Genomic DNA, 94,247 nt, shown 5'->3' on the forward strand with positions numbered 1-94,247 from the left:
TATGCGGCCCGACATTGAAGTTGAAGTTGTTCTGGAAGGGCAGGCTGATCATGTCGGCAACGGGGTTCTGCGCCGCCTTGGCCAGATCGGCCGTGCTTTTCCCAGGTTCCTCCTGCGCGACCGCGAAAGAGCTCGCCAAGCCGATTGAGATGGCGAGCGCGAACCTCAGTGCCAATCGCCCGCAGCCATCGCGCCGTGCAGACATGAGATGCTCCGTCTGAAGTCCAGACCGCCTGCAGCCAGTGGAACAGAGTTCAGTCCGGGACGCTAGACCACGCGACACCTGGCAAACGTAAAGTTGAGCCTCCGTTGTTTGCGGGACACATCTGCGCGAAGATTGTGCCGCATCTCCAATCGCCGCAACATAAGCGATTGCCCTCCAGGAACCTCTGCCAAGACCGGGGCAGCCCCCCTCCCTTCGGTTCAGGGCTCAGTCCCGATCACCTTCAGCCGGCTGGGTACGCTCCCTGCTCAGGTCGCCACGGGCGCCAGGTGCTCCTCGTCTATCGAGCGGGTATCGCCTGTCTCGACCAGCGTTCGCGTTGCGTCGATCGAGGCATAGATCCAGAGGATCTTCATACCCTCGGTCGCCGAGACGTTGCGAAACCGATGCGGCAGATCGGCGGGGATGAAGGTGATGTCGCCTGCCGTGATCGGGTACTCGACACCGTCGATTTCGGCGATGGCCTCGCCTTCCAGCAGCATGACGCTCTCTTCGCAATTGTGGCTGTGCAGCGGGATCGCAGCCCCCGGCTCGAAGATGGTGATGCCATTGATGAAGCTGGTCGAGCCCGTGCGACGCGTGACGAGCGGGATCGTTTTGGCCCCACCCCCGCGCTGGCGCGCCGGGATCTCGGACGGACGAAGAACGGCGGGCCTGGCGCGAGCCGTATCCGGATTAGTCGACATGCGATCTCACCTGATGAATTGGGTTCAGGATCGGACGGGCCCGATCCAAGCGGCGTTCGGCTTCAGGCCGCGACACGTCCCGAAAGTTGCCGGCGCAATTCCGCGGTCACAGCCTCCGCGAAGGCATCCGTGCCCAATGTGCCGCCGATATCGCGGGTGCGCGTCGCTGGATCGTCGAGGACGATATCGACGGCGCGTTCGATCGCGCCCGCGGCCGCGATCAGCCTGGCATTGGCGTCGCGCCGGCCTCGCCAGTCCAGCAGCATCGCAGCCGAGAGAATGAGAGAGGTCGGGTTCGCCAGGTTCTGCCCTGCGATATCGGGCCCGGATCCGTGCTGGGCCTGCGCGACGCAGATGTCATGGCCGGTATTGATCGAGCCGCCGAGACCGAGGCTGCCGGACAGCTCGGACGCCTCGTCGGAGAGGATGTCTCCGAACATGTTGGTCGTCACGATCACGTCGAAGCGATCCGGCGAGCGGATGAGGAGCGCTGCCGTCGCGTCGACGATCAGTTCCTCCAGCTCCACATCTGGAAAATCCTCAGCGACCTTGCGGACCTCGCGCAGGAACAGGCCATCCGACAGCTTGACGACATTGGCCTTGTGGACGGCGGTGACCTTGCGGCGGCGGCCACGCGCCAGCTCGAAGGCGGCGCGCGCGATGCGGGCCGAGGATCTCGCCGTGATCTTGCGGATCGACAACGCCATGTGGGGATCGGGCATGAACTCGCCGCCGCCGGCGAACATGTTGCGGTCCGAGTAGAATCCCTCGGTGTTCTCGCGCACGATGACCAGGTCCATCGGCTTGCGCAGGATACTCAGGCCCGCGCGCGACCGGCAGGGGCGCAGATTGGCGAAGAGCTCGAAGACGACGCGCAGCTCGGCAGAGGGATTGATGCCGCCCTTGTCGCGGGCCGGATATTCGTAATGCGAAACCGGGCCGAGGATGACACCGTCGACCTCGGGAATCCGGGTCATGACGTCCTGCGGCAAGGTCGTGCCCTGCGCCCTCAGGCTGGCGAGGCCGATCTCGCGGGTCTCGATATCGAGCCCGAGCGCCAGCGCCGCATCGGCAACGTCGAGTACCGCAAGGGTGGCGGTGGTGATCTCGGGTCCGATGCCGTCACCGGGAAGAACGAGGATTTTCATCGTGAACCTGTGGGGGTGTGTTCATCGCCGCGCGATCCGCCCCCGGGTGGTGCCCCCGGGGGCTCGTCTCAGGCTGCTGCCCGCGACAGCGCACCGTTCAACGTCGGGTGCTTCGTCAGGCCGGCATTGACGTTGACGCTGCGGTCGAGCTCGACCGTGTCGCCCTCGATGCGGAGGATGACGGTGTCGCAGAACACGGTCTCGACATAGCGCCACGTCATGACGAAGGTCGCCTCGTCGCGCCAGACGCCGCTTGCGATCACCCGCATGAGGTCCGGCTGGTAGGCGTGATGCAGGTCCTGCCCGCTCATCGTCGTCTGGCCTTCGATGCCATGCCCGAGGCCGAGCGTGATCTTGTGCGTGCCGCGGTGGTCGACGAGACGGAATTCGCAGTGCCCTGCCGCGAAGCTCAGCGACGCTTCCGATACGTGGTTGGCATTCGGCGCGAAGCGAATGGTGCGGCCGCTGATCTCGGACGCGCGAGGGCTCTGCAGCGCTCCCGCCTCGACCGGCATCGCCAGCGTCGCCAGGCGTGACGAAAGGGCCGCGTCGGCTGCCGCGGAGCCCGGCTGCGTCAGGGCCGGGAACAGCTCCGCCCAGACCGTGCTCAGAAGCCGCTTCTCGCTCAGCGGAAGGGCCGCGGTGATCGTGATCGCGGCGCGTTGCTCGGGCAACAGGATGTAATATTGCCCGAAGACGCCGGCGGCGCGGGTGCCGCCATGGGGCGTCATCCACCACTGGTAGCCATAGCCCGGGCGGATATCGGGCACGCCAGCGGGATCGGCCGGGCGATAGCGCTTGCCGTCGAACGACATCATCTCGAATTCGCCGACATGATTGTGCCGTGTCGCCCGGACCCAATCGGCCGGGATCACCTGCTGGCCGTTCCACATGCCGTCCTGGAGATGCAGGACGGAGAACTTCATCATGTCCTCAGCGGAGCAGCTCAGCCCGTTCCCGCCGGTGCCGATGCCTTCCGGCGAGACATCCCAGCTGATCTCCCCCATGCCGAGCGGGCGGAACAGGCGCGGTTCCAGATAGTCGCTGACGGTCTGCCCGGTCAGCTTCGTGACGATGGCCGACAGCATGTAGCTGGAGCCGCTGCTGTAGACGAAGCGCGTGCCGGGGCGTTCGACGACCGGCTCGTTCAGAAACGCCTCGATCCAGCTTCCGGTGAGGTAGCGCCATTCGCCGCCGGAGAGGCCGGTGCGGTGGCCCGTGCGCATGGTCAGCAGGTCCTTGACCGTCATCGCTGCGAGGTTCGGGCTGATTTCGGCCGGCAGATGCTCGGGGAAGAAATCGACGACCTTGTCGTCGAGGTCGAGCAGCCCATCGGCATGGACGAAGCCGACCGCGACGGCCGTCCAGCTCTTCGTGGCGGAATGCTGCATATGCGGGCGGTCGGGACCGAACGGCTTCCAGAAAGCCTCGGCAACGACGGCATCGTCCTTGAAGACCATGAAGCTGTGCAGTTCGAGGCCGGCGAGCTGCACAGCGTCGAGAAAGCGCGTGATCCCGGCAGCGTCGACATCGCGCGATGAAGGCGTCGCCCGCGGCAGTCGTGTCAAAGTCATGGTCCAATCCTGTTCAGCGGAAAGAGCGTCAGGGGCGGTGCGCCCGGCATCCGCGCCTGACGAGAGAGTTTGGGGATGAGCTTCGGCACCGGCGCCGGCCTGTCGGCCATCATGGCGGTGCCCGGCATGGGCTACCTGGCGATGGAGACACCCCAGGCTCGCGGTTGCCCCATGGCCCAGCTCCTGTACCCGGAGACATAGGAGCGGGCAGCGCTGGTCCGGACCTCCGAGTAGAGCACGATCATCGGAACATCCTCGCGAAACATCACCTCGAGCCTGTCGATGATCGCCTGACGCTGCGCCGGGTCGGCGACCTCCATGCTTTGAGCAAGGAGCTTTTGCGCCTCGGGGTTGTCCCAGGCCTTGCGGGGCTGCTCCGCCTTGGAACCGGTGAACATCTCGAAGGACAGCGACGGGTCGAGCCGCGCGGAAAAGCCGTGCGACATCAATTGATAGGACCCCGCGAGATAGCGGTCCTGCTGCGCGCCCCATTCCAGCACGTCGAGATCGATCGTGATTCCGGCCTCCCTGGCCATGGCCTGCGCGATCACCGCCTGGTCGAACATGCTCTGGTAGCGCTTGTTGGTGATCATCCTGATCGGCTGCCCCTTGTAGCCCGCCTCCGCCAGAAGTTTCCTGGCGGTGGCGAGATCGCGCGCGATCGGCTGCGCTTGGAGCTTCCGGTGATAGGCGCTCGCCGGCGGGATCGGTGAGTTGTTGGGCTTGGCCGTTCCCTCGCTGACCTGGTCGACCAGGACGGGCAGGTCGAGGGCGAGCTGCAAGGCGCGTCGGATGCGGACATCGGACAGCAGCGGATCCTTGGTCTGGATCAGGATGTCGTTGACATTCATCACCGATGCCGAGTCCAGGGCGACGTCCTTATTGGCCTTGTACTCGGCCAGATCGGCGTTCTGGACATCGAAATTGACGTCGATATTGCCCGCCAGCAGGGCTGCCTTCGCCGTCGACTCATCCGGGATGATGGCGAAGCGCAGCTTTTGGAGCGTGGTGGACTTGTTGCCGGTGAGGCCGTCCCGCGCCCCCGGCAAGGCGGAATATCTGTCGTTGCGGACCAGATCGATGAACTGGCCGCGCCGCCATTCGCCGAGCTTGAAGGGTGCCGTCGTGACAGGCGCAAGCCATTTGCCATCGGGGCCGAGCGAGCTCCTGTGGTAGATGCCGGTGCCGCCGCAATCGGGACGGGCCAGGGTCCCGAGGAAGAGCGCGGAGGGTTTTGCAAGCGTGAATGTGACGGTTCTGGCGTCCTTGGCGACGACATCCGTCACCTTCACGGCGCCGCGCCCATCGACCTCGGAGAGGCAGCGCCAGCCGGTGGCGGGATCGGTGTAGCGCTTCCAGGCGAACAGCACGTCGTCGCTGCCGACCAGCTCGCCATTGCTGAAGTGGAGATCGTCCCGCAGCACGAAGGTATAGGTCCTGCCGTCCTCGGAGACGCTGATCGATTTCGCCAGGAGCGGACCGACGCTCGCATCCTCCCTGAAGGCGACCAGCCCTTCGAAGAGATGGTTCTGGACCGCGTCGGTATTGGCATCGCGATTGACGCCCGGATCGAGCGAACGGATATCGGCGTTGAGGCGAAGGCGGAGCGGCTGCGCCTCCTGGGCATTCGCGATGCCGGCCAGGAGGCCGGAGGACAGTACCAGCAGCGTGGGCAGTCTCATCTTGATCCCCTCGTTTCTTGAGTTGGCTTCAGCTCCACGGGGCCATCGCTCCGCGGCCCATGGGCATGATCGATTCAAGGCCGCCGATCGTGCCGTCTCACTCGGGACGCCGACGGTTGCGCGCGGCACTTCCATCCTCGTTTCCGGCGAACAGACCGCGATGCGCGGCCTGGCCGGAATGCTCGGCGCGCGGATCAGGCGCCCTGCGACGCCAATGGCTGGCATCCGGATCGCCGGGTGGCCGGCGCCCTGCCCGCTGCGATCCGGCGTGCCCCCGCCGTATGGGCGGCCGCGCTGCCGCGACGGGCTGGCGATTTCATGGGGCGAGCAGTGCGAGGAAAACGGCATTGTTGCTAAGCTCTCCCCTTCAAGGGCTGCCCGGGCCCGCCGCAGCCTTGACGAGACGTATCAGAATGTTTTTTGTGATACAATGACCATTATGGACAATGAAACCAGCCGCCAGCCCACGCGCCTCCAGGAAGAGCTCGCCGGGCGCATCATGGATCTCGCCCGCGCCGACGGCGTCGCTCCGGGCGACCGCCTGAACGAGAAGACCCTGGCCGAGCGCCTGAACGTCTCCCGCTCGCCGGTGCGCGCCGCGCTTGATCTGCTGGCCACGCGCGGGCTCGTCATCCGGCGGCCGCAGCGCGGCGTCGAGCTGCTTGCCGCCCTGCCGGCGGAAGCGACCGCACCCGGCGAACGCTCCGGCGATGACGACCTGCTGGTGCGCATCGCCACCGACCGGGACAATGGCAGGCTTGGTGACGACATCTCGGAAACGGAGCTGATGCAGCGCTACGATGCCGTGCGCCCCACGGTCCGCAGGGCGCTCGACCTGCTTGCCGATCTGAAGATGGTGGAGCGCAAACCGGGCTATGGCTGGCGGTTCCTGACGCGCTGGAGCGCAGAACTACGCCGGGAGAGCTACCGGTTCAGGCTGATCATCGAGCCGGCCGCGCTTCTCGAGCCTGGATTTGCGCTCCTGCCCGGCTTTGCCGAAGAGATGCGGCGCCAGCACGATGAAAGCCTGTCCCTGCCCTGGAGCGAATCCTCCAGCGTCGCCTTCTTCGAGATGAACGCGGCATTTCACGAGGGCCTGGCCGAGGCCTCCGGCAACCGCTTCTTCCTCGAGGCCATGCGACGCCAGAACCGGCTGCGGCGTTTCTCGATCTATAACTGGAAGCACGGCTTTGATCGCGTGCGGGCCAACCACAGCGAGCACATGGAGATCCTGACGCGGCTGGAGGCAGGAGATGCGGAACTGGCCGCCGTACTGATGAGGCGCCATCTGGAGATCACCGGGAGTATGATCCTGCCCGCCCCGCAGTAAGTGTTTTTTGTCCGGAAGAAGTTAGGAGACCCCAGGAAGTCAGGCCTGCAGCCTGTTCGGCCAGCTCCTGGGAATGAGGCGCGGCCGTCAGTGCGGCACGAGAACCATTTCGTCAGAGGGCGGCATGGCGCGGTCAACCGATGCCGGATGCGAGCCTAAAGAGCCGCCCCGAGGACCGGGTCGCGGCTTCCGGGAAAGCCGCGGCACCCACGGAGGGTCAGATCATCGCAACGACGACCGGCACAAGCGCCTGGCCGATATTGCGGGTGTTCTCTGCGTCCAGGTGCACGCCGTCGATGACCGAAGCCTTGGCAACCGAGGCGGCGTCGAAGAAGCTGCAGCCGCGGCGTCGGGCAACGGCGTCATATTCCGGTGCCAGGCGCCGGGATTCCGCGATATCGCGCCCGCCGACGGGCAACCCGTCCGGTGCGCGCGAGGCAGCGAAGATCGGCGGCGACACCACCAGGATCTTGGGCGCTGCGGCGCCCCAGCCATAGGGAAAGTTCTGTGCGATCTCGATGAGCCGGTCGATTCCCGCGGCAGCCCCCGCGGCCCGCCCGCAGATATGCGGCTTGAGATCATTGGCGCCCAGCATGATGATGAGCAGATCGAGCGGATAATGGCTGCCGAGCAGCGTCGGCAGGATCCGCGCGCCATTTCGGTCAGACGGCGACATGTGATCGTCGAAACAGCTGGTTCGTCCGCCCAGCCCCTCAGTCACGACGGTTGCCGCGGACCCTAGCCCGGCCGCGAGCACATTCGGCCATCGGTCCTCGAACGCATGGCGGCCGCCGTGCAGGTGGTCCGAGCCCCAGGTGAGGCTGTCGCCGAAAGCCAGGATCGTGAAGCTCATCATTCATTCCACAGCGAAGTGCGGGGCCGCGCTGCCGCGGAGGGCTCGACTGCCCTTCCCGACCGGACGCGTTGCCGTATCCGCCGGGACGGACGCGATCAAGCCCGTCGACGATCCTTGGGCGACCGACGCAGGCAACGCCTTCCCGGAGCCTCTGGACCTGCCGAGGGCAGAGCAAGGTCGTGCTGCCCCGTGGACTCATGAAAGACGGCGTGAAACGCTGCGTCAGGCTGTGGGGAGATTGCCGTGAAGATGACTATCGTCGTGAGCAGCGTGCTCTTGGGCATGCTGGGGTTGGCCTCGACTGCGTCGGCGCAGTCAGGCGGGACGAGGCCGGAATGCAGGGGCATGAAGAATATGCGCGCCTGCAACTGTGCTCTCAACAATGGTGGCTCGATAACTGCCGATCCGCATCGCCCGGGCAAGATCAAATGGAACGCAGCGCCCCGGCGCACGCCCGCGCATATGGCCTTCATGAACTGCACGAATCGATCGGGGACATAATCGCCGGGACTTGAGGGCGCGTGACCTTCAAGAGCGTTCTTGGGTCCCTGCTGCTCTACGCACTGTTATTCTGCGCAAGCTTCAGCGCCAGCTTTGCCGGCCTCATCTGGCTCACGGGCGCGCCATGGGCCTCGCCGCTCGCCGAAGGGCACCGGATGCTGGCGGTCCTGTCGTTCATGATGGCCGGCGTTGCCACGGACCGGTTCTGGCGTGTGCTTCTGCTCGGTGCACAGGTCTGCGACCGGCGGCGGCAGTCGGGGGCCCTTCGGTTGTGCCCGGAATGGTTGAGAGCAGACATCTTCAACGGAAGGAACCCGGAGCTTCCGCCTGGCAGGTATTGACAGGATACGGGGACCGGGCGGCTGCTCAGTCGCTTTTCCGGTCGACTAGATGCTCAACCAACTTCATCATGCCCTGACTCGGCTACAAGCGGGGCGTGCATATGGGGCGATGGCTTCGAGCGACCGGAGCAAGGCGACATTCCGCTCACGGCCCTGTTTCCGCCCTTGCTTCCGGTCTCATCGGGTTCTTCGCGTCCCTGCCCGCGCAGGCACAGTGCGTACCCGATCCGCCCGGAGCCGGGGCGATCGTGACCTGCTCGGGTACGGACGCCGATGGTTTTGCGGCGCCGGCCAACACGCCCGTCACCATCACGGTCGCGCCGGGCGCAACCGTCCAGCAGGCACCAGCGACCGGTCAGGCTGTCACCTTCGGGCTGAACACGGCCGGGAACCTGCTCAACAATAACGGCTCGATCATCGCATCCGGAAGCGCTGCCACCCCCCTCACCGGCGTGGCCTTCTCGTCCGGGACCGGGGCCGGGACGAGCGTTCTCACCAATCTCGGCATCATCTCCGCGACGAATGCCGGAGCCGGCAATGCGCTCGGCATGTCCTTCTTGCAAGGCAACGCGGGCTCGACCATCCAGATCGCCAATGCCGCTGGTGCGACGATTGCCGGGACTGCGACGGGAGGCGGCGCAGGCATCGGCGTGAACCAGAGTTTTGCCGCCGGCGCGTCGGCGCGCGCGCTGGTGTTTGACAATAGCGGCATCGTTCGCGGATCGACCAACGGGATCGCGGCCGGCACCGGCGCCTCCAGCGCGGCTCAGACCATCACCATCAATAATGGCGTCGGCGGCGCGGCCGCGCAGATCCATGGCGGAACCGGCCCCGCAATCACCTTTGCCGGCAACGGGCTCAATACCGTCAACAACCTCGCCACGGGCACGATCAACGGCGATATCGTCAGCACGGGGAACGCGCCGCTCATCATCGACAATTCCGGCACCATCAATGGCAATGTCAGCCAGGGCAACGGAGCCGATACCTTCATCATGCGCGGCGGCCTGGTGAACGGCACCGTCGACCAGGGCAGCGGCCTCGGCGATGGCGTCGACCGCTTCGTGATGGCCGGCGGCACGATCAACAGCAACGTCAACCAGGGCGGCGAACTCGATTTCGCGACGGTGTCCGGCGGCGTCATCACCGGTGGGCTGAACGAAGGCGACTTCGTCACGGTCACCGGCGGCCAGATCGGCTCGATCGACATGACGCTCGCCAACAATGTGCTGACCATGTCTGGCGGGTTGATCGTCACCAACGTTCTGGCGGCCCAGAACAACGACACGCTCAACCTGTCCGGCGGGCGCATCGGCGGCTTCGTCAATTTCGGCAATGGCGACAACGTCTTCACCATCTCCGGGGGCAGCGTCGGCGGTTTCCTGCTCAGCGGCACCGGAGCCGACACGGTGAACTGGACCGGCGGCGGCGTGCTCGAAACCGGCTTCCGGCTCGGCGCGGGCAACGACGTGGCCGTCTTCACCGGCCTGACGGCTGCGAATATCGTCCCGACGGCCATCATCGATGGCGGCCCCGGCATCGATCGGCTGACCTGGAACAATACGAGCGCCACCGGCGTCGCGCGTTTGATCAACTGGGAGCTGTTCGAGCTCACCAACAACTCGCAGCTGACTTTTGCCAGCACACTGACGCTCGGCGACGCCGGAACCGGGACGGGCACGCTGTCGATCGATGCGACCAGCACTGTCTTCGCCGGGAATGGAGTGCATGCGATCGCGCCCTTCACGCCGGGCCAGCTGGTGACGGTCACCAATGCCGGCACGATCGATCTGACCAACGGCCCGGCCGCCGCAAGCGACAGCCTCACGATCATCGGGAATTATGCCGGCCAGAATGCGCGGATGCGGTTGCAGACGGTGCTGGGAGACAGCGCCTCGCCATCGGACCAGTTGATCATCTCCGGCGGCTCGGCGAGCGGGCAGACCCGAATCACGATCCTCAACCTCGGCGGAACCGGCGCTCCGACATTCGGCAGCGGCATCAAGGTGGTCGACACCCTGAACGGCGGCACGACTGCAGCTGGAGCCTTCAGCCAGGCCGGGCCGATCGCGGCCGGCGCCTTCGAATACGCGCTCTATCGCGGCGGCATCGCGGCCGGCACCGAGCAGAACTGGTATCTCCGCTCCACCCTGCCCCCACCGACAACCGTGGTGCCGCAGCCACAACTGGCTGCAGGCGCCGAGAATGCCATCCTGGCGCCGTCGCCGGGCGCGCCGACGATTGCAAGCCCGGACGGGCCGGTGGTTGCGCTCTATCGTCCGGAAGTCGCGACCAACGCGATCACGCCCGCGACCGCGCGCATGCTGGCGCTCGGTACGCTCGGCACCTTCCACGAGCGCCAGGGCGACCAGGACCTGCTGCGGGGAACCGGCATCGCCTCTGCCGGCTGGGGACGCGTCTTCGGCCAGCATCGCGAGCAGCGCTTCTCGGGCGATGTCAGTCCGGAGTTCAAGGGCAGCATCATCGGCCTGCAGACCGGCCTCGATCATTACGGCGTCGACTGGCAAAGCGGCCATCGCGACCGTTTCGGCGCCTTCTTCGGCTATGGACGGGCCGAGGGCGATGTCCGCGGCTTCGCCCTTGGGCAGCTGCGCGCCTCCACCGGCAAGCTAATCTCTGGCGCAGCTTCGGCGGCAACGACAAGACGCTGTTCGACACCAACCTCGTCACGACACAACGCGGCGCGACCGCATTCGAAATCGGCGGCGGCGTCACCGCGCAGGTCACGCAAGCCATCAGCCTCTACGCCGAGGCGAGCTATCTGACGAATGCCGATTCGAACCACAGCCGGGGCTTCGGCGGCAATGTCGGGCTGCGCGTGACATGGTAGCGGCGATCGGGCCTGACATCCGCCGCAGCCCGTGCGCCCGGCCCGGGCTTGGAGATCACTCGCACGGCGTCAGTGAAGCCGGGTTCGCCCAATGACCGTCGAAAAGCCCCGCCTGGCGAGGCGGGGCTTCCATACGTGGCGCAAAGCCCGAGTTGGTGGCCGCTACATCTTGTAGATGTCGCGATCCTTGGTCTCCGGCAGGAAGATCAGGCCGATGATGAAGGTCATCATCGCGATGATGATCGGATACCAGAGGCCCGAGAAGATGTTGCCGGTGGCCACCACGATGGCGAAGGCGGTGGGGGGCAGGAAGCCGCCGAACCAGCCATTGCCGATGTGGTAGGGCAGCGACATGCCCGTATACCGAATGCGTGTCGGGAAGAGCTCGACGAGCAGCGCGGCGATTGGCCCGTAGACCATCGTCACGAAGATAACGAGGAGGAACAGCAGGCCGACAAGAGTCAGTGCCCGGCTATCCGCGAACAGGGCTCCCAGCGACTGAACCTTCAGGATCGATGCATCGCCGGCCTTGGGGTATCCGGCGGCGTAAGCCGCATCGACGACCGCGGCGCCTGCCTTCTCGCCGGGATTGGCGACATCGGTCCCATTCACCTTGACGGCGACCGGTGCGCCGGCCGCGCCGGGCTTCAGATCATAGTGCATCGAGGTCGACGCGAGCGTGCGCCGGACGAGGTCGCAGGGCGCAGTGAAGACGCGCACGCCGACCGGGTCGAACAGCGAGCCGCAGGTTGCGGGATCGGCGGTGATGTCGATCTTCACACTCTCCGTCGCGGTCACCAGCTTCGGATTGGCGACGGTAGCGATCTTGGTGAAGAGCGGGAAATAGCTCAGCGCCGCGACCAGCAATCCAGCCAGCAGGACCGGCTTGCGGCCGATCTTGTCCGATAGGCTGCCGAAGAAGACGAAGAAGGGTGTGCCGAGCAAAAGCGCCAAGGCCAGGATCAGGTAGGTCGTGGTCGCGTCGACCTTCAGCGTCTGCGTCAGGAAGATGAGCGCATAAAATTGCCCAGCATACCAGACGACGGCCTGGCCCGCCGTACCGCCGAGGAGCGCGATGATCGCGATCCTGGCGTTGGACCAGGTGCCGAACGCCTCGGTGAGCGGGGCCTTTGACTGGCTGCCTTCTTCCTTCATGCGTTGGAAAGCCGGCGATTCAGCGAGCTGCAACCGGATCCAGATGGAGAAGCCGAGCAGGATGATCGAAAGCAGGAACGGCACACGCCATCCCCAAGCGTTGAAAGATTCGGTCGACATGCTGAAGCGCAGCCCCAGGATGACCGCCAGCGCCAGGAAGAGGCCGAAGGTTGCGGTGATCTGAATCCAGCTCGTGTAAAAACCGCGACGGCCCTGCGGGGCGTGTTCGGCGACATAGGTCGCGGCGCCGCCATACTCGCCGCCGAGCGCCAGGCCCTGTAGCAGGCGACAGATGATAAAGGCGATCGGGGCCGCGATGCCGATCGTGGCATAGCCAGGCAGGACGCCGACGAGGAAGGTCGCGAGGCCCATGATCGTCATGGTGACGAGGAAGGTGTATTTGCGGCCGATCAAATCGCCGACTCGGCCGAACACGAGCGCGCCGAACGGCCGCACGGCGAAACCGGCTGCAAAACTGAAGAGCACGAAGATGAATTTCGCCGTATCGTTGTCGCCGGGCACGAAACTGGCGGCGATGTTCGCGGCGAGCGGGATGGTGAGGTAGAAATCGTACCACTCGAAGACCGTGCCGGCCGACGAGGCGATGATGACCTTGCGTTCTTCTCTGGACATCGGTCGGGGCGCGTCAGCCGCCCCCGGTGCTTGCGCAGCCACGTTCATAACGCGATCTCCCTGCTCAATCCCCCCGCAGCCTGGTCATTCGGGCCGGATCAAACGATTGCCCGAGATCGGCACTTGCGCAATCCGGCACTTAGTCTTGCATCGTTTGTCGTACGACTAGACTCAGAATTCGTTGATTGGAGCCAGACGATGACGGTTGCGGCGAGATAGATGGCCGAGAAGAAAATGGGGGCGTATCAGTCGTAATCTATGGCGATGCGTCGCCAGTCTTTAAGCTTGGCGAAGAGGTTCGCGACCTTGTGGCGCTGGCGATAGACCCCTTGTCGTAGGAACACGGGATTTTTCGGCTTCTGCTCGATGGAATGCAGGGTTCGATGTCTCTGGCACCCGGCGCCTGGCTGGTCGGTGGGTTGAGACGGACCTCTTGGAGACGCCCTGGTGCCGATCACTTGCCACCTTCTTGCCGGGCACCTTACGGCCTAAGCTGTGGCATCGGAGGAGAGTGAACGATGGCTACCCTGGAACGAGCGATCGGTATTGCGGCAGAGGCTCACGCCGGCCAGCTCGACAAGACCGGCGCACCCTATATCGCCCATCCGATGCGGCTGATGGCGCGCTTCCTGGCAGGCGGCAACGAGGAATCGGCGATTATCGCGGCGCTGCACGATGTCGTGCAGGATTCGAAATGGACCCTCCACGACCTTCACCGCGAGGGCTTCTCCCAGGAGATCCTGTCTGCGCTCGAAGCCCTGACCCGTCGCGACGGCGAGGAATACGTGGACTATATCCGGCGCGCCGCAGCCCATCCGCTGGCGCGCTTCGTCAAGGAGGCGGATATCCGCGACAACCTGGCGGAAGAACGGATGAACAAGGTCTATGACCGCGAGAGGCTTTTCAACAAATATTCCGCGGGGTTGCGTGTGATCGCTGAGACGCCGCTCAAGCGCTAGGGCGCAGCCCGTAGAACAGCAGCCGTCACCAAGGGCGACGGCTGCCATGGCTGTCTTTGGATCGGCCCGAAAACCGCGATCCACATTTCGGGCCGATTCTTTCGTGTTGGCATCGGCTGTCCCGAAAACCGCAATCCACTTTTCGGGCCGATGCTAGGAGCCCTCAGCCAGCGCTGGCGAAGCGCGTGCTGCGCGGATCGCCCTCCGGCAAGACCTCGGGCTGCTTCCAGACCACGCCGTTCGGCGTCGGGATCGGCGTCATCGTCAGCTGGTATTGCGGCTGGCCGCGAAAATTCGGATCGCCCGGCTGCTCGCTCTGGATCTGGTAGCGCAGCAGCATCGCGAAATCCTCATGCGCCGTGTTGTGGCAGTGGCTGACATAGGCGCCACCGAACTCGCCGAAGCGCACCTGGAACTTGACCCGGCCGGAGGGCCGCAGCCGCCAGACATCCTTGCGCGCCAGCCGCTCCGTCGCCGGGATCGGCGCACCGCCGCGATCGATGGTGACGCCCTCCTCGAAATGCAGGTGGATGGGATGATCCCAGCCGCCACCGCCATTGATCAGCGTCCAATGCTCGACCTCGCCCGGCTTCGGGATCAGCATCGAAATCCGGTTGGCATTGAGCGAATGCGCGTTCTCGCCATTGATCTTGATCGTCCAGGGGAAGCTCGCGATGTCGCCGCATTCAGGGATGCACTGGCCGTCGGCGCCCCGTGAATCGCCGGTGCCGGATCGTCCGAACTCGATCACCCGCTCACGGACCGGTGCCACGATCGGGATCTGGGTCGTCAGCGTCTTCGTGCCCGTGCGCCAATCGGGATCGGCGAAATTGGCGCTGCGGTCGACATCGAGCGGGCTGCTGGCATTGTAGAGCTTGCCGGGGTTGTCGACGCTCTGAAGCTGGTTCACCACCCGGAACTCGAGGAAGGGACCAACGCACGGATCGTCGTCATCGCCCTTGAAGGCCGAGGCCATCGAGACCGGCCCCTTGGGGAGACGCCCGTCGGTCTGCTTCAGCAGGTTGACCAGATAGACGCTGTCGCCGGGCTCGAAGGCGGCGAAGTCGACGACGATGTCGAAGCGCTCCGCCACGCCCATCTCGTCGGTCTCGGTCAGGGCGATCGGGTTGACCAGCAGGTTGCCGTCATTGGCGATGAAGTAGAACGGTACATTGGTCATGCGCGCAAAGCGCCGGCCCTTGTTGACCGCCAGCGCCAGCTTCATGAACCGCGCCATCGCCGCATTCAGGATGCGGAAGCGGTAGCGCCGCGGCAGCACCTCGAAATAGGGGTAATAGGTGCCGTTGACGCAGAGCATATCGCCGAGGAAACCGTCAGTGTCGAAGATGTCGAAGCGGGCCTGGCCATTGGCGTCGAAGGCGGGGTTCGAGACCGCCAGATTCACGTCGAAATCGAGATTGCCCCATTTCAGCTGCGAGCCGCTGGGCAGCCGCAGGTTGATGCCGTCATTGAGGTCCTCGCGGCCGCGATCGGGGCCGCTATAGATATTGCACAGCCCGAAAATGCCCTTGTGCACGTTCTCGGCGGTGAAGAAGAAGCGATGGTCGTGGAACCAGAGGCTGCTCTGGATCTCGCGGAAATCGCCGGGGACCTGGACCAGGCCCTCGCGGTCATCGGGCCCCGAGCATTTGCGGGCATAGTCGCGGTCGCCGGTCGGCCAGACATTGGGCATGTCGCGCCGGGCCATCGCCATGCCCCAGTGGTAATCGTAGAAGGTGCCGGGGAAGTGATAGGCGTTGCAGGCGCCGTCACTTTCGGCGCCGTTATGGGCGTTATGGAGATGGATCGAGATCTCGTTGCGCCCAAAGCCGCCATTCTTCCTCCGGTCGACCGGCAGATCGTTATAGATCCGGGTCAGGATCGGCTCGCCATAGCGCGCCTTGATCAGGGTCGGCTGGCCGATCCCGGTGCGCAAGCCGGCGGTCCGCCCTTCCCGGCCAGGTGCGCGCGGCCCGAAGGTCCACATCGAGGTCGCCGCCTGTTCCGGCATGCCGTCGCAGAAATAGCAGCCGGCCTTGACCTGTCCGAGCGAGAGCAGATAGCCCTTCTTGGGATAGAGTTCCTCCCAGCGCTGATGCGCGAAGAACTCACCGGGCGGGCGGCCCTCGAACGGCCCCGCATTGGTGACCGGGTTGCGGTAGAGCCCACCGCCTGAACTGGTGAAATCGGTGTGGTAGGAGAAATTCTTCGCCGGCAGCTCCTGGGCGCCCGAGGCTCCGCCCCAGGCGGCATCGCCATTCGCCATGCGCGTCAGCGGCACGGGTTTCAGCACCTCCGGGCGCGGCATCAGGTCATGGAACTTGTCGACACCGAAGGTCGGGCTTCGCGGCGCGCCTGTCGGCACCTGGGCGTAGGCGCTCCTGGCGAAGGGGCTCAACCCATTCTTCGCGATCAGCAGGCCACCCGCCGTGAAATAGCCCCAGCGCAGCAAATCGCGTTTGGTGATCTCGCCGACCGACAGCGCCTTGACGATCTCGAGCCGGTTTTCGAGAGCACGCTGCGCCTCCCGCAGCCGCAAACCCTTGGTCAGACGCGGTAGATACATGCCGACCTCCCCCGATGCCGCAATTGCGGCAGAAATACCGTGCCGGTGATAGCTGGAGGGCGCCGCGAATTGTAGAGATGATGGTCGCTCAATCCGTGCGGCGAAGGTCAGACCACGAATCTATACTTACGATGGGGCCGCGACAGCGCTCTGCGCAGTCCGGCGCCATTCGGGGCGCGATGCCCGGATTCAGGGCAGGAATCCGCCTTCGATCGCGCGCGCTCGCACCATGGAGCCCGTTTCCGCCCCATGAGGCCGGCAAAGCAGCGGGCTCCCGATCATGCGGCCGTCAGAGCCTGTCGGCGGCGATCACCGCCTGGGCGAAGGGCTGCGGCGCCTCCTGTGGCGGATTATGGCCGATGCCGCCGGTGAAGAGCCGGTGCTCGTATTTGCCGGTGAACCGCTTCGCATAGACGGCAGGCTCCGGATGCGGCGCGCCATTGGCATCCCCCTCGATGGTGATCGTCGGCACGCCGATCGTCGGAAAGGCAGCGAGCTTCTTTTCCAGCTCGTCATATTGCGGCTCGCCCGCGGCCAGGCCGAGGCGCCAGCGATAATTATGGATCGAAATCGCGACATGGTCGGGGTTGTCGAGGGCGGTGGCCGAGCGCGCAAAGGTTGCGTCGTCAAAGGCCCATTTCGGCGAGGCCAGCTCCCAGATCAGGCGCGCGAAGTCATGCGTGTATTTCGCGTACCCCGCCTGCCCGCGCTCGGTGGCGAAATAATACTGGTACCACCATTGCAGTTCGGCCTTCGGCGGCAGCGGTACCTTGTTCAGTTCCTGGCTGCCGATGAGATAGCCGCTCACCGAGACCATCGCCTTGCAGCGCTCCGGCCAGAGCGCGGCGACGATATTGGCGGTCCGGGCGCCCCAGTCATAGCCGGCGAGGACCGCCTTCTCGATCTTCAGGGCGTCCATCAAGGCGACGAGGTCACGGCCCAGGGCCGCCTGCTGGCCGTTGCGCGGCGTGCCGTCGCTGAGGAAGCGCGTCGTTCCATATCCGCGCAGATAGGGCACGATCACGCGGTAGCCGGCCCCGGCGAGAAGAGGAGCAACCTCGACATAGCTGTGGATGTCATAGGGCCAGCCATGCAGCAGCAGCGCCGGCGGACCATCCGCCGGGCCGGCCTCGGCATAGCTGACCTCGAGAACGCCCGCCACGATCCGCTTCAGCGGAGCAAACGAGGCCTGCACGCCCTGCCCCGCGCTGCCCGCAGGTGTGACGGAGGGTGGACTGGTCTGGGCGCGGGCACCGCCGATCGCAGTGAACGGGGCAAGTGCGGCTCCGAGCGCCAGGGCGCCGAGGACATTCCTGCGCGGGTGATCGATCTGCTCGGGCATGGCTCTTCTCCCGATGGCTTGAATGGTAGGGGAAGGACGCGGAGCCATTGTATCCCGGCTGCGTCGCGGCGCAGCCGAAATCGAAATCGCGCGTCGGATCAGGCGGTCGCGATTCCGGGGGACAATCGGCTCGCCGCCGTTGCGCAGCCAGCCCGGACGTCGGGGGCCGGCGTGACAGCGGTCATTCCGCCCACGGCGATGCTCGCACGCGACCCCTTGAGCTCGCATTCGCCTCCGGAAGCCAGGCAGCCGCAGGCGGACCCCTATTTATGCTCGGGCGGCTCGACTTCCGTCGCTCGCAGCGCCTCGACAGTGACAGCCGCAATAAGTCCGGTCATCACGATGCCGGCGAAACCGATCACGACGGCAAGCATGCGCGAGCTGAAATGCGTCGGCGTGAAATCCCCATAGCCGATCGTGAAGCCGGTCACGAAGGTGAAATAGAGGGAGTCGCCGAAACCCCAGTCCTCGATGCGCCCGATCAGAAACCCCGGCACGAGCATGGTCGCGAGCACACCGGAGAGAACCGGCCACATCACGCGGAAACTCCCGATCAGCGCGAAGAAGAAAGCGTGCCGCTTCTGCCTGGCATCCATGGATTTGAGAACCGCGTAAGATTTCGTAAGCCGAGGATAGCCTCGCCCAGCAGTAATTGCCAGTTGCGGAGGAGCTACGCGTGGCCCGCGCCGGACGTGTCCGTGACGCGTTTCGCTGGCTTGGCCAATCATTGCCCTGGTGCACGCGCAACCTGACAGGTCGCGTCAGGTAAATGTCAGGTTCACCGGTGTAGGGTTCGCAGGCCCCAGAAGCCCTTCACGCATCTGCGAAGAAGACCGCGAACACGACGTCATCCAATGCGTATTAGGCTGGGTCTCCCGGCCGAGCGATACTGCTGGAATACGCATCCGCTCCAAATCGGGACTGCCAATCATAAAACCCAGGGAGGCTACTCATGGTCATGCGACGTATTTGCCATTTTCGCACTACGCCCTGCGCGCGGACAGCGGGTGAGAACGGTCGCGCGAGCGGTCATCTGGGGACCGCCGCGCTGGTCGCGCTGCCGCTGCTCCTCGCAGCAGGCGCAGCCCAGGCCGCGTCATCGGAAGGGTGCGAGGGCGGCGGCTTTACCGTGCTGGGACGCACTCAGAATGCCACCCTCCCCGCCAGCGCTCTTGGGACGAGTTTTCGGGTGCAGGGCAAATATGCCCAATTCGATGTCGACTCGGCGACCCTCGGCATCCGCAACTTCACGCTAACCGGTGCGCCAAATCCCCTCGACATCACGGGAGGAGTGCCGACCCCGGTCTTCGCCAGCAAGCTCCCCGACCATCGCGGGTTGTCGCTGACCAGTTCACTCACCGTCGAGATCAAGGAGACCGAGATCGAGATCGGGAGAACGGGCCAAAACCTCAGCATGAAGATCCAGGCAAAGGACTGCGCGACTGGCGGCATATTCCAGATGGAGGTGGAACGCGAAGATGGAACGCCGACCCTCTTCACCCATATCCTGGCGGAAGGCGCCAACCCTCAGCTGAAGGCGTTCTATTTCGACAATCGCAACTTCCGGAACCGGGAAGGCGACGAGGTTCCCTACAAGGACATCACGGTCACCGTCCCGGCCCGCGTCAATTTCGGCAATAACTTCTCCCGCAAGTTCGTCGGCAGGGACAGCCCTCAGGTTGCCACGCGCAGGTCGGAACCGGATTGCGTGAACCTGATCGCCACCCGCGTCCCCACCAGCCCCGCGACCGTGCGTCATTGCGGCGGCGTATCCCGCTGGGACGTGGCGAGTGGCGGTCGCATGGGCCAGGTGATGGGCGAGGATGCGGTCGAGGTCGCTCCGCCAGCCACGGAATGCGTCAAGAAATGCCAGGCGCAGAACCGGGTTCGCGGCCGGTCAACGGTCCTTGGCTTCCCCTTCCCGGTCAATCCGGAAGACCAGCTCCAGCCTCGCTTCCCGCGGCAACAGCAGGCGGGCGCAACGCAGTCGGTTGCGACGAACCCGCAATAGGCGGGCACGTCCGGACAGCCCGTGCCCTATGGCGAGCGCGCCACCCGCGCTCGCCGGCATTCATTTTTGAAAGCGGTATGAGGTCCTGTTCGTCGGCGATCTGGTCGGCCGCCTCGGTTCGAAACGCCGGGCGGCTCTGAAGGCATCCCCACCCGGCAGGACCGATGGGCTGGCGAAACCCGCCATGCGATAGCGGGATGGAGCGGCCGATGGCCAAACCAGTGCCCGCCGTTCCGGCAGAAGCGGCGGGGCTCAGGCCGTGATGACGCCGGAAGGGGATTGCGGCGCCGGGACGCCCCACAAACACATGACGGCGCCTCCGGCTCCATGCCTGCCCGGACATTCGCCCCGGCTCGAAGATTTCGCCAGTTTCGATGAGACGCCGCGTGCAGTTGGCCCGCCCGCAGACGATGATGACGCGTTAGGCGTGGGCCCTGAACTTTTGCAGCGCACGCCTTGCCAGGTCCTCATCATCAATGGCGATCATCACCAGGTTCGCCACGATATAGGCCAATCGCTCTCGTTCGAGCTGTAGGTCGTGGCCCTCATCAAGGGCTGGCCTGATGGCCTCCCAGGCCGCATCCAAGGCCGCCTGGGCGCGCGCAATGTCCACCGGATCCGTGAGCGATGAGAATGGCATGGTCGCTCCCCCAACACCAAACTACATCGAAAATCTGGCCATCGCGCTCAAAAATGCAAGCTCTTCGGTCGCCGACAAAAAGCCCGCCCCCCTTTCGGAGCGGCGGGCAGTGCCTTGGAACTCAGAGATCTTGGGGTCCCTGGGAGATGCCGGGATAACCCGCAGCGTCAGCAGTTGTTCCCGCCATGTCTCCTGCGGGCGCGCCAGAGCCCCAGCATCGCTGAACCGGCCGGGAACGCAGACGCGGCCCGGCAGTTGATCTCGGTCCGACCTTTCAAAGGAGGCGCAATCATGCCGGCGAAATCCAAAGCCCAGCAGAAGGCCGCGGGAGCGGCGCTCGCCGCCAAGCGCGGCGAGATCAAAACCAGCGAGCTGAAGGGCGCGTCGAAGTCGATGGCGAAGTCGATGACCGAAGAGGAGCTGCACGACATGGCTTCGACCAAGCGCAAGGGCAAACCCGAGCACGTGTCCAAGGCGCACTGAACCTCGCCCTGGCGCCCGGCTGATCGCATGCCGATGGCCGCCTGGCGTGAATGCGGGGGATGGTCGAGCGAGCACTGCCGCCCGCGGTCAGCGGCTGTCAACCGGGGGCGTTGTGCTTCGTGGGAGCCTTGGCGCGTTCGCCGCGGTGGCGTCGAATTGCTGAACGGCCCGCTCCGCGAGCTGGCCGGCTCCGCCGGCATCCCAGAGCCCGACCACGATATAGCCGAGGCGTTCCCGTTGGATGGACGTTCTCTGTCGATCGATCTCGCCGCGTGCGTCGATCTGGCCCCACGCGGTCTCGAACGCCGCTACGATGACGGCGACCTCTTCTGGCGTGGCGACAATCGAGCGGAACGGCATCGACCTTCCCCTCGACGAGAAGTGAGCGCTTCGCCCCCTCAAATGCAAGTGCAAAAACTGACGCGGGCTCCGCCTCCTTGAATGGCGGGGCGCCGGCGGCCTCAGCGGGACCGCGCGGGTGCCCGCTTGGCGCTCCGTCCGCGCCGGTCCATGGCGAGCTTGGCCAGCACGCAGCCGAACACCGCGATCATCAGGGGCGGTGTCCGCAATCGTGCGATCAGGAACCCGAGCGGAACGGCAAACTGCCTGGGGTACTTTCCTTCTGCAATGTCGCGAGCCAGCCATAACCCGACGAGATGAACGAGGGCGCGCATGCGTCTTCCCTTCTGCAAACCATGAGGCGACCGCACCAGGACAGTCTCGCCCTGTGCGTTGAACGGCGTTACTGCCGCCGCTGACGGGGCGCACCCGGCTTCGCCGGGCTCTGGACGGCAATCGGATCGCTCGTCGGAAATGTCTCCTTCAGCGCCTTGTCGAGTTGCTGATCTGCCGTGACTTCGCGCCCGGCCTTGCGTTGCGCGTGTTGCTCCTTACGGAGGCTTTCAATCGCCGGGTTCGTGTCTGGGCGCATCGCTCGTCTCCATTTCCGTGTCATCACCGACAGGCGTCCAGGGGTAACGTCGCGCGGTTTGATCCGTTCCACCGCGATCTCAGTCGAGGACGCTGCCCGGGGCCGTCGCGAACCAAGCCATCGCGAACAAAGTGACGGGGTTTGACGTTCACCCCATGATGCGGGCGGGCAGTGCTTCCCGCAGCCAGGGAGGAGAACCGCATATGGCGATCAAGCGCCCCGTCATGCTCATCGCCAGCGTCGCGGCCTCGGCGCTCGTGCTCGCCGCTTGCGACAGTCGCTCCACCCTGCCCGAGGAGGCCGGCTACGGCCCCAACCCGACTTTGCCCGAGCCCAGGACGACATGGTTTCCGACCGTGAAGATCGCCGATGCGATCGGTTGGAAGCTGGGGGAGAAGCCGACCACGCCCAGCGGCGGCCAGGTGAGCACATTCGCCAGCGGGTTGCAGCATCCGCGCTGGCTCTACGAACTCCCTAATGGCGATGTGCTCGTGGCCGAAAGCGACGCGCCACCGAAGCCGGCGGAGAAGAGCGGCGGCATCCGCGGCTGGGTGCAGGGCGTCTTCATGAAGAAGGCCGGATCGCAGACGCTCAGCGCGAACCGGATCATGCTGCTGCGGGACAGTGACGGCGACGGCGTCGCCGAGACGAAGAGCGTCTTCCTGGAGAACCTCAACTCGCCATTCGGCATGGCCCTGATCGGCGACCAGCTCTACATCGCCAATGCCGATGCGCTTGTCCGCGTCCCCTACCGGCAAGGCGAAACCAGAAGCGCGGGCGCAGCCGTGAAGGTCGCAGACCTGCCTGCCGGCCGGAACCACCATTGGACGAAGAGCCTGACCGCCAGCGCGGACGGCTCGAAGCTCTATGTCGGCGTCGGCTCGAACTCCAATGTCGCCGAGAACGGCATGGCCGAGGAGGAGCGGCGCGCGGCCGTGCTCGAGATCGACCCGGCGACGGGAGCGACGCAGCTCTTTGCGACGGGGTTGCGCAACCCTGTCGGGATCGACTGGAACCCCGTGACCCGGGAACTCTGGGTGGCGGTCAACGAGCGCGACGAGATCGGCGACGATCTGGTGCCGGACTACATGACCTCGGTGAAGCGCGGCGGCTTCTATGGCTGGCCCTACAGCTATTATGGCCAGCATCTCGACAGGCGCGTCGAGCCCCAGAAGCCGGAACTGGTCGCCAAGGCGATCAAGCCAGATTACGCGCTGGGTTCACATACCGCCTCCCTCGGGCTGGGCTTCGTGCCGCCGGGCCGCCTCGGGCCGCGCTATCAGGGCGGCGCCTTCATCGGCCAGCACGGTTCATGGAACCGCTCGCGCCCGGTCGGCTACCGCGTGATCTTCGTCCCCTTCAGTGAGGGCAAGCCAGCCGGGATGCCGCAGGAGATCCTCACCGGGTTCCTGAACGAGAAGGGCGAGGCACGGGGACGTCCCGTCGGCGTGCTGGTCGACCGGCGGGGCGGCCTGCTGGTCGCCGACGATGTCGGCAATACGGTCTGGCGGGTTGCCCTGCCGGGAGGTTGATTGCGACAGGGACGAGGGCCGCCTGCCCAGGTCGAGCTTCAGTCACAAGGAAAGGCCCGCCATCGATGGCGGGCCTTTCCCGTCTATCTGCCGATCATTCGATGATCTGTACGATCCTGCGGGTCTTCGGCTCGACCAGCACCGTCTGATCGTTCACGACGGTGTAGCGATACTGGGTCTTGCCGAAACGCTCCGGGACCTCTCGATAGTTGACGGTTTGGGGAAGCGTCGCTCCGACGACGACCTTCTCGCGATAGGCCACCGACGGCACCTTCTGCTCCGTCACATAAGTGCGGAACTCGGAGCGCCGGTCGGCCGCGATGCCGCCGACGATCGCCCCCGCCGCAGCGCCACCGACAGCCCCGACGGCCGCTCCGGCCGGCCCGCCGACAATGGCTCCACCAACGGCTCCGGTTCCCGCGCCGGCAGCGGCGCCACCGGCCGCACCAGCATTGGGTTGCTGCGCCGACACGGCCATAGGCAAGGCAACCAGCGCAGCCACAAGGACAATCTTCCTGATCATAGTCGATCTCCTGTTAGCCCCCGGCCGATGAAGGGAACAATCTGTTAAGCCATTGGTTCCATGAACAATTATTCAGGAACGGGGTTTTCGACCGGGGAATCTCGGGCGGTCTTGCGGCGGGGTAGCGGCAGGGTTGGCGCTGCTTTCCTGCGGTGGCGGGCCACAAAGGTCGTCCTGCCTTAAGGTTACGATCATGCCGTGATTGAGTATCGGCCAGCAGGCGCATTACGTTGAGGCTGGCTATCGTGAAACGAGCGCCCGGGAACGACAATGATCTCGCTGACACTGTCTGACGGATCTCAGGTTCAGGTGCTGGCGCGCCGGGTCGCCCGGATCAGGCGGGCTGTTCCCGGTGATGGCGACCCGTTGGCCAAGACCCGCATCGACTGCGTCGATGTGCTGCTGGTGATCGAGCTGCCGGACTATGTCGCCGCTGTGGTCGGTGAGAAGCTGCCGACACTCGCCGAGCTTGCGCTGCCGGACGGATCGCCGGTCTGGTTCGACGCCGAGAAAGCATCGGGCCCGCTTCCACTCGATTCCAGACACCAGGGGGATGGAATCCTGTCCTCGCTTCACATCAGCGGCAAGCGGCAGTTCGTCGGCAATTCCCATGAAGACGTCGCCGAGGTGATCTCCTGCGCCGGCGGCGCCGCGCTCCCGATCCCGAGGGCGCGCCTGTTCGGCAAGGCGATCGATCTCGTTCACTCCTTGCGCGACATCCGATCCCAGGAGAGAGAATGGGACTAGGCGCAAGGGGACCTGAACCGCGAGCGACCGCGGATCCCAGCATGATGCGGCAGGCGATCCGACCGATCCGCCTTCGACGACCAGATCAGATCACGCAGGACGGCGCTTCCGCGGCGCTGCCGGATCAGCCGACCGCCGCCAGCGCACGCCGCTTCATAGGCCCTGCGCCTTGTTCGTCGGGACGGAGCGTCAGAACCGAGACGCCGGACGCCGTCACGGCAACGGTGTGCTCGAACTGAGCCGACAGCGAGCCGTCTCTCGTCACGACAGTCCAGCCGTCAGCCTCTGTCTTCACGCTCCCCCGGCCGCGGTTGAGCATCGGCTCGATCGTGAAAACCATGCCCTCGCGGAGGGCGAGGCCGGTTCCTGGCTTTCCGAAATGCAAGACCTGCGGCTCCTCGTGCATCTCCCGGCCGATGCCGTGACCGCAATACTCGCGCACCACCGAATAACCGCTCCGCTTGGCATGTCGCTCGATCGCCCAGCCGATATCTCCGAGCCGCGCACCCGGCCGAACCGCCTTGATGCCCATCCACATCGCTTCGTAGGTGGTCTGGACCAGCCTCCTGGCGGCTGGTTTCACCTCGCCGACGAGATAGGTTTTGCTGGAATCCGCGATATAGCCGTTCTTCTCGAGCGTGATGTCGAAATTGACGATGTCCCCGTCCCGAAGCACGGTCGATTGCGATGGAACACCGTGGCAAACGACATCGTTCACCGAAGCATTCAACACAAAATCATAGCCATACTGGCCCTTGCTCGCAGGTCGGGCCTGGAGATCGTGGACGATGAAGTGCTCGACCAGTTCATTGACCTGAAGTGTCGACAGGCCGGCGAGCGCGGTTCGATCCAGCATCCCGAACACGGAGGCCAGTAACCTCCCGGATTCGGCCAGCAATGCCAGCTCGCGAGGCTGCTTTGTCATGCGTCAGTCTCGGCGAGCGGCTGAGCCCTGACGCCTGCGGCATTCAGCTCGCGCTCGATGATCTCAGTGAAGCTGAGCCCCGGATTGGTCTCGCAGAGCATGCCGAGCTTGATCCAGTAGGCAGCCTGCGCATTGATCGACCGAAACGATACCTTGCTCGCCCGGCGCAGCTGATCGTGCAGGTCGTCATCGATGTTCACGATGCCCATCGGAGTCTCCATATACGTTTCATATATGGATCGTATATATGTCGAGGATATGAAAGCCAAGGGGCGGCATCGCAAGCGCCCGGTGCGAGCCGCCTGACACTGGTCCCGAGAATGCATGGCCTATCGTACAGCGTGGCATGACCGCCGCCAGGCAGGCCGTCTGGAAGGTCCCGCGCCCAAATATCAGGATCGACTTTGGTCGGATGACGCATCCGACGAGTTGTGAGACCCTCAGCGTCACCGATGGCCTCAGTATGGATTCATAATTCTCCTTCAGCCGAACGGGGCGGGACAAGAGGTGACGATCAATCCTTGGCTCATGGCGGAACAGTTCGAGTCCGTGAACTGCACGGTTGCTGTCTGGACGGGTGAGAGTCCCACGGCAACCTTCACCGGCATACGCGCGGCTGCGCGCTATGCAAACGCAGCCTTTCTGGGTGGCGCAATCGTGGAGATCATCATCGATCACACCAATGGTTGCGCCATCATCATCCGGGATGACGACCTGATCGCGCTGCTCGAATACGCTGCCTTCAACTAGGGCAGCCGCGGCGGATACGGGAGAGTTGTCGCCAGGGTATCTCGCTCTGGATCGGCCCTCACTTCTGCGCGCTCCAGCGACCAACGCTTGAGGCAGCCGTCGCTCGCGTCTTTGCGCAAAGCACATCATTCAGAAAAAAATGCCGGCCAGCGCAGCGGCCAAGGCCGCGCCGACCGGCTTGCCCGCGATGGGAGGGGAAAGCGAGCAATGCGAGATTAGCGCGCTTCATGACCAAGAGAACAGCAACAAATGCAATATCGCCATGCGTTCATTATTTCAAAATTAGAAGCAATTCTGAGATTGCCGCTACGACACCGAGATGTAATCGACCGCCTGTCTACTTGGAAAACCGCCTCCCGCGGCGCCCCTCCCCCAACCGTTCTTGACCATCAGGCCGCCCCTTCCATTGCGGCGGTCCGATTGACCGTCATGCTGCGGGGAATGCGCCATGGGCACTCCGGAGAGCCAGCCCGGACCGGCCTCAGGACCCCGACAGAAGCGAGGCGCCGACATTGATGCCGAAGGCCAGGATAGTGGTGTTGAAGAAGAACGAGAGGATGGAATGGGCGAGCACGATCGTCCTGACCTCGCGTGTGGTGACGCCGACATCCGATGTCTGCGACGTGCAACCGATCGTGTAGGAGAAATAAAGGAAATCGACATAGTCGGGCTCGCCCTTGCCCGGAAAATCCAGGCCGCCCTCGGCACCGTCATCGCTGTAGAAATCATGGGCGTAGTGCAGCGAGAAGAAGGCATGCACCAGCGCCCATGAGCTGAGGATGGTCACGGCGCCCAGTGCCAGGTGCAGTGTCTTTTCGTCGGGCGGCACGGTCTTCAGGCCGGCGAGCTGAATGCCGATGGCCGCGACGCTCGCGGCGGCCGCCAGGCAGGCGATGATCAGGATGGCGAGCGCGCCTTCATCCTGCTCGGCGGCACGCGCCCTGATCTGCTCGACGGTCTCGCCGAAGATCATCGTCGTCAGCAGGCCGAGATAGAGGATTGCGCCCGCGTCCCACGCCACCAGAAGCCGCGTCACCCAGCCCCAGTCGCGCGGCAGCACGATCGTCAGCAACATCACCGCCACCAGCGCAATCAGAAGGCGGGGCCGAATGAGCAGGGATTGTGGGAGGAGCTTCATCGGATCTCACGCCTGCAGGCCAATGACCCTGTCCAGGACGGAGCGATGCCGGTCAGATCATCGGGCGGGATAGCGCATCCAGACCGATGATCCAGCCCCTCATGTTTGCGCCGGCTTTCCAAAGAACCGCAATCCACATTTCGGGCAGAAGCTCTAATCCCGAGTGACCACATGGCCTGGCGCATCTCGGACAGCAGGGGCAGGAACCGACCAAGACTGCGTCCACGTCTCGGAGAGGGTGCGGTTTCGCGACTTGAGATAGACGCGCAAGTCGGCAGTTTGCCCTACTGGCAAGGTCGCGTCGAGGATGACACGAAAGCCTTTCGCGGCGGGATTGGCGGCGATGATGGTATGGGCGATCGAACCGGCGGTCGTCGAGGCGACGACCTCGACACGCTTGGGGTCGCTCACGAAATACGCCAGATCGCCATCGCCAAAATCGATGATGAACCGCTGCTTGCCCATTCCGTCGGCATCGGGCTCCCGGATGTCCCAACCGCTGAAGCTGTTGCGGACCTGCGCCATGGCATGGAGCTCGTTGGTCGTCGACAAGGCGGTGATCCGATAGGTGAACTCACTGGCCTTGCCGATGTCGAGCGGCCGCGCCGGCGTCCAGCACGCCACGATATTGTCGAATGCCTCGTTGTTGGTCGGTATCTCGATCAGGTCGACCCGGCCCTCGCCCCAGTCACCGATGGGTTCGACCCAATATCCCGGACGTGCGTGATAATGCGCTTCCAGGTCCTGGTAATGTCCATATTCGCGGTCGCGCTGCATCAGGCCGAAGCCTCGCGGATCGCGGTCGCCAAAACTGGAGATCCGCAGGCTCGCGGGATTGCGGATCGGCCGCCAGATCCATTCTCCGGAGCCGTTCTGCATCAATAGCCCATCGGAATCGTGAATTTCGGGCCGGAAATCGGTTCGGTGTCCAAGGTCGCCTTCACCCGCAAGGAACATCGAGGTCAGCGGCGCGATGCCGATGCGCGGGATCTCCACGCGCGGCACGAGGGTAGCCGTGACCGACATCGCAGTCGTACGGCCAGGCGAAACGACATAGCGGAACGCGCCCGCCACGGACGGGGAATCCAGCAGGGCGTAGATCACCAGATCGAGGCTGTCTGCCCTCGGCTCTTCCAGCCAAAGCGCACGGAAAAAGGGAAACTCCTCAGGCTGCTTGCCGCCGACGTCGATCGCAAGCGAGCGCGCGGAAAGCCCGTAACGGTGGCCCCGCCCGATCAGCCTGAAATAGCTCGCCCCCAGAAACGAAATCACCTCATCCTGGATTTTGGGATCGTTGAGGGTGGTCGTCACCGCAAACCCGGCAAACCCGAGCGACGGCGAAAGCTGCTTGGGCACCGGCACCTTGCCGTATTCGAACAGGCTCGTCGTGAACGGGATCGGGATGGCGTTGCCCTCCTTCACCACATGCAACTGCACCGGCTTGTCGTGCAGAAAGCCGAGATGGAACGGGAGCAGGCGGAAATCGGAACCGCTCTCCTGCCACAAGGCCTTTTCCCGCCGGAAACGGATCTCGCGATAGCTGTCATAGGTCAGCTTCGACAACTCCGACGGGATTGTCAGGCCACCGGAATCGAAGGGCCGCTCGCCCAGAATGCGCGCCTGCGCGACGACGTCGTCGAAACCAAAACGGGCAGCCCCTGGTTGGGGCGCTGGTGCGGCAAGCGAAGGCTGCCCTCTCGCAAGCAAGGCGGTTGCGATCAGCGTCGCGAGAGCGGAGCGGCGGGTGTGGAAATGGCTTTCGCCTGAATTCATGAGTGTTCGGCTCGACGGTGATTGGGTAGGAGCCTAACCCCGGCCTGCCTCCTTATGTTCCGCAGGTCCAATGAACGAGGGCGTGCAATCTCCTGAACGATGTCCGCTTGGCCTGGCCCTGACGACCCAGGCAAGCGGAATGCCATAACGCATTGCCTATACAGGCTTCTCTTCCTGCCTTCCCTGCATCTGCCGCTGCCTGCGTGTCGCCTGTGCGCGCTCAAGCGATCTCGCCTTTCGTCGGGCGTCCCGTAACTCCTCGATGGTCGGCTGCCACCAGCCCCGGGCAAGCTCCGCCCCACTCGCTGGCTGCCGCGCCGGCCATGTCCGCACCAGCTCGTCATGGCCGGGCCTGCGCCAGCTTGCCCAGACGAAATCGCCGGTCGCGCCGGCACTCCAGAGGTAATGCTGGTGCAGGCTTTCCTCGTCGACCAGCTCCCCCGTGACCTCGGTGAAGACGAGCGCGCCGGCATGAGACATCAATGGGCGGTCGCCGGGCGGGAGCTGATCGGCAAGGACCGGATAGCGATGGCGCTGCCGCTCCCTGGATTTCGCGCGCAACGCGTGGTGCTCTGCCGAGCCCTTCAACTCGTCTCGCCGCCGCTTCCGCTCGACCGGCTCGGCGCGGCGGGCGGCCTCCTCGATCGCCGGCCAACGGCGCCGCAGTTCCTCCAGCGAGCGATAGGGAATGCGCCAGAGCCTTTCCTCGCCGTCCCACCAGGCCCAGAGCACGGCGCGCAATTCCGCGACGACGGTCCTGGAATAGGGCGTACGGACCATCAGATCCTCTGCCGGGACGAGATAGTCGCTCACGATCGGATCGAATGCGAAGGCGTCCCTGCCGCGCGCATCGGCATGCGCGAGCACGCCGGAAAGTTCCCGCTGCAGCCAGCGATCGAGCCGCCTTTCGGCCGTGCTCCCTGGCACGAACCAGGCACGGCGATCATCGCGCCAGCGCGCCCGGGGAAAGGCCGCGCGGAAGCGCTCGACCAGCGCCGTGTCATAGGGAAAAGACGCGGTCGCCCCAGCCCTGTCCTCGCCGGCCGGTTCGACGGTGATGCTCTCTAGCGGGGATGGCATCGTCGATCCGCCCTTGTCCTCGAGCAGACGCCTGGCGCGTTCACTCGACCTTCAAACCTGCACCGGGCCCTGGCGCCGCACCAGAGCCTGTCGCTCACCCGCCCGAACGGTTCCCGACCGCTGGATACCAGCTCGGCGCTGGAGGCAACGTCGACCGATGCGACATTGTTCAATCGGAGGGGGCCAGCTCCGAGCCCTCTCACTCCGCACAGACCGGAAGATCAGCGAGCCGGGCGCGAAGACGCGGGGCGGCCCAATCCAGGAACGCGCGGGCCTTGACGGGCAACTGCCCCTGGGCAGCATAGACGAGCTGGACCGGGATCGGCCCCGGCGCGAAGGCTTCGAGCAACGGCACGAGCGCGCCTGAGCGCAACTCGTCGACGATTTGATAGGACAGCACCCGGGCCACACCGAGACCGGCCACGGCGGCCTCGACCGCCGCTTCCGTCGAGTTGACGGCGAGCCGCGTGCGCGGCTCCACCGAGAGCGCTTCTGTGTCACCACGGTAGCGCCATTCCGGGGAGGTCGAGAAGCCTTTGAACGTGATGCCGTCATGCGCGCGCAGGTCCTCGGGGACGGCGGGACGACCGTGGCGAGCCAGATAGCCCGGGCTGGCACATATCACGCGCCTGACCTCGCCGACGCGCGTCCCCATCAGGCTGCTGTCCGCGAGATGACCCAGCCGCACGCCGATATCCAGATGCTCCTCCAGCAGATTGACATGGCGGTCGATCAGGAACAGACGCAGGTCGATCCTTGCATATTCAGCCAGGAATTCGGCCGCGACGGGGAGCACGTGGCGCCGCCCGAGGACGACGGGCGCCGTGACGGAGAGTTCGCCGCGCGGTTCGCTGTATTCGCCTGCTGCCGCCCGTTCCGCCTCCTCGACCTGTTCCAGGATTCGCCTGGACGCGGCGACATAGTCGCGGCCCGCATCCGTCAGCGCGACCCGCCGGCTGGTGCGGACGAGAAGACGGGTTCCAAGGTGCTGTTCGAGATCGGCCACCTTCCGGCTGACCGTGGTGAGCGGCGAGCGCAGACGGCGCGCTCCAGCCGAGAGGCTGCCCTCCTCGACGACGGCGAGAAGTACCGACATCGCGTCGAAGCGATCCATTCCATCCTCCCGAATTTCGGGAGGAAACGTCCCGATTTCTCTGAATAGCTCAGTTTCAATGAAGGCTCTAGCATCCTCTTCAATCCCGCGAGGGGCGCGCCTGACGGCTGCCCTCGCAGCTTAGGAGACTTCAATGACCGCCTTATCCCGCCGGGCCTTCTCCCTCTCCGTCCCCGCCCTTGCCCTCCCCGCCCTGGCCGCAGCGTCCGGTCTGTCCGTCGGCGGCGCGCTGGCGCAGGCGCAGCCGATCGCCTCCAGGGCCGGCCCGCCTCTGGCGCGGATCTCGATCGGTCGGTTCACGGTGACCGCGCTGACCGACGGCTTTGCCGACATGCCATTCTCCTATTTCGTGGGCCGGCTGCCCCAGGAGATCGAAGCGGCGGCGGCGGCGCAGTTCGCAGCCCGCCCCAGCGGCATCCGCCTGATGTTCACCCAGTACCTGATCGAGGACGGCGAGCGGCGAATCCTGATCGATACAGGGCCGGCCGGCTTGCTTGGGGAGAGCGGAAAGCTGCCCTCCGCCCTGGAGGCCGTCGGGGTCGGACCCGAGAGCATCGACGCGGTCATCGTGACCCATATGCATCGTGACCATATCGGCGGCCTGGTCGCGGGCGGGCGCCGGAATTTCCCGAACGCCGAGATTCATGTCGACAGACGCGAGATCGCCCACTGGACCGATCCGGCCAAGCGCTCGACGGCGCCTGGCTTCCTGAAGAGCAGCTTCGATGCATCGGCGGAGTTCATCCGCCTCTATCCGAAGCTGCAAGCGATCGATGGCGAGCGCAGCATCACGCGCGGCGTCTCGATCGTCGACCTGACGGGCCACACGCCCGGACATATCGGGGTGCGCGTCGAGGATGGCGGCAAGAGCCTGCTCATGGTCTCGGACATGCTCTTCCATCCCTCCCTCCATCCGGCCGCCACCGATATCGGCTTCGTCTTCGAGCAGGATCCGGCGGCGGCCCGCGCGATGCGCGCCCGCTTCTTCCCGCGCGCGGCCGAGGAGAAGGCATTGATCGCCGCAACACACATGCCATTCCCGGGGCTTGGCCACATCGTGTCCGATGGCGGCCGGCTGCGCTGGCTTGCCGCAGAATGGGCCCAGCAGGGGTGAATGGCCTTGCTGCGCTCGACGCAATTCCTCCGGGCCGGCGGCTGCGCCGGTTCGGATATCGGAGGCTCGCATGCTTCACAAATATCTCGAGATCGCTTCGACCCCGGCCGTCAAGAATGCGCGCCAGCACTACGGCAGCGCGGGTCAATATGCCAGGATCGACGGAACGCTCGATCCTGGAGCAGCACCCCGAAACCACCTGCTTGGCCCGGATGAGGAGGCGTTCATCGCCCGGCGCGGCGAGTTCTATCTCGCCTCTGTTTCGGAAACGGGCTGGCCCTATGTCCAGTTCCGCGGCGGACCGATCGGCTTTCTGAAGGTTCTCGGTAGCAAGACCCTTGGCTTCGCTGATTATCGCGGAAACAGGCAATACATCACCACGGGCAATGTCGCCGGGAACGACAGGGTCTCGCTCTTCCTTATGGATTATGCCCAGCAGCGGCGCCTGAAGATCTTTGGGCATATGCATGTCGTCGACGTGACCCTCGACACCGCACTGGCGGCCAGGCTGGCGGTTCCCGGCTACGACGCCCGTGTCGAACGGGCTGTCACGATCACGATCGAGGCCTTCGACTGGAATTGTCCGCAGCACATCACCCCGCGCTTCAGCGAGGCCGAGCTCGCGGAATGGCTGGAGCCGGTCAAAGCCAGATTGGCGTTCCTCGAAGACGAGAACCGCAGACTGAAGAATCGCCTGGAGCAAGGTGCGGCATGATGCGTCGGCCGTGGCTCGGAAAGGCCCCGACGCGCCCATCCTGCCGCCCATGCCGCGGGTGGCACCACCTGCCGATCACTCAGAACGTGATCTTGACCGATGGAGCGCTGCGTTCGGCCTCGCCATGGAAGACGGCCTCGATATTGTTGCCGGCGGGATCGAGCAGGAAGGCGGCGTAATAGCCGGGATGATAGGGGCGCTCGCCCGGCGCGCCGTTATCCCTGCCGCCGCTGTCGAGGCCAGCCTTGTAGAAGGCGTCGACCATGGCGCGGTTCCTGGCCTGGAAGGCGATATGGTGCCGGCCCGTGAGCTCGCCCTGCGCCGCCTTGCTCTGCGCGCTCGAGACGAAGAGTTCGTCCACCCAGAAATAATCCTCGGCCGTCCCGCCGATCGGAATGTGAAGTTCGCGGAAGATGCCCTCGTAGAAGCGGCGGCAGGCGCCGAGGTCCGCGACAACGAGCTGGATATGATCGATCAGCCGGCCGCGATGTAGTTCCTGGGTTTCCATCTGTTCCTTCCGATTGCGCATCAACTCAGGCGAGACAGTGTGGTTCCAGGCCGTGACGAGATCTGGCAGTACCCGATCTGGCAGTACCCGATCTGGCAGTACCTGGCAGCCTCGAGAAACCCTGCCCCGACGACGAACCGGCTCCCGATGACGGGAGCCGGTCGCTGGACGTGTCGACGGTCACCGGCTCTGCCGGTCATGCAGGGGCGGGATCAGGCCCCGGCGGCGGGGAGCCTGCCGTCGGGCGTATAGCGATCCACGGCGTCAGGCAGTTGCCGGGACAGCCGGGACAGCAGCTCGTCACGGGACAGGCCCGTCTGGCGTTCGAGCTTGGCCAGGACATCGGGTCCGATCACCTGTTCCAGATCCGGCGGCGCAACATCCTGATTGGCACCCTGGCGCACCCAGGAATCGGCCTTCTCGCCCTGGCCTGCCTGTTTGAAGCGATCGATCAGCTCGCCCAGACCTCCGTTCAGGAAGCCGCCGATCCCGCCTGCGCCCAATGTGCCGCCGAGATTGCCGAGCACGGAATCCGCGCCTTTCGGGATATCGCCGGCCGGTGCACCGGTTGGGGTCGGCTGGTTGGCCTGGCCGAGCCACTCGGCGATCTTGTCGCGATTCTGGTAGCCTGCGAGGGCAACGAGGCCCAGCAGTGCCGTCATCGACGGAAAGCCCTTTTCGCTCATGAGGTCGCTCCTTGCGCTTGGGTGTCAGACGCTGTGTCGGCGGTTTGAGAAGAAGGCCCAGACCATCAGGACGATGATGGCGCCGACGACCGCCCCGATCAGGCCCGCGCCTTCCCCCGGGCGGTACCAATGAAGGGCCTGTCCCAGATAGGTCGCCACGAAGGCGCCGACGATTCCGAGAATGGCCGTCAGGACGAAGCCGGTCGGCTCGTTCGACCCAGGGGTCAGGAATTTGGCGATCACGCCGGCGAGAAAGCCGATGACGATGGTCCACACAATGCTCACGATGTCCTCCCGCAATCGCTAGGCCACATCCGAATCCGCATCAGCGGGCTCGATCGATGCGCAAGCGCATCTCCTGAACCGGCGATCGGCAAGTAGGTTCCCTTACGGCCCCGTCAGCCCAGGCGAGGCTGCCCCGCGTCGGCCGGGAACGAATTCACTGCCCGCTCCGTTTGATCCCTGGGATAGTCCGGAGTTCATGATGAAGCTGATCGCATCGGCCCAACTCGTCCATGCCTTTTCCGCGCGGGTTCAGCTCATCGGGTGGCTCCAGGCGTCACATTCCCGAGATCAATCGATCCTTATGGAGGAACTGACGGTCAACGGGGCGTTGCGGCGAGATGCCGATGTGACGTCCTCCCGAGACCGCCCGTGCCGCGCAAGCCTCTCCGCCCTGCCGTTCGCAAGCGTCGCCTGATCAAGCCGAGGGCCCCTCATGTCAGACCAGCTCGATTGCCTCGTGATCGGCGGCGGCCCCGCGGGCCTGACGGCGGCGATCTATCTTGCGCGCTTTCATCTCAGCGTCACCGTCATGGACGCGGGCCATGGCCGCGCGCTGCAGATCCCCTGCACCCATAATCATGCCGGCTTTCCCGAAGGCATTTCCGGTCGCGAGCTGCTCTCGCGGATGCGGTCGCAGGCAATCCGGTACGGCACCTGGATTGTCGATCGCCACGTCGAGGCGCTGACCCACGACGGTTCCGGCTTCGGGGCGCACGGGCGGGACGTCGACATCAAGGCGCGCTCGGTTTTGCTCGCCACCGGCGTCACGAACCGTCGCCCCCCGATTGCCGACGCGCTCCATGCCGAGGCGCTCATGCTGGGCCGCCTGCGCTACTGTCCGGTTTGCGACGGCTACGAGGTCACCGGGCAGAACGTCGCGGTCATCGGCTCCGATGCCGGCGCTGCGAATGAATGCGAATTCCTGCGGTCGTATACGGCGCGGGTCAGCCTTGTCCTCGATGGAACCGAGGGCCTTGCCGCCCCCCTGAATGAGCGTCTCGCGGGTCTCGGGGTTCGCATCATCGGCGGACCCGCGCAGGAATTCCGGCTGGAGGAGGATGGCCTGAGCCTGTCTTCGGCCGCGGGGCGGCTGCGCTTCGACACCGTCTATCCCGCCCTTGGCTCGGTCGTTCATTCCGACCTCGCGACCGCATTGGGCGCGGCCGTGACGGATGATGGCTGCATCCAGGTCGATCGCCACCAGCGCACCAGCATCGCGGGATTATACGCGGCCGGCGATGTCGTGATCGGTCTCGACCAGATCAGTCATGCCATGGGTCAGGCCGGCGTGGCCGCGACCGCGATCCGCAACGATCTCGCCGCATCCCGTCCGCAGCTGCGCTAGTCATGGCGGCAAGCCCCCTCCCTTCTGCGACGCCGGCGACAAGGATATTCCAGATCATCCGCTTCGCCGGCTTTCAATCCGGAACAGAGAAGGCCTGCCGAGTGTCGAGGCAGTCCCCGGCGACCATCGCAAAGATTATGGGGGATGAGATCGCCAGTATTCCAAATTCTCCCACTGCGCTCGCTCGACAGGGGTTGGTGCCGGTGCCGGAATTGTCTGTACTGGCAGGTATGATTCGATCGAGGGCCAAAGACTGGCCGCATCAGCCTGCGGTAAGAACGTGTTAATCTTTGTTAATCAATGGTTCCGACATGTCGATCGCTCCAAGACACCGGCCTGCGTGCCGATGAGCGTGTCCGGCCTGCGTCCGGCGCTCGGCCCGGCTCGCGGCCAGACCAGGGGGCGGCTCGCAACCCTTGCCGCCGCGGCCTTGCTGGGTGCGATGGCGGCAGGCTGCGGTGAGCAGAGGCTGACGGATGCCGAACTGTCGTTTGCAACACGCTCCATCGCCGTCGACCCGAGCCGCGCCCTCATCGTGCTGCCGCCGGGCGGGCCAGCGGTCGTGAACGTCACGCAGCGCAGCTACGAAAATGCCGTGTCCCAGACCGTTACGCTCGCCACGCGAGGCCGGACGCCGGGCGAGAATGCGATCTATGCCGCCTTCCTGACGGCGGCGGATGTTCCCGATACGAATGGTGTGGAAGGCAGGCTCCTCTCGCTTCCGAGCATCGAGGATTTCGCGATCGCGCGCGAGATGGAGGAGCGGCTTCCGGGCGTCGCCATGGTGCCGTCGGCCGCCTATGTGCAGAACCGCTACGGCCCGTTCGGCTATGCCTTTGGCCGCGGCCCCGGGGGCGATGGCTGTCTTTACGCCTGGCAGCGCGTCGCAAGCGATGACAGCCTTTTCCGCCCCAGATCGGGCGTGATCTCCGTGCGCCTGCGGATCTGTGCGCCGGGAGCGTCGGAAGCCGCCTTGCTGCGCCTCGCCTATGGGTTTTCCGTCAACGCCTCGCTCAGGCGCGCAGGCTGGAACCCGATCGGGGATGCGCCATCGCCGTCCCCCGATCTCGGCGAGGCCGGCGCGCCGATCTATCCCCTGCCCCAGGCATCCATGCCCCAGGCATTCCTGCCTGAGGCGGTCGAGCGGCCACCTCCGGTTGCCCGCCCGAAACGTCCGCAGCCGGCCCGTACCGAGGTGAGAGACCCTGTCCCGGACAGGCCTTTGCCGGACCGACCCCTGGAAGGATACCCGACCGTTCCGCCGCCCTTGTCGCCTTGACCGCAACCAGGATCACCTGAAGACCGATGCGAACAACGATCTACGTCATCGTCTGGGCTGTGATCGCCGCCTTGGTCGTGGTGCTGATCACCTTGCCGATCAGCCTGCAGGCGCATCTGATCGCGGGGGCGATCGTGGTCACGGCGATGATCGCGCTGAAGTTCCTGCGGCCTGACGGCGTCTGGCGGCTGATCGCGCTGGGATTGGGAACGGCGATCGTGCTGCGCTACATCTATTGGCGCACGACGAGCACCTTGCCGCCGGCGAACCAGATCGAGGACTTCATCCCGGCGATGATCCTCTATCTCGCCGAGTTCTATAATATCGGCATGCTGTTTCTCAGCCTGTTCGTGGTCGCGCTGCCCTTGCCGCCGCGCAAGACACCGCCGGTCGACCTGGAGAATGCGCCCACCGTCGACGTCTTCGTGCCGACCTATAACGAAGAGGCGGACCTGCTGGCGACGACGCTCGCGGCTGCGCTCGCGATGGATTACCCGGCCGATCGCCTGAAGGTCTTTCTCCTCGACGATGGCGGAACCGACGAGAAGTGCAACGCGGATAATTTCGTGGCCGCCAACGCCGCCAAGGAGCGCCGGGGGACGCTGCAAAAGCTATGCGAGGGCCTCGGCGTCACCTATCTGACGCGCGAGCGCAATATCAGCGCCAAGGCCGGTAACCTCAACAACGGTATCGCTCACTCCGAAGGCGAGTTGATCGTCGTCTTCGATGCCGATCATGCGCCCGCACGGTCCTTCCTCGCGGAGACCGTGGGCTTTTTCGGCCAGGACCCGAAGCTGTTCCTGGTGCAGACGCCGCATTTCTTCATCAATCCCGACCCGCTGGAGCGCAATCTCCAGACCTTCAAATACATGCCGTCCGAGAACGAGATGTTCTACGGCATCATCCAGCGCGGTCTCGACAAATGGGACGCCTCGTTCTTCTGCGGTTCGGCTGCGGTGCTGCGCCGCCAGGCACTCAAGACCACCAATGGCTTCGCTGGACGTAGCATCACGGAAGACGCCGAGACGGCGATCACCCTGCACGCCACCGGCTGGCACAGCGTCTATGTCGACAAGCCGCTGATCGCCGGGCTGCAGCCGGCGACCTTTGCGAGCTTCATCGGGCAGCGCTCGCGCTGGGCGCAGGGCATGATGCAGATCCTGATCTATCATCGCCCGCTGTTCAAAACCGGTCTCTCGCTGCCGCAGCGGCTCTGCTACTGCTCCTCGGCGCTGTTCTGGCTGTTTCCCTTCGCGCGCTGGATCTTCCTGATCTCGCCTCTGTTCTACCTGTTCTTCGGATTGCAGATCTTCACGGCATCGGGGGCGGAGTTCTTCGCCTATATCCTGAGCTATATGGTCGTGAACCTGATGATGCAGAACTATCTCTATGGCCGCTATCGCTGGCCATGGATCTCGGAACTCTACGAGTTCATCCAGTCGGTCTACCTGCTGCCTGCGGTCGTCTCGGTCCTCATCAATCCGGGCAAGCCGACCTTCAAGGTCACGGCCAAGAACGAATCTCTGGAAACCCGTCGCGTCTCCGAGCTGGGGCTGCCGTTCTTCATCATTTTCGGCGTCCTGGCGCTCGGTGTCGTCGCTACCTATTGGCGGATCATCACCGAGCCCTACAATGCCGACACGACGGTGGTCGTCGGCCTCTGGAACCTGCTCAACCTGCTGATGGCGGGCTGCGCGCTCGGCGTCGTCTCCGAGCGGCCGGAGGGGCGCGCGGCCCGGCGCTTCGCAGTGCGGCGACGCGGCGAGATCACCATCGACGGGCAGACCGCGCCGATCGTCACCGAGAACGCCTCCGTCGACGGCGTCGGCATCCGCGTTCTGTCCCATGTTTTCGACAAGCTGCCTGTCGGCAGCGAGGCGCTCATTTCTTTCGAGACCACGATCAACATGCCGGCCGGCACGCTGCCGGTGCGTGTGATGCGCCTGGCGCCTGACGACAAGGGTTTGCTGATGGGCTGCCGCTACGCCCCGAGCGAAGCCCTGCACAGCCGCATGATCGCCGATCTCGCCTTTTCCGACGCCGAGCGTTGGACCCTGTTCCAGAAGGCGCGGCGCCAGAACATGGGGGTCGTCTACGGCACGATCCGCTTCCTGCGGATCGCGATCTTCCAGACGAGCCGCGGCTTGTCTTATTTCTTCGGCCTTTACCGCCTGACACGCTCTTCGGCGACACCGGCGAGGCCAGCGGAATGAGGCTGCAGCCATTCTCCCTGATGGCCGCCATGGCCCTGCCGCTGTTCTGCGGCGCCAGCATGGCCCAGGACGGGCGCGTGCAGCCAGCCCCGGCCGAGCCGGCCCCGTTCATGATCGCGCCTCCGGAGCAGCCGCCGGCCGCAAAGCCCCCCGTGGCACCGGCTGCACCTGCTGCTGAGCCCCCTGCCCCGAGCCAGCCGCCGAAGTCCGCGACGGCAGCGACTGCGCCCGTCCCCTTTGCGTTCAAGCCGTTGCTTCCTGCCGCCCGCGTCACCCTGGAAGGCGAGAGCGACAGCCGCAACTGGGCTTTCTTCCTGACGCAGGACGAAGCCGCTGCCGATCTGAACCTGGACGTGGCATTCCAGAATGCCCTCGTCGTGATGCCGGAAGCCTCGCGGTTGACCGTGCGGATCAATGGCGAGCGCGTCATCGAGCAGCCGATTGCATCGTCGGACCGGCTGGCGCGGCTCTCGGTCGCGATCCGCAAGGCGCTTTTGCGCGCAGGCGAGAATACGATCGGTTTCGAGGTCGTGCAGCGCCACCGCACGGATTGCACCCTGGCATCCACCTATGAACTCTGGACGCGCATCGACGGTGCCGGCACGCGACTGAGCTTTCGCAGCCCCGATGCCGCGCAGCTGCGTTTGCGAGGCATCGACGATCTGCCGTCGATCGGCGGGGACGAAAGCGGCCAGACGACGATCAACATCGTGGCGCCCAGCGCGTCGCGGGCGATCGCGGGCAACACCATTCTCGCCGTAGCCCAGGCCGTGGCCCTGCGCGGGCGCTTCGGGCAGGTCGTGGTGCGGGTTTCCGAACGGCCGCCGGAGCGGCTGCGGCCGGGCTCGCTGACGGTTGTGATCGGGACAGCGAACGAATTGGGCGAGCTACTCGGCTCGATTCCGGAGGAAGCGGCCACCCGCAGCTTCCTCGGCTTCGTCGCCAGTCCGAAGCTGGGTCCGGCCACACTTCTCGTCACGGGCCAGGGCTGGCCGGATATCGAGGCGGTCGTCGCCAAGATCCTGACCGAGCCGGTTTCGAGGCCGACCAATATCAACCGCACAAGCATGGATACGGCGAGCTGGCACACGCCGAACCCACCTTACGTTACGGGCCGGCAGGTGCTGCGCTTCGCCGATCTCGGCGTTCCCACCCAGGAATCGACCGGCCGGCGCATGCGGGTGCGCGCCGTCGTCGCAATGCCCGGCGACTTTTTTGCGAACGCCTACGGTGAGGCCACGCTTCTTCTCGACGGCGCCTATTCCGCGGAGGTCCTGCCCGGCGTCAGCCATATCGAGATCTTCGTCAACGGCAATGTCGCCGCGACCGTGCCGCTCAACACGACGACCGGCGGCCTGTTCCAGCAATTCCCCATCACCGTGCCGATGCGGCATTTCCGGCCGGGGATCAATGAGCTCTGGCTCGAGGCCGTCACGATCGCGAGAACCGATCTGAGCTGCGGGCCCGGCGCGACGCTGCCTGGCAAGAGCCGTTTCGCGCTGTTCGATGCCACCTCGCTGGCCGTTCCGGATTTCGCGAAGATCGGCGTCAAGCCAAACCTCGCCGCCGTTTCCGGCACGGGATTTCCCTACTCGGTGGCGCCGCGCGTGGCCCTAGTCATGGGCCGGCTCGATGCCGCCAATTACGGTGCGGCGGCGACTCTGCTGGCGCGCCTGGCCCAGCGCGCCAGCCGGCCCATCGCGGTCGATCCGCTGGCGAACGCCGCCACCGTGGGAGATCGCCCGGCGCTGATCGTCGGCGCCGTCGGCCAGTTGCCAAGCGGCCTGCTGCCGCGCGTCGGCATCGCCGACACCGTCCGCACCACATGGCCACAGCGCGCCGACGCCGTCGTGGTCTCGCCCGATGCGGATGGCACGGCCGTGTTCGACGCCGTGCTCAACCGTTTCCAGGGCCGCCAGACGACACCGGAAGATTCAGGCGGCGTGCCGCAATCCACGAACGAGATCCGCGACCGGTGGCGGAACTCGCTCGGTGGCCCGCTGGCCCGCTATCTCGTTGCCTTCGACGGCTGGCTGCAGCGCACCTTCGACCTGTCATTTGCCCAATTGCGCACACCGTCGCGCTCGTCTTCGCTCTACGAGCCTGCCGAGGGAACCGACCTGATCGCAGCCCAGGCCGCCGATCCGGATACCCGGCAGGTCTGGACCGCCTTCGTCGCCCGGCGCGAAGAGGCGCTCGAGAGCAGCGTTGCCCGGATCGTGACGCCGGGCAATTGGGCTGCCATGGCCGGCAGGATCACGGCTTTCCGGGGTGGGCAGGAAACACATGTCCTCTCCGCCGACCGCACCTCCTTCTTCATGACGCGGCCCTTCAGCTTGACAAATATGCGCCTCGTCCTCGCCAACTGGATGTCGAGCAATATCGGCACCTACGCGCTGACGCTCCTGGCCGCCTGCATCAGCCTCGGCATCGGCACCGCGTTGATGCTCGGACGGTTGGGGCGGCGCTCATGAGAAAGCTCCTGGCTACATTCTCAGCCACCATGATGCTTCTCACATCGGCCCTGTCTGCCTCCCTCCCCGACGGCGCATGGGAGCTCTACCGGCAAAAATTCGTCACGCCCGAAGGGCGCGTGATCGACGATGCCAATGGCGGGATCAGCCATAGCGAGAGCCAGGGCTATGGCCTGCTGCTCGCCTGTCTCGCGGGCGACCGCAGCAGCTTCGCCAGCATATTCGCGTTCACGCGCACAGAGCTCCTGATCCGCGACGACGGGCTCGCGGCCTGGCGCTGGGACCCCAAGGCGAGCCCCCATGTCACCGACATCAACAATGCCAGCGACGGCGATCTGCTGATCGCCGAGGCCCTTGCCTGCGCCGGCGCGCGCTGGGCCATGCCGGCCTACACGGCGGCGGCGCGCCAGATCGCCCGGTCATTGGCCAAGGTCGCGCTGTTGAAGCGCGGTGGCGAGACCTGGCTGATGCCCGGCGCGGTCGGCTTTTCCGAGAAGGACCGGCCCGACGGGCCCGTGGTCAATCCATCCTACTGGGTGTTCGAGGCGCTGCCGGCGCTCGCGCAGCTCACCGGCGATCAGAGCTGGATGCAGGTGCAGGCGAGCGGCCTGAAACTGCTCGACACGCTTGCCAAGGCGAAGATGCTGGCGCCGGACTGGGTCTCGATCAAGGACACGCCCAGGCCTGCCGACGGCTTCCCGCCCCAGTTCGGCTACAACGCCATCCGCATCCCGCTCTATCTGATGCGGGCGGGGCTGGCCGACAAGGCGCGCATGGAGCCGTTCCGCAAGGCATGGGCCGGCGGGACTGCCGTGATCGACGTCAAGACCGGCAATCCCGTCGAGCCGCTGCCCGACGCCGGCTATCGCATTCTCGCGGCCGCGATGGCCTGCGCGCTCGACAAGACGCCAATCCCGGCGGAATTGAAGACCTTCCAGCCGACGGCCTATTATCCCTCGACCCTGCATCTTCTGTCCCTCTCGATGCTCCGCGAGAGGTATCCGCAATGCATGTGAAATACGCCGTCCTGGCGATCGTCCTCGCGAGTGCCGCGTTCTATGCCTTCGGCCGCCATGGCCGGGAGGTCGATCTGTCGTTGACGCCGCCTGCGGCGATCCGTCAGGCGGCCGCGGCCGGAAGCTCTTCCCCTGACAGCCAGCAACCCGCGCCGGAACTCGCTCAGGCGCAGCCGCCGGCGACCCCGCCCGGCCAACCGGCGCAGCGGCCCCCCGTCGTCGACGAGAGTGCCTTGCGCTATTTCGCATCTCAGGGCGACACGCGGCGCCTGGAGGCCGAGCTTGCCCGGCTGCGCGCCCTCTATCCGGAATGGAAGCCGCCCGCCGACCTGACGTCTCCGGCTCAAACCGGCGATCCCGAGCTCGAGCGGCTTTGGAAGCTCTTCTCGGAAGGCAAGATCGCCGAGGTCCGGGCCGCGATTGCGCAACGCGGCACCAGAGAGCCGAACTGGCGTGCGCCTGTCGATCTCGTCGCCCGGCTCGACGCCGCCGAGGCGGCGCAGCGGCTGGTCAATGCCTCCAATGCGCGGCAATGGGAGCAGGTGATCCGGATCGGCACCGAGACGCCGGCCTTGCTGACCTGCGCGAATGTCGATGCGCTGTGGCGGGTGGCCGAGGCCTTCGTGCAGACCGGCAAGCCCGAGCGGGCGCGGGACGCCTATTCCTATGTGCTGGGCAACTGCAACACCCCGGCAGAACGGATCGGGACGATGCAGAAGGCGCTGGCGACGCTGCCCGATACGCTGACGGACGCGCTTCTGGCGCAGGAGAGGCAGACCGAATTCTCCAGCATCCGTGACGAGATCGCGCGGCGGCGCATCGGGCGGGCTGCCGAGGATACCAAGCTCACCGTATCCGCCGACGACATCCGGCGGGTCGAGGCGCTTGCGAACGCCGCGACGACGCCGGACGATGCCATCCTGCTCGGCTTCTACACGCTGCGCCACAATGATCCGGTCAAGGCGGAGGCGCTGTTCCAGTCCGCCTTGCAGCGCAAGGGCGGAGCCAAGGCGGCGGAAGGCGCGGTGCTCGCGCTGGCCGCCAATCGCAAATATCGCGAGGCCGAGGCGCTGGGTTCGCAATGGCTGGACGCAGGCGCCGCCAACCGCAAGGCCTATCTCGACGCGGTGACGTCGCTGATCACGCAGGAACCGGCTCCGAAGCTGGATCGCGCCGTCGTCGAGCGGATCGCGAAGACCGTTGCGACCGACCGCTACGCGCCAGGCGCGGCCGGTCTCGGTTGGTATGCCTATAATGCCGGCCAGACCTCCCCGGCCGAGACATGGTTCGAAACCGCCCTCTCCTGGGACCGTGGCTATGAGCCGGCCGCCTATGGGCTTGCCCTGGCACGGCAGCGCCTGCGGGACCAGGCCGGCCTGCGCGCGATCGTCAACGACTGGGGCGGCCGCTCCGAACGGATCGCCGCGCTGCTCGATCCGCGCCGCAACCGCGCCTCGCGCGGCCAAGATGCGCATGGCCAGGATGCGCGTGACCAGCAGCAGCGCCGGGATGATGTCGCCGCTCCGGCCGTGCCGGTCATACGCGAGCGAGACCCGATCGAACCCGCACTGAGCCGCCCGGTGCGCTCCCGGGCAGCCCGGCAGACCGTCCAGACCGTCCAGGCCGATAGCGACGCTGAGCCTGTCCGGCGCCGCCAGGCGGCAGCGCCCGCTTCCGGCAGTTGCGGCAATGGCCAGTCGGGCGCGGCAGCATTGCAGCGCGGCTGGTGCCTGCTCAACCTGAAGCGCCCTGCGGCTGCGGCCGAGGCTTTCGAGGCCGCGATGCGCAGCAGCTCGGGCCAGGTCGCGGCCGACGCGGCCATGGGCAAGACCTATGCGAAGCTCCAGCAAGGCCTGACGGCGGAGGCCAATGTCGCGGCGGCGCAGACCAATCCGGCTCCCGCGCAGCGCCGCGAACTCTCGGCGCTGCTGCTCTCCGAGCGGTTCTATGCGCAATATGACAACAAGGACTTCAACGGCGCCCTGGTAACCCTGTCGGAACGTGCCCGTCTTGCTCCCGAAACCACCGACCTGATGATGATGCGCGGCTGGTCCTACTTCCATCTCGGCCGCTACACCGATGCCAGCAGGGTCTTCACGGCGCTCTACAGGAGCAACGGGTCGCCGCAGGCGCTGGCCGGATTGACCGCGATCGGCGATGTGACGCGCCAGAACAGGTACTGATTTCGCGCACGGTCAGTGACTGAGGCCGGGCGAGCACCGCTTCATCTCCCGCGTATGGCCAACCGACAAAGGCGCGAGTCTTTGCCGCGGGAACCGATAGCCGGGCCGATCGTTTGACTGTCTCGCATCAGCTTATGACAGGACGGGAGGTCCGCCATGCCTCTGATCGACGAAGCCAAACCCGTGGCCGCGGGGGTGAGCGCGGCAGGTCGTCGGGATGATCCGCGCGTCCAGAGAATTGCCAGGGCGATGTGTCGCGCCGCGCGCATCGACCCCGAGCAGCCGGCCGGAACGGTGGCGATCTTCACGATCATGCACTGCCACGCCGGACGGTCGGAGAATGATCCGGCCTGGATGTTGTTCGCGCGTCAGGCTGAACTCTTCATCGCCATGAATCCCGACGTAGTCGAACCGCTCTGAACCGTCACGGAGACGCCGACAGCCTCGGCGAACCCAGCCCCTCGCGGTTTCGGCATCAGCCGGGCTCTGTGCAAGCGCCCGGAAGTTTGTCACCATGGGCGCAGGTCCCAGCGGGTCTCGATCCTACGGGACTTGGGTTCCTGGGGGCTTGCATCCCCGGGATCGATCATTGCGGGGCATACGGATGACGTTCCGGTTGCTTGTCTCGATTGCGGTGATGGCGCTGGCGCTCGGCGCCTGCAACGACCGGCAAGCCGCGCAACCTCCGGCCGCCCCGCCTGCGCCCGCCGTCGGCATCCAGCCCGCCACCAAGAAGGGCGTGACCTGGTCCTATTCCTTCGTCGGCCGCATCAAGGCGCCCGAAAGCGTGGCGCTGATCGCCCGCGTGCAGGGCTTCCTCGACAAGATCCAGTTCACCGAGGGGCAGGAGGTCAAGGCCGGCGACACGCTCTACCAGATCGAGAAGGTGCAATATCAGGCGCAGCTCGACCAGGCGACGGCCAACCTCGCCGCCGCCAAGGCCCAGGAGCTCAACGCTCAGCTCACCTATGCGCGCTCGCAGGACCTGGTGAAGACGCAGGCCGTCTCGCAGGCGACGCTCGACAGCAACCGCGCCGCTCTCGACGTCGCCCATGCCTCGGTGCTGCAGAACCAGGCGGCACTGACCCAGGCCAAGGAAAATCTCGGTTACACCGACATCATCGCCCCGATCGCCGGCCGCATCGGCCGCACGGCCTATACGCAGGGCAATCTCGTCGGCCCCAGCAGCAACCCGCTCGCGACCATCGTCAGCCAGGACCCGATGTATGTCCTGTTCCAGGTCAGCGTGCGCCAGCTCGAGGAACTCCGCGAGGCGCGCCGGCGCGAGGACGGCAGCCAGAGCAAGATCGCGATCACCGTGCGCCTGTCCTCCGGCAAGGAATACCCCCATCCCGGCGTCTGGAACTATACCGACCCGCAGGTCGACCAGCAGACCGACACCGTGACCATGCGGGCCTCGCTGCCCAACCCCGATCGCCAGCTGATCGACGGCGAATTCGTCTCGGTCGAGGTCCGCGAGCGGAGCCAGCAGGCACGCCTCGTCGTGCCGCAGGCGGCCGTCCAGGTCGATCAGGCCGGCAGCTATGTCATGGTTGTCGACAAGGACAGCAAGGCCCAGCAGCGCCGCATCAAGCTGGGCCCGCAGCAGGACGCCGATGTCGTCGTCGAAACCGGATTGACCGAGGGCGAGAACGTCATCGTCGAAGGCCTGCTCAAGGTGCGCCCCGGCCTGACCGTCTCCGCCACGCCCGTTGCTCCGGCAAGCGGGAGCTAGACGTGATCTCGTCGATCTTCGTCGACCGGCCGCGCCTCGCCTTCGTCGTCTCGATCGTCATCACGCTGGCGGGCCTCATCGCCATCTTCACGATCCCGGTTGCGCAGTTCCCCGATATCGTGCCGCCGCAGGTCACCCTGACCGCGAGCTATCCCGGCGCCGATGCCGAGGTGGTCGAGACCACCGTCGCCCAGCCGATCGAGCAGCAGATCAACGGCGTCGACAACGCGCTCTACTACCAGTCGACCAGCGGCGCCGACGGCAGCTACACGCTCAACGTCACCTTCGCGCTCGGCACCAACCCGGACATCAATACCGTCAATGTCCAGAACCGCTCGTCGCTGGCCCAGCCGCAGCTCCCGACCGAGGTCACGCGTCAGGGCCTGACCGTCCGCAAGAAATCCGCCGCGCTGCTGCAGGTGGTCGAGATCCACTCGCCGAAGCACACATTCGACTCGCTCTATCTCAGCAATTACGCGACGATCAACCTGGTCGACGCGCTCGCCCGCATCAACGGCGTCGGCCAGGTCAGCCTGTTCGGCCCGCTCGATTACTCGCTCCGGGTCTGGCTCGATCCGAACCGGCTGACGGCGCTCAGCCTGACACCGAGCGACGTCATCTCCGCGGTCCAGGGCCAGAACGTGCAGGCGGCGCTCGGCCGCATCGGAGCCGCCCCGGTCAGCAGCGACCAGCAATACCAGCTCACGGTCAAGACGCAGGGCCGCCTCACCAAGCCGGAGGAATTCGCCAATATCGTGCTGCGCACCAATCCGGGCGGCTCGGTCGTGCGCGTCAGGGATGTGGCGCGCGTCGAGATCGGGGCCCGCACGGCCGATCGCTACAGCCGTTTCAACGGCGCGCCGGGCGCCGCCATGGGCATCTACCAGTCGCCCGGCGCCAATGCGATCGATGTCGCCAAGAAGGTGCGGGCGACGATGGAGGCGCTCTCCAAGCGCTTCCCCGAGGATCTCGCCTACGGCATCTTCTTCGACACCACGGTCTTCGTCAGCGCCACGATCGACGAGGTCATCCGCACCCTGCTCGAAGCCTTCGTGCTGGTCGGCCTCGTCGTCTTCCTCTTCCTCGGCAAGCTGCGCACCACCATCATCCCGCTGGTCGCGGTACCGGTCTCGATCATCGGCACCTTCGCCGTCATGCTGGTGATCGGCTTCACCGCCAACACGGTCTCCCTGCTCGCGCTCGTGCTCGCCATCGGCATCGTCGTCGACGACGCCATCGTGGTGATCGAGAATGTCGAGCGCGTCGTCGAGGAGGAGCCGGAGCTTTCGATCGCGGACGCGACCAAGAAGGCGATGGCCGAGATCACCGGGCCGATCATCGCCATCACCTTCGTGCTGCTCGCGGTCTTCGTGCCGGTCGCCTTCATTCCCGGCATCAGCGGCCAGCTCTTCCGGCAATTCGCGGTCGCCGTCTCGACCGCCATGCTGATCTCGGCAATCAACGCCCTGACGCTGAGCCCGGCGCTCTGCTCGATCCTGATCAAGCGCGGCCATGGCGGCGGCGGGCCGATGCGCTACGTGATGAACGGCATCGACAAGGTCCGCGACGGCTATGCCGCGATCGTCAGGCGCCTGGTCAGGGTCGCCGTCGTCGTCCTGTTCGTGCTCGCCGGCATCCTGGCCGCGACGGGCGGGCTGTTCCTGACCACGCCGCAGAGCTTCCTGCCGGAAGAGGACCAGGGCGCCTTCTTCATCGCGATGCGCCTGCCCGAAGGCGCCTCGGTGAACCGGACCGCGGCCGTGGTCGAGCAGGTCGAGAGCATCGTCCGGCCGGTCGCCGGCGTCCAGGGCGTGCTTTCCGTCGTCGGCTTCAATTTCATCGACGGCCTCGCCTCCTCCAACCAGGCCTTCTTCGTCATCCGCCTGAAGCCGTTCGAGGACCGCAAGGATCCGGCGCAAGGGGTCGGCGCGATCATCGGGGCGCTGCGGCCGCAGCTTGCCGCCGTGCAGCAGGCAACGGTCTTTCCGTTCAACCTGCCGCCGATCATCGGGCTCGGCAGCACCGGCGGCTTCCAATATGTGCTCGAAGCCCTGCAGGGCCAGTCGCCGACCGACATCGCAGCCACGATGCGCGGCCTGCTCATCGCCGCCAACCAGCAGCCCGAGCTCGCCGCGGTCTTCAGCACCTTCGCCGCCGACACCCCGCAGATCTATCTTGATATCGACCGCGACAAGGCGCAGGTGCTCGGCGTCCAGATCGCCGACATCTTCAACGCCCTCCAGGCGACGCTCGGCGGCTTCTACGTCAACGACTTCAACGTCTTCGGCCGGACCTGGCAGGTCAATGTCCAGGCCGAGACGCCCTTCCGCCGGGCCGTGACCGATATCGGCAAGATCTATGTCCGCGGCAAAACCGGCGCGATGGTGCCGCTGAACGCGCTCTCGCAGGTGCGCCTCGTCACCGGGCCGCAGGCCCTGACCCGCTACAATGGCTACCGGGGCGCGATCGTCAACGGCTCGCCGAAGCCCGGCGTCAGCTCGGGTCAGGCGATCCAGGCCATGGAGCGCATCTCGGCGACGACCCTGCCGGCGGGCTTCGGTTTCGAATGGACCGGCACGGCCCTGCAGGAGAAGGCCGCAAGCGGCGGCACCCCGATCGTCATCGCGCTCGCCCTGCTCTTCGCCTATCTCTTCCTCGTCGCGCTCTACGAGAGCTGGAACGTGCCGATCGCGGTGCTGCTCTCGGTCACGGTCGCGGTGCTCGGCGCAGTCGCCTCGGTTGCGCTGACCGGCGTCAGCCTCGGCGTCTACGCCCAGATCGGCCTCGTCGTGCTGATCGCGCTCGCGGCGAAGAACGGCATCCTGATCGTCGAATTCGCGCTGGAGCAACGCGCCAAGGGCGAGTCGATCATCGATTCCGCCGTGTCCGGCGCCAGGCTGCGCTTCCGCCCGGTGATGATGACGAGCTTTGCCTTCATCCTCGGTCTGCTGCCGCTGGTGATTGCCACGGGGGCCGGCGCGCTCAGCCGGCGGGCGGTCGGCACGCCGGTCTTCGGCGGCATGCTCTTCGCCTCGATCTTCGGCATCTTCCTGATCCCGATGCTCTATGTCGTGTTCCAGCGGATGCGCGAGCGCAGCAGGGGCAGGCCGAAAGACGCGGCCCCGGCCAGCGAGCCGGCCCCCGCCCCGGGCCCTGGACACTGAGCCCAGGTCCGGTGCCGGAGCGTCCGCTCAGGCTTGGATCACAGATCCCGCGTGCGGTCGGGGAGCTTGTCGATCGCCTCGTCCGCGCCCTGGTCCTTCTTGAGCACGCCTTCGCGCAGAACCTTGGTGGCCGCGTCGGCCTCCTTCTTCGTGTCGCCGGGAAGAGGTGCCGTCTCGGGCGTAGCAGTGAGACCGATATCCTTGGGCTTCTTGCCGTCATTGCGGGCCGTTGCCGCGAATGTGGCAAGGGATTCGGGTTGTTTGGCCATTGGAGCCTCCCTGGTTTCCAGGGTAACCCGCCAGCCAGCGAACCTGTTCCAGGGCGTTATCGGCAACAGTCCTGGCCGAAGCCGCCGACGGTCGCGCCGCGATAGTGAAACCGGACGGCGCCCATCGGGCAAATTACCCCTTCACGGCACGACCGGCCGAGGCCGGCCTGCCGTGAGTGGACGCGGTCGCCGCGCTCAGGCGACCTTGGCGTGCACCGTTCCGATGCCCTCGACATGGCCCTCCATCACGTCACCGCGGACGATGGCGCCGACGCCCGACGGCGTGCCAGACATGATCAGGTCGCCCGGCTGCAACTCGAAAAGGCCGGAGAGATAGGAGATCATCTCCGGCACCTTCCAGATCATGTGGTTGAGATCGCCCTGCTGGCGGATTTCGCCATTCACCTTGAGCCAGACCGCCCCGTTCTCGGGATGGCCGATCGTGCTCGCAGGCACGATTTCGCTGAGCGGCGCCGAATGCTCGAAGGCCTTGCCGATCTCCCAGGGCCGGCCCGCCTTCTTGCACTCGTCCTGCAGATCGCGCCGCGTCATGTCGAGGCCCACCGCATAGCCATAGACATGCTCGAGCGCGCGCTCGACCGGGATATCCTTGCCGCCCTTGGCAAGGGCGACCACCATCTCGATCTCGTGGTGCACATTGCTGCTGCGCGGCGGATAGGGGAAATCGGCGCCATCGAGGACGACGCTGTCGGGGTTCTTCTGGAAGAAGAAGGGCGCCTCGCGGTTGGGGTCGCCGCCCATCTCGATGGTGTGGGCGGCATAGTTGCGGCCAACGCAGTAGATGCGGTGAACGGGGAACCGGCTTTGCGTCCCCCGCACCGGGACCGTGACCTGTTCCGGGGCCTGGACGACATGGTTCTGAGGCGTGGCGATATTCATCTTGCGGGATCCTTCGTTGGCAAGAGAGGTCTTCAGCGCGCGGCGGCGTAATAGCCGAACCGACGTTCGAGCCGGGCGAGCAGTTCGTTGAGGGTGAAGGCGAAGGCGAAGAGCACGAGCAGCAGCGCCCAGAAATGCTCCATCAGGAAATGCGACTGGTAGATTTCGAAGAGCGTGCCGAAGCCGACGACGGAGACCAGCAGCTGCCCTATGACCACGCCCTTGACGGCGCGGATCATGCCGAGCCGGATGCCCGCCAGGATTTCGGGGAGTGCCGCCCACAGATAGATCCGGCTGAAGGCCTGCCAGCGATTGGCGCCGAAGCTGCGCGCCATCTCGACCAGCGAGGGCGAAATGGCGCGGATGCCGGCGCGCGTGTTGAGCACGATGATCCACATCGAGAAGAGCACGACGGTCAGCACGATCGTCGTCTCGCCCAGCCCGAACAGCACCATGATGACCGGCACCAGCGCGCTGAGCGGCGCGGAGAGGAAGAGGTTCACCCAGGGCAGGAGAAGCCGGTCGGCAATGACCGAGCGGCCCATCACGATGCCGAGCGGGACGCCGACGCAGATCGCAATCGTGTTGCCGAGCAGGAAAGCGCGGCCCGTGATCAGCAGTGCGTCGAGGAAGGAGGCTGTCGGGACGATCTCGAAGACGCGCCAGATGATGCGCGACAGCGGCGGCAGGATGAAGCCGGCATCGGTATGACCGGCGATCTCCCAGATCACGGCCCAGACGAGAAGCGCCGCCATCATCGGAAGGCGGATACCTGAAATGACCATGGCCGACTCCTAGTCCAAGTAATGCCGGAGCTGCTGCCAGATCGCCTCGACGACATCGAGATAGGCACTGTCACGCCTGATCTTCTCGGGGTCGCCGCCACGGACTATCTGCGGCTCGATGATCGCCGAGACGCGGCTCGGCCGGCGCGAGAGCAGCGCAATCCGATCGGAGACATAGACCGCCTCCTCGATGCTGTGCGTGACGAAGATGAAGGATTTTCCTTCATTGGCGACGAGTTCGAGCAGCTCTTCCTGGAACTTGCGGCGGGTCTGCTCATCCACGGCCGAGAACGGTTCGTCCATCAGCACGACCTTGGCATCGACCGCCAGCGCACGCGCCAGGCCGACGCGCTGGCGCATGCCGCCGGAGAGTTCGTGCGGGTATTTCTGTTCAAAGCCCTTGAGGCCAACGCGCGCGATATGGCGTTCGGCGATCGCCTCGCGCTCGCTATGGGCGACGCCGCGCAGCTCGAGCCCGAAGGCGACATTGCGGATGACGCTGGCCCAGGGCATCAGCGCAAAATCCTGGAAGACGAAGGCGCGTTCGGGGCCGGGCCCGGTCACCTCGCGGCCATCGACGAGAACCTGGCCGCCGGTGGCGGGGATCAGGCCTGCGATGATCTTGAGCAGCGTGGTCTTGCCGCAGCCCGAGGGGCCGAGCAGCGTCGTCAGGCGCCCTTCCGGAAACTCCAGCGAGATGCCGCTCAGCGCCTCGACGCCGCCGGCATAGGTTTTCGAGACGCTGCGCACTTCGACGATCGGCCGGGCCGCGCGGGCGGGAAACGGCGGACGGTCACCGAGGTGCTGCGGCATGATGGCTGCGTTGGGGGTCATCTGCGCACCTCCGGTCGAAACAGGGTGACTTCGATCCGCTCGAGCAGCTCGATGAACAGGACCGAGAACACGATGATGGCGAGGATGGCCGCGTACATCTTGGGATAGTCGGCGACCGATTGGTTGTAGGAGATCACGTCGCCGATGCCGGTCGGCGTGATCAGCAGTTCGGCGAGGATCACGCCGATGAAGGCGGCGGCGCAGCCGAGCCGAAGGCCGGCGAAGATCATCGGGCTGGCTGCCGGCAGGATGATCAGGCGGATGCTCTGGCTGCGCGTCGCGAGAAACGAGCTGCCCATTTCGAGAAGCGATTTCGGCGTGTTGCGCACGGCGCCGAGCGTGTTCAGCACGATGACCGGCATCGCCATGATGCAGACGGTCATGACCTTGGCGGTCAGCCCGATGCCATAGGCGAAGGTCAGGATCGGGATGAGCGCCGCCAGCGGCGCCGCCTGGGCGATCACGAAGATCGGCGCGAACAGCCATTCCGAGGGTTCGTGCAACCCCATCAGCACGCCAAGCGCGACGCCACACAGAATCGAGGCGGTCAGCCCGATGACGAGCGGGTGGAGTGTGATCAGGAAGGCCTTGAACAGGGTTCCATCGGCCATGATCGCGCGCAGACCACCGAGCGTTTCCAGGAAAGTCGGAAAGGCGGGGCTGAGCGGTATCCGCCCGGCATATTCCCAAAGCGCCAGAGCGGCCGCGAAGGACACCAGGCGCAGCACGAGCGGATGGATCAGGAGATCGCGCCAGCGCTGGGCCGGAGCCCTGCCAAGCGCCGGCAGGGCAGGAGCAAGTTCGGAAATCTGCAAGGGAGAGCACTCCGCTTGTGCGCGTTTTCGAAACGAGGGGTCCCCAGGCCGGATGCTGCATGCACCGGCCCCGGGGACGGGTCCGGACGAGGCTAGCTGCCCAGGGCCTTGCGTGCCCGCTCCAGCGGCGCGAGGTACCAGAAATCCTCGACCTTCAGCTCGGCGGCCGGACCCTGCAGCTGGCCGGCCTCGGTGTAGAACTCGAAATCAGCCTTCGCGACCTCGGCGCTGCCGCCGGCCGGCGCATAGACGCCTTCCTTGGTCGCCAGCGTGTAGAATTTGGTGATGCCCTCCAGTACCTCCTTCGGCTGGTCGGCCATCAGCTTGCGCTTGACCCTCTCCTGCTCGACGATCGCCGGATTGGCCGCCATTTCCTGCCAGAGCCGCAGGAATTCGGTGACGATGACATCGACCTGCTTCTCGTTCTTCTGGATCCAGTCGGTCCGGCCGAACAGCGTCTCGTCGGAAGCCGGCTCGCTAACGCCGGGCAGGACATGGAAGCGGTCGCCCGCCTTCTCCAGCAGCAGGTTCTTGTTGGCGAGATCGACGATGGTGGCTTTGATCTGGCCCTTCATCATGCCGATGATCCGGTTCTCCGAGCCCGGCACATAGCTGCGCTCGCCAAACTGGATGCCCTCACGCTTGGCGATAATGTTGCCGATCGCCTCGGTTCCGGTGGCGCGGGCGTGAAAGGCGATCGGCTGGCCGTTCATGTCCTTCCAGGTCTTGTAGGACTTGTCCGCGACCGGGAAGAAGACGAGGCGCGTGCCCTGGAAGAGCACGCGCAGCGGCGCCTTGCTCTTCTGGACGACCGCGTAGGGCGTTCCGACGCCGAGATCCGCCTGGCCGTTGATCACGGCCTGGATGGCAAGGTCCTCCTTCGAGAAATGCGTCACCTGGTAATCGACGCCCCTCTCCTTGGCGCGCTCCAGCGCGATGATCATCGAGAGCGTCTCGGTCGACAGCACGTCTCCCAGCGCAACCCTGACCTTCGCTTGCGCCTGCGCGGCGGCGCTTCCGAGCATCAGCGCAGCGCTGACGGCGGCGGCGCCGAACAGGACGGACCTTCTCCTCAACAGCTTCATGATCTGACTCCTCCCAGAGTTCTATTTGGCTTTTTGCGCAACCTTGGTCGCAACCAATTTTATTTGGGGCACTGTCATGTGCCGGATTGATCCCGTCAAGGCTTCGATTTCCAGTAATTTTCCCGAAAATCCTTGCGCGGTGCAGCAATAATCACAACCAATATTCAAAATGGTTGCGCTCGCCCGCGATCCATGGGATCACGATCACGTTCCCCATTGCCGGTCGCACATCATGGATCAGAAAGCTCCCACCCCGCCCGATGCCGATGTCTCGGGCGTCCTGACGCAGCTCTATGGCTACATCACCGCGGCGCAGCTGCCGGATGACGGGCGCCTGCCGCCGGAGCGGGAGCTGGCCGAACTGCTAGGGGTGAAGCGCACAGAACTGCGCAAGGGCCTCGCCGCGCTCGAACGCGAGGGCCAGCTCTGGCGCCACGTCGGCAAGGGCACGTTCGTCGGCCCCAAGCCGCCGCAACTGGTCGATATCGCGGACCTGGTGCAGCGCAGCAATCCGGTCCAGGTGATGAAGGCGCGGATCGGCCTCGAGCCCGAGCTGTCACGCCTCGCGGCGATCAACGCCACGGTGGCCGAGATCGCGACGCTCGCCGAACTGAACGCCTCCTGCCGCGCCGCGACGAGCTGGCGCGAATACGAGGCTTATGACGCGCGCTTCCACCACCAGATCGCCGAGGCCGCGCATAACCCGATCCTGATCGCGCTTCTGGAAACGCTGAACGCCGTGCGCCGTGCCGTCACCTGGGGGCGGCCGCGACCGAGCCATTCAAGCCCGCCTGCCGATCATCACAGCTTCGAGGACCATGACCGGATCGTCGACGCGATCGCCCACCGCGAGCCCGGGGGCGCCGCGGACGCGATGCGCCGGCATCTGCAGAATGTCGAGGACCGGCTGATCGGGCGCTCGCCCTGAGGCAGGGCACCTCCTCGATTGCCGTTAGATACCGCCATTGCGCATGGACCCGGCAAGCATGGACCCGGCAAGCATGCCCCACGCGCTGCCGTCAGGCCCGGGCCGAAGCGGATCCCGCTGCGATGGTGTTCAACGCCGCGATCGCCTCACCCCTCAGGTCCAGCGCGCCGGCGGCGATATTCTCGCGGAGATGAGCGACCGAGCCGGTGCCCGGGATCAGCAGAATATTCGGCGCGCGCTGCAGCAGCCAGGCGAGCGCGACCTGCATCGGCGTTGCGCCGACCCGCGCCGCGACCTCGGTCAGCCCAGCCGATTGCAGGGGCGAAAAGCCTCCGAGCGGGAAGAAGGGTACATAGGCCGTGCCCGCAGCCGCCAGCTCGTCGATCAGCGCGTCATCTGTGCGGTGAACGAGATTGTAGTGGTTCTGGACGCAGACGATCTCGCAGATGCCGCGCCCCTCCCCGACCTGCTTGGCGGTGACGTTGCTGAGACCGATATGGCGGACAAGGCCCTGTTGTTGGAGTTCGGCGAGCACGGTCAGCTCGGCAGCCAAGCTGCCCTCAGCCGGGCCATGGCCATCGCCCCAGAGCCGCAGGTTGACGACATCGAGCGCCTCGAGCCCGAGATTGCGCAGATTGTCGTGCACGGCCCGCCGCAACGCGTCCGGCGAGATCGCGGGAAGCCAGGATCCGTCAGCGCCGCGCCGGGCGCCGATCTTGGTGACGATGACGAGATCGTCGGGATAGGGCGACAGCGCCTCGCGGATCAGCTGGTTGGTGACATGCGGGCCGTAGTAATCGCTCGTGTCGATATGGTCGACGCCGCAGGCAATCACCTCGCGCAACACCGCGAGCGCCGCATCCCGGTCCTTCGGCGGGCCGAATACGCCAGGCCCGGCGAGCTGCATGGCACCGTAGCCGAGCCTTTTCACCTGGCGGGTACCGAGGCGCCAGGTCGGGGATGGGCTCCTGCCAGGCATTGTCGCTCTCCTGTCGATGAAGGCACGAGACAGCGACTGGATGACCGCCGGATCAGAGCGCATAATCGGCGCCGGCCAGGCGGAATTCCATGCATTGCAGATCCATCTCGAAGACCTCAAGGCGCCCGACATTGTTGCGCGTGCCAAGGGTTTTGGCGAGGGCGATCATATGGGGAAGGTCCGGGCACGGCTTGAGCCTCGATCCCAGGCCAGGCTTCAAGGTCATCGCGGCAATCTCCTGCGCGCAATCCCAAAGATCAGGACAGCGGCGACGATCGCGGCGGCGAGGTTGTAGGCCATCCCCCCGACGAAGGCAGAGGCGTAGAGCTGGGCTTGCCCTCCTGCGTCGATGCCGGCGGCAAGCGCCGCACCGAAGAGGATGCCGACGACGGCCACCCCCAGCGCCGCACCGACTTGCTGCAGCGTTGCGACCACACCGGAAGCCATGCCTGCCTGTCCCTCCTCGACGAAACCGAGGACGAGATTGAGCAGCGGCGTCATGATGAAGCCTTGGGCCGCGCCGACCACGATCAAGGCCGGGATCAGATGCGCGACGACGAGTTCGGCGCCGGCCAGCCAGACCTGCGCGATCAGAATGCCGAGCGACACCGCATAAAGAAGTGCGCCACCGGCAATCGCTGCCGTGCCAAGGCGCGCGACGAGGCGTGGCGCCGCCATGGAGGCGATGACGAACCCGATGCTGCAGGGGACGAAACTGAGACCTGCCTCGACGGGACTGAGACCAAACCCGGTCTGCGCCAGGAGAGCAAAGCATAGAAAGAACGAGGACGATGTCGAATAGATCAGGACGACCAACAGACCGCCTTGGGCAAAGCGCGATTGACGCATGAGCTTCATATCGACGAGAGGCTCGCCGCCCGCCCGGCGCCGGCTCTCCTGCTGCCCGTAGAACGCAGCTATCAGGACGGCGGCCCCTGCCAGCGATGCAAGGGTCCAAAGCGGCCAGCCCTGCGCCGGCCCTTCGATCAGTGGCACGAGCAAGAGCGTCAGCCCCAGGCTCACGAGGGCCACGCCGGACCAGTCGAGGCTCGGACGCTCCGGCGCGTAGGTCTCGGGAATGAACGGCGCCATCAGGATGGCGATGACACCGATGGGAACATTGATCAGGAAGATCATGCGCCAACCGAGACCGAACAGGTTCGCCTCGACGAGAAAGCCGCCGACCACCTGGCCCGCGATGGCGGCAAGGCCCAAGGTCATGCCGAGCAGTCCAAAGGCGCGACGAGCGTCGTCAGCAGAGAAACTTACCCGGATCGAGGCATAGACCTGCGGAAACAGGAGTGCTGCCGCCAATCCCTGCACCACGCGCGCAGCGATGAGGATCTCGACGGTCGGCGCCAATCCGCAGAGCGCCGAGGCGAGCGTGAAACCGGCAATCCCGACGACGAAGAGCCGCCGGCGGCCGTGTATGTCGCCGAGCCGGCCACCGGTGATCAACAGCACCCCGAAGCCAAGTTCATAGCCGGCGACGATGAAGCCGATCTGCGACAGGCTGGCGCCGAGGCTGGCCTGCATGGCCGGGATCGCGACATTGACCACGAACAGATCGAAGATCGTCACGAATCCCGCCAGAAGCAGAACCGACAAACCGAGCCAGGGCGGGCGGGCCCCGCAGCTTCCTGCCGGGCTGCGCAGGGTTGGGGCCGTAGCGGTATCGGAACTCATGTTGCGTCCTCGGATTAACGACGCAACAGCCATGAAGCGGCATTGACGCTGATACAATTTAACTCATTATGCTATTACTATTTGTACGGATTGGGCCATGGCGACCTTCGATCGGACCCGACCCGAGCTTTCAGAGTTCCTGCGTGCGCATCGCGAGCGGCTGACGCCCGAGGATGCCGGCTTACCCGCCGGCAAGCGTCGGCGTACGCCCGGCCTCAGGCGCGAGGAGGTTGCCGCGCTCGCCGGGGTGGGCCTGACTTGGTACACATGGCTCGAGCAGGGTCGCAATATCGGCGTCTCCTCCGGTTTCCTCGACAATCTCGCCCGGGTCCTGAAGCTCGATGGCGCCGAGCGACGGCATCTCTTCCTGCTCGCCCAGGAGCGCCCACCGGCCGAGCCGGGAAAGACATGGTGCACGGTTCCGTCCCTGGTGAACCGGCTGATGGACGACCTCGCCCCACACGCGGCCTATATTCTTAACCTGCGCTGGGACGTGCTGGCCTATAACGACGCGGCCGAAGCCCTGTTCCGCTTCGGCAGCCAGCCTTCAAACCGGCGCAACCTGCTGTGGATGCTGTTCTGCGATCAGCACCTCGCCGATACGCTTGTGGATTGGGAAAACCAGGCGCAGGCCATGCTGGCGAGCTTTCGCCGGGATTTTGCAGGCGCGCGCGGCGATGCGGACATGCGCGCCCTGGTCGCGGAACTGGAAGATGTCTCGCCGGAATTCAAGACATGGTGGCGCAGCCCGGACGTCCACGCACCCTGCACCGGCACGCGTACGCTGCGCGTCGGGGGCCGCCCCGTCACCTTCGAACACACGTCGCTCACCGTCGATGGCGGACGGCATCTGAGATTGGTGGTCTATGCCGCCCTTGCCGCTCAAACCTCCCACGAACGGACCGAGTGCCTGCCTGCATTGGAGCAGAGCTGAGCGCTTCGCGCCCTCTGCGAAGCGTCGGTCGCGAACCAAGCCGCGGGCATGGTTTCCCGTCGGGCGAATGGACGGTTCAATATCCGTTTCTGTTTCCGCTGCGGGGATCGTCGGCCAGCTTCTCGCGATAGATCTCGCCTTCTCTTGCCCTGGCGCGCCAGGGCCGAGCCTTTTGAAGCGCAATTTCGTAGGCGGGGTCGTTCCGGTCCAGCCTTGCCATGGCCAGACCAGGCTCCGGGGATGGCGACGATTGCGCGGCCCAAGCCCCGTCCGGTCCAATGATGCCGGCGGGGCCCTTGGAGGCGTCCTGCGCGGGGGTGGCAGCAGCGATCCAGATGCAGTTCAGGCCGGCATGAGCCCGGAGCGCGATCTGATAATACGCGGGAAGGCCGAATGACGAGAACAGAACCCCATCGACGCCGAGACGCTCATAGTGGCTGAAGATCTCGGGGAATTGCGATTCGATGCAGATCGCACAGCCAAACCTGTAACCATCGACGTCGACCATGACCGGTTCCGTTCCAGGCGTGTACCAGCCGGCAAGCTCGGTATTCGAGAGAAACCTCTTGTCGTATCGGGTGAGCAGAGCGCCGGTATCGGAGAAGACGTAGAGACTGTTGTGCGGCGGATATCCCCGACCGAGCCGATGGGCCCCGCCGACGACCGCGACGATGCGGAGCTGCCCGCAAAGCTCAGCAATCGCGCGAAGCTCGGCTTCCTGAATGGCCCAATCGAAGGCCTGCCAATGCCCCTGTTTCAGGATCTGGCTCTTTGCGTAGCCCGACAGCGCCCCTTCGCAGAAACTGATCAGGCGAGCCCCCTCGCCCGCCGCACGCGCAATCATCGCGCGGATGGCGCTGCCATTGGCGGCGATGTCGGGCGAAACAACGGTTTGTGCGGCCGCTATCCTCAACACTCGCGCCCCCTTCCGTCTCGTCCCATAGACTTCGCAAGATGTGAAGCGGAGTGAAACCGCTTACCGCAGGGGGGCAGTCCTGTGGCGCTTGCATCATGATGCCGGAACCCGGGCTGAGGTCAGCACGTGCCAAACCGCACCGCGACGGAGCTCATGCCCGTGCTGAAATCGATCATCAGCTCTGTATGGCGCGTGCAGCTCCGCCCGAGCCTCGCCGTCCTGCTCGGCGTGAGCGTGCTCGTCGGGCTCTACGAAGTGACCGCTTGGCACACCGGCGTCGTTGCCTTCCTGCTGCTAAAGCATCGGCCCGAAAAGTGGATTGCGGTTTTCGGGAAAGCCGATGCAAACACAAAGGGTTAGATCATCGGTCCGGATACGATTTCCGGCTGGATGATCTAGCTGGCCTCGCAGGCGGACTGGCCTTTGTCTGCTGGGCTGCTCGCGGACCGGGCCATGACGGCCGCCGCTGACACTGCTCTCCAATGGACAGCATCGGCGGCGGCCACTCTCTGCGCCGACTAGTTTTTGGGCGTCAGCTTCCGCATGACGTCATCGAGGTTGAAGCTCGCCGGCTTCTGCCGGATCGGGAACTCCTTGAAGCTTTCCAGCCATTTCCCGACAACCGCCTGTGTCGGGACCACGACAAAAGAGCGATCGACGAGCCATTTCTCGTATTCCAGCGATACATCGCCGCGCTCGAAAGGATCGGCACGCAGGTTGAACAGCTTTGGCACCCGCAGATTGGTGAACTCCCGGCGCCAGACATCGATGCCCTCGTGCTCCTGCGCCTTGAACACGACCTTCCAGTCGGCGATGCGCACCGAGACCAGCTCGCCGTCGTCGTTCCAGTAGAGGAAATCGCGGCGCGGAGAATCCTTGGCGCTGCCGGTGAAGAACGGCATCAGGTTGAAGCCGTCGAGATGCACCTTGAAGGTCTTGCCATTGGCCTGGTGCCCCTTCAGGCATTTGGCGACGACATCCGGCTCCCCGCCCGCAGCGCAGAAGGTCGGGATCAGGTCGTAATGCGAGAAGGCCTCGTTATAGATCGTGCCGGGCTTGATCACGCCGGGCCAGCGAATGAGGGTGGGCACGCGAAAACCGCCTTCCCAATTGGTCGCCTTTTCCCCGCGGAACGGGGTCGAGCCGCCATCCGGCCAGGTCATCACCTCGGCGCCGTTGTCGCTGGTATAGACGACGATGGTGTTCTGGGTGATGCCGAGATCGTCGAGCTTCTTCAGGAGCTGGCCGATATGCCCGTCATGCTCGACCATGCCATCGGGATAGATGCCCTTGCCGGTCTTGCCGGCGGATTCCGGCTTGAGATGCGTGTTGACGTGCATCCGGGTCGAGTTGAAGTAGCAGAGCCACGGCTTCTGGGCCTTGTTCTGCCGGTCGATGAAGTCGATCGCGGCGGCGGTCGTCTCGTCATCGATGGTTTCCATCCGCTTCTTGGTCAGCGGCCCGGTATCCTCGATCTTGCCGTCGGCCGAGGAGCGGATGACGCCGCGCGGTCCGAAACGCTTCTTGAACTCCGGATCCTTGGGGTAGTCGGGGTTCTCCGGCTCCTCCTCGGCGTTGAGGTGGTAGAGATTGCCGAAGAACTCGTCGAAGCCGTGATTGGTCGGCAGGTGCTCGTCCTTGTCGCCGAGATGGTTCTTGCCGAACTGGCCGCTGACATAACCGAGCGGCTTCAGCAGTTCGGCCACCGTCGGATCCTGCGGCTGCAGGCCGATATCGGCGCCGGGCAGGCCAACCTTGGTGAGGCCCGTACGGATCGGCGACTGGCCGGTGATGAAGGCGGCGCGCCCGGCGGTGCAGCTCTGTTCGCCGTACCAGTCGGTGAACATCGCGCCTTCATTGCCGATGCGGTCGATATTCGGCGTGCGATAGCCCATCATGCCGCGGTGATAGATGCTCGGATTGAACCAGCCGATATCGTCGCCCATAATCATCAGGATATTGGGCTTGCGCCCGGAGGCCGGCGCGGGCGCGGGCTGCTGGGCCTGCGCTGTCTGGATCGTCGGGGCGGATGCAAGGCCCGACGCGGCAAGCGCGGTGCCGCCTAGAAGAATGCGTCTGCGAATAAGGTCCGGTCCATCGGTCGCCATGGTTTCCTCCTTGGTCAGGCAGAGAAACTCAGGCTAGTGGATGGAATCTAACGCTTGGTGCCCACGCCTGACGGCGGCGATGATTTTGTCGGGGTCAGCGGTCCAGGAGAAGGGCTTCGGATCGGCGTTGGTCTCGGCCAGGAAGCGATTGATGGCGGCCTGGAGGTCGACGATCGAGCGGAAGACGCCGCGCTTCAGCCGTCRTCGGGTGAGCTTGGCGAAGAAGCCCTCGACCGCATTGAGCCAGGAGCATGAGGTCGGCGTGAAGTGGAAGACGAACCTTTCGTGCCGGTTGAGCCATGCGCGGACCTTCGGGTGCTTATGGGCGGCGTAGTTGTCGAGGATCACGTGGACGCTCTTGCCGGCCGGCACCTCGGCCTCGATGGCGTTGAGGAAGCGGATGAACTCCTGGTGGCGATGGCGCTGCATGTTGCGGCCGATGACGGTGCCGTCGAGGACGTTCAACGCGGCGAACAGGGTCGTGGTGCCGTGGCGCTTGTAGTCGTGGGTCATGGTGCCGAGCCGGCCCTTCTTCAGCGGCAGGCCCGGCTGCGTGCGGTCGAGCGCCTGGATCTGGCTCTTCTCGTCGACGGACAGCACGATGGCGTGGGCTGGCGGATCGACGTAGAGGCCGACCACGTCGCGCAGCTTCGGCACGAAGTTCGGATCGTTGGACAACTTGAACTGCCGACAGCGATGCGGCTGCAGCCCGTGCGCCTTCCAGATGCGCCGCACCGCGCTGGCGCTGATGCCGGCCGCCTTGGCCATCATATCCGCCGTCCAGTGCGTCGCCTCGACCGGCGGGTCGGTCAGCGTCAGAGCCACCACGCGCTCCGCCACCGCGGGTCCGAGCGGCTTGACCCGGGAGGGCCGGGTCTTATCGCGCAAGAGCCCAGTGACGCCAGCCGTCATGAACCGTTCCTGCCAGCGCCAGACGCAGGTCTTCGATTTGCCGGTCCGGCGCATGATCTCGTTGGTGCCGATGCCGTCCGCGCTCAGCAGCACGATCAGCGCCCGCCACGCATGCTTCTGGGCGGCGTTGCGGTCCCTGGCCACCGCCTCAAGGCGGTGGCGATCAGACGGCGTGATGGTGATCGAAACCCCGGTGCGCATGCGCCAGACTCGCATACGCGCCGACCGAGGGGAATCCCAAGCAGGACTCTTCCGTCAGGCAGAGACCACTAGTGCCGCATCGCCCGGGAGGCCAATCGGTATTTGCGCAAAGCTTGCGTGAGCGGGAACGGCCGGTCTGGACGGCCTTGGCGGATGGCCGCCCTCAGCACATCCAGTCGGTCACGCTGCGCGCATCGTGCTCGGCAGCCTCTGTGGTGGCAAAGAGTCCCGATCGCCCCTTGCCCGCCCCAGCCCACCATGACCAGGAGCCGTTCACGTCCACCTCGTGCCGAAGTGCCGCATGCTCGTAGGAATAGAGGCCGTCGGGACGTCGAAACAGCCAAAGGCAATGTAGCCCGTCCGCGCTCAAGACCTGGCTCACGAGGACATCGGGCTTTCGCCTCCACGCATCGCGTAGCCCGAGCAGCGCCCGCGCAACCCGTGTCGCCGGGACGCTCGCGGGAGCCAGCCCCATCATCTCGCTCTCGATCAGCAGGAGATGGGCCAGGATCTCGGCTTCGGACGCCGTCGTGCTCCGCACCAGCGCAATGAGGCCGGGCACATAGCTGTCATATTCATCGGCCGGCCCTTCCGCGCCGAGCCCGATCGGGTCCCAGATGTGGCGGAGCACATGTCCCACCTGCTCCGTCAGAGCCTTGTCGTCGGTTGCCGTGGCCTGCTCGCTCATCATCCGCGCATCGAACCCTCGATGCGCGCCGCCCGCAAGCGACACATCCCCACGCCCCGCATCATTTTGACCCCGAGCCGCAATCGAGCACCGCAGGAGGCAGGGCATCCGGGTCGCTGTTTTCAGCCTCAGCCGAGCTTCGCCGCCGACAGCGGCTCCATCAACTCGATGCGGTTCCCGAACGGGTCGTCCACATACATGCGGTCATATCCGTCCAAGGGCTGGTCCTCGGCCACGTGGTAGCCGCGCGCCTTCAGCGTGGTGACCAGCGCTGCGAGATCGCTCACGATGAAGGCCGGGTGCGCTTTGCGGGCTGGCTTGAAATCGGCGTCCACTCCCAAATGGACCTTCAACGCCCCCTGTTCGAACCAGCATCCGCCCCGGCCGGCGAGATGAGCGGGCTTGGCGACTTCGCTGATGCCGAGAATGTCCGCATAGAAGGCGCGCGCCTCGCTTTCGCCGCCGGCTGGCATGGCGAGTTGCACGTGGTCGAGGCGCGTAATGGTCATTGTCGCAGTTTAGTTTCGGCAGGGGCCGGAATCCACCGACGGAGAAAGCGCGACAAACCGCCTGTGCCGTGGCCAAGGCTATCGGGCGGCCCCGAGCAGTCACTATGCCGCCAACCCGTCCAATGCGGCGGCGAGATCGCCATAGCTGCCGACGATGCGATCGGCCCCCGCCATCCCCAGACGGTCGCCATGATTGCCGGCGCAGTGAGCGCCAGCGGTGAAGCCGATGACCTGCATGCCGGCGGCCTTGCCCGCCATGACGCCGTTGACGCTGTCCTCGACAACCACGCACTCACCGGGCTGCACGCCCATCGCGGCTGCGGCATGGAGAAACAGGTCGGGCGCGGGCTTCCCGTTCGCGACCATGTCCGAGGAGAAGATATGCGGATCGAACAGGCCGATCAGGCCGGTCTGCTGCAGCTTCCAGCGCAGCCGCGCGGACGGCGTGCTCGATGCGACGCAACGGCGCGCCTCGATGCCATCGATGGTCTGCCGGGCGTCCGGAAGGGCGGCCAGATGCACCTCTATGCGTGCCGTCGTGTGGTCATCCAGCCGCACGAAGAAATCGGATGGCAGGGGCGCGCTGCGCTGCTCCGCGATGAACGACTGGAGCCTTGCCTGCCACATCGGCGGGGACAGCCCCATGAACGTGTCCGTATAGACATCGCGTTCGAGGACGACGCCGACCGAGGCCAGGAACTCAAGCTCGGCAGCGAGATAGACCTCCTCGCTGTTCACAAGCACGCCGTCGCAATCGAAGATGATGAGCGTCATCGAGGGCCGTCCGGTTTCAGGCGATGTCCTCGCTAAAGCATCGCCCCGAAATGTGCATTGCGATTTTCGAGAAGGCCGATGCAACCATGGAAGGCTCGATCGGCCGCATTCCAGGACGAGCAGGTCCATCGGCCGGTTGACGGCGCTTCCCCCGCTGCCCCACAGCACCGGCATGAACGCAGAACCCCGCCCCCTGCCCGAGCCGTTCGATGCCGGGCTTCTCGCCGTCGGCGATGGAACCGAAATCTACTGGGAAATCTCGGGCAACCCCGACGGCAAGCCCGCCTTGTACCTGCATGGCGGCCCGGGCAGCGGGCTCCGCTCGGGCAGCTATCGCCGCCATTTCGACCCGGAACGCTACTGCATCATCGGGATCGACCAGCGCGGCTGCGGACGAAGCCGCCCCCTCGCCTCGGACGCTCCCGGCGAATTGCACCGAAATACGACGCAGGCGCTGATCGGGGATATCGAGGCCGTCAGGACACATCTCAGTATCGCGTCCTGGCTCGTCTCGGGCGTCTCCTGGGGCTCGACGCTGGCGCTGGCCTATGCGCAGGCGCATCCCGGCAGGGTCTCCGAACTGGTGCTCGTTGCCGTCACCACGACCAGCCGCGAAGAGGTCGACTGGATCACCGAAGGCGTCGGGCGTCTGTTCCCCGAAGCCGGGCAACGTTTCGAGCGGGATTCCGGCCGGCGCCCCGGCGAGCGTGTCGTCGAAGCCTATGCCAGGCGGCTGGCCGCGGGCGATCTCCACGACCGCGTGCGCGCAGCCCGCGCCTGGAACGCCTGGGAGGCGACCCATATCTCGCTCGATCCGAGCTGGGAGCCGCCGAGCCAACCGCCCGACGACGAACGCGGCCTGGCGTTTGCGACGCTCGTCACGCATTACTGGGCCCATGACGGGTTCCTGCGGAATGGGCAGGAGATCCTGCGCCGTATCGCCGAGATCGCCGATATTCCCGCCGTTCTGATCCATGGCCGTCGCGATGTCAGCGGACCCGCGATCACCCCCTGGAATCTGCACCAGCGCTGGCCGGCCAGCCGCCTGGTCATCGTCGAGGCCGAAGGGCATGGCGGGCCGCAATGCTATGAGCAGATGCGCCTCGCGCTCGATGCATTCGCGCAGGGGCGGTGACGGGCGCGGCAACCCTGCCCCCTCCACCTGTTTTCTGGCGCGCGAAGGCCTGAGGCTACGCAGCACCCGCGTCTCCTACTGGATATGCGCCGCGTTCAATTGCGGCCAATGGCGGTCGGCCTTGGCGATAAACCCTGCCGGATCGCCGAGCCAGGTCTTCCGGACATCGCGATCGTAGTTGAGGTAGAGCGTGCCATCGACGATGGACCAGGCGTCCGGCTCGATCTTCACGAGATAGCCACGCGAGGTGCCATAGGCGCAGAAGCCGCCATAGGCCGGCAGGTAGCGCGCCGGATCGGCTTCGAACAGCGCCTTGTGCTCGGCGCTGGCGAAGCGCCAGGTGGCGCCGTGAAGGACGACGGAGAATTCCGGCTTGCCCCGCTTCGGGCCGCCATCGCGGAAATAGGCGACGGGATCGTAGCCACGGATCGCGACCCCGCCTGGTGAGCCCAGCGTGTTGACCGGGCGGGGCATATCGGCCCGGGCACCCGATGCTGCGAGCACCGCGCCAGCGAGCAGGAGGAAGCTGCGCCTGTCGAGCATGGCGCGCCTCCCGTCCCTCTCGCCGCTCGGGACGAGCGCGCGCCCGGCAGCGCCAGTGCCGAGATCGTCATGGACCAGCCCCGTGCTGCGGACCGGTGGCATCGTTTCGTGGTGCATCTCGTCTCTCCGGCGCAGCCGCCCCAGGCGGCTTTGGGGGAGAGATCGCGCGGCGGGGCGATTTGGTTACACCGTCACGCAGACGTGAGCGCCTCGCCGGGACGGAGTTGAGTGCCGGCAGAGCCATTCCCGCTGCAGAGCCCTCGGTCGCAGCATCGACCACCGCGGCGTGGAAGGATCGGGCGCGCCATTGCTCCTGCCGCACATGGAAACGGCCAGCCCCCAGAACTCTCTCGGTCCGTCGCGATCTGTCCCACCTTTGGCGGAGGTCTCGTCGGAGCCGCCGAGCAGCTTTGTTTACAGTCCTGCGCTACGTCTCCGGCACTGCAATACAAGGAGATGGAATTGAGTTTTTCCAGGGTGGCAAAGGCCGTTGGTTCGGTGAGTTTCCTTTTGGGCATCCTGATTGCGGCCCTCAGCGTGCGATTCCCAGACTTGTTTCAAGACATGGAGGCCATTCAACACATCGGCGCAGCAAGCTTCTTCTTCGCTGGCGCGTTTGTCGCGATGCGAACCCTCGTCAAACGAATGGAGGGTGGACATCCCGATCATAGTTCGCTCGCGGCGAGCTTGAAGGAGCTATCCGGATCATTGCTCTATTCGATCGTTGGCCTGACCGTTACGGCGATGTCGGTCTGGACGTCATTGACGCAATAGGTGGGTCGCAGCTCCATCGCCTCCATGCGCCCTGTCGCTTCAGTTTATCTTCAGTGCGCCGCAGCGCGAAATCTTTCGCGACTGCGAAGCATGGTCGTTCCTTGCCGCCTCTACTGTCGTGCCGGCCCTCTCGTGCAACTTGGGGAAGACATCTCCGGGCCGCTTGTCGCAAGCTCCACTCGCAGAACGCGTGCCTGGTTTGCCGCTCTCGTCAGTTTTATTTCACTCGACGAGAGGTTTTCCAGCAAAGACACGCAATGCCGAAGTCTTGTCATCACCAAGTTAACATTTGTTAATGCTCTGGTCATAGAGATTTAATTCAAGATTGAATCTCACATTGAGGCGGCAATTTGCGTATTTGATGAATTTCGCAGGAAATCAGATCACGGTTATTTGCATGAACATTTCAGCTTCGCGACGGTAATATGGATACGAAGTCGGATTTCAACCCGGCCTCGTGCTTTGGAACGCAGGAGATCAGTCATGATCACTTACAGCATTGCCCTTGTCGGAGGCCTTCTCGCGCTGTTCGGGATGGCCAACACGGCGCAGGCCTACGAGTTCGGCCCGGAAAGCATCATCCACGAGCAGTATGAGAACCCGCTCGCCCTGCAGGAGCAGCAGCAGTATCGCGCCTATCATGAGCACATGAAGGAGCTGCGCGAGCATCAGTATTACGCACCGGCGATGCGGCGCCATCACAGCTGAGAGGCAGGCACCTCTCGGAGGCAGGGGCCGCCCCAGCGGCCCCTCTTTTTTTGGATGCCGGCTCTACGCCGGAGCCGAAGCGCGCGAGCCGGCCGCCGGCAATCAGGGCGCGGGCCGGCCGGCTCCTCTCTCCCCGCCAAGCTCGACCCAGTAGCCGGGCTGATAGGGCAGCGGCAGGAAGCGCTCGTGCAGCTCCCGCAGCGTGGCCTCAGGATCGAGATCCGGGAACAGATCGGGATGGAGCCAGCGGGCGATCCTCTGGATCGCCACGAACTGATAGGGATTGTTGTAGAACTGATGCCAGATCGCGTGGACGCGCCCGCTCTTCACGGCAGCCGTATGGGCGAAGGCCGGGCGCTTCGCGATTGGCGAGTTTCCGCTTCGCCTCCGCGAGATCGCCCCCCGGTCCGAGCCCGACCCAGGCGCCGCCCGGCGCCAGCGCGCCCCAGTTGCCGCCGGTCGCGATCACCACATCGGGATTCATCGCGATGATCGTCTCAGGATTCACCGTGCCGAAGGTGCTGGGCAGCAGGAGGCTGCCGAGATTCCGCCCACCGGCGACCTCGACCATTCTGCCGAAATTCTCCGGCCCGAAGGTCATGCAGCAATCGTCGGAATAGCCGGGTATCCGGTCGACCATGACGAGCGGCCGCCTGAGATCGGCCACCCCGGCCAGGCGATCGGTGACGCGGGAGATCTCGCGAGAGCGAAAGGCGATGAGCTCTTCGGCGACCTCCGAGCGGCCGAACAGCCGCCCCATCAGCCTGATCGACGGCTCCGTGTTCGCGAAGGGCGCATGGCGGAAATCGACATAGACGACGGGAATGCCGACGGAAGCGAGCTTTTCGACGAGCTTCGTCTCCGCGCTCGCGATCTGGGCCTCGACATTGAGGAACAGCACATCCGGCTTCAGGGCGATCACCGTCTCGATATCGAGATTGCCCTCGTTCATGGCCCCGAGCGCCGGCAGCGCCGCGATAGTGGGATAGCGCTCGAGATAGGCGCGGTAGCTGTCCGGATCGGCCTTTTGGAGATCGTCGCGCCAGGCGACGATGCGGCGGAACGGCGCCTCCCGGTCAAGGGCAGCGACGGCGTGGATCTGCCGCCCCTCGCCCATGATCACGCGCTGGACCGGAACACTTACCGTGACGACGCGCCCGAGCACATCGGTCACGGAGACCTGCTCGGCCCATGCCGGCACGGCACTCGTGATCACCGCAAGCACCAGGGCGAGGCCGTGCAGGAGCGCCCTGAGCCCCTGCCTGCATGCGCCAATGCCGGGGCGCCGATCGGTTCCGCCGCGAGCCGCCATTACAGGTCGACCGACATCGAGAGCCGGAAGGTGCGCGGCGCGCCCGCATAGAACGTCCCGAACGAGGCGACGCTCGACCAGTATTTGGTGTCGGCGACGTTCTGGACGGTGGCGCGGAAGATCGTCTTGCGCCCGGCGATCTCGGTTGCGTAGCGCGCGCCGAGATCGACCCTTGTCCAGTCGGGCAGCGACTGGGTGTTGGCCGTGTTGATGAACTGCTTGCCGGTGTGGATCAGCGCGCCCGTCAAGGTCAGCCCCTTCACCCAGGGCAGATCCCATTCGGCGCCGAGATTGAGCTGCATCGAGGGAACGCCGATCGGCCGGTTGCCGAGATTGGCCGCGAGCGCCGTCTTCGTCAGCTCTCCATCCAGCAGGGTGGCGCCGCCAAGCAGGCGAATCTCGGGGGTGATTTCCCCGTAAACATTGAGTTCGAGACCGCGCACGCGCTGCTCCCCGCTCACCGAAAAGACTCCGCTGCTGCTCAGCTCGGCACTCGGCTTGGTGATCTGGAACGCGCTGATGCCGGCGCCGAACGTGCCGAACTGCGCCTTCACGCCCGCCTCGTACTGCTTTGCCCGATAGGGCGCGAAGGCCTCGCCGGCATTGGTCGCATTGGTCGGTGCGACATCGCCGCGGCTCAGCCCTTCGACATAATTCGCATAGAGCGAGACATTGCTCAGCGGACGCAGCACGACGCCGACCACCGGCGTCGTGGCCTGCTCGTCATAGGACGAGGTCACGGCGCCGGTCGTGGTCGAGTAATTGTTCGTCTCCACCGATTGGCGGCGCACCCCCAGCGTCAGCAGGACGCGCTCGTCCAGGATGGACATCGTATCGGCCAGCGCAACGCTCGTGAGATCGCTGTCGGAGGTTCGCGCGCGGGGCACGCGGGTCGCATATTGCGGCTGGGTCAGGACGGGAGCGTAGATGTTCGAGCTCACGGCTCGGCCGGCGGTCAATGCCCGTTCGATCTCGTCGTGATAATAGGACGCCTGGAAGGTCAGCTCATGCTTGATGAAGCCCGTCTCGAAGCGGGCCCGGAGGCCGCCATCATAGGTCTGCCGGCCGATCGCCAGATCGAGATATTGCGGGGTGTAGGTGACACCGCCCCGGCCGTTCAGGATCGTCGGCAAGGACGCGTTGGCGAAGAACCGGTCGACATGGGACTGCGAGCCCCCGACATTGGCGAATAATGTTACGTTATCAGTGAGATCGTACTCGTTCTTCAACAGCACCGAGCCGTCGTCAATCCGTGAATGCTCCCAGGGCTGGATCACGTTGCGACGCCCGCTCGGGGCCGCCGGCACCGCAACGCCGGGGCTGGCCAGGAAGGGTCGCGTGGGCGCGTCCCAGTAATCGCGCTGCGCCAGAACATAGAGCCAGCTGCGGAAGCGCTCGCCCTGGTAGTCGAGCGCGAGCGAGCCGATGCCCGTGCCGTTATACTGCCGGTCGACCGCGGTATCGCCGCCGCGCAAGCTGCCATTGACCCGGACACCGAACTCGCGGCCCGCGCCATAGCGCCGCGCGACGTCGAATGTGGCGCCGCCATAGGCTTTTGACGCAAACTCCGCGCCGATCCGGGTGAGATCGCCCTCCGCCCGCTTCGGCACGATGTTGATGATGCCACCGATACCGCCATTCGGGGCGATGCCGCCGAGAGCCGCCGCGGGCCCCCTCAGGACCTCGATCCGCTCGGCATAATCGGTGAACACGCGATAGTTAGGGGCAACGCCGAAGACGCCGTCAAAGGCGATCTCGCCATTATTGCCTTCCGAGATCGGAAAGCCGCGGATGTTGAAGGAATCCACGATACCGCCCGACGGGTGCGAACTGCGCACCGAGGGATCGAGGATCAGCGCATCGGCGACCGTCGCCGCCTGCAGGTTCCGGATCAGGGCCGCCGTGTAGCTCGTCATGTTGAACGGGGATTTCAGGGTCTGCGTATTGCCGAGCAGGCCGAGCCTGGCCCCTTCAGCCACCTGTCCGCCGGCAAAGGGGGGCGGGACCTCGCTCTTCGTGCCCTGCCCGTCCACGACGATCTCGTCGAGCTGCACGCGCGTCGGCGCGGCGTCCTGAGCCAGGGCGCCCGTTGCGCCCAGGCCGAACATCCCCATGCCCAGCAGCGCCGGGACAACGCGGCTCACCATTGGATCGCTTCGAAGCTTCATAACGCCCTCATGAAAATTGAAAAACATGCCGCATCGAACAATAGCGGCGTGATTCATGGGACTTCGTATCGATCAATCCTTATTCACGTCAACAACACGGGAACGATGTTCAAACATACATTTCAAACATTATTCGCAGTTTCGATTATTACTTTCGACTAATTCAAAAATAACTTCGATATTTGGAAATAAATCTGACCAAACAACCACTTGGCGCGAGCCCATTTCCGCCCAAAACGGATCATGCACACCGCCGCAGGCCCTGGCTCGCGCCGGCCGGGCACTCGCAACGGATTCCCGGGGCCAGTCGATTTCAATTTTTGCAGGCCGCCCGGACATAATCAGAGGCAGCCCGCCGGCCGGCGGGAGGGCAGCTGCGTCAGGCCGCGTAGAGGCGGACGAGATCGCGCGCCGACGAGATCTCGTCGCAGATCCATTCGTCGACCAGCTTGACCTCGCGCCGGCGCCGCATGTCCGGTGGGCGGACGAGGTAATAGGAGGCGCCAGTCGGCACTGCCTTGCGCAGCGGCACAACCAGCCTGCCGGCCTGGATCGCCTCATGGGCCAGCACGACATCGGTCATGGCGACCCCGAGCCCGGCTTCGGCGGCGCTGAGCGCCATGTCGAGGGCGTCGAAATCGAGGCCGCTGCGCGGATCGAGATTCGTCCCCGATTTCTCCGTCCAGGTCGCCCAGTCCTGCCGATCCGGCAAGGGGTGGAGCAGCGTCGCCTGGGCGAGGTCAGTCTCGCTGGCCTGGCGCCCGGCGAGATAGCCCGGCGCGCAGACCGGCAAAATCCATTCGGCATAGAGCTCGGTCGTGTAGTCGCGCGGCCAGTTGCCGACGCCATAGCGAATGCCGAGATCGGCATCGGTGTCGTTCAGCGTCATGTCGTTCAGGCGCGTCTGGACATTCACCTTGATCAGCGGGTGCCGTTCCTGGAAGGAGCGCAGCCGCGGCAGCAGCCAGCGCAGTGCGAAGGTCGGCAGCACCTTGATGGTCACGGCTTCGCGGTCGTTCTGGAACGGATTCACCGCATTGGCGATATGGTCGAACGCCTCCTTGACGCTGACCGCGAGGCGCTGGCCCGCATCGGTGATCTCCAGGCCATTGTGATTGCGCAGGAAGAGCTGGGCGCCGAGCTGCTCCTCCAGGATGCGGACCTGGCGGCTGACCGCGCTCTCGCTGACATGCAGGGCAAGCGCGGCCTTCTTGATGCTGAGCTCGGCTGCCACGATCTCGAAGCAGCGCAGCGCATTCAATGAGGGGAGCCTGCGGGTCAAAGCGATCTCCTGCCTGTTCATGTCGCGGAAGCCGGCCGTTGCCGGCCGCGCCAGAGGGCGTCACCTCGCCCGGGCGATGTCTTCAGCTGATCTCCATGCGCGGGTCGAGGGCATCCCTCAGGCCATCACCAACGAAATTGAAGCTGGTGACGGCCAGTGTAATGGCGAGACCGGGCATGATGGCAAGCCAGGGCGCGCTCGACAGGTAGATCTGCGCGTTGTTCAGCATATTGCCCCAGCTCGCGTTGGGCGGCTGGATGCCGTAGCCGAGAAAGCTGACATAGGATTCGAGCAGAATCGCCTTGGCGACATTCAGCGTCGCCGCGACCACGATCGAGGCGACCGCATTGGGCAGGAGGTTGCGCCACATGATGCGCAGGCTCGACGCCCCCATCGCCCTGGCAGCGACCGCGTAATCCTGGTCGCGCAGCGCCCTGATCTGCGCCTCGACGATGCGCGCGACATTCATCCAGGATGTCGCCGCGATCAGCAGCGTCATCGAGAGCAGGCCGGGCTTGACGAGCGCGGCCAGCGCCAGGAGCAGGAAGATCGTCGGAAAGCACAGGATCGCATCGACGAAGCGCATCAGGAGCGAGCCGATGATGCCGCCGTAATAGCCCGCGATCATCCCGACCCCGGTCCCGGCCGCGATCGCGATCGCCATGGCGGTGAAGCCGATCGCGAGCGAGATCCGCCCGCCCATCATCAGCCGGGCGAGGATGTCGCGGCCGAGTTCATCGGTGCCGAGGACATGGGCGCCGGACAGCGGCGGCGCGAAACGATGCATCACATCGATATGGGTGTCGTCGAAGGGCAGGAGATAGGGCCCAAGGAAGGAGCCTAGCACCAGGATCGCGATGGTGGCTGCCCCCGCCATCGCCAGCCTGTGGCGCCTGAAGCGGGACCAGGCGCTCTTGTGCTCGCTTCCCGCGCGGGTGTCGGCCAGGTCGATCAGGCCTGCTGCGTCGGTCATGGCTCACCCCATCCGGATGCGCGGATCAGCCACCGCGTAGAGCATGTCGGCCAGCAGCGACCCGAGCAGGACCATCACGGCCGAGAACATCAGGATGCCCATGACCACGGGATAGTCGCGGTATTCCACGGAATCGAGGAAGAGCCGCCCCATTCCCGGCCAGGTGAAGACGGTCTCGGTCACCAGCGCGCCACCGAGCAGCGTCGGGAACTGCAGGCCGGCAAGGGTGATGAGCGGCAGCAGCGCATTGCGCATCGCATGGCCGCGCAGCACCGCCTGCTCCGGCAGCCCCTTGGCGCGGGCGGTGCGGATATAGTCCTGGCCGATCACGTCGAGCATGGCCGAGCGCATGAAGCGGGCCCAGATCGCGGTCTCGACCAGCGCCAGCACGAGCGCCGGCGCGATGAGGTGATGCGCGACATCGAGGAAGGAGCCGTCGCCGATAGTCTGGCGATTGCCGGCGGGCAGCCAGCCGAGCTGGACCGAGAACAGATAGATGGCGATCAGCCCGAACCAGAAGGTCGGGATCGAGAGCGCCACCATCGCGCCCACCGTCGCCACCATGTCGAAGATCGAATAGCGCCGGATCGCGCCCAGGATGCCGATCCAGCAGCCGAGCGCGATGGCGATCAGCGTCGAGACCGCCATCAGCTCGAAGGTGGCGCGCAGATGCGAGCCGATGACGCTCCAGACCGGGCTGTTGTCGCGGAAGGAGCGGCCCCAGTCGCCGCTCAGCATGCGCAGCAGCCAGTCCCAGTACTGCACCGGCAAGGGCCGATCGAGCCCGAGCTGGCGGGCGATGCGGTCGAGATCCTCCTGCGACATCTGGGCCGACTGGGCGAATTGCGACATCGGCCCGCCCGGCGCCAGATAGAGGATCGCAAAGCCGATCATCGAGACGATGGCCAGCAGGATGAGGGACTGCCAGAGCCGCCTCAGGAGAAAGGGGATCATCTGCGCCCGCTCACGAAGCCCAGAACCAGCTGCGCATGTTCCAGCAATTCGACGAGCAGTTGATATTGGCGGCGAAGCCCTGCAGCCCATCCTTGATGCCTTCGGCCATCACCGTCTGGTAGATCGGCAGCAACACGAGATCGTGGCGGATGATCTTCTGGATCTTGCCATAGGTCGCCTTGCGCTGCGCCTGGTCGAACTGGCTCGCGCCCTCAGCCAGCAGCCGGTCGATCTCGGGGTTCTGGTACTGATAGGTGTTCAGGCCGCTGCCGGCCTTGGCCGGGATCGCCTTGCTGCTGAAGCGCGGCGTCACGTCCGGGTCGTTGCCGAGCATGAAATTGGACCCGACCATCACGGATTCGAATTTCGACTTCTGCCAGAACTCGCCCCAGATCACCGCGCCCGGCATGTTGTTGATGCGCATGGCGACGCCGAGCGCCCGCCAATCCTGCATCAGCAGCTGCTGCGACTGTTCGCGGCCGGGATTGCCGACCGTGGTCGAGTTGGCGAATTCGAGACGCATGCCGTTCTTCTGGCGGATGCCGTCGGAGCCGCGGGCCCAGCCGGCGGCATCGAGCAGCGCATTGGCTTTGGCGGGATCATGGCGTTGCGCCGGCAGGCTTGAATCATAGGCCCAGGATTGCTGCGGCAGGAAGGACTCGGTCGGAACGGGAAGGCCGTAATACAGGGCCTCGATCCGCGCCTGCTTGTTCATGCCGAGATAAAGCGCTTCCCGGACCGCCTTGTCGGCAAAGGGCGCGAATTCGAGATTCAGCGCGATATGCTCGATGAAGGCGGTCGGCGACAGCGAGAGCTTGCGGCCGCGCAAGCCCTGCGCCTCCTTGACGAAATGGGCGGAGATGCCGCTGAGCCCGAGATAGTCGATCTGCCCGGTCCGGAACTGGGTGTAGAGCATCGTCAGGTCGGGGATGTATTTGAAGACGACGCGCTCGAGATAAGGCCCCTCGCCGTGGTGGGCCGTGTTGGCCTGGAGCAGCAGGTGGTCGCCGGCGACGCGCTCGCCCCAGCGGAAGGCGCCGGTGCCGACGGGCGCGCTGTTGAACGGCGCCGTGTTCGGATCCTGCGCCTTTTCCAGTATGTGCCTGGGCACGATGAAGGTCAGCGCCAGGATCGAGAGATAGGGCGAATAGGCGCTTTCCATGCGCCAGTGGATCTCGTCGGGCGCAACGACGACGATATCCCTGACGAGACTGTGGCCGACGCGGTTGCGGACCCTGAAGCCGGGGGTATTGATCAGGTCGAGCGTGTATTTGACGTCCTCGGCGGTGAACGGCGTCCCGTCATGCCATTTCACGTCCCGGCGCAGCTTGATCTTCCAGACCAGCCCGTCGGCGGAAAGCCCGCCATTGCCGACGCTCGGAACCTCGGTCGCGAGATCGGCGACGAGACGGCCCTGGGGATCGATCGACCAGAGCGGGTTGAAAAGCTGCCACCAGACGCCCTGGTCGACCTCGCTGCCCGGCATCAGCGGATTGAAGACGGTCGGTTCCTGCGAAATCCCCGCAATCACCTGGCCGCGCGGCTTTTGCGGCGGCACCAAGGGGCGGGACTGCGCCTGGGCCGCGTTGAGTCCGCCGAGCAGCGAGGCTGCTCCGGCGCCGAGGCCAAGGCCCAGAAGTTCGCGGCGACTGGCGCCGCTGCCTGCCTTGCTATCGATCATCGCTTCTATCCCCTTTTATCGGCACGGGCTGTGTTCAGCCTCGAATGATGGCCGGCTCGTGCCGGCATAGGCCTGGATTACGTCTTCTGCGGTCAGGAAAGGTCGTCAAACGCTGAATACGTGATAAAATCCAATATCTTAGAGCGGCTTTCTCGTGAGAAACCGTCGCCACTTTTCGCAGCACGCTCTAGGCCGCTCGTTGCAGCCCGTCCCGCATCGGTGAAAGATCCGCGGCGGTGAGGCCGAGTTCGCTGAGGTTCGCCGGCAGGCTGCTTCCGGCCATGATCGCGGCGATCGCCTGCCCCATGGCCGGAGAGGTCAGGATGCCGCAGCCGCCCTGCCCCGCCAGCCAGTAGAAGCCCGGCGCGTCCGGCCGCGTGCCGGCCACCGGGTTCTTGTCGGCGACGAAGCTGCGCAGGCCCGCCCATTGGCTGAGCGGCCGGCCGACCCGCAAAAGCGTATCCTGCTCGATAATCTCGATCGCCTGCGCGACATCCATGTCGTCGGGATAGACATCGCCCGGCTCGGTCGGCACCGCGTCGGCCAGGCTTCCCATCAGGCAGCCGGTTTCCGGCTTCACATACCAGCCGTAGCCGACATTGCTGACATGCGGCCAGTCGCGCGTGTCGAAGCCGGGCTGCAGCGCAAAAGTGAAGGCGGTCCGCCGGTGCGGCACGACGCCCAGCGCGACAAGCCCCGCCAGCCGCGTTACCTCGTCGACCCAGGCGCCGGCCGCGTTGAGCAGCAGCGGGGCGCGCAGCTCGCGATCGCCCAGGCGCACGCTCCAGAACTCGCCCTCCCGGCGGATCGACTGCACATCGGCCTTGGTCAGGAGCGAGGCGCCATTGCCCTTCGCGCCGCGCAGATAGCCCTGCAGCAGCGCATTGACGTCGATATCCATCGCATCGGGTTCATAGACCCCCGCATCGACCTTGTCGGCGACCAGCGCCGGGAAATGGGCGAGCGCGGCACGACCGCCGAGATACTCGGCACGGGCGCCGACGGAGTGGAGATTGTCGCGCAGGCGGATGAGCGCCGCCTCCTGCCCCGCCTTCGCAACCGTCAGGCAGCCGCGCGGCGTCATGATCGGGTGATCGGTGAAGCCCTCGGGCGGCGTCTCCAGGAAGGCGCGGCTCGCCTGCGCCATCTTGCGCATGGTCGCGGCGCTGATCCCGACCGTGAACTGGGCCGCGGTGCGGCCGGAGCTGTGATAGCTGAAATGCTCCTCACGCTCGATCACGGCGACCGAGCCATGGGCGGAGAGGAAATAGGCCGCTGACGCGCCCGCTATCCCGCCGCCGATGATGATGACGTCAACCTGCATCGGCCGAACGCTTCCCTGCACTGCTGCCCGGCAACCGACGACCGGTTGCGCTGATCTGAAGGAGGGCACCGGGACAGGCGCCTTGTCGATTTCAATAATTGGAGGTCGAGGGCTGAAAAACTGGGACCGCCCTCGCCCGCTTTCCCGCCCCAAATTCCCGGACCGAATTTCTGGCCCTCCGCCTCCAATAATTGAAATCGACAAGGCGCCCGTCGCCGCGCTCCCTCTTGGCGCAAGGCAACGTCATGCGAAAGCGATCATGAGCGACACCAGACCATCAACGGGCGGCCGGCGCCTGATTTCCTCGGGCAGCGAATTCGAACAGACCTATAGCTACAGCCGGGCCGTGGTCGTCGGGCCCCATGTCATGCTGTCGGGCACCACGGGCTATGACTATGCCTCGAGCACGCTGGCAAAGGGCGCCCGCGAGCAGACCCTGCAGCTCTTCCGCAATGCCTCGGCCGCCTTCTCCCAGGCCGGCGCGACGCTTTCCGATGTCGTGCGGGTGCGGATGTATCTGTCCCAGGCCGCTCACTACGAAGAGATCATGGCCGTCTTCGCCGAGACTTTCCGGGGCGTGAACCCTGCCTGCACGACGGTCGAGGCCGGGCTGTTCGATCCGGAGATCCTCGTCGAGATGGACATGGATGCCATCCTCGATGTCCGCGCTTAGCCTGTTCCCGCACGCCCCCGACGATGTCGTCGCGCAGCTCGGCGCCGAACCGGTCGCGCTGCCGCGCCAGGCCGATGTCGTCGTCATCGGCGGCGGCATCATGGGGGCGGCATCGGCCTATTATCTCGCCGGCGCCGGGCTCAGCACCATCCTGATCGAGCGGGACAAGGTCTCGTCCCAGCAATCGGGCCGCAACTGGGGTTTCGTGCGGACGCAGTATCGCGATCCGCTCGAATTGCCGCTGGCGATCGAGGCGCTCAGGATCTGGCCGGAGCTGGAACAGGAACTCGGCCAGCCGATCGGCTGGCGCCGGACCGGCTGCATCTTCGTGGCGGAGACCGACGCGGAGCTCCAGAGTTTCGCGCATTGGCACGATGTCACGCGCGACATCGCCGTCGATGCCCGGATGCTGTCTGGCCCACAGCTCGCGAGCCTGATGCCGTCGCTGCGCGGCCAGGCGCCCGGCGCGCTGCACACCCCCTCGGACGGACAGGCCGAGCCCGCGCTCGCGACCACGGCCTTCGCCCGGGCGGCGATGCGGCGCGGCGTCCGCGTGCTCGACGATTGCGGGGCGCTCGCCATCGAGGTCTCCGGCGGCCGGGTCAGCGGCGTCGTCACCGAGCATGGCCTGATCCGCTGCGGCACCGTGGTCTGCGCGGCTGGCCTGCAAAGCCACCGCCTGCTCGCCCCGCTCGGCCTCGTCCTGCCACAGCAGGGCGTGCGCAGCACGGTCTCGCTCACCGCCCCGCTGCCGCCGCTCAGCGACGCCTGTTTCTGCGGCTTCGGCATCGGGCTGCGGCAGCGCGCCGACGGCTCTTGCATCATCGCGGCCGATTCAAGCTCGGATATCGATCTCTCCCTCGATTCATTCCGAGCCTCGCGCTTTTTCCTGCCCGAGCTGCTGCGCTACCGCAGCGGCTTCGCCTTCAGGCTCGGGCGGCCGCTCCTCGACGATCTGCATGAGCGCCTATCCGTGCCGAAGCGCGAGCGGCCGGTGGCGCGCCGGCGTCCGCGCATCCCGGCCAATGAGGCGCGGGCGGCCAGGACCGGCGAGAGCGTCAGGCAGCTCTTCGCCGGAGCGGACGGCATCGAGATCGTGAAATCCTGGGCCGGCCAGATCGACGTGATGCCGGACGCGCTGCCGGTCCTGGACAGCCCCTCGGAGATCGCCGGGTTGATCGTCGCGACTGGCTTCTCCGGGCACGGCTTCGGCCTCGGCCCGGCCGTCGGACGCCATGTCGCCAGCCTCGCCAGCGGTGACGCTCCGGCCGCGATCCTCGCGCCGCTGCGCTTCGACCGTTTCGCGCGCGGCACCTATTCGCGCCCGCACGCCCCCCTCTGAGCCTCATCCGGGATGTCGTCATGAATTTTGAGACCGCGGCCCATTACCGGGCCATCGCCGGCAGCCTGGCGCTGCCCGCCGGGGCCTTCATCGACGGCGCGCGCGCCGGCCCGGCCGACGGAAAGCTCCTCGAAACCGTCAACCCGGCGACGGGCGAGGTGCTGACCACGATCGCGCATTGCGGACCTGCCGATGTCGACCGGGCCGTGGCCGCCGCGCGGCGCTCCTTTCGCGATGGCTCCTGGTCGCGCGCCACGCCCGAGCTGCGCAAGGCGGTGCTGCTCAGGCTCGCCGAGCTGATCCGCAGCAACGCGACCGAACTCGCTGTGCTGGAAAGCCTCGACAGCGGCAAGCCGATCAGGGACTGCCTGAAGGAGATCGCGATCGAGGTTCCCGCCACCTTCCAATGGTATGCCGAGCTGATCGACAAGAGCTTTGGCAGGGTCGCGCCCACCGGCGAAGACGCCTGTGCCCTGATCACGCGCGAGCCGATCGGCGTCGTCGGTGCCGTCCTGCCCTGGAATTTCCCGCTGCTGATGGCGGCCTGGAAACTGGCGCCGGCGCTGGCCAGCGGCTGCTCCGTCGTCGTCAAGCCGGCCGAGCAGACCGCGCTGTCGCTGCTGCGGCTGGCGGAGCTGGCGACTGATGCCGGTCTTCCCGCCGGCGTGCTCAACGTCCTGCCCGGTCTCGGCGAGACCACCGGCCGGGCGATCGGCCTGCACAACGATATCGACGCCGTCTCCTTTACCGGCTCGACGCAGGTCGGCCGGCTGTTCCTGCGCTATGCCGCAGAAAGCAACCTGAAATCGATCGGCCTCGAAATGGGCGGCAAGAGCCCCTTCATCGTGCTCGATGATGCCGAACTTTCGCCGGAGCTGATCGAGAACGCCGTGACTGCGGCCTTCTGGAATGGCGGCCAGAACTGTTCCGCCAATATGCGCCAGATCATCGACCGCAGCCGCCAGGAGGAATATCTCCATCTGGTCACGGAACGCGCCCGGGCGCTGGTCGTCGGGGATCCGCTCGATCCGGCGACGGAACTCGGCCCGATGGTCTCGGCCGAGCATCGCCGGACGGTGCTGGGCTTTGTCGAGGCCGGGCATCGCGAGGGCGCGCGCTGCGTCCTGGCATCCTCGCAAGCGCTACAGGAGCGGCCCGGGCATTTCCTTGGCCCGACCGTCTTTGGCGACCTGAGCCCACAGATGACGATCGCGCGCGAGGAGATTTTCGGCCCGGTGCTCGGCGTGCTCCCGGTCGACGGTCTGCACGAGGCGCTGGCGGTCGCGAATGACAGCGACTACGGGCTGCACGCGACGCTCTACACCAGGGATCTCGACCGGGCGCTGTTCATGTCCCGGCGGCTGGCCTGCGGCACCGTTGCGATCAACGGCTTCACCGAAGGCGATCTCAAGACGCCGTTCGGCGGCTATAAGCGCTCGGGCTCGCTGGCGCGCGACAAGGGCCTGGAAGCCATGGGGCAGTACCTGCAGACGAAGACGACCTGGATCAGCATCAGCGCGCCGACACGGCAGGGATGATGTGGCGGGACAGGCAGGCCGGGATCATGGCCAGGAACGGGCAATGGATAAGGCGATGAGCATGGACAGCTCCACCCGCGCTCAGATCGAGCGCTTCTATGACGGCACCTTGCTGCCCGACGAGATGGTCGCGACGATGTCGACCGATGGCGGCTGGTTTCCTTCGCGAACCATCGCACGCGCATCGACGCCGTCCGTGCTGAAACGATCCGGCCAGGCCCTGCCACCGCTCGCCATCCAGGACCACGGCACGAGCTTCGACCTCTACGACTATCTCTCGGTCAACCGCGTCGCCGGGCTGATGGTGCTGCGCGATGGCGAGGTGGTGCAGGAGAGCTATTCACTGGGCATCGGCCCGCAGACGATGTGGAATTCCTGCTCGCTCGCCAAATCGGTGGCCGCGACGCTGGTCGGCATCGCGCTGCGCGAGGGCGCCATCGCGAGCCTCGACGACCCGGTGACGCGCTACGCCCCGCTCGGCGGCGTCTATGCGCAGGTCTCGATCCGGCAGCTCTTGCGCATGGCGTCCGGCATCCGCTGGCGCGAGGCCTATACCGACCCGACCTCCGACCGCAGGCAGCTGTTGGACATCCAGATGCAGTGGCAGAAAGGCGGCATCGCCCGGCATATGGCCGGCCTCCCCGCCGAGACGGCGCCGGGGCAGTCCTGGACCTATAATACCGGTGAATCCTACCTCGTCAGCGCGGTGATGGAAGGCGCCACCGGCACGAACCTCGCCGATTACCTCTCCACGCGGCTGTGGTCGCGCATGGGCGCGGAAGCCGACGCGACCTGGTGGTCGGAGAGCCCGGACGGAATGACCGTGTCGGGCAGCGGCATGCACGCGACCATGCGCGATTACGCCCGTTTCGGGCAGTTCGTGCTCGATGGCGGGCGGATCGGCGGCGAGACCCTGCTGCCCGAAGGCTGGACCGGCGAAGCGGGTTCGCCCTTCCCGATCGGCGACACCCTCATCCCCTATGGCTATATGTGGTGGATTCCCGTCCTCGATGATCCCGCGCTCAAGGGCACCTTCCAGGCCGAGGGCATCTATGGCCAGTACATCCACATCAACCCGCAGAAGCGCCTGGTCGTCGTGGTGCTGAGCGCGCGCTCGAAGCCGAGCTACCGTCAGCGCCTCGAGATCAATGACGACGCCTTTTTCGCGGCGCTTGCCCGCGCCTTGTGAGGGACAGGGCTGGAGTGCGTTTCCCGCAACGATGGACAAGGGCGTTCGCGCGGCATCCTGTTGCCCGAACTGGCACCATATTGGCCTGGATTGCGAGAAGAGGGCAGAGGCGAACCGACGAGCAGGTAGGTCTGCGACGACAGATCACGCAGCTTGTCCGGGCAATAGGCTGCTCATCGCATCCAGCGCCCGGGAGACCTCAAGGGAGTTTCAGGCCGCGCTCGGCATGCGCGAGATGAAGCTCGCCCGGGTGATCGAAATCTTCATGCCCCCGGCCCCGCTCTGCGCCTCCATGACGGCGTCGAGCTGCTTGACGAGCGCCTGCACAATAGCCGTGCCCAGTCCGGTGCCGGCGTCGCTTGCCGTCTTTCCGATGCCATTATCGGAGACGATCAGCTTCCAGTCGGCACCGTTGATCTCGTAGGTGACGAGGATCATGGCATCGGCCCGGACGACGGGGAATGCGTATTTGATGGCATTGATGACAAGCTCGGTGACGATAAGGCCGAGGCTCACGGCTTGATCGGAACGGATCGCCCCTGAATCCGCCATCACCTTGACCGTGATGGGCTGGCCCTCCCCGACCATTGACGAAGCGAGGCTGCCGCAAAGCTTGGTGAGGTAGGAGTTGACCTCGACCTGGTCGATCGCCTCGGAGGTGTGGAGATGCCGCTGCACTTCGGCGACCGACATGACGCGTTGATGCGCATCCTTCAGATGCCGGCGGGTTTCCTCCGATGAGACAGCCCGCGCCTTCAGCAGCAGGATGCTGGCGATGATCTGGAGGCTGTTGGCGACGCGGTGCTGGATTTCCTGAAGCAGGACATCCTTCTGGCGCAGCAGCTCTTCGGTTTGCCTGAGAAGCTCCTCCTTCTCCCGCTCGACCGCCCGACGCGCCGTGACGTCGGTGCAGGTGAGCAGGATCCTTGTGGCCGAGCCGTCTTCGTCGACCATCTGCCGGGCATTCAGGAGAATGGTCCGCCGGCCGAGATCGGGACAATCATGCTCGACCTCGAACCCGTCCATGACGGCATGCGTGGGAATGATCCGTTCCAGAAGAACGCGAAGGGCAGCGATGTCCCATTGGCCGTCGCCCAGAGTGGAGAGCGGACGGCCCGGCGCTTCGTCAGGATCGATGCGGAAGGCGGTGCAGAAGGCGTTGCTGGCTGCCAGGACACGAAGCTGATCGTCGAGCACAGCAAATGGCTCGGGGATCGTATTGACGATCGCCTGCGCCAATGTGCGTGGGTCTGCCATGTCTTGAGAAATCCTTCTGGGACGCGGCAAGCCCCCCGGCGGGGATCACAAGCGCATTCTCGGGCCGGCAACCGGCCCGTTTCTGAGGGATGATACACCTTGCAGTGATCACTGTCGCAGCCCGAGCGGGGGTTTCGGGCTTCCAGAAGGGTCCAATGCCCTCATCGCGAATGACACCGCCGATGGCCGTCTTCGATCACCGCCGAGCCTGCGGTCTGGAGTAACTGACGTCCTGGATCATCGGACCGGATATCGTATCCGGTTCGATGATCTAACCCTTTGTGTTTGCATCGGCTTTCTCGAAAACCGCAATCCACTTTTCGGGCCGATGCCTTAGCGGGTCCAGTCCGGTCGAAGGGCGTTTGCGGATTGCCCCGCCGCGACCAGGGCTGACTGACCGACCGCAGCCTCCGCGCCATTCACTCACGCGGGGCAACCGCGAGACCGAGGGCTTCACATGCCGGGGCACCGGAGCGGGTTCGTTCCGGTGCCCTCTCCTGGGGATTACTGGCCCACCACGGCCGGAAGCCCCTGCGCCCTGGTGATGGCTGGGGGGTTCCATTTGCCGGTCAAGACCTCGGATTTCGGGCCGTAGAGCCGCATCGTCAGATTGAACTCGCCCTTCGGCGCCGGAAGCCAGTTCGCCTCCTTGTCCTTGCCCGGATTGGCATTCTGGAAATACAGGTCGAGCGATCCGTCGGCGTTGAATTTGAACGGCATCCAGCTGCTGACCGCAAAGCGATCGAGACTGTTGGCGACCTGAAATCCCTCCGGGTCGTAGAGCGTGACCGACCAGAAGGCGTTCACGGGTGGCAGGGCGCCCTTTTCAAAATGCAGCGTGTATTTGCCGGCGCCGTCGAGCGGCTTGCCAGCTTCGTCACCGAGATTGAGGGGGTAGACCGCATCTTCGGGGAGATTGGCGCCCAGGCCTACCTGCGCAACGATAGCGCGCTTGAGATAGTAGTTTCCGTAGACGCCCATGGTATCGGTGTTCATCGACCAATGGTTCGCCACCCGGGCGAGCGTCGGGATCTTCCATTCCATGAGCTTCTGCCCGGCCTCGGGTGCAGCTTCGAGGCCCTTCTTTACCGCCGGCGGGAGCTTGTCGATATCGAAGCTCTCGCCCGGCACGATGCCGATGCGCTTCATCTGAGCGATGATCGGCTGATCCGTGGAATGCGGCGGATGAAGCTTCAACAACTCGGCGGCGTAGGCGAAGTACTTAGCCGCCGGCATGGTGTCGACCTGAACCTTCGGCGGCGTCTTCATGTCGATGCTGGGATCGATCTTCACCTCGACCGGCTTCGGCGCCTTACCCCAGTCGGACAGGGCCGTAACCTTGTAGCCGGCCTGGACCTTGTGAACGGCCTCATAATCCGGCGGACCGTCCGTCTTCGTCCGGCCGATGATCCAGACATAGGGCGTCGGCGCGCCGATACGCGCCATCCCGGCTGGTACCGTCCCGGTCCAGCCAGGAGGTGTGATCAGGAAATTGCCGGCTTGCGTCCCCGTCGTCCGCCATCCCGGCGATGCGAAGACGTCGGTCCACATGTCGAGCATGGGCAGAAGATAGTAACGGCCGCCCGTGTCGGGCGCGGAGACGACCTGCGGTTCCTTGGTCAGATCGAGCCAGGCGATGGAATAGAGCGTGTCGAAATTAACCCGGACGACGACCTTCATATCGGCCGGCGGGAACGCCGGCACGTTCACGAACATGTTCATCGGGCCCTTTCCGAATTCTTTTCCGGCCTCGATGTTCGTGGATTGCTTGCGGGTTACGTCCATGGAGAGCAACGGATAGAAGTAGAGATAGGCATCGACCCCAATGGCTTGCGCCTCAGTTTCGGTCAGCGCCGGCTGCGAACCCTGAGCGATCGCGATATGTACAGATCCAAAACCAAGAAGAACACCCAGAGACAATCCAATCGCAATTTTATTCATTTCACTCTCCCGCTTCCGCTAGAGATGTCAGAGCTTAAATTCGGAAACTCAGAATTTATCTTCCGTAGATCAGGATACCGATGCGCCGATCTATAATAATCAACGCTTTGATAGTCGGCGAACATTTGTTGTCGACAAAGGCCACGCAGAATTCATTGTGACTGAGAAGGAGACCGCGTCAATTCGTAATGGAGCGGGAGAGCCGACATGCTTGGCCTCTGCCATGAAGGCCGATCCTGGCCGTTACGCGACGCGCCTCGGCGCCATTCCTGCTGGCCTCCTGCGCCAGTTCGCCATCCCGACCATCCGAATGCGCGGCTCTGCAGCCCTGCGAGAGCGGAGCACGTGCCAATGCCATGGGTGACGTGGCCGTATAGTGCGCTAAGCTTGCCCTGCCGAGCTCGTGGGCTGCCCCTGCTGAATGGGTTCAGGGTCCGACTTATCCTGGCTTGCAGGTGCTGAGCCGACGTCTTCGAAGCGAGGCGCAGTTCGGGACATGTGCCATGAACATCTCGATGTCGCGTCTCCTGCTGATCTCCGCGGCGGCCTTCGCGCTGCTCACCGCCGCCGTCGTCGGCTATCTCTCCTGGTCGCAGCCCCTGCATCTGCGCGTCGCGGCCGGCCCCAAGGACGGGATCGATGCCAAGCTGCTGATCGCCTTCAATCGCCTGCTCGACGTCAACCGGGCCGGGGCGCGCCTGGACCTGGTCACGACGGCCGACATGCACGAAAGCAGTCAGCTGCTGGAGAAACGGGAGGTCGACCTCGCCGTGCTGCGGCTCGACGATCCCCTACCGACCGGGGCTGCACTGGTCGCAATGCTGCGCACCAATCTCATGATCGCTGCAGCACCGGCCAGGCTCAAGCTGGAGACCCTCGCCGACGTGAAGGGCAAGCGCCTCGGCCTTGTCTCCCGCTCACCGCTCGATGAGCCGTCCTTCGTCCGGCTGCTCGACATGGTGGGCCTCACACCGGCAGATGTTCGCATGACGATCATCAAGCCCGAGGATGTCGCCCGGCTCGTCGCCGGCGGACAGCTCGATTGCGTCGTCGTGCTCGGCGTGCCGGCCGATCCCGTGGTCAGGGACGTGGTCGCCGCGGTCGGCGACAAGCGCAAGACACCCCCGACCATCCTCAGCATCGAGCTTGGCGAGTCCCTGAAGCAGAACACCCCGGCCGCCAGCTCCGAGACGATCGAGAAGAACGCCTTTCCGCGCCTGTCCATTCCCGACGACGATGTCGACACGGTCGGGGTTCCAACCGCGCTGGCCGCCAATCGCGCCTCGACCGGCCCCATGCGCGTGCGGCTCTACAACAACGCGATCATGGAGGTAACGCGCGGCCTGCTGGAGCGGCGCAGCGAGCTGGCGCGCGAGGTGCCGCTGGCCAGCCTGATCACCCCGCCCGACAGCGAGAAGGACGCGCGCTTTCCACTTCACCCCGGAACCGCCGCCTATCTGGAAGATACGGACACGAGCTGGTCGACCCTGTTCAGCGAACAGATCTGGAATGTCGTGCTGGTCGGCGGGGTCATCAGCTCGATGCTCGCCGCCGCCGGCGGCTTCCTCAACCAGGGCGGCGCCGATCCGATGGGCGGGATCCTGTCCCGCCTGAAGGACATCACGGAACGCGCCGGCGCCTCGACCGATCCAGCCGACGCGCAAGGGCTGTCGCAGGAACTCGGCGTCCTGGCGATCGACATGGCAGCCCTCGGCTACAAGCGCCGATGCAGCTACGAGGAGTTCGCGCCGCTGCAACTCGCCTATGAGAGCGCGCGGGACGCTGTCGCGGCACTGCGCGCCGGACCGCCGCCCACGGCTCGCGGCGACATGGCATCGGAAGCCGTGGCGCGGCCCCAGTCACTGAAACGGGAGCGCAGCCCGTGAGCGCTGCCCCTGTCGCACGGCGCTGATGGCCGCCCCGGCAAGGACGCTCGCGATGAATGCCCCGCCCACGAGCACCCGGACATTGCCCGCGCGAGCCGGGTTGTGGGCGTCAGAGTTGCGAGTCGATCGGCAGGAGCTTCAACAGGTCGGCGACGAGGCGCCGGCGCAAACGGGTCTCGGGCTCGCCCCGATAGTGGACGCTTTGCCCCTCCCGCGCCGTCTCCCAGACGATCCCGCCATTCGGCTCGAGCAGAACACGGTAGCTGTTGGCGGGCCCGACGCCGGTCGCCATGTAGGCGACCAGCCTCTCCGCCAGCTCCGGGCTCTCGATATAGAGCCCGGCCTCGGTGTTGATCACGGCGGAGCGCGGATCGAGGTTGAAGCTGCCGATGAACACGGCCTGCCGGTCGAAGGCCATGGCCTTGGTATGCAAGGCTGCAGGTGACCGGCCGGAACGGAGCGACCAGCCCGGCCGGTAGGCGTCGGTATCCGGGCGCAGCTCGTAGAGCTCCATGCCGTTCTCCAACAGCCGCCGGCGGGTCTTGGCGTAGCCGGAATGCGCCGGCAGCATGTCGTTCGAAGCCAGCGAATTGGTCAGCACGCGCACCCGGACATGGCGCTCGTGCAGCGCCTTGACGGTTGCCTGCGCCCTGGCGGGAAGCACGAAATACGGCGTCTCGACGAGCAATTCCTGCTTCAGCTCGGCGACACGCCCGCGGATGAACGCAACCACATGGTCGCTCTCGATGCCCGGCGCGATGGTTTCCGGATCGTCGGCGATGACCCGGCCCTGTGCCCAGACGAGATTGTCGCGAAGCTCCGCGCTCTGGAGTGCCAGCTCGTCGAGGTCCTGGTCGATCGGATAAGGGTATTCGGCGGCGGCGATCTCCGCGCGCAGGCGAATGAGGATGGCATCGAGATCGGCGGCGCCATAGCTGCGCTCGACGATCGTCGCGATCGGCACGGTCGAGGGATTGTTCCAGAACCGGTCGAAAACATCGGACAGATTGCGCACGACAGGCCCGACCGCCAGCACGTCCAGATCGCGATAGTTGGCGATCGTGTTCACGCCATAATAGATGTCGCCGATATTGCGGCCGCCCACGATCGCCGCAGCATTGTCGGCAACCATCAGCTTGTTGTGCATGCGGCGGTTCAGCCGGCCGAAATCGACGATATAGTCGAGCGCAGACCAGCGCCGGTTTGTCACCGGATTGAACAGGCGGATCTCGACATTGGGATGCGCGTCGAGGGCGGCTTTGACGGCATCGCTGGCCTTGTAGAAGGCGTCGTCGACGAGAAGACGAACCCTGACCCCGCGATCGGCCGCCTTCATCACGCTGTCGACGATGATGCGGCCGGTGATATCGCCGTCCCAGGAATAGTACTGCATATCGAGGCTGCGCTCGGCCAGGTCGGCCAGCGCGAGACGGGCGATGAAGGCCTCACGCCCGTGGATCAGGAGGCTGAAGCCGGAGAGGCCGGGATGTTGATCGGCAGCCGCGCCGAAGGATTGTCCCAGCCTGGTCGAGGCGGGGTCGCCGAACGCCGTCGATATGCTGCGCTGGTCGTCGGACCAAGGGCGGGCAGYGCGGCCGGTGAAAACCCTACCCAGCCAATTCACGACCATGCGCGGGATTGCGCGCGCGCCGGGCGCCCGAGGCCGGACCGACCCTGCAGAACGGCTGGTTCCTTGCGTATCGGCGCGTATCGGGCTGGGCTTTTCGCGGCGCATGGTGCTCTCCACCATCCCTGGCTGGCAAGCAAGCGCGGCAGCGGGCAATCCGTCAAGCACAAGCCGCGGGCCAATTGGCCTGTGCCTCGAAAAATCACGGCCAATGCGGTGGGGGATACTGCAAGGATATTGGGCCATGCCCGGCCAGGCGCGGCGGTTGTGGCGTGGCGCTGCCCACACCGGAGAGACGACGCGCGGAACGAGCCGACAATTCGGTGCGATCAGGGCCTCAAAGGCAGTTCTCGAATTCGCGAAAAGGCGTACCTTACGCAAAGATTGCGCCGGCTGTTTTCTGTGTGGGGGCGTCATGTCTGCAAAATCGAACAGGCTCGCGTCGCCAAAGAGGTCTGAGCTGGAGGTCCTGCACGGCGCCAGCGCCGACGAGATCCTCACCAATCGGCCGCTACCGGATGAATTCACGCGGGTGATGTCGTTGGCGGAGCGGATGGAGGCCGGAAAGGCGCTTCGCGATCGCGTCCCCCGCCCGCAGCATCGGACATGGGCGCCGAACGGAAGCCGCCCCGACCCGCTCGCCCTTCTTCAGGCGGCGGATGCCGATCGCATTCCCGAGCTCGTCCCCATCCGCTATGGGCGCATGCTGCAGTCGCCCTTTGCTTTCTACCGGGGATCGGCAGGCATCATGGCAGCCGATCTCAGCACCACGCCGAACACCGGCATCCAGGTGCAGGCCTGCGGCGACTGCCACCTGATGAATTTTGGCGGCTTTGCCACGCCCGAACGCAACATCCTCTTCGACATCAACGATTTCGACGAGACCTTGCCCGCCCCCTGGGAGTGGGACATCAAGCGGCTCGCGACCTCGTTCGTCCTCGCGGCCCGGTCGATCGGATTGCCGGCCAGGACCGCGCGGGACACCGCCATCGCCTGCGTGCGCAGCTACCGCAGGCACCTTGCGACTTACGCGGACATGCATCCGCTCGACGTCTGGTACGCGCGCGTCACGGGAGACGATCTCGTCTCCGTGGCGCCCGCGCGCGAACGGGGCCGAATTCAGAAGCGGATCGCGAAGGCGGCCCAGCAGGACGGCTCGGAAACCGATTTTCCCAAGATAACGGACATGGTTGGCGGTCGCGTCCGCATTCGCGACATGCCGCCCCTGATCTACCATCCCGAGGGATCGCGGCGTCCAGATTTCGAGGAGCAGTTGAAGCGGATCTTCCGCGATTATCGGGAGACCTTGTCCGAGGACCGTCGCGTCCTGCTGGACCGCTATCATCTGGTCGACGCAGCCATCAAGGTCGTCGGCGTCGGCAGTGTCGGGCGCCGCTGCTGGGTTGTCCTAATGATGTCCTCCTGCAACGACCCCTTGTTCCTGCAGTTCAAGGAGGCGGTGGCTTCGGTGCTAGAGCCCTATGCCGGCACGAGCGCCTATTCCCAGCACGGCCAGCGCGTCGTCGTCGGGCAGCGCCTGATGCAGCCTGCATCGGATCTGTTCCTGGGCTGGGTCACCGCCGAGCTTTCAGGCAAGCAGTTCTATGTGCGCCAGTTGCGCGACGCCAAGATCAAGCCGCTGGTCGTGACCTTCGACGCCGAGCTGCTCCTGAGCTACGCCCTCGCCTGCGGTTGGGTGCTGGCACGCGCGCATGCTGTCGCCGGCAACGCCGACGGCATCAGCGGCTATCTCGGATCGAACGACCAGTTCGACGAGGCATTGGGCGATTTCTCGGTGAGCTATGCCGACCAGGCGGAGCGCGACCATGCCGCCCTCAAGGCCGCCGTGCGCCTGGGCAAGGTCAAGGCCTATCTGGACGCCTAGCGGAACCGGTCACGGATGGCGCTTCAATGGATCACGACCGCCGCAATCAGGGCGAAGGCTGCGGCAAGGGTGAAGAGAGCGAGCCAGGCGGGATAGCGCGGTGCCATCCACAGCCCGAGCGCGCGGCAATGATCCAGACTCGACCACAGGCTTGTCATGGTGGTCTCCATCGCATGTTGCCGGGATCGGACCATCCGCGGAGAGGCTGAACCTTAAGGCTGAGGCTAAAGCTGAGGCCAAGGCCGAGGCTGGTCGCCGCTCCGCGAGCGATCGTCCGGAGACCTGGGTCAGGCCGCCGGCGATATCATCTAAGCGGCATCGGACATGGCGCGGGATCGCGCCAAATGCCTGGCCCTTGCCGGGCTCGACTGGAATTGCGGTGGGCCGAGGCAAGGTCGGCGTCGGGGCTGGTCTCAGTTCGGTCCGAAGCGAGACGGCCCCTTCACTGGACGCTCAATCGGCGGATTAAGCAAGCAGCCCGCCCGCGTCATCTTGGCCACGCCTCAGGCGCGGACTGCCGACGGGCTGACAGGCACGACCGTGAACCGATCGCGGGGGCGCCGCGGTGCGAAGCTCGTCCTTTGATTGAGGTCGCCGGTCTCGTAGCGCATATAGGCCTGGATCGCGGTCATCACGGCGCCAAGCGAGGCGTAGGGGCCAAACCGGATCATGGGGAGCGCCAGCACGCCGCGGTTCTGCGGGCCGATCCAGAAGTCGTCATCCCGCTCCGCGACAATCGTTCCGAAATGGCGACCGAGCCGGTCCTTCATTTCCCAAACGCTGTGCTCGAGCTGCGTGACGACGATGTCCATGAACGCCTCCGGCCGGCCGGTTGCGCGCTTGCGCCGGTCGCCAGGATATGGGGTTGCCGGGTCATGCCGATAAGGTCGCCAGCCGGGAATACAGCCGCCGCGACGAGGCCAGGGCGTTCACGCCCCCTGGCGCTGCCGGCCGCCATCGCCGTCAGAACTTCTTCCTGGTGATCAGGGTCAGCCGCCCATTGGCACCGGTCTCGGCGACGAGCACCTGCAGCGATGACAGCCCCTGCGCCCGAAGCGCAAGGGCGAGGAGCGGTGCTGCATCGATCGCCGTCCGGAGCTTCTGCAGTTCGTCATCGCCGCGTGCTGCGACGATCCGGGTGACGCGTAGCCGTTCCGGCTTTGGCAGCGCGCGGATATCGACGACGATCACCGACCGGTTCCTCAAGGGTCCCGATGCAGCCACGGGACTGAGCCCGACCTCGCGGTCGACAGCAGCTTCTTCAGGCGGAGCCTGGGCCTGGGCGGCACCGGTGAGTGCGAGGGCGGAAACCGCGGCCACGATCGGGATCATGTGCATCGGCAGTCCTTCCATCCGGTCACGGGTCGGCGCGGAGCTCAGGCACGCCCGGGCAGTAACGCCCGTGCTGCGATCACCGCCTCGACGCGTTGCGAGCCCCCATCCTGCCCATCCGGTTTCGTGTAGGCCTCGTGATCGTCGTCTCGCCGAGCAAGACTGCGCTCGCGATCTCGCGATCCCGCGCGACGTTTCAGCATAGCTGCGATGTCCTCTACCAGAAGTGGACGATGACCAAGAACTGCAACTAAAATACTCATTACAGCCAGATCTTTCCGATCAAACTTTAATCTCGGACAGATTTTATGATCAAAGAATCACCAGAGGAATTAATACCTTTTAAAAGCCTGATATCCCCTGAGAAAGCGGGGCAGTGAAACGTCAAATACGCAAATTTGTACAGGTATTTCTCTACCCGATTACGCTTTTGTTACCCGCCCGGAGCCCACAAGGAGCAGGAATGCCACAGTCGATGCGATCACGGCATGGCGCCCGGGCCAATCGCCGCCGCGCCCTGCGCCCATGGAGCAGCGGGTCAGAACGGGAGCCTCGCCTGGAGCAGCGGCGCCATCGACGGCGCCGATGAGGGGCGTTCCCCGGCGTCGCGATCGTGGGCGCCCGCCAGCATAACATTCCGGCATGAAGTCATGCCTGCCGGCGGATTGCCCGCCGGGGCCCGGTTCCTATGCTCGGCCCAAGGACACACTCACTTCGGATCAGCTCTTCATGGCACATGCGACCACCGCGCACCCTCGCCCGGGAGATCACGGCGCGACGGCCGATCGCCCTGTCGGGCTGAGGCAGACCTCCCTGAACAAGGATACGGCGTGGAGATGATCGGGGTCAACAAGTGGTATGGCGAGTTCCATGTCTTGCGCGACATCAACCTGAAGGTGGCGCGCGGCGAGAAGCTGGTGATCTGCGGACCCTCAGGCTCGGGTAAGTCGACGATGATCCGCTGCATCAACCGGCTCGAGGAACACCAGAAGGGCCAGATCATCGTCGACGGCACCGAGCTGACCAATGATCTGAAGAAGATCGACGAGATCCGCCGCGATGTCGGCATGGTCTTCCAGCACTTCAACCTGTTTCCACATCTGACGATCCTGGAGAACCTGACGCTCGCGCCGATCTGGGTGCGCAAGATGCCGAAGAAGGATGCCGAGGAGATCGGCATGCACTATCT

At 65.4% G+C, this 94,247-nt stretch carries 85 protein-coding genes and 3 pseudogenes; 35 read left to right on the forward strand and 53 right to left on the reverse strand.

Features of this window, described 5'->3' with window-relative positions; genetic code table 11:
• The 5 genes and pseudogenes from AC1DW9_RS25525 to AC1DW9_RS25545 form a co-directional block, all read right to left on the reverse strand.
• Nucleotides 1-205, reverse strand: a pseudogene (locus AC1DW9_RS25525) (hypothetical protein); the annotation flags it as partial.
• A gap of 266 nt (nt 206-471) precedes the next feature.
• The gene (locus tag AC1DW9_RS25530; protein ID WP_476776873.1) at nt 472-909 is read right to left on the reverse strand and encodes a cupin domain-containing protein; all 438 of its coding nucleotides are present in this window, start codon (nt 907-909) and stop codon (nt 472-474) included.
• A gap of 62 nt (nt 910-971) precedes the next feature.
• Nucleotides 972-2,057: an isocitrate/isopropylmalate dehydrogenase family protein gene (locus tag AC1DW9_RS25535; RefSeq protein WP_476776874.1), complete on the reverse strand. Its 1,086-nt coding sequence runs from the start codon at nt 2,055-2,057 to the stop codon at nt 972-974.
• A 68-nt stretch (nt 2,058-2,125) separates the two neighbouring features.
• Nucleotides 2,126-3,631 carry a serine hydrolase domain-containing protein gene (locus AC1DW9_RS25540; RefSeq protein WP_476776875.1) on the reverse strand — a complete coding sequence of 502 codons (1,506 nt, stop codon included), beginning with the start codon at nt 3,629-3,631 and terminating at the stop codon, nt 2,126-2,128.
• 131 nt (nt 3,632-3,762) lie between these two features.
• Entirely contained in the window at nt 3,763-5,313 is a 1,551-nt protein-coding gene (locus AC1DW9_RS25545; protein WP_476776876.1) for an ABC transporter substrate-binding protein, read from the reverse strand.
• A 430-nt stretch (nt 5,314-5,743) separates the two neighbouring features.
• On the opposite strand from AC1DW9_RS25545, the gene AC1DW9_RS25550 reads away from it, so the two are divergent.
• A complete protein-coding gene (locus AC1DW9_RS25550) occupies nt 5,744-6,643 on the forward strand; it encodes a GntR family transcriptional regulator (protein ID WP_476776877.1) in 900 nt (299 codons plus the stop codon).
• 217 nt (nt 6,644-6,860) lie between these two features.
• Here the strand turns inward: AC1DW9_RS25550 and AC1DW9_RS25555 are convergent, their stop codons facing one another.
• Nucleotides 6,861-7,496 (reverse strand): SGNH/GDSL hydrolase family protein, encoded by a 636-nt coding sequence (locus tag AC1DW9_RS25555; protein WP_476776878.1) that lies wholly within the window; start codon nt 7,494-7,496, stop codon nt 6,861-6,863.
• Nucleotides 7,497-8,020: 524 nt separating this feature from the next.
• Between AC1DW9_RS25555 and AC1DW9_RS25560 the strand changes: the two genes are divergently transcribed.
• The 3 genes and pseudogenes from AC1DW9_RS25560 to AC1DW9_RS25570 all read left to right on the forward strand — a co-directional run bounded on the left by AC1DW9_RS25560 (nt 8,021) and on the right by AC1DW9_RS25570 (nt 11,192).
• Entirely contained in the window at nt 8,021-8,341 is a 321-nt protein-coding gene (locus tag AC1DW9_RS25560; RefSeq protein WP_441506815.1) for a hypothetical protein, read from the forward strand.
• A 1,235-nt stretch (nt 8,342-9,576) separates the two neighbouring features.
• Nucleotides 9,577-10,425, forward strand: a pseudogene (locus AC1DW9_RS25565) (autotransporter family protein); the annotation flags it as partial.
• Nucleotides 10,426-11,009: 584 nt separating this feature from the next.
• On the forward strand, nt 11,010-11,192 hold the full coding sequence (locus tag AC1DW9_RS25570; protein ID WP_476776894.1) for an autotransporter outer membrane beta-barrel domain-containing protein: 183 nt from the start codon (nt 11,010-11,012) through the stop codon (nt 11,190-11,192).
• A 162-nt stretch (nt 11,193-11,354) separates the two neighbouring features.
• Here AC1DW9_RS25570 and AC1DW9_RS25575 read toward each other — a convergent pair whose 3' ends face one another.
• Nucleotides 11,355-12,980, reverse strand: a complete 1,626-nt coding sequence (locus AC1DW9_RS25575; protein ID WP_441506818.1) for an MFS transporter — start codon at nt 12,978-12,980, stop codon at nt 11,355-11,357.
• A gap of 518 nt (nt 12,981-13,498) precedes the next feature.
• Between AC1DW9_RS25575 and AC1DW9_RS25580 the strand changes: the two genes are divergently transcribed.
• Nucleotides 13,499-13,939, forward strand: coding sequence for an HD domain-containing protein (locus AC1DW9_RS25580; protein ID WP_441506819.1), 441 nt, complete (start codon nt 13,499-13,501; stop codon nt 13,937-13,939).
• A gap of 163 nt (nt 13,940-14,102) precedes the next feature.
• Here the strand turns inward: AC1DW9_RS25580 and AC1DW9_RS25585 are convergent, their stop codons facing one another.
• The 3 genes from AC1DW9_RS25585 to AC1DW9_RS25595 form a co-directional block, all read right to left on the reverse strand.
• Nucleotides 14,103-16,505 carry a multicopper oxidase family protein gene (locus tag AC1DW9_RS25585; protein ID WP_476776879.1) on the reverse strand — a complete coding sequence of 801 codons (2,403 nt, stop codon included), beginning with the start codon at nt 16,503-16,505 and terminating at the stop codon, nt 14,103-14,105.
• A 289-nt stretch (nt 16,506-16,794) separates the two neighbouring features.
• Entirely contained in the window at nt 16,795-17,847 is a 1,053-nt protein-coding gene (locus AC1DW9_RS25590; RefSeq protein WP_441506821.1) for an alpha/beta fold hydrolase, read from the reverse strand.
• Between the two features lie 263 nt (nt 17,848-18,110).
• Complete coding sequence (locus AC1DW9_RS25595) at nt 18,111-18,443, reverse strand: potassium channel family protein (RefSeq protein ID WP_441506822.1); 333 nt, start codon at nt 18,441-18,443, stop codon at nt 18,111-18,113.
• 356 nt (nt 18,444-18,799) lie between these two features.
• Here AC1DW9_RS25595 and AC1DW9_RS25600 point away from each other — a divergent pair, with 356 nt between their 5' ends.
• The gene (locus AC1DW9_RS25600; RefSeq protein ID WP_441506823.1) at nt 18,800-19,858 is read left to right on the forward strand and encodes a hypothetical protein; all 1,059 of its coding nucleotides are present in this window, start codon (nt 18,800-18,802) and stop codon (nt 19,856-19,858) included.
• 421 nt (nt 19,859-20,279) lie between these two features.
• Here AC1DW9_RS25600 and AC1DW9_RS25605 read toward each other — a convergent pair whose 3' ends face one another.
• Nucleotides 20,280-20,498 (reverse strand): hypothetical protein, encoded by a 219-nt coding sequence (locus AC1DW9_RS25605; RefSeq protein WP_441506824.1) that lies wholly within the window; start codon nt 20,496-20,498, stop codon nt 20,280-20,282.
• A gap of 291 nt (nt 20,499-20,789) precedes the next feature.
• Here AC1DW9_RS25605 and AC1DW9_RS25610 point away from each other — a divergent pair, with 291 nt between their 5' ends.
• Complete coding sequence (locus AC1DW9_RS25610; protein ID WP_441492280.1) at nt 20,790-20,981, forward strand: DUF3008 family protein; 192 nt, start codon at nt 20,790-20,792, stop codon at nt 20,979-20,981.
• 87 nt (nt 20,982-21,068) lie between these two features.
• Here AC1DW9_RS25610 and AC1DW9_RS25615 read toward each other — a convergent pair whose 3' ends face one another.
• The 3 genes from AC1DW9_RS25615 to AC1DW9_RS25625 all read right to left on the reverse strand — a co-directional run bounded on the left by AC1DW9_RS25615 (nt 21,069) and on the right by AC1DW9_RS25625 (nt 21,984).
• Nucleotides 21,069-21,341, reverse strand: coding sequence for a hypothetical protein (locus AC1DW9_RS25615; RefSeq protein ID WP_441506825.1), 273 nt, complete (start codon nt 21,339-21,341; stop codon nt 21,069-21,071).
• Nucleotides 21,342-21,442: 101 nt separating this feature from the next.
• Nucleotides 21,443-21,655, reverse strand: coding sequence for a hypothetical protein (locus AC1DW9_RS25620; protein ID WP_441506826.1), 213 nt, complete (start codon nt 21,653-21,655; stop codon nt 21,443-21,445).
• A 68-nt stretch (nt 21,656-21,723) separates the two neighbouring features.
• The gene (locus tag AC1DW9_RS25625) at nt 21,724-21,984 is read right to left on the reverse strand and encodes a hypothetical protein (protein WP_441506827.1); all 261 of its coding nucleotides are present in this window, start codon (nt 21,982-21,984) and stop codon (nt 21,724-21,726) included.
• 131 nt (nt 21,985-22,115) lie between these two features.
• Here AC1DW9_RS25625 and AC1DW9_RS25630 point away from each other — a divergent pair, with 131 nt between their 5' ends.
• Nucleotides 22,116-23,444: a PQQ-dependent sugar dehydrogenase gene (locus AC1DW9_RS25630; RefSeq protein ID WP_476776880.1), complete on the forward strand. Its 1,329-nt coding sequence runs from the start codon at nt 22,116-22,118 to the stop codon at nt 23,442-23,444.
• 94 nt (nt 23,445-23,538) lie between these two features.
• Here AC1DW9_RS25630 and AC1DW9_RS25635 read toward each other — a convergent pair whose 3' ends face one another.
• Complete coding sequence (locus tag AC1DW9_RS25635) at nt 23,539-23,967, reverse strand: DUF1236 domain-containing protein (protein WP_476776881.1); 429 nt, start codon at nt 23,965-23,967, stop codon at nt 23,539-23,541.
• 270 nt (nt 23,968-24,237) lie between these two features.
• Between AC1DW9_RS25635 and AC1DW9_RS25640 the strand changes: the two genes are divergently transcribed.
• Nucleotides 24,238-24,714, forward strand: coding sequence for a hypothetical protein (locus tag AC1DW9_RS25640; RefSeq protein WP_441492274.1), 477 nt, complete (start codon nt 24,238-24,240; stop codon nt 24,712-24,714).
• A 124-nt stretch (nt 24,715-24,838) separates the two neighbouring features.
• Here AC1DW9_RS25640 and map read toward each other — a convergent pair whose 3' ends face one another.
• Nucleotides 24,839-25,639 (reverse strand): type I methionyl aminopeptidase, encoded by an 801-nt coding sequence (gene map, locus AC1DW9_RS25645; RefSeq protein ID WP_441506829.1) that lies wholly within the window; start codon nt 25,637-25,639, stop codon nt 24,839-24,841.
• Complete coding sequence (locus tag AC1DW9_RS25650; protein WP_476776882.1) at nt 25,636-25,848, reverse strand: ParD-like family protein; 213 nt, start codon at nt 25,846-25,848, stop codon at nt 25,636-25,638. Before AC1DW9_RS25650 ends, map begins: the two co-directional genes overlap by 4 nt.
• Nucleotides 25,849-26,146: 298 nt before the next feature.
• Between AC1DW9_RS25650 and AC1DW9_RS25655 the strand changes: the two genes are divergently transcribed.
• The gene (locus AC1DW9_RS25655) at nt 26,147-26,389 is read left to right on the forward strand and encodes a hypothetical protein (RefSeq protein ID WP_441492271.1); all 243 of its coding nucleotides are present in this window, start codon (nt 26,147-26,149) and stop codon (nt 26,387-26,389) included.
• 481 nt (nt 26,390-26,870) lie between these two features.
• Here the strand turns inward: AC1DW9_RS25655 and AC1DW9_RS25660 are convergent, their stop codons facing one another.
• The 4 genes from AC1DW9_RS25660 to AC1DW9_RS25675 form a co-directional block, all read right to left on the reverse strand.
• Nucleotides 26,871-27,527, reverse strand: a complete 657-nt coding sequence (locus AC1DW9_RS25660; RefSeq protein WP_441506830.1) for a DUF1345 domain-containing protein — start codon at nt 27,525-27,527, stop codon at nt 26,871-26,873.
• A gap of 153 nt (nt 27,528-27,680) precedes the next feature.
• Nucleotides 27,681-29,300, reverse strand: coding sequence for an OpgD/OpgG family glucan biosynthesis protein (locus AC1DW9_RS25665; protein WP_476768210.1), 1,620 nt, complete (start codon nt 29,298-29,300; stop codon nt 27,681-27,683).
• 156 nt (nt 29,301-29,456) lie between these two features.
• Nucleotides 29,457-30,380, reverse strand: coding sequence for a hypothetical protein (locus tag AC1DW9_RS25670; protein WP_441506832.1), 924 nt, complete (start codon nt 30,378-30,380; stop codon nt 29,457-29,459).
• A 199-nt stretch (nt 30,381-30,579) separates the two neighbouring features.
• Entirely contained in the window at nt 30,580-31,494 is a 915-nt protein-coding gene (locus AC1DW9_RS25675) for a LysR family transcriptional regulator (RefSeq protein ID WP_476776883.1), read from the reverse strand.
• A gap of 133 nt (nt 31,495-31,627) precedes the next feature.
• Between AC1DW9_RS25675 and AC1DW9_RS25680 the strand changes: the two genes are divergently transcribed.
• Nucleotides 31,628-32,608: an MBL fold metallo-hydrolase gene (locus tag AC1DW9_RS25680; RefSeq protein ID WP_441506834.1), complete on the forward strand. Its 981-nt coding sequence runs from the start codon at nt 31,628-31,630 to the stop codon at nt 32,606-32,608.
• Nucleotides 32,609-32,678: 70 nt separating this feature from the next.
• Nucleotides 32,679-33,323, forward strand: coding sequence for a pyridoxamine 5'-phosphate oxidase family protein (locus tag AC1DW9_RS25685; protein ID WP_476768209.1), 645 nt, complete (start codon nt 32,679-32,681; stop codon nt 33,321-33,323).
• Nucleotides 33,324-33,402: 79 nt separating this feature from the next.
• Here the strand turns inward: AC1DW9_RS25685 and AC1DW9_RS25690 are convergent, their stop codons facing one another.
• The 3 genes from AC1DW9_RS25690 to AC1DW9_RS25700 all read right to left on the reverse strand — a co-directional run bounded on the left by AC1DW9_RS25690 (nt 33,403) and on the right by AC1DW9_RS25700 (nt 34,802).
• Entirely contained in the window at nt 33,403-33,831 is a 429-nt protein-coding gene (locus AC1DW9_RS25690) for a VOC family protein (protein ID WP_441492268.1), read from the reverse strand.
• A 212-nt stretch (nt 33,832-34,043) separates the two neighbouring features.
• Nucleotides 34,044-34,517, reverse strand: coding sequence for a YidB family protein (locus AC1DW9_RS25695; RefSeq protein WP_441506837.1), 474 nt, complete (start codon nt 34,515-34,517; stop codon nt 34,044-34,046).
• 24 nt (nt 34,518-34,541) lie between these two features.
• Nucleotides 34,542-34,802 (reverse strand): GlsB/YeaQ/YmgE family stress response membrane protein, encoded by a 261-nt coding sequence (locus AC1DW9_RS25700; RefSeq protein ID WP_441506838.1) that lies wholly within the window; start codon nt 34,800-34,802, stop codon nt 34,542-34,544.
• A 199-nt stretch (nt 34,803-35,001) separates the two neighbouring features.
• Between AC1DW9_RS25700 and AC1DW9_RS25705 the strand changes: the two genes are divergently transcribed.
• The 10 genes from AC1DW9_RS25705 to AC1DW9_RS25750 all read left to right on the forward strand — a co-directional run bounded on the left by AC1DW9_RS25705 (nt 35,002) and on the right by AC1DW9_RS25750 (nt 50,211).
• A complete protein-coding gene (locus AC1DW9_RS25705) occupies nt 35,002-35,217 on the forward strand; it encodes a hypothetical protein (protein WP_476776884.1) in 216 nt (71 codons plus the stop codon).
• 18 nt (nt 35,218-35,235) lie between these two features.
• Nucleotides 35,236-36,147, forward strand: a complete 912-nt coding sequence (locus AC1DW9_RS25710) for an NAD(P)/FAD-dependent oxidoreductase (RefSeq protein WP_476776885.1) — start codon at nt 35,236-35,238, stop codon at nt 36,145-36,147.
• Nucleotides 36,148-36,427: 280 nt separating this feature from the next.
• Complete coding sequence (gene bcsN / locus AC1DW9_RS25715; RefSeq protein ID WP_476776886.1) at nt 36,428-37,426, forward strand: cellulose biosynthesis protein BcsN; 999 nt, start codon at nt 36,428-36,430, stop codon at nt 37,424-37,426.
• Nucleotides 37,427-37,452: 26 nt separating this feature from the next.
• Nucleotides 37,453-39,639, forward strand: a complete 2,187-nt coding sequence (gene bcsA / locus AC1DW9_RS25720) for a UDP-forming cellulose synthase catalytic subunit (protein ID WP_441506842.1) — start codon at nt 37,453-37,455, stop codon at nt 39,637-39,639.
• Entirely contained in the window at nt 39,636-42,113 is a 2,478-nt protein-coding gene (locus AC1DW9_RS25725) for a cellulose biosynthesis cyclic di-GMP-binding regulatory protein BcsB (protein ID WP_441506843.1), read from the forward strand. The genes bcsA and AC1DW9_RS25725 overlap by 4 nt, the downstream gene beginning before the upstream one ends.
• The gene (locus tag AC1DW9_RS25730; protein ID WP_476768205.1) at nt 42,110-43,129 is read left to right on the forward strand and encodes a family 8 glycosyl hydrolase; all 1,020 of its coding nucleotides are present in this window, start codon (nt 42,110-42,112) and stop codon (nt 43,127-43,129) included. Before AC1DW9_RS25725 ends, AC1DW9_RS25730 begins: the two co-directional genes overlap by 4 nt.
• Nucleotides 43,120-45,312: a hypothetical protein gene (locus AC1DW9_RS25735; protein WP_476776887.1), complete on the forward strand. Its 2,193-nt coding sequence runs from the start codon at nt 43,120-43,122 to the stop codon at nt 45,310-45,312. Before AC1DW9_RS25730 ends, AC1DW9_RS25735 begins: the two co-directional genes overlap by 10 nt.
• Before the next feature lie 156 nt (nt 45,313-45,468).
• On the forward strand, nt 45,469-45,732 hold the full coding sequence (locus tag AC1DW9_RS25740) for a hypothetical protein (protein ID WP_441506846.1): 264 nt from the start codon (nt 45,469-45,471) through the stop codon (nt 45,730-45,732).
• Nucleotides 45,733-45,916: 184 nt separating this feature from the next.
• Nucleotides 45,917-47,047, forward strand: a complete 1,131-nt coding sequence (locus AC1DW9_RS25745) for an efflux RND transporter periplasmic adaptor subunit (RefSeq protein ID WP_441506847.1) — start codon at nt 45,917-45,919, stop codon at nt 47,045-47,047.
• Between the two features lie 2 nt (nt 47,048-47,049).
• Nucleotides 47,050-50,211 carry an efflux RND transporter permease subunit gene (locus tag AC1DW9_RS25750; RefSeq protein WP_476768202.1) on the forward strand — a complete coding sequence of 1,054 codons (3,162 nt, stop codon included), beginning with the start codon at nt 47,050-47,052 and terminating at the stop codon, nt 50,209-50,211.
• A 38-nt stretch (nt 50,212-50,249) separates the two neighbouring features.
• On the opposite strand, the gene AC1DW9_RS25755 is transcribed toward AC1DW9_RS25750, so the two are convergent.
• The 6 genes from AC1DW9_RS25755 to AC1DW9_RS25780 all read right to left on the reverse strand — a co-directional run bounded on the left by AC1DW9_RS25755 (nt 50,250) and on the right by AC1DW9_RS25780 (nt 54,899).
• Nucleotides 50,250-50,480 carry a hypothetical protein gene (locus AC1DW9_RS25755; protein ID WP_441492255.1) on the reverse strand — a complete coding sequence of 77 codons (231 nt, stop codon included), beginning with the start codon at nt 50,478-50,480 and terminating at the stop codon, nt 50,250-50,252.
• Nucleotides 50,481-50,675: 195 nt separating this feature from the next.
• On the reverse strand, nt 50,676-51,380 hold the full coding sequence (locus AC1DW9_RS25760; RefSeq protein WP_476768201.1) for a fumarylacetoacetate hydrolase family protein: 705 nt from the start codon (nt 51,378-51,380) through the stop codon (nt 50,676-50,678).
• Nucleotides 51,381-51,412: 32 nt separating this feature from the next.
• Nucleotides 51,413-52,165, reverse strand: coding sequence for an ABC transporter permease (locus tag AC1DW9_RS25765; protein ID WP_441492253.1), 753 nt, complete (start codon nt 52,163-52,165; stop codon nt 51,413-51,415).
• A 9-nt stretch (nt 52,166-52,174) separates the two neighbouring features.
• Complete coding sequence (locus tag AC1DW9_RS25770; RefSeq protein ID WP_441506936.1) at nt 52,175-52,978, reverse strand: ABC transporter ATP-binding protein; 804 nt, start codon at nt 52,976-52,978, stop codon at nt 52,175-52,177.
• A gap of 17 nt (nt 52,979-52,995) precedes the next feature.
• Nucleotides 52,996-53,814 carry an ABC transporter permease gene (locus AC1DW9_RS25775; RefSeq protein ID WP_441492252.1) on the reverse strand — a complete coding sequence of 273 codons (819 nt, stop codon included), beginning with the start codon at nt 53,812-53,814 and terminating at the stop codon, nt 52,996-52,998.
• A gap of 92 nt (nt 53,815-53,906) precedes the next feature.
• A complete protein-coding gene (locus AC1DW9_RS25780; protein ID WP_476776888.1) occupies nt 53,907-54,899 on the reverse strand; it encodes an ABC transporter substrate-binding protein in 993 nt (330 codons plus the stop codon).
• Between the two features lie 232 nt (nt 54,900-55,131).
• On the opposite strand from AC1DW9_RS25780, the gene AC1DW9_RS25785 reads away from it, so the two are divergent.
• Nucleotides 55,132-55,827, forward strand: coding sequence for a FadR/GntR family transcriptional regulator (locus AC1DW9_RS25785; RefSeq protein WP_441506851.1), 696 nt, complete (start codon nt 55,132-55,134; stop codon nt 55,825-55,827).
• A gap of 91 nt (nt 55,828-55,918) precedes the next feature.
• Here the strand turns inward: AC1DW9_RS25785 and AC1DW9_RS25790 are convergent, their stop codons facing one another.
• The 3 genes from AC1DW9_RS25790 to AC1DW9_RS25800 are packed head-to-tail and all read right to left on the reverse strand — an operon-like array spanning nt 55,919 to nt 58,492.
• Entirely contained in the window at nt 55,919-56,806 is an 888-nt protein-coding gene (locus tag AC1DW9_RS25790; protein WP_476776889.1) for an aldo/keto reductase family oxidoreductase, read from the reverse strand.
• 52 nt (nt 56,807-56,858) lie between these two features.
• Entirely contained in the window at nt 56,859-57,032 is a 174-nt protein-coding gene (locus tag AC1DW9_RS25795) for a hypothetical protein (protein ID WP_476776890.1), read from the reverse strand.
• Nucleotides 57,029-58,492, reverse strand: a complete 1,464-nt coding sequence (locus AC1DW9_RS25800; RefSeq protein WP_476776891.1) for an MFS transporter — start codon at nt 58,490-58,492, stop codon at nt 57,029-57,031. The genes AC1DW9_RS25795 and AC1DW9_RS25800 overlap by 4 nt, the downstream gene beginning before the upstream one ends.
• Before the next feature lie 97 nt (nt 58,493-58,589).
• Between AC1DW9_RS25800 and AC1DW9_RS25805 the strand changes: the two genes are divergently transcribed.
• The gene (locus AC1DW9_RS25805) at nt 58,590-59,426 is read left to right on the forward strand and encodes a helix-turn-helix transcriptional regulator (RefSeq protein WP_476776892.1); all 837 of its coding nucleotides are present in this window, start codon (nt 58,590-58,592) and stop codon (nt 59,424-59,426) included.
• A gap of 76 nt (nt 59,427-59,502) precedes the next feature.
• Here the strand turns inward: AC1DW9_RS25805 and AC1DW9_RS25810 are convergent, their stop codons facing one another.
• The gene (locus tag AC1DW9_RS25810) at nt 59,503-60,342 is read right to left on the reverse strand and encodes a carbon-nitrogen hydrolase family protein (protein WP_476776893.1); all 840 of its coding nucleotides are present in this window, start codon (nt 60,340-60,342) and stop codon (nt 59,503-59,505) included.
• A gap of 159 nt (nt 60,343-60,501) precedes the next feature.
• Between AC1DW9_RS25810 and AC1DW9_RS25815 the strand changes: the two genes are divergently transcribed.
• Nucleotides 60,502-60,702, forward strand: a complete 201-nt coding sequence (locus AC1DW9_RS25815) for a hypothetical protein (protein ID WP_441492243.1) — start codon at nt 60,502-60,504, stop codon at nt 60,700-60,702.
• A gap of 158 nt (nt 60,703-60,860) precedes the next feature.
• On the opposite strand, the gene AC1DW9_RS25820 is transcribed toward AC1DW9_RS25815, so the two are convergent.
• The 5 genes from AC1DW9_RS25820 to AC1DW9_RS25840 form a co-directional block, all read right to left on the reverse strand.
• Nucleotides 60,861-62,450, reverse strand: a complete 1,590-nt coding sequence (locus AC1DW9_RS25820) for an arylsulfatase (protein WP_441492242.1) — start codon at nt 62,448-62,450, stop codon at nt 60,861-60,863.
• A gap of 33 nt (nt 62,451-62,483) precedes the next feature.
• Nucleotides 62,484-63,563 (reverse strand): IS630 family transposase, encoded by a 1,080-nt coding sequence (locus AC1DW9_RS25825; protein ID WP_476855212.1) that lies wholly within the window; start codon nt 63,561-63,563, stop codon nt 62,484-62,486.
• Nucleotides 63,564-63,726: 163 nt separating this feature from the next.
• Nucleotides 63,727-64,251 (reverse strand): hypothetical protein, encoded by a 525-nt coding sequence (locus tag AC1DW9_RS25830; RefSeq protein ID WP_441506857.1) that lies wholly within the window; start codon nt 64,249-64,251, stop codon nt 63,727-63,729.
• A 128-nt stretch (nt 64,252-64,379) separates the two neighbouring features.
• Nucleotides 64,380-64,760 carry a VOC family protein gene (locus tag AC1DW9_RS25835; protein WP_441492240.1) on the reverse strand — a complete coding sequence of 127 codons (381 nt, stop codon included), beginning with the start codon at nt 64,758-64,760 and terminating at the stop codon, nt 64,380-64,382.
• Between the two features lie 102 nt (nt 64,761-64,862).
• On the reverse strand, nt 64,863-65,534 hold the full coding sequence (locus AC1DW9_RS25840; RefSeq protein ID WP_476776921.1) for an HAD family hydrolase: 672 nt from the start codon (nt 65,532-65,534) through the stop codon (nt 64,863-64,865).
• A gap of 172 nt (nt 65,535-65,706) precedes the next feature.
• On the opposite strand from AC1DW9_RS25840, the gene pip reads away from it, so the two are divergent.
• Nucleotides 65,707-66,669 (forward strand): prolyl aminopeptidase, encoded by a 963-nt coding sequence (gene pip, locus AC1DW9_RS25845; protein ID WP_476776920.1) that lies wholly within the window; start codon nt 65,707-65,709, stop codon nt 66,667-66,669.
• Nucleotides 66,670-66,744: 75 nt separating this feature from the next.
• Here pip and AC1DW9_RS25850 read toward each other — a convergent pair whose 3' ends face one another.
• Nucleotides 66,745-67,329 carry a YHS domain-containing (seleno)protein gene (locus AC1DW9_RS25850; RefSeq protein WP_476776919.1) on the reverse strand — a complete coding sequence of 195 codons (585 nt, stop codon included), beginning with the start codon at nt 67,327-67,329 and terminating at the stop codon, nt 66,745-66,747.
• 345 nt (nt 67,330-67,674) lie between these two features.
• On the opposite strand from AC1DW9_RS25850, the gene AC1DW9_RS25855 reads away from it, so the two are divergent.
• Together AC1DW9_RS25855 and AC1DW9_RS25860 are read left to right on the forward strand one after the other, a co-directional pair.
• Nucleotides 67,675-67,986, forward strand: coding sequence for a hypothetical protein (locus AC1DW9_RS25855; RefSeq protein WP_476776918.1), 312 nt, complete (start codon nt 67,675-67,677; stop codon nt 67,984-67,986).
• 483 nt (nt 67,987-68,469) lie between these two features.
• The gene (locus tag AC1DW9_RS25860; RefSeq protein WP_476776917.1) at nt 68,470-68,694 is read left to right on the forward strand and encodes a hypothetical protein; all 225 of its coding nucleotides are present in this window, start codon (nt 68,470-68,472) and stop codon (nt 68,692-68,694) included.
• 102 nt (nt 68,695-68,796) lie between these two features.
• Here AC1DW9_RS25860 and AC1DW9_RS25865 read toward each other — a convergent pair.
• The 7 genes and pseudogenes from AC1DW9_RS25865 to AC1DW9_RS25895 form a co-directional block, all read right to left on the reverse strand.
• Nucleotides 68,797-70,006: pseudogene (locus tag AC1DW9_RS25865) on the reverse strand (ABC transporter substrate-binding protein).
• On the reverse strand, nt 70,006-72,150 hold the full coding sequence (locus AC1DW9_RS25870) for a TonB-dependent receptor (RefSeq protein WP_476776916.1): 2,145 nt from the start codon (nt 72,148-72,150) through the stop codon (nt 70,006-70,008). The pseudogene AC1DW9_RS25865 and the gene AC1DW9_RS25870 overlap by 1 nt, the downstream one beginning before the upstream one ends.
• Before the next feature lie 403 nt (nt 72,151-72,553).
• Nucleotides 72,554-73,456, reverse strand: coding sequence for a LysR substrate-binding domain-containing protein (locus tag AC1DW9_RS25875; protein WP_069881348.1), 903 nt, complete (start codon nt 73,454-73,456; stop codon nt 72,554-72,556).
• Between the two features lie 82 nt (nt 73,457-73,538).
• Nucleotides 73,539-74,429 (reverse strand): ABC transporter permease, encoded by an 891-nt coding sequence (locus tag AC1DW9_RS25880; protein WP_476776915.1) that lies wholly within the window; start codon nt 74,427-74,429, stop codon nt 73,539-73,541.
• A 3-nt stretch (nt 74,430-74,432) separates the two neighbouring features.
• Nucleotides 74,433-75,383, reverse strand: a complete 951-nt coding sequence (locus tag AC1DW9_RS25885) for an ABC transporter permease (RefSeq protein ID WP_476776914.1) — start codon at nt 75,381-75,383, stop codon at nt 74,433-74,435.
• Nucleotides 75,384-75,393: 10 nt separating this feature from the next.
• A complete protein-coding gene (locus AC1DW9_RS25890) occupies nt 75,394-77,064 on the reverse strand; it encodes a peptide ABC transporter substrate-binding protein (RefSeq protein ID WP_476855213.1) in 1,671 nt (556 codons plus the stop codon).
• A 187-nt stretch (nt 77,065-77,251) separates the two neighbouring features.
• Nucleotides 77,252-78,388 (reverse strand): NAD(P)/FAD-dependent oxidoreductase, encoded by a 1,137-nt coding sequence (locus AC1DW9_RS25895; RefSeq protein ID WP_441492229.1) that lies wholly within the window; start codon nt 78,386-78,388, stop codon nt 77,252-77,254.
• Nucleotides 78,389-78,647: 259 nt separating this feature from the next.
• Here AC1DW9_RS25895 and AC1DW9_RS25900 point away from each other — a divergent pair, with 259 nt between their 5' ends.
• From AC1DW9_RS25900 to AC1DW9_RS25915, 4 genes are read left to right on the forward strand one after another with little or no spacing between them, the layout of a single operon-like run.
• Nucleotides 78,648-79,061 carry a RidA family protein gene (locus AC1DW9_RS25900; RefSeq protein WP_441492228.1) on the forward strand — a complete coding sequence of 138 codons (414 nt, stop codon included), beginning with the start codon at nt 78,648-78,650 and terminating at the stop codon, nt 79,059-79,061.
• Nucleotides 79,048-80,403 (forward strand): NAD(P)/FAD-dependent oxidoreductase, encoded by a 1,356-nt coding sequence (locus tag AC1DW9_RS25905; RefSeq protein WP_441492227.1) that lies wholly within the window; start codon nt 79,048-79,050, stop codon nt 80,401-80,403. Before AC1DW9_RS25900 ends, AC1DW9_RS25905 begins: the two co-directional genes overlap by 14 nt.
• Before the next feature lie 20 nt (nt 80,404-80,423).
• Nucleotides 80,424-81,941: an aldehyde dehydrogenase gene (locus AC1DW9_RS25910; protein ID WP_441492226.1), complete on the forward strand. Its 1,518-nt coding sequence runs from the start codon at nt 80,424-80,426 to the stop codon at nt 81,939-81,941.
• A 55-nt stretch (nt 81,942-81,996) separates the two neighbouring features.
• Nucleotides 81,997-83,130, forward strand: a complete 1,134-nt coding sequence (locus AC1DW9_RS25915) for a serine hydrolase domain-containing protein (protein ID WP_441492225.1) — start codon at nt 81,997-81,999, stop codon at nt 83,128-83,130.
• Between the two features lie 210 nt (nt 83,131-83,340).
• On the opposite strand, the gene AC1DW9_RS25920 is transcribed toward AC1DW9_RS25915, so the two are convergent.
• Entirely contained in the window at nt 83,341-84,387 is a 1,047-nt protein-coding gene (locus AC1DW9_RS25920; RefSeq protein ID WP_441492224.1) for a sensor histidine kinase, read from the reverse strand.
• Nucleotides 84,388-84,891: 504 nt separating this feature from the next.
• On the reverse strand, nt 84,892-86,328 hold the full coding sequence (locus tag AC1DW9_RS25925; RefSeq protein WP_441492223.1) for a DUF1254 domain-containing protein: 1,437 nt from the start codon (nt 86,326-86,328) through the stop codon (nt 84,892-84,894).
• Nucleotides 86,329-86,831: 503 nt separating this feature from the next.
• Here AC1DW9_RS25925 and AC1DW9_RS25930 point away from each other — a divergent pair.
• Nucleotides 86,832-88,214 carry a TAXI family TRAP transporter solute-binding subunit gene (locus AC1DW9_RS25930; RefSeq protein ID WP_476776912.1) on the forward strand — a complete coding sequence of 461 codons (1,383 nt, stop codon included), beginning with the start codon at nt 86,832-86,834 and terminating at the stop codon, nt 88,212-88,214.
• Between the two features lie 109 nt (nt 88,215-88,323).
• Here the strand turns inward: AC1DW9_RS25930 and AC1DW9_RS25935 are convergent, their stop codons facing one another.
• Entirely contained in the window at nt 88,324-89,838 is a 1,515-nt protein-coding gene (locus tag AC1DW9_RS25935; RefSeq protein WP_476855214.1) for a phospholipase D family protein, read from the reverse strand.
• Here AC1DW9_RS25935 and AC1DW9_RS25940 point away from each other — a divergent pair.
• Complete coding sequence (locus AC1DW9_RS25940; RefSeq protein ID WP_476855215.1) at nt 89,771-91,726, forward strand: DUF2252 domain-containing protein; 1,956 nt, start codon at nt 89,771-89,773, stop codon at nt 91,724-91,726. The two genes, AC1DW9_RS25935 and AC1DW9_RS25940, sit on opposite strands and share 68 nt — an antisense overlap.
• Nucleotides 91,727-91,749: 23 nt before the next feature.
• On the opposite strand, the gene AC1DW9_RS25945 is transcribed toward AC1DW9_RS25940, so the two are convergent.
• The 3 genes from AC1DW9_RS25945 to AC1DW9_RS25955 all read right to left on the reverse strand — a co-directional run bounded on the left by AC1DW9_RS25945 (nt 91,750) and on the right by AC1DW9_RS25955 (nt 93,058).
• Entirely contained in the window at nt 91,750-91,884 is a 135-nt protein-coding gene (locus tag AC1DW9_RS25945) for a hypothetical protein (RefSeq protein ID WP_441492219.1), read from the reverse strand.
• Nucleotides 91,885-92,229: 345 nt separating this feature from the next.
• The gene (locus tag AC1DW9_RS25950) at nt 92,230-92,538 is read right to left on the reverse strand and encodes a BTB/POZ domain-containing protein (protein WP_441492218.1); all 309 of its coding nucleotides are present in this window, start codon (nt 92,536-92,538) and stop codon (nt 92,230-92,232) included.
• A 151-nt stretch (nt 92,539-92,689) separates the two neighbouring features.
• On the reverse strand, nt 92,690-93,058 hold the full coding sequence (locus tag AC1DW9_RS25955) for a hypothetical protein (protein WP_441492217.1): 369 nt from the start codon (nt 93,056-93,058) through the stop codon (nt 92,690-92,692).
• An 836-nt stretch (nt 93,059-93,894) separates the two neighbouring features.
• Between AC1DW9_RS25955 and AC1DW9_RS25960 the strand changes: the two genes are divergently transcribed.
• Nucleotides 93,895-94,247 (forward strand): ATP-binding cassette domain-containing protein (locus AC1DW9_RS25960; protein WP_476855216.1); only part of this gene is annotated, 353 nt, incomplete at its 3' end.

It is taken from the genome of Allobosea sp. P4_E12, assembly GCF_056401655.1.

Bases quoted from the DNA above. Each gene is read 5' to 3' on its own strand.
- AC1DW9_RS25530 (WP_476776873.1), bottom strand. From the start codon at position 909: ATGTCGACTAATCCGGATACGGCTCGCGCCAGGCCCGCCGTTCTTCGT.
- AC1DW9_RS25535 (WP_476776874.1), bottom strand. From the start codon at position 2,057: ATGAAAATCCTCGTTCTTCCCGGTGACGGCATCGGACCCGAGATCACC.
- AC1DW9_RS25540 (WP_476776875.1), bottom strand. From the start codon at position 3,631: ATGACTTTGACACGACTGCCGCGGGCGACGCCTTCATCGCGCGATGTC.
- AC1DW9_RS25545 (WP_476776876.1), bottom strand. From the start codon at position 5,313: ATGAGACTGCCCACGCTGCTGGTACTGTCCTCCGGCCTCCTGGCCGGC.
- AC1DW9_RS25550 (WP_476776877.1), top strand. From the start codon at position 5,744: ATGACCATTATGGACAATGAAACCAGCCGCCAGCCCACGCGCCTCCAG.
- AC1DW9_RS25555 (WP_476776878.1), bottom strand. From the start codon at position 7,496: ATGAGCTTCACGATCCTGGCTTTCGGCGACAGCCTCACCTGGGGCTCG.
- AC1DW9_RS25575 (WP_441506818.1), bottom strand. From the start codon at position 12,980: ATGTCCAGAGAAGAACGCAAGGTCATCATCGCCTCGTCGGCCGGCACG.
- AC1DW9_RS25580 (WP_441506819.1), top strand. From the start codon at position 13,499: ATGGCTACCCTGGAACGAGCGATCGGTATTGCGGCAGAGGCTCACGCC.
- AC1DW9_RS25585 (WP_476776879.1), bottom strand. From the start codon at position 16,505: ATGTATCTACCGCGTCTGACCAAGGGTTTGCGGCTGCGGGAGGCGCAG.
- AC1DW9_RS25590 (WP_441506821.1), bottom strand. From the start codon at position 17,847: ATGCCCGAGCAGATCGATCACCCGCGCAGGAATGTCCTCGGCGCCCTG.
- AC1DW9_RS25595 (WP_441506822.1), bottom strand. From the start codon at position 18,443: ATGGATGCCAGGCAGAAGCGGCACGCTTTCTTCTTCGCGCTGATCGGG.
- AC1DW9_RS25600 (WP_441506823.1), top strand. From the start codon at position 18,800: ATGGTCATGCGACGTATTTGCCATTTTCGCACTACGCCCTGCGCGCGG.
- AC1DW9_RS25605 (WP_441506824.1), bottom strand. From the start codon at position 20,498: ATGCCATTCTCATCGCTCACGGATCCGGTGGACATTGCGCGCGCCCAG.
- AC1DW9_RS25610 (WP_441492280.1), top strand. From the start codon at position 20,790: ATGCCGGCGAAATCCAAAGCCCAGCAGAAGGCCGCGGGAGCGGCGCTC.
- AC1DW9_RS25615 (WP_441506825.1), bottom strand. From the start codon at position 21,341: ATGCCGTTCCGCTCGATTGTCGCCACGCCAGAAGAGGTCGCCGTCATC.
- AC1DW9_RS25620 (WP_441506826.1), bottom strand. From the start codon at position 21,655: ATGCGCGCCCTCGTTCATCTCGTCGGGTTATGGCTGGCTCGCGACATT.
- AC1DW9_RS25630 (WP_476776880.1), top strand. From the start codon at position 22,116: ATGGCGATCAAGCGCCCCGTCATGCTCATCGCCAGCGTCGCGGCCTCG.
- AC1DW9_RS25635 (WP_476776881.1), bottom strand. From the start codon at position 23,967: ATGATCAGGAAGATTGTCCTTGTGGCTGCGCTGGTTGCCTTGCCTATG.
- AC1DW9_RS25640 (WP_441492274.1), top strand. From the start codon at position 24,238: ATGATCTCGCTGACACTGTCTGACGGATCTCAGGTTCAGGTGCTGGCG.
- map (WP_441506829.1), bottom strand. From the start codon at position 25,639: ATGACAAAGCAGCCTCGCGAGCTGGCATTGCTGGCCGAATCCGGGAGG.
- AC1DW9_RS25650 (WP_476776882.1), bottom strand. From the start codon at position 25,848: ATGGGCATCGTGAACATCGATGACGACCTGCACGATCAGCTGCGCCGG.
- AC1DW9_RS25660 (WP_441506830.1), bottom strand. From the start codon at position 27,527: ATGAAGCTCCTCCCACAATCCCTGCTCATTCGGCCCCGCCTTCTGATT.
- AC1DW9_RS25665 (WP_476768210.1), bottom strand. From the start codon at position 29,300: ATGAATTCAGGCGAAAGCCATTTCCACACCCGCCGCTCCGCTCTCGCG.
- AC1DW9_RS25670 (WP_441506832.1), bottom strand. From the start codon at position 30,380: ATGCCATCCCCGCTAGAGAGCATCACCGTCGAACCGGCCGGCGAGGAC.
- AC1DW9_RS25675 (WP_476776883.1), bottom strand. From the start codon at position 31,494: ATGGATCGCTTCGACGCGATGTCGGTACTTCTCGCCGTCGTCGAGGAG.
- AC1DW9_RS25680 (WP_441506834.1), top strand. From the start codon at position 31,628: ATGACCGCCTTATCCCGCCGGGCCTTCTCCCTCTCCGTCCCCGCCCTT.
- AC1DW9_RS25685 (WP_476768209.1), top strand. From the start codon at position 32,679: ATGCTTCACAAATATCTCGAGATCGCTTCGACCCCGGCCGTCAAGAAT.
- AC1DW9_RS25690 (WP_441492268.1), bottom strand. From the start codon at position 33,831: ATGGAAACCCAGGAACTACATCGCGGCCGGCTGATCGATCATATCCAG.
- AC1DW9_RS25695 (WP_441506837.1), bottom strand. From the start codon at position 34,517: ATGAGCGAAAAGGGCTTTCCGTCGATGACGGCACTGCTGGGCCTCGTT.
- AC1DW9_RS25705 (WP_476776884.1), top strand. From the start codon at position 35,002: ATGAAGCTGATCGCATCGGCCCAACTCGTCCATGCCTTTTCCGCGCGG.
- AC1DW9_RS25710 (WP_476776885.1), top strand. From the start codon at position 35,236: ATGTCAGACCAGCTCGATTGCCTCGTGATCGGCGGCGGCCCCGCGGGC.
- bcsA (WP_441506842.1), top strand. From the start codon at position 37,453: ATGCGAACAACGATCTACGTCATCGTCTGGGCTGTGATCGCCGCCTTG.
- AC1DW9_RS25725 (WP_441506843.1), top strand. From the start codon at position 39,636: ATGAGGCTGCAGCCATTCTCCCTGATGGCCGCCATGGCCCTGCCGCTG.
- AC1DW9_RS25730 (WP_476768205.1), top strand. From the start codon at position 42,110: ATGAGAAAGCTCCTGGCTACATTCTCAGCCACCATGATGCTTCTCACA.
- AC1DW9_RS25735 (WP_476776887.1), top strand. From the start codon at position 43,120: ATGCATGTGAAATACGCCGTCCTGGCGATCGTCCTCGCGAGTGCCGCG.
- AC1DW9_RS25740 (WP_441506846.1), top strand. From the start codon at position 45,469: ATGCCTCTGATCGACGAAGCCAAACCCGTGGCCGCGGGGGTGAGCGCG.
- AC1DW9_RS25745 (WP_441506847.1), top strand. From the start codon at position 45,917: ATGACGTTCCGGTTGCTTGTCTCGATTGCGGTGATGGCGCTGGCGCTC.
- AC1DW9_RS25755 (WP_441492255.1), bottom strand. From the start codon at position 50,480: ATGGCCAAACAACCCGAATCCCTTGCCACATTCGCGGCAACGGCCCGC.
- AC1DW9_RS25760 (WP_476768201.1), bottom strand. From the start codon at position 51,380: ATGAATATCGCCACGCCTCAGAACCATGTCGTCCAGGCCCCGGAACAG.
- AC1DW9_RS25765 (WP_441492253.1), bottom strand. From the start codon at position 52,165: ATGGTCATTTCAGGTATCCGCCTTCCGATGATGGCGGCGCTTCTCGTC.
- AC1DW9_RS25770 (WP_441506936.1), bottom strand. From the start codon at position 52,978: ATGCCGCAGCACCTCGGTGACCGTCCGCCGTTTCCCGCCCGCGCGGCC.
- AC1DW9_RS25780 (WP_476776888.1), bottom strand. From the start codon at position 54,899: ATGAAGCTGTTGAGGAGAAGGTCCGTCCTGTTCGGCGCCGCCGCCGTC.
- AC1DW9_RS25785 (WP_441506851.1), top strand. From the start codon at position 55,132: ATGGATCAGAAAGCTCCCACCCCGCCCGATGCCGATGTCTCGGGCGTC.
- AC1DW9_RS25790 (WP_476776889.1), bottom strand. From the start codon at position 56,806: ATGCCTGGCAGGAGCCCATCCCCGACCTGGCGCCTCGGTACCCGCCAG.
- AC1DW9_RS25795 (WP_476776890.1), bottom strand. From the start codon at position 57,032: ATGACCTTGAAGCCTGGCCTGGGATCGAGGCTCAAGCCGTGCCCGGAC.
- AC1DW9_RS25800 (WP_476776891.1), bottom strand. From the start codon at position 58,492: ATGAGTTCCGATACCGCTACGGCCCCAACCCTGCGCAGCCCGGCAGGA.
- AC1DW9_RS25805 (WP_476776892.1), top strand. From the start codon at position 58,590: ATGGCGACCTTCGATCGGACCCGACCCGAGCTTTCAGAGTTCCTGCGT.
- AC1DW9_RS25820 (WP_441492242.1), bottom strand. From the start codon at position 62,450: ATGGCGACCGATGGACCGGACCTTATTCGCAGACGCATTCTTCTAGGC.
- AC1DW9_RS25830 (WP_441506857.1), bottom strand. From the start codon at position 64,251: ATGAGCGAGCAGGCCACGGCAACCGACGACAAGGCTCTGACGGAGCAG.
- AC1DW9_RS25835 (WP_441492240.1), bottom strand. From the start codon at position 64,760: ATGACCATTACGCGCCTCGACCACGTGCAACTCGCCATGCCAGCCGGC.
- AC1DW9_RS25840 (WP_476776921.1), bottom strand. From the start codon at position 65,534: ATGACGCTCATCATCTTCGATTGCGACGGCGTGCTTGTGAACAGCGAG.
- pip (WP_476776920.1), top strand. From the start codon at position 65,707: ATGAACGCAGAACCCCGCCCCCTGCCCGAGCCGTTCGATGCCGGGCTT.
- AC1DW9_RS25850 (WP_476776919.1), bottom strand. From the start codon at position 67,329: ATGCACCACGAAACGATGCCACCGGTCCGCAGCACGGGGCTGGTCCAT.
- AC1DW9_RS25860 (WP_476776917.1), top strand. From the start codon at position 68,470: ATGATCACTTACAGCATTGCCCTTGTCGGAGGCCTTCTCGCGCTGTTC.
- AC1DW9_RS25880 (WP_476776915.1), bottom strand. From the start codon at position 74,429: ATGACCGACGCAGCAGGCCTGATCGACCTGGCCGACACCCGCGCGGGA.
- AC1DW9_RS25885 (WP_476776914.1), bottom strand. From the start codon at position 75,383: ATGATCCCCTTTCTCCTGAGGCGGCTCTGGCAGTCCCTCATCCTGCTG.
- AC1DW9_RS25890 (WP_476855213.1), bottom strand. From the start codon at position 77,064: ATGATCGATAGCAAGGCAGGCAGCGGCGCCAGTCGCCGCGAACTTCTG.
- AC1DW9_RS25895 (WP_441492229.1), bottom strand. From the start codon at position 78,388: ATGCAGGTTGACGTCATCATCATCGGCGGCGGGATAGCGGGCGCGTCA.
- AC1DW9_RS25900 (WP_441492228.1), top strand. From the start codon at position 78,648: ATGAGCGACACCAGACCATCAACGGGCGGCCGGCGCCTGATTTCCTCG.
- AC1DW9_RS25905 (WP_441492227.1), top strand. From the start codon at position 79,048: ATGTCCGCGCTTAGCCTGTTCCCGCACGCCCCCGACGATGTCGTCGCG.
- AC1DW9_RS25910 (WP_441492226.1), top strand. From the start codon at position 80,424: ATGAATTTTGAGACCGCGGCCCATTACCGGGCCATCGCCGGCAGCCTG.
- AC1DW9_RS25915 (WP_441492225.1), top strand. From the start codon at position 81,997: ATGAGCATGGACAGCTCCACCCGCGCTCAGATCGAGCGCTTCTATGAC.
- AC1DW9_RS25920 (WP_441492224.1), bottom strand. From the start codon at position 84,387: ATGGCAGACCCACGCACATTGGCGCAGGCGATCGTCAATACGATCCCC.
- AC1DW9_RS25925 (WP_441492223.1), bottom strand. From the start codon at position 86,328: ATGAATAAAATTGCGATTGGATTGTCTCTGGGTGTTCTTCTTGGTTTT.
- AC1DW9_RS25930 (WP_476776912.1), top strand. From the start codon at position 86,832: ATGAACATCTCGATGTCGCGTCTCCTGCTGATCTCCGCGGCGGCCTTC.
- AC1DW9_RS25945 (WP_441492219.1), bottom strand. From the start codon at position 91,884: ATGACAAGCCTGTGGTCGAGTCTGGATCATTGCCGCGCGCTCGGGCTG.
- AC1DW9_RS25950 (WP_441492218.1), bottom strand. From the start codon at position 92,538: ATGGACATCGTCGTCACGCAGCTCGAGCACAGCGTTTGGGAAATGAAG.
- AC1DW9_RS25955 (WP_441492217.1), bottom strand. From the start codon at position 93,058: ATGATCCCGATCGTGGCCGCGGTTTCCGCCCTCGCACTCACCGGTGCC.